At 44.7% G+C, this 115,343-nt stretch carries 123 protein-coding genes and 1 pseudogene (2 of these 124 cut by a window edge); 39 read left to right on the top strand and 85 right to left on the bottom strand.

The genetic code is table 11. The features are described 5' to 3' along the window. Positions 1–759, top strand: partial view of an acyl-CoA dehydrogenase family protein gene (locus E2K74_RS06060; protein WP_151206738.1) — the 3' portion only. It extends 414 nt beyond the left edge of the window; the window shows 759 of its 1,173 coding nt (coding positions 415–1,173); the start codon falls outside the window, past its left edge; it ends in the stop codon at positions 757–759. Between the two features lie 57 nt (positions 760–816). On the opposite strand, the gene E2K74_RS06055 is transcribed toward E2K74_RS06060, so the two are convergent. The 29 genes and pseudogenes from E2K74_RS06055 to rpsJ form a co-directional block, all read right to left on the bottom strand. Next, entirely contained in the window at positions 817–2,307 is a 1,491-nt protein-coding gene (locus tag E2K74_RS06055) for a flavin-containing monooxygenase (RefSeq protein ID WP_151206737.1), read from the bottom strand. Positions 2,308–2,520: 213 nt separating this feature from the next. Then, entirely contained in the window at positions 2,521–2,886 is a 366-nt protein-coding gene (gene rplQ / locus E2K74_RS06050; protein WP_151203973.1) for a 50S ribosomal protein L17, read from the bottom strand. A 19-nt stretch (positions 2,887–2,905) separates the two neighbouring features. After that, complete coding sequence (locus E2K74_RS06045) at positions 2,906–3,913, bottom strand: DNA-directed RNA polymerase subunit alpha (protein WP_151203974.1); 1,008 nt, start codon at positions 3,911–3,913, stop codon at positions 2,906–2,908. Positions 3,914–3,929: 16 nt separating this feature from the next. Next, a complete protein-coding gene (gene rpsD / locus E2K74_RS06040; protein ID WP_151203975.1) occupies positions 3,930–4,553 on the bottom strand; it encodes a 30S ribosomal protein S4 in 624 nt (207 codons plus the stop codon). Between the two features lie 12 nt (positions 4,554–4,565). Beyond that, positions 4,566–4,952 (bottom strand): 30S ribosomal protein S11, encoded by a 387-nt coding sequence (gene rpsK / locus E2K74_RS06035; RefSeq protein ID WP_004281491.1) that lies wholly within the window; start codon positions 4,950–4,952, stop codon positions 4,566–4,568. 19 nt (positions 4,953–4,971) lie between these two features. Further along, a complete protein-coding gene (gene rpsM, locus E2K74_RS06030) occupies positions 4,972–5,328 on the bottom strand; it encodes a 30S ribosomal protein S13 (RefSeq protein ID WP_151203976.1) in 357 nt (118 codons plus the stop codon). A 107-nt stretch (positions 5,329–5,435) separates the two neighbouring features. Continuing rightward, a complete protein-coding gene (gene rpmJ / locus E2K74_RS06025; protein ID WP_000867907.1) occupies positions 5,436–5,552 on the bottom strand; it encodes a 50S ribosomal protein L36 in 117 nt (38 codons plus the stop codon). A gap of 20 nt (positions 5,553–5,572) precedes the next feature. Continuing rightward, positions 5,573–6,892 carry a preprotein translocase subunit SecY gene (secY, locus tag E2K74_RS06020; protein ID WP_171478806.1) on the bottom strand — a complete coding sequence of 440 codons (1,320 nt, stop codon included), beginning with the start codon at positions 6,890–6,892 and terminating at the stop codon, positions 5,573–5,575. Between the two features lie 45 nt (positions 6,893–6,937). After that, positions 6,938–7,378: a 50S ribosomal protein L15 gene (gene rplO / locus E2K74_RS06015; RefSeq protein WP_151203977.1), complete on the bottom strand. Its 441-nt coding sequence runs from the start codon at positions 7,376–7,378 to the stop codon at positions 6,938–6,940. A 3-nt stretch (positions 7,379–7,381) separates the two neighbouring features. Next, positions 7,382–7,558, bottom strand: coding sequence for a 50S ribosomal protein L30 (gene rpmD / locus E2K74_RS06010; RefSeq protein ID WP_004809788.1), 177 nt, complete (start codon positions 7,556–7,558; stop codon positions 7,382–7,384). A 6-nt stretch (positions 7,559–7,564) separates the two neighbouring features. Next, positions 7,565–8,062, bottom strand: coding sequence for a 30S ribosomal protein S5 (gene rpsE / locus E2K74_RS06005; RefSeq protein ID WP_151203978.1), 498 nt, complete (start codon positions 8,060–8,062; stop codon positions 7,565–7,567). A 2-nt stretch (positions 8,063–8,064) separates the two neighbouring features. Continuing rightward, positions 8,065–8,415, bottom strand: coding sequence for a 50S ribosomal protein L18 (rplR, locus tag E2K74_RS06000; protein WP_004281497.1), 351 nt, complete (start codon positions 8,413–8,415; stop codon positions 8,065–8,067). 14 nt (positions 8,416–8,429) lie between these two features. After that, positions 8,430–8,963: a 50S ribosomal protein L6 gene (gene rplF, locus E2K74_RS05995; protein WP_151203979.1), complete on the bottom strand. Its 534-nt coding sequence runs from the start codon at positions 8,961–8,963 to the stop codon at positions 8,430–8,432. Positions 8,964–8,976: 13 nt separating this feature from the next. Then, positions 8,977–9,372 (bottom strand): 30S ribosomal protein S8, encoded by a 396-nt coding sequence (gene rpsH, locus E2K74_RS05990; RefSeq protein WP_151203980.1) that lies wholly within the window; start codon positions 9,370–9,372, stop codon positions 8,977–8,979. A 12-nt stretch (positions 9,373–9,384) separates the two neighbouring features. After that, positions 9,385–9,690, bottom strand: coding sequence for a 30S ribosomal protein S14 (gene rpsN / locus E2K74_RS05985; protein WP_151203981.1), 306 nt, complete (start codon positions 9,688–9,690; stop codon positions 9,385–9,387). A 9-nt stretch (positions 9,691–9,699) separates the two neighbouring features. Beyond that, positions 9,700–10,236, bottom strand: coding sequence for a 50S ribosomal protein L5 (gene rplE / locus E2K74_RS05980; RefSeq protein WP_151203982.1), 537 nt, complete (start codon positions 10,234–10,236; stop codon positions 9,700–9,702). Between the two features lie 16 nt (positions 10,237–10,252). Next, positions 10,253–10,570: a 50S ribosomal protein L24 gene (gene rplX / locus E2K74_RS05975; RefSeq protein ID WP_151203983.1), complete on the bottom strand. Its 318-nt coding sequence runs from the start codon at positions 10,568–10,570 to the stop codon at positions 10,253–10,255. 9 nt (positions 10,571–10,579) lie between these two features. Beyond that, positions 10,580–10,948: a 50S ribosomal protein L14 gene (gene rplN, locus E2K74_RS05970; protein ID WP_001982634.1), complete on the bottom strand. Its 369-nt coding sequence runs from the start codon at positions 10,946–10,948 to the stop codon at positions 10,580–10,582. Positions 10,949–11,039: 91 nt separating this feature from the next. Beyond that, on the bottom strand, positions 11,040–11,297 hold the full coding sequence (gene rpsQ, locus E2K74_RS05965) for a 30S ribosomal protein S17 (RefSeq protein WP_151206736.1): 258 nt from the start codon (positions 11,295–11,297) through the stop codon (positions 11,040–11,042). Next, positions 11,294–11,491 carry a 50S ribosomal protein L29 gene (gene rpmC, locus E2K74_RS05960; protein WP_151203985.1) on the bottom strand — a complete coding sequence of 66 codons (198 nt, stop codon included), beginning with the start codon at positions 11,489–11,491 and terminating at the stop codon, positions 11,294–11,296. Before rpmC ends, rpsQ begins: the two co-directional genes overlap by 4 nt. Beyond that, positions 11,491–11,904: a 50S ribosomal protein L16 gene (rplP, locus tag E2K74_RS05955; RefSeq protein WP_151203986.1), complete on the bottom strand. Its 414-nt coding sequence runs from the start codon at positions 11,902–11,904 to the stop codon at positions 11,491–11,493. Before rplP ends, rpmC begins: the two co-directional genes overlap by 1 nt. Continuing rightward, a pseudogene (rpsC, locus tag E2K74_RS05950) lies at positions 11,844–12,660 on the bottom strand (30S ribosomal protein S3). Before rpsC ends, rplP begins: the two are co-directional and overlap by 61 nt. A gap of 1 nt (position 12,661) precedes the next feature. Next, positions 12,662–12,991: a 50S ribosomal protein L22 gene (rplV, locus tag E2K74_RS05945; RefSeq protein ID WP_001982638.1), complete on the bottom strand. Its 330-nt coding sequence runs from the start codon at positions 12,989–12,991 to the stop codon at positions 12,662–12,664. Positions 12,992–13,002: 11 nt separating this feature from the next. Further along, a complete protein-coding gene (gene rpsS, locus E2K74_RS05940) occupies positions 13,003–13,278 on the bottom strand; it encodes a 30S ribosomal protein S19 (protein ID WP_004281508.1) in 276 nt (91 codons plus the stop codon). Between the two features lie 19 nt (positions 13,279–13,297). Further along, entirely contained in the window at positions 13,298–14,122 is an 825-nt protein-coding gene (gene rplB, locus E2K74_RS05935) for a 50S ribosomal protein L2 (protein ID WP_151203988.1), read from the bottom strand. A gap of 11 nt (positions 14,123–14,133) precedes the next feature. Then, positions 14,134–14,454 carry a 50S ribosomal protein L23 gene (gene rplW / locus E2K74_RS05930; protein ID WP_151203989.1) on the bottom strand — a complete coding sequence of 107 codons (321 nt, stop codon included), beginning with the start codon at positions 14,452–14,454 and terminating at the stop codon, positions 14,134–14,136. Further along, positions 14,451–15,053 (bottom strand): 50S ribosomal protein L4, encoded by a 603-nt coding sequence (gene rplD, locus E2K74_RS05925; RefSeq protein WP_151203990.1) that lies wholly within the window; start codon positions 15,051–15,053, stop codon positions 14,451–14,453. Before rplD ends, rplW begins: the two co-directional genes overlap by 4 nt. Positions 15,054–15,064: 11 nt before the next feature. Continuing rightward, positions 15,065–15,703 (bottom strand): 50S ribosomal protein L3, encoded by a 639-nt coding sequence (gene rplC / locus E2K74_RS05920; RefSeq protein WP_151203991.1) that lies wholly within the window; start codon positions 15,701–15,703, stop codon positions 15,065–15,067. 59 nt (positions 15,704–15,762) lie between these two features. Further along, positions 15,763–16,074, bottom strand: a complete 312-nt coding sequence (gene rpsJ, locus E2K74_RS05915) for a 30S ribosomal protein S10 (protein ID WP_000070912.1) — start codon at positions 16,072–16,074, stop codon at positions 15,763–15,765. A 759-nt stretch (positions 16,075–16,833) separates the two neighbouring features. On the opposite strand from rpsJ, the gene E2K74_RS05910 reads away from it, so the two are divergent. From E2K74_RS05910 to E2K74_RS05880, 7 genes are all read left to right on the top strand, one after another. Further along, complete coding sequence (locus E2K74_RS05910; protein WP_151206735.1) at positions 16,834–18,036, top strand: PLP-dependent transferase; 1,203 nt, start codon at positions 16,834–16,836, stop codon at positions 18,034–18,036. Positions 18,037–18,054: 18 nt separating this feature from the next. Further along, positions 18,055–18,219: a hypothetical protein gene (locus tag E2K74_RS14570; protein WP_161982778.1), complete on the top strand. Its 165-nt coding sequence runs from the start codon at positions 18,055–18,057 to the stop codon at positions 18,217–18,219. Beyond that, positions 18,220–18,609: a helicase HerA-like domain-containing protein gene (locus tag E2K74_RS05900; RefSeq protein ID WP_227548011.1), complete on the top strand. Its 390-nt coding sequence runs from the start codon at positions 18,220–18,222 to the stop codon at positions 18,607–18,609. 77 nt (positions 18,610–18,686) lie between these two features. After that, positions 18,687–19,895, top strand: coding sequence for an NO-inducible flavohemoprotein (gene hmpA, locus E2K74_RS05895; RefSeq protein WP_151206733.1), 1,209 nt, complete (start codon positions 18,687–18,689; stop codon positions 19,893–19,895). Between the two features lie 91 nt (positions 19,896–19,986). After that, complete coding sequence (locus E2K74_RS05890) at positions 19,987–20,427, top strand: RrF2 family transcriptional regulator (RefSeq protein WP_151206732.1); 441 nt, start codon at positions 19,987–19,989, stop codon at positions 20,425–20,427. Between the two features lie 102 nt (positions 20,428–20,529). Continuing rightward, the gene (yihA, locus tag E2K74_RS05885) at positions 20,530–21,393 is read left to right on the top strand and encodes a ribosome biogenesis GTP-binding protein YihA/YsxC (protein WP_151206731.1); all 864 of its coding nucleotides are present in this window, start codon (positions 20,530–20,532) and stop codon (positions 21,391–21,393) included. 136 nt (positions 21,394–21,529) lie between these two features. Next, on the top strand, positions 21,530–22,477 hold the full coding sequence (locus E2K74_RS05880) for a metal-dependent hydrolase (protein WP_151206730.1): 948 nt from the start codon (positions 21,530–21,532) through the stop codon (positions 22,475–22,477). A 529-nt stretch (positions 22,478–23,006) separates the two neighbouring features. Here E2K74_RS05880 and E2K74_RS05870 read toward each other — a convergent pair. Both E2K74_RS05870 and E2K74_RS05865 read right to left on the bottom strand, forming a co-directional pair. After that, positions 23,007–24,242 carry a dicarboxylate/amino acid:cation symporter gene (locus E2K74_RS05870; RefSeq protein WP_151206729.1) on the bottom strand — a complete coding sequence of 412 codons (1,236 nt, stop codon included), beginning with the start codon at positions 24,240–24,242 and terminating at the stop codon, positions 23,007–23,009. 144 nt (positions 24,243–24,386) lie between these two features. Beyond that, on the bottom strand, positions 24,387–25,259 hold the full coding sequence (locus E2K74_RS05865; protein ID WP_151206728.1) for an acyl-CoA thioesterase: 873 nt from the start codon (positions 25,257–25,259) through the stop codon (positions 24,387–24,389). A 282-nt stretch (positions 25,260–25,541) separates the two neighbouring features. On the opposite strand from E2K74_RS05865, the gene plsB reads away from it, so the two are divergent. Further along, positions 25,542–28,112, top strand: coding sequence for a glycerol-3-phosphate 1-O-acyltransferase PlsB (plsB, locus tag E2K74_RS05860; RefSeq protein ID WP_151206727.1), 2,571 nt, complete (start codon positions 25,542–25,544; stop codon positions 28,110–28,112). 153 nt (positions 28,113–28,265) lie between these two features. Here plsB and E2K74_RS05855 read toward each other — a convergent pair whose 3' ends face one another. Beyond that, positions 28,266–29,066 carry an NAD(P)H-binding protein gene (locus tag E2K74_RS05855; protein ID WP_151206726.1) on the bottom strand — a complete coding sequence of 267 codons (801 nt, stop codon included), beginning with the start codon at positions 29,064–29,066 and terminating at the stop codon, positions 28,266–28,268. A gap of 33 nt (positions 29,067–29,099) precedes the next feature. On the opposite strand from E2K74_RS05855, the gene recG reads away from it, so the two are divergent. Together recG and E2K74_RS05845 are read left to right on the top strand one after the other, a co-directional pair. Further along, the gene (gene recG, locus E2K74_RS05850) at positions 29,100–31,145 is read left to right on the top strand and encodes an ATP-dependent DNA helicase RecG (RefSeq protein ID WP_151206725.1); all 2,046 of its coding nucleotides are present in this window, start codon (positions 29,100–29,102) and stop codon (positions 31,143–31,145) included. Then, positions 31,132–31,767, top strand: a complete 636-nt coding sequence (locus E2K74_RS05845; protein WP_151206724.1) for a ComF family protein — start codon at positions 31,132–31,134, stop codon at positions 31,765–31,767. The genes recG and E2K74_RS05845 overlap by 14 nt, the downstream gene beginning before the upstream one ends. Positions 31,768–31,773: 6 nt before the next feature. Here the strand turns inward: E2K74_RS05845 and E2K74_RS05840 are convergent, their stop codons facing one another. After that, positions 31,774–32,175 (bottom strand): NUDIX hydrolase, encoded by a 402-nt coding sequence (locus tag E2K74_RS05840; protein ID WP_151206723.1) that lies wholly within the window; start codon positions 32,173–32,175, stop codon positions 31,774–31,776. A 28-nt stretch (positions 32,176–32,203) separates the two neighbouring features. Then, positions 32,204–32,794, bottom strand: a complete 591-nt coding sequence (locus E2K74_RS05835; RefSeq protein ID WP_151206743.1) for a TIGR00730 family Rossman fold protein — start codon at positions 32,792–32,794, stop codon at positions 32,204–32,206. Positions 32,795–32,946: 152 nt separating this feature from the next. Here E2K74_RS05835 and E2K74_RS05830 point away from each other — a divergent pair, with 152 nt between their 5' ends. Continuing rightward, a complete protein-coding gene (locus E2K74_RS05830) occupies positions 32,947–33,960 on the top strand; it encodes a CorA family divalent cation transporter (protein ID WP_151205491.1) in 1,014 nt (337 codons plus the stop codon). Between the two features lie 147 nt (positions 33,961–34,107). Here E2K74_RS05830 and E2K74_RS05825 read toward each other — a convergent pair whose 3' ends face one another. From E2K74_RS05825 to dxs, 8 genes are all read right to left on the bottom strand, one after another. Then, entirely contained in the window at positions 34,108–34,398 is a 291-nt protein-coding gene (locus tag E2K74_RS05825) for a lipid asymmetry maintenance protein MlaB (protein WP_151206722.1), read from the bottom strand. Between the two features lie 15 nt (positions 34,399–34,413). Then, positions 34,414–35,046: a phospholipid-binding protein MlaC gene (locus E2K74_RS05820; protein ID WP_151205493.1), complete on the bottom strand. Its 633-nt coding sequence runs from the start codon at positions 35,044–35,046 to the stop codon at positions 34,414–34,416. 18 nt (positions 35,047–35,064) lie between these two features. Next, positions 35,065–35,742: an outer membrane lipid asymmetry maintenance protein MlaD gene (locus tag E2K74_RS05815; RefSeq protein WP_151206721.1), complete on the bottom strand. Its 678-nt coding sequence runs from the start codon at positions 35,740–35,742 to the stop codon at positions 35,065–35,067. Next, on the bottom strand, positions 35,742–36,521 hold the full coding sequence (gene mlaE / locus E2K74_RS05810) for a lipid asymmetry maintenance ABC transporter permease subunit MlaE (protein ID WP_151206720.1): 780 nt from the start codon (positions 36,519–36,521) through the stop codon (positions 35,742–35,744). The genes E2K74_RS05815 and mlaE overlap by 1 nt, the downstream gene beginning before the upstream one ends. Beyond that, complete coding sequence (locus E2K74_RS05805) at positions 36,518–37,336, bottom strand: ABC transporter ATP-binding protein (protein ID WP_151205496.1); 819 nt, start codon at positions 37,334–37,336, stop codon at positions 36,518–36,520. Before E2K74_RS05805 ends, mlaE begins: the two co-directional genes overlap by 4 nt. Before the next feature lie 399 nt (positions 37,337–37,735). After that, the gene (locus E2K74_RS05800; protein ID WP_151206719.1) at positions 37,736–39,583 is read right to left on the bottom strand and encodes a DEAD/DEAH box helicase; all 1,848 of its coding nucleotides are present in this window, start codon (positions 39,581–39,583) and stop codon (positions 37,736–37,738) included. 526 nt (positions 39,584–40,109) lie between these two features. Then, positions 40,110–40,940, bottom strand: a complete 831-nt coding sequence (locus E2K74_RS05795) for an inositol monophosphatase family protein (RefSeq protein ID WP_151205620.1) — start codon at positions 40,938–40,940, stop codon at positions 40,110–40,112. A 114-nt stretch (positions 40,941–41,054) separates the two neighbouring features. Beyond that, positions 41,055–42,965: a 1-deoxy-D-xylulose-5-phosphate synthase gene (gene dxs / locus E2K74_RS05790; RefSeq protein ID WP_151206718.1), complete on the bottom strand. Its 1,911-nt coding sequence runs from the start codon at positions 42,963–42,965 to the stop codon at positions 41,055–41,057. A gap of 309 nt (positions 42,966–43,274) precedes the next feature. Here dxs and ribA point away from each other — a divergent pair, with 309 nt between their 5' ends. Continuing rightward, entirely contained in the window at positions 43,275–43,877 is a 603-nt protein-coding gene (ribA, locus tag E2K74_RS05785; RefSeq protein ID WP_151206717.1) for a GTP cyclohydrolase II, read from the top strand. A gap of 102 nt (positions 43,878–43,979) precedes the next feature. On the opposite strand, the gene hemN is transcribed toward ribA, so the two are convergent. Continuing rightward, entirely contained in the window at positions 43,980–45,353 is a 1,374-nt protein-coding gene (gene hemN / locus E2K74_RS05780; protein WP_151206716.1) for an oxygen-independent coproporphyrinogen III oxidase, read from the bottom strand. Between the two features lie 235 nt (positions 45,354–45,588). Here hemN and hemF point away from each other — a divergent pair, with 235 nt between their 5' ends. The 5 genes from hemF (at position 45,589) to E2K74_RS05755 (ending at position 50,518) form a co-directional block, all read left to right on the top strand. Then, positions 45,589–46,536 (top strand): oxygen-dependent coproporphyrinogen oxidase, encoded by a 948-nt coding sequence (hemF, locus tag E2K74_RS05775; protein ID WP_151206715.1) that lies wholly within the window; start codon positions 45,589–45,591, stop codon positions 46,534–46,536. 147 nt (positions 46,537–46,683) lie between these two features. After that, complete coding sequence (locus tag E2K74_RS05770) at positions 46,684–46,890, top strand: hypothetical protein (RefSeq protein ID WP_151205281.1); 207 nt, start codon at positions 46,684–46,686, stop codon at positions 46,888–46,890. Positions 46,891–46,978: 88 nt separating this feature from the next. Continuing rightward, positions 46,979–47,767 (top strand): shikimate dehydrogenase, encoded by a 789-nt coding sequence (gene aroE / locus E2K74_RS05765; protein ID WP_151205282.1) that lies wholly within the window; start codon positions 46,979–46,981, stop codon positions 47,765–47,767. Positions 47,768–48,137: 370 nt separating this feature from the next. Continuing rightward, complete coding sequence (locus E2K74_RS05760; RefSeq protein WP_151205283.1) at positions 48,138–49,961, top strand: acyl-CoA dehydrogenase C-terminal domain-containing protein; 1,824 nt, start codon at positions 48,138–48,140, stop codon at positions 49,959–49,961. A gap of 347 nt (positions 49,962–50,308) precedes the next feature. Next, positions 50,309–50,518 (top strand): cold-shock protein, encoded by a 210-nt coding sequence (locus E2K74_RS05755; protein ID WP_151205284.1) that lies wholly within the window; start codon positions 50,309–50,311, stop codon positions 50,516–50,518. 49 nt (positions 50,519–50,567) lie between these two features. Here E2K74_RS05755 and hemW read toward each other — a convergent pair whose 3' ends face one another. Then, a complete protein-coding gene (gene hemW, locus E2K74_RS05750) occupies positions 50,568–51,722 on the bottom strand; it encodes a radical SAM family heme chaperone HemW (RefSeq protein WP_151206714.1) in 1,155 nt (384 codons plus the stop codon). A gap of 123 nt (positions 51,723–51,845) precedes the next feature. Here hemW and E2K74_RS05745 point away from each other — a divergent pair, with 123 nt between their 5' ends. Together E2K74_RS05745 and E2K74_RS05740 are read left to right on the top strand one after the other, a co-directional pair. Then, complete coding sequence (locus E2K74_RS05745; protein WP_151205286.1) at positions 51,846–52,304, top strand: DMT family transporter; 459 nt, start codon at positions 51,846–51,848, stop codon at positions 52,302–52,304. Between the two features lie 40 nt (positions 52,305–52,344). Continuing rightward, entirely contained in the window at positions 52,345–53,703 is a 1,359-nt protein-coding gene (locus E2K74_RS05740) for an MATE family efflux transporter (RefSeq protein ID WP_151206713.1), read from the top strand. 21 nt (positions 53,704–53,724) lie between these two features. Here E2K74_RS05740 and E2K74_RS05735 read toward each other — a convergent pair whose 3' ends face one another. Beyond that, on the bottom strand, positions 53,725–53,934 hold the full coding sequence (locus E2K74_RS05735; RefSeq protein WP_151206712.1) for a DUF1737 domain-containing protein: 210 nt from the start codon (positions 53,932–53,934) through the stop codon (positions 53,725–53,727). Between the two features lie 287 nt (positions 53,935–54,221). Here E2K74_RS05735 and E2K74_RS05730 point away from each other — a divergent pair, with 287 nt between their 5' ends. Then, positions 54,222–55,520 (top strand): ABC1 kinase family protein, encoded by a 1,299-nt coding sequence (locus E2K74_RS05730; RefSeq protein WP_151206711.1) that lies wholly within the window; start codon positions 54,222–54,224, stop codon positions 55,518–55,520. 359 nt (positions 55,521–55,879) lie between these two features. On the opposite strand, the gene crcB is transcribed toward E2K74_RS05730, so the two are convergent. Next, positions 55,880–56,260, bottom strand: coding sequence for a fluoride efflux transporter CrcB (crcB, locus tag E2K74_RS05725; RefSeq protein WP_151205338.1), 381 nt, complete (start codon positions 56,258–56,260; stop codon positions 55,880–55,882). Between the two features lie 168 nt (positions 56,261–56,428). Between crcB and E2K74_RS05720 the strand changes: the two genes are divergently transcribed. After that, positions 56,429–56,761: a HopJ type III effector protein gene (locus E2K74_RS05720; RefSeq protein ID WP_151206710.1), complete on the top strand. Its 333-nt coding sequence runs from the start codon at positions 56,429–56,431 to the stop codon at positions 56,759–56,761. A 70-nt stretch (positions 56,762–56,831) separates the two neighbouring features. On the opposite strand, the gene E2K74_RS05715 is transcribed toward E2K74_RS05720, so the two are convergent. Continuing rightward, positions 56,832–57,395, bottom strand: a complete 564-nt coding sequence (locus tag E2K74_RS05715) for a hypothetical protein (RefSeq protein ID WP_151205336.1) — start codon at positions 57,393–57,395, stop codon at positions 56,832–56,834. 180 nt (positions 57,396–57,575) lie between these two features. On the opposite strand from E2K74_RS05715, the gene E2K74_RS05710 reads away from it, so the two are divergent. Further along, positions 57,576–58,202, top strand: a complete 627-nt coding sequence (locus tag E2K74_RS05710) for a class I SAM-dependent methyltransferase (RefSeq protein WP_151206709.1) — start codon at positions 57,576–57,578, stop codon at positions 58,200–58,202. On the opposite strand, the gene E2K74_RS05705 is transcribed toward E2K74_RS05710, so the two are convergent. Beyond that, complete coding sequence (locus E2K74_RS05705) at positions 58,199–58,786, bottom strand: hypothetical protein (protein WP_151206708.1); 588 nt, start codon at positions 58,784–58,786, stop codon at positions 58,199–58,201. The genes E2K74_RS05710 and E2K74_RS05705 overlap by 4 nt on opposite strands. A gap of 27 nt (positions 58,787–58,813) precedes the next feature. Then, positions 58,814–59,281 (bottom strand): Holliday junction resolvase-like protein, encoded by a 468-nt coding sequence (locus tag E2K74_RS05700; RefSeq protein WP_151206707.1) that lies wholly within the window; start codon positions 59,279–59,281, stop codon positions 58,814–58,816. A 123-nt stretch (positions 59,282–59,404) separates the two neighbouring features. Between E2K74_RS05700 and E2K74_RS05695 the strand changes: the two genes are divergently transcribed. The 4 genes from E2K74_RS05695 (at position 59,405) to E2K74_RS05680 (ending at position 62,477) form a co-directional block, all read left to right on the top strand. Beyond that, positions 59,405–60,049, top strand: coding sequence for a ParA family protein (locus E2K74_RS05695; protein WP_151206706.1), 645 nt, complete (start codon positions 59,405–59,407; stop codon positions 60,047–60,049). 124 nt (positions 60,050–60,173) lie between these two features. After that, positions 60,174–61,301, top strand: a complete 1,128-nt coding sequence (locus E2K74_RS05690) for an AI-2E family transporter (RefSeq protein WP_151205331.1) — start codon at positions 60,174–60,176, stop codon at positions 61,299–61,301. A gap of 114 nt (positions 61,302–61,415) precedes the next feature. Continuing rightward, positions 61,416–61,958, top strand: coding sequence for a superoxide dismutase family protein (gene sodC / locus E2K74_RS05685; RefSeq protein ID WP_151206705.1), 543 nt, complete (start codon positions 61,416–61,418; stop codon positions 61,956–61,958). Positions 61,959–62,174: 216 nt separating this feature from the next. Continuing rightward, a complete protein-coding gene (locus tag E2K74_RS05680; RefSeq protein ID WP_151205269.1) occupies positions 62,175–62,477 on the top strand; it encodes a DUF3817 domain-containing protein in 303 nt (100 codons plus the stop codon). 159 nt (positions 62,478–62,636) lie between these two features. On the opposite strand, the gene E2K74_RS05675 is transcribed toward E2K74_RS05680, so the two are convergent. From E2K74_RS05675 to E2K74_RS05660, 4 genes are all read right to left on the bottom strand, one after another. Beyond that, entirely contained in the window at positions 62,637–63,866 is a 1,230-nt protein-coding gene (locus E2K74_RS05675) for an MFS transporter (RefSeq protein WP_151206704.1), read from the bottom strand. Positions 63,867–64,317: 451 nt separating this feature from the next. Continuing rightward, positions 64,318–64,782, bottom strand: a complete 465-nt coding sequence (locus E2K74_RS14825) for a pirin family protein (protein ID WP_227548009.1) — start codon at positions 64,780–64,782, stop codon at positions 64,318–64,320. A 117-nt stretch (positions 64,783–64,899) separates the two neighbouring features. Then, on the bottom strand, positions 64,900–65,277 hold the full coding sequence (locus E2K74_RS05665; protein ID WP_151205270.1) for a hypothetical protein: 378 nt from the start codon (positions 65,275–65,277) through the stop codon (positions 64,900–64,902). Positions 65,278–65,421: 144 nt separating this feature from the next. Beyond that, positions 65,422–66,831 (bottom strand): FAD-binding oxidoreductase, encoded by a 1,410-nt coding sequence (locus E2K74_RS05660; protein WP_151206703.1) that lies wholly within the window; start codon positions 66,829–66,831, stop codon positions 65,422–65,424. 353 nt (positions 66,832–67,184) lie between these two features. Between E2K74_RS05660 and serA the strand changes: the two genes are divergently transcribed. The 3 genes from serA to E2K74_RS05645 all read left to right on the top strand — a co-directional run bounded on the left by serA (position 67,185) and on the right by E2K74_RS05645 (position 70,679). Continuing rightward, complete coding sequence (serA, locus tag E2K74_RS05655) at positions 67,185–68,417, top strand: phosphoglycerate dehydrogenase (protein ID WP_151205272.1); 1,233 nt, start codon at positions 67,185–67,187, stop codon at positions 68,415–68,417. A 124-nt stretch (positions 68,418–68,541) separates the two neighbouring features. Then, positions 68,542–69,417, top strand: a complete 876-nt coding sequence (locus tag E2K74_RS05650) for an EamA family transporter (RefSeq protein ID WP_151206702.1) — start codon at positions 68,542–68,544, stop codon at positions 69,415–69,417. Positions 69,418–69,788: 371 nt separating this feature from the next. After that, on the top strand, positions 69,789–70,679 hold the full coding sequence (locus E2K74_RS05645; RefSeq protein WP_151206701.1) for an EamA family transporter: 891 nt from the start codon (positions 69,789–69,791) through the stop codon (positions 70,677–70,679). 60 nt (positions 70,680–70,739) lie between these two features. On the opposite strand, the gene E2K74_RS05640 is transcribed toward E2K74_RS05645, so the two are convergent. From E2K74_RS05640 to truB, 3 genes are all read right to left on the bottom strand, one after another. After that, on the bottom strand, positions 70,740–71,207 hold the full coding sequence (locus tag E2K74_RS05640; protein WP_151205275.1) for a hemerythrin domain-containing protein: 468 nt from the start codon (positions 71,205–71,207) through the stop codon (positions 70,740–70,742). Between the two features lie 128 nt (positions 71,208–71,335). Continuing rightward, positions 71,336–72,103: a sulfite exporter TauE/SafE family protein gene (locus tag E2K74_RS05635; protein ID WP_151206700.1), complete on the bottom strand. Its 768-nt coding sequence runs from the start codon at positions 72,101–72,103 to the stop codon at positions 71,336–71,338. Positions 72,104–72,118: 15 nt separating this feature from the next. After that, positions 72,119–73,024, bottom strand: a complete 906-nt coding sequence (gene truB / locus E2K74_RS05630; protein WP_151206699.1) for a tRNA pseudouridine(55) synthase TruB — start codon at positions 73,022–73,024, stop codon at positions 72,119–72,121. A 153-nt stretch (positions 73,025–73,177) separates the two neighbouring features. Here truB and E2K74_RS05625 point away from each other — a divergent pair, with 153 nt between their 5' ends. Next, positions 73,178–74,206, top strand: a complete 1,029-nt coding sequence (locus E2K74_RS05625) for a lipase secretion chaperone (RefSeq protein ID WP_151206698.1) — start codon at positions 73,178–73,180, stop codon at positions 74,204–74,206. Between the two features lie 505 nt (positions 74,207–74,711). Further along, positions 74,712–75,680 carry a lipase family alpha/beta hydrolase gene (locus E2K74_RS05620; protein WP_151206697.1) on the top strand — a complete coding sequence of 323 codons (969 nt, stop codon included), beginning with the start codon at positions 74,712–74,714 and terminating at the stop codon, positions 75,678–75,680. A gap of 205 nt (positions 75,681–75,885) precedes the next feature. Here E2K74_RS05620 and rplS read toward each other — a convergent pair whose 3' ends face one another. The 12 genes from rplS to ispH form a co-directional block, all read right to left on the bottom strand. Next, positions 75,886–76,260 carry a 50S ribosomal protein L19 gene (rplS, locus tag E2K74_RS05615; RefSeq protein WP_151204600.1) on the bottom strand — a complete coding sequence of 125 codons (375 nt, stop codon included), beginning with the start codon at positions 76,258–76,260 and terminating at the stop codon, positions 75,886–75,888. A 190-nt stretch (positions 76,261–76,450) separates the two neighbouring features. Next, positions 76,451–77,191, bottom strand: a complete 741-nt coding sequence (trmD, locus tag E2K74_RS05610; RefSeq protein ID WP_151206696.1) for a tRNA (guanosine(37)-N1)-methyltransferase TrmD — start codon at positions 77,189–77,191, stop codon at positions 76,451–76,453. A 25-nt stretch (positions 77,192–77,216) separates the two neighbouring features. Further along, positions 77,217–77,765 carry a ribosome maturation factor RimM gene (rimM, locus tag E2K74_RS05605; protein WP_151204604.1) on the bottom strand — a complete coding sequence of 183 codons (549 nt, stop codon included), beginning with the start codon at positions 77,763–77,765 and terminating at the stop codon, positions 77,217–77,219. 21 nt (positions 77,766–77,786) lie between these two features. After that, positions 77,787–78,044, bottom strand: a complete 258-nt coding sequence (gene rpsP, locus E2K74_RS05600) for a 30S ribosomal protein S16 (RefSeq protein WP_004826436.1) — start codon at positions 78,042–78,044, stop codon at positions 77,787–77,789. Positions 78,045–78,187: 143 nt separating this feature from the next. After that, positions 78,188–78,676: a type IV pilin protein gene (locus tag E2K74_RS05595; protein WP_151206695.1), complete on the bottom strand. Its 489-nt coding sequence runs from the start codon at positions 78,674–78,676 to the stop codon at positions 78,188–78,190. Beyond that, complete coding sequence (locus tag E2K74_RS05590; protein ID WP_151206694.1) at positions 78,670–79,131, bottom strand: type IV pilin protein; 462 nt, start codon at positions 79,129–79,131, stop codon at positions 78,670–78,672. The genes E2K74_RS05595 and E2K74_RS05590 overlap by 7 nt, the downstream gene beginning before the upstream one ends. Positions 79,132–79,140: 9 nt before the next feature. Then, positions 79,141–83,145, bottom strand: coding sequence for a pilus assembly protein PilY (locus E2K74_RS05585; protein ID WP_227548008.1), 4,005 nt, complete (start codon positions 83,143–83,145; stop codon positions 79,141–79,143). 18 nt (positions 83,146–83,163) lie between these two features. Continuing rightward, positions 83,164–83,925 carry a pilus assembly protein PilX gene (locus tag E2K74_RS05580; RefSeq protein ID WP_151206693.1) on the bottom strand — a complete coding sequence of 254 codons (762 nt, stop codon included), beginning with the start codon at positions 83,923–83,925 and terminating at the stop codon, positions 83,164–83,166. Then, the gene (locus E2K74_RS05575; protein ID WP_151206692.1) at positions 83,922–84,935 is read right to left on the bottom strand and encodes a PilW family protein; all 1,014 of its coding nucleotides are present in this window, start codon (positions 84,933–84,935) and stop codon (positions 83,922–83,924) included. The genes E2K74_RS05580 and E2K74_RS05575 overlap by 4 nt, the downstream gene beginning before the upstream one ends. A gap of 2 nt (positions 84,936–84,937) precedes the next feature. Beyond that, positions 84,938–85,444 carry a type IV pilus modification protein PilV gene (gene pilV / locus E2K74_RS05570; RefSeq protein ID WP_151206691.1) on the bottom strand — a complete coding sequence of 169 codons (507 nt, stop codon included), beginning with the start codon at positions 85,442–85,444 and terminating at the stop codon, positions 84,938–84,940. Next, positions 85,444–85,932 (bottom strand): GspH/FimT family pseudopilin, encoded by a 489-nt coding sequence (locus E2K74_RS05565; RefSeq protein ID WP_151206690.1) that lies wholly within the window; start codon positions 85,930–85,932, stop codon positions 85,444–85,446. The genes pilV and E2K74_RS05565 overlap by 1 nt, the downstream gene beginning before the upstream one ends. A gap of 161 nt (positions 85,933–86,093) precedes the next feature. Beyond that, positions 86,094–87,044, bottom strand: coding sequence for a 4-hydroxy-3-methylbut-2-enyl diphosphate reductase (ispH, locus tag E2K74_RS05560; protein ID WP_151206689.1), 951 nt, complete (start codon positions 87,042–87,044; stop codon positions 86,094–86,096). 133 nt (positions 87,045–87,177) lie between these two features. On the opposite strand from ispH, the gene gmk reads away from it, so the two are divergent. From gmk to bfr, 6 genes are all read left to right on the top strand, one after another. Then, entirely contained in the window at positions 87,178–87,801 is a 624-nt protein-coding gene (gene gmk, locus E2K74_RS05555; protein WP_151206688.1) for a guanylate kinase, read from the top strand. A 76-nt stretch (positions 87,802–87,877) separates the two neighbouring features. Further along, positions 87,878–88,159 carry a DNA-directed RNA polymerase subunit omega gene (rpoZ, locus tag E2K74_RS05550; RefSeq protein ID WP_004650579.1) on the top strand — a complete coding sequence of 94 codons (282 nt, stop codon included), beginning with the start codon at positions 87,878–87,880 and terminating at the stop codon, positions 88,157–88,159. 216 nt (positions 88,160–88,375) lie between these two features. Beyond that, entirely contained in the window at positions 88,376–90,481 is a 2,106-nt protein-coding gene (locus tag E2K74_RS05545; protein ID WP_151204620.1) for a RelA/SpoT family protein, read from the top strand. A gap of 75 nt (positions 90,482–90,556) precedes the next feature. Continuing rightward, positions 90,557–90,940 carry a RidA family protein gene (locus E2K74_RS05540; protein ID WP_151206687.1) on the top strand — a complete coding sequence of 128 codons (384 nt, stop codon included), beginning with the start codon at positions 90,557–90,559 and terminating at the stop codon, positions 90,938–90,940. 212 nt (positions 90,941–91,152) lie between these two features. Continuing rightward, complete coding sequence (locus tag E2K74_RS05535; RefSeq protein WP_151206686.1) at positions 91,153–91,347, top strand: (2Fe-2S)-binding protein; 195 nt, start codon at positions 91,153–91,155, stop codon at positions 91,345–91,347. A gap of 230 nt (positions 91,348–91,577) precedes the next feature. Further along, positions 91,578–92,042 carry a heteropolymeric bacterioferritin subunit Bfr gene (gene bfr, locus E2K74_RS05530; protein WP_151206685.1) on the top strand — a complete coding sequence of 155 codons (465 nt, stop codon included), beginning with the start codon at positions 91,578–91,580 and terminating at the stop codon, positions 92,040–92,042. A gap of 362 nt (positions 92,043–92,404) precedes the next feature. Here bfr and E2K74_RS05525 read toward each other — a convergent pair whose 3' ends face one another. The 17 genes from E2K74_RS05525 to E2K74_RS05445 form a co-directional block, all read right to left on the bottom strand. Then, positions 92,405–94,039, bottom strand: a complete 1,635-nt coding sequence (locus E2K74_RS05525; protein WP_151206684.1) for a PglL family O-oligosaccharyltransferase — start codon at positions 94,037–94,039, stop codon at positions 92,405–92,407. Between the two features lie 98 nt (positions 94,040–94,137). Continuing rightward, positions 94,138–95,826, bottom strand: a complete 1,689-nt coding sequence (locus E2K74_RS05520; protein WP_151206683.1) for an O-antigen ligase family protein — start codon at positions 95,824–95,826, stop codon at positions 94,138–94,140. A gap of 85 nt (positions 95,827–95,911) precedes the next feature. Next, the gene (locus E2K74_RS05515; RefSeq protein ID WP_151206682.1) at positions 95,912–96,403 is read right to left on the bottom strand and encodes a pilin; all 492 of its coding nucleotides are present in this window, start codon (positions 96,401–96,403) and stop codon (positions 95,912–95,914) included. Between the two features lie 195 nt (positions 96,404–96,598). Continuing rightward, complete coding sequence (locus E2K74_RS05510; protein ID WP_151206681.1) at positions 96,599–97,159, bottom strand: TPM domain-containing protein; 561 nt, start codon at positions 97,157–97,159, stop codon at positions 96,599–96,601. Continuing rightward, entirely contained in the window at positions 97,153–98,169 is a 1,017-nt protein-coding gene (locus E2K74_RS05505) for a TPM domain-containing protein (RefSeq protein WP_227548010.1), read from the bottom strand. The genes E2K74_RS05510 and E2K74_RS05505 overlap by 7 nt, the downstream gene beginning before the upstream one ends. A 63-nt stretch (positions 98,170–98,232) precedes the next feature. After that, a complete protein-coding gene (locus tag E2K74_RS05500) occupies positions 98,233–98,823 on the bottom strand; it encodes a LemA family protein (RefSeq protein ID WP_151206680.1) in 591 nt (196 codons plus the stop codon). Between the two features lie 177 nt (positions 98,824–99,000). Beyond that, the gene (locus tag E2K74_RS05495) at positions 99,001–99,843 is read right to left on the bottom strand and encodes a metal-dependent hydrolase (protein WP_151206679.1); all 843 of its coding nucleotides are present in this window, start codon (positions 99,841–99,843) and stop codon (positions 99,001–99,003) included. Between the two features lie 251 nt (positions 99,844–100,094). After that, positions 100,095–101,516, bottom strand: coding sequence for an FAD-dependent oxidoreductase (locus tag E2K74_RS05490; RefSeq protein WP_151206678.1), 1,422 nt, complete (start codon positions 101,514–101,516; stop codon positions 100,095–100,097). 74 nt (positions 101,517–101,590) lie between these two features. Continuing rightward, positions 101,591–106,066 carry a glutamate synthase large subunit gene (gene gltB, locus E2K74_RS05485; protein WP_151206677.1) on the bottom strand — a complete coding sequence of 1,492 codons (4,476 nt, stop codon included), beginning with the start codon at positions 106,064–106,066 and terminating at the stop codon, positions 101,591–101,593. A 629-nt stretch (positions 106,067–106,695) separates the two neighbouring features. Further along, on the bottom strand, positions 106,696–107,547 hold the full coding sequence (locus E2K74_RS05480) for a hypothetical protein (RefSeq protein WP_151206676.1): 852 nt from the start codon (positions 107,545–107,547) through the stop codon (positions 106,696–106,698). A gap of 6 nt (positions 107,548–107,553) precedes the next feature. Next, positions 107,554–108,639: a 3-dehydroquinate synthase gene (gene aroB / locus E2K74_RS05475; RefSeq protein WP_151206675.1), complete on the bottom strand. Its 1,086-nt coding sequence runs from the start codon at positions 108,637–108,639 to the stop codon at positions 107,554–107,556. A 26-nt stretch (positions 108,640–108,665) separates the two neighbouring features. Beyond that, on the bottom strand, positions 108,666–109,202 hold the full coding sequence (gene aroK, locus E2K74_RS05470; RefSeq protein ID WP_151205184.1) for a shikimate kinase AroK: 537 nt from the start codon (positions 109,200–109,202) through the stop codon (positions 108,666–108,668). A 36-nt stretch (positions 109,203–109,238) separates the two neighbouring features. Next, the gene (gene pilQ / locus E2K74_RS05465; RefSeq protein ID WP_151206674.1) at positions 109,239–111,413 is read right to left on the bottom strand and encodes a type IV pilus secretin PilQ family protein; all 2,175 of its coding nucleotides are present in this window, start codon (positions 111,411–111,413) and stop codon (positions 109,239–109,241) included. Positions 111,414–111,429: 16 nt separating this feature from the next. Further along, positions 111,430–111,957 (bottom strand): pilus assembly protein PilP, encoded by a 528-nt coding sequence (locus E2K74_RS05460; protein ID WP_151206673.1) that lies wholly within the window; start codon positions 111,955–111,957, stop codon positions 111,430–111,432. Then, complete coding sequence (locus E2K74_RS05455) at positions 111,957–112,676, bottom strand: type 4a pilus biogenesis protein PilO (RefSeq protein ID WP_151205181.1); 720 nt, start codon at positions 112,674–112,676, stop codon at positions 111,957–111,959. The genes E2K74_RS05460 and E2K74_RS05455 overlap by 1 nt, the downstream gene beginning before the upstream one ends. Further along, positions 112,673–113,311 (bottom strand): PilN domain-containing protein, encoded by a 639-nt coding sequence (locus E2K74_RS05450; RefSeq protein ID WP_151205180.1) that lies wholly within the window; start codon positions 113,309–113,311, stop codon positions 112,673–112,675. The genes E2K74_RS05455 and E2K74_RS05450 overlap by 4 nt, the downstream gene beginning before the upstream one ends. Then, on the bottom strand, positions 113,311–114,369 hold the full coding sequence (locus E2K74_RS05445; protein WP_151206672.1) for a pilus assembly protein PilM: 1,059 nt from the start codon (positions 114,367–114,369) through the stop codon (positions 113,311–113,313). The genes E2K74_RS05450 and E2K74_RS05445 overlap by 1 nt, the downstream gene beginning before the upstream one ends. Positions 114,370–114,535: 166 nt before the next feature. Here E2K74_RS05445 and ponA point away from each other — a divergent pair, with 166 nt between their 5' ends. Then, positions 114,536–115,343: the beginning of a penicillin-binding protein PBP1a gene (ponA, locus tag E2K74_RS05440; protein WP_151206671.1), read on the top strand. Its footprint extends 1,736 nt past the window's final position; 808 of the gene's 2,544 nt are visible here — the first part of the coding sequence; the start codon lies at positions 114,536–114,538; the stop codon falls past the right edge of the window.

The raw sequence follows: 115,343 nt of genomic DNA, 5'->3' as shown, positions 1-115,343 counted from the left end.
GAACCCGGTACCGGCTCCGACTTGCAAGCAGTACGCACCACTGCTGTTCAGGATGGAGATGACTATATTATCAATGGCTCCAAAATCTTCATTACCAATGGCTATCTGTGTGATCTGGCAATTGTAGTGTGCAAAACGGGCAATAGCGACAAAGGCTCCGCCAATTTATCCCTTATTCTGGTAGAAGCAGAACGTGCAGGATTTAGCAAAGGCCAACCTTTAAATAAAATCGGGATGAAAGGCCAGGATACCTGTGAACTGTTCTTCGACGATGTCCGTGTGCCTAAAGAAAATCTGCTGGGCATGGAAGGTATGGGCTTCATTATGCTGATGAAAGAGCTGGCTTGGGAACGCCTGATTGTGGCGATTATCTGTCAGGCTGGTGCTGAAGCGGCTTTTGCACATACACTGCAATACACCAAGGAACGCCAGGCTTTTGGCAAACCCGTGGCAGCCTTTCAGAATACCCGCTTTAAACTGGCAGAGCTGCGTACTGAAATCGAAGTATGCCGTGCCTATCTGGATCGCTGTATGGAGTTACAGCTGAAAAATGAGTTAGGAGTTGACGCAGCAGCGGCAGCCAAATACAAAATCTCAGAAATGTACAGTAAGGTTGTAGATGAATGCCTGCAATTGCATGGTGGTTATGGTTATATGCTGGAATATCCAATTGCTAGAGCTTATCTCGATAACCGGGCTAATCGCATCTATGCAGGCACCAATGAAATCATGAAAGAGCTGATTGCCCGTTCGCTTTAATGTTTCATAATCTAAAAAGGGGTACCTCAAGTACTCCTTTTTATTTTACAGAGATTTTCAGGATACCAGTCGTGGCTTGCTCTGAACAGCAGTTACTTTGGTTTTAAATTTCAGCACACCATCTTTAAAAGAAGCCTGCTTCAGATCCTTGCGATCGGCCAGATAATTATTACTGACATGCCAAGGGGCATGTTTCCCCTGTTTTGGCATGACATCCGCCGCGCGGGCGATATAGCCCGAACTCAAGCTGCCCATGACCGTATCGTCCATCAATTCGCTAACATCCCCTTGAGCAACCACCTCATCATACCCCTTATGATCCATATGGTTCAGCAAACGGCAAATGTATTCTGCCGCAATATCCACCTTTAAGGTCCAGGAAGCATTGATATAACCAATAATTAAGGCCATATTCGGCACATCACTGACCATAATACCGCGATATAACATGTGCTGAGAGGTATTGAGAGGCTTGCCATCCAAAGTGGCCTGAATACCGCCTAAGATTTGAATATTTAAACCGGTGGCTGAAACGATGATATCTGCCTCCAAATGCTTGCCAGATTTCAGCAAAATACCCGTTTCGGTCAATTTTTCAATATGATCGGTTTCAACCGATGCATGACCTTCGCGTAGAATTTTAAATAGATCCCCATCAGGCACTACACATAAACGCTGATCCCATGGCTCATAGTTGGGGGTAAAGTGTTTCATGTCCACTTTGCCTTTGAGCTGGAATTTCACAGAATTCAGCAGCAGTTTTTTCAATAGTTTTGGCTGTTTCTGTGCCAGTGCATAAATTCCACGCTGCATACCGATATTTCGGGCACGGGTCAGCTTATAAGCCATCTCTTCGGGCAGATACTTACGCATTTTGGCATAGACCACATCGATAGAGGGTACCGAAGCGATATAAGTAGGTGAGCGTTGTAACATGGTTACATGCCCTGCTCCACCTTTTACCATCGCTGGAACAAGCGTAATCGCAGTTGCCCCACTTCCAATAATCACCACTTTTTTACCGCGATAGTCCAGGTTTTCCGGCCAGTGCTGAGGATGAATAAACTGTCCTTTAAAGGCCTGCTGATTCGGAAAATCCGGCTGGAAGCCTTGATCATAATTATAATAACCAGTACAGCCTAAAACAAAATTTGCAATCCAAGTCTGTGTTTTTCCTTCTGCATCTTCGATTTTTACTGACCATTTATGGCTGGCTGAATCATAATTGGCACTGATGACACGATGCTGATAATGAATTTTTGGTTCTAATTGAAATTCTGTCACCACTTCATTCAAATAGCCTTTAATAGAGGGTCCATCTGCCAATACGCTGGTTTTTTGCCAGGGTTTAAAATTAAAACCAAAAGTCGACATATCCGAATCTGAACGGATACCTGGATATTTAAATAAGTCCCAGGTCCCGCCAATACTTTCACGTCGTTCTATAATTTCAAATGAACGCTGCGGACAATGCTTGGACAAATGGGCGGCCAGCCCAATCCCAGAAATGCCTGCCCCTACAATCAGAATATCAACCTGCTTTTCCATATTATTTTTTTACCTATACGAGTATCTATTTTTATTAAATCACAAAACTGACAATACACAATGTCAAGTTTGGTTAAAAGCAATTTAATTCTTATCTTTTCAGGACAATCCTTCACAGAGTCCAGACAACCAAAATTAGAAATTTCAGGCATTAAAAAAGGCCAGTTTATACAACCGACCTTTTTTGAATAACGTACGCTACTCTACACGAAATTATTCAACTTCGCGATCTACTAGCTCAACGTAAGCCATCGGTGCAGCATCACCTGCACGGAAGCCCGCTTTAAGAACACGTAGATAACCGCCGTTACGTTCTTTGTAACGAGGGCCAAGAACGGTAAATAATTTACCCACAGTTGCAGCTGAACGAGTACGAGCAAATGCCAAACGACGGTTTGCTACTGTATCGACTTTAGCTAAAGTGATTAAAGGCTCAGCAACACGACGTAATTCTTTCGCTTTAGGCACAGTTGTTTTGATCAACTCGTGTTCAAACAAAGAGTTAGCCATGTTTTGGAACATCGCTTTACGATGACTGCTTGTACGGCCTAATTTCACACCACTATTACGATGACGCATGGTGAATAGTCCTACTTAATTAACGGCTACGATAGGCGAAACGATCGTCCATACGGAGGCTGGCTGGTGGCCAGTTCTCTAAACGCATGCCGAGTTGTAAGCCTTTAGAAGCCAGAACATCTTTGATCTCAGTAAGCGATTTTTTACCCAAGTTAGGAGTTTTAAGCAACTCAACTTCAGTACGCTGTACAAGATCACCAATGTAGTAAATGTTTTCTGCTTTCAAACAGTTAGCAGAACGAACAGTTAGCTCTAGATCATCTACTGGACGAAGCAAGATTGGATCAACTTCTTCACGAGGTTCTTGAGCCACAGGCGCTTGATCTTTCTGAAGGTCAACAAAGATTGCAATTTGTTGTTGCAAAATCGTCGCCGCTTTACGGATTGCTTCTTCAGGATCAACTGTACCGTTGGTTTCAAGATCAATGATCAGTTTGTCAAGGTCAGTACGTTGTTCTACACGAGCGTTTTCCACTGTATAAGACACACGTTTGATCGGGCTATAAGAAGCATCTAACTGTAAACGACCCACTGGGCGAGTTTCACCTTCCGGGAAGCGTGAGTCAGACGTTTCATAGCCACGGCCTTGGGCCACTTTTAGGCGCATTTTTAATGAGCCTGTAGCACTTAATGTACCAATCAAGTGTTCAGGGTTAACCACTTCAACATTATGAGGTAAACGAAGGTCAGCCGCAGTAACGTCGCCTGGACCTTGTTTCTCTAATGTTAAATAAGCTTCATTTTGATCGAACAGCTTAATAGACAATCCTTTTAGGTTCAGCAAGAGCTCGACGATGTCCTGCTGCAAGCCTTCCAAAGTACTGTACTCGTGCTCAACACCCTCAATTTCTACTTCCACCACAGCTGCGCCAGGTAAAGAAGAAAGAAGGATGCGACGTAAAGCATTACCAAGAGTATGACCAAAGCCACGCTCTAACGGTTCTAGAATAACTTTTGCCGAGGTCCCGCTTGCCGCTTCGACCTTGATCGCTTGCGGAGTTAGAAACTCATTTGCAGTACGCGTCATATTGCTACCTCAAGGATTATTTAGAATACAATTCTACAATCAAGCTTTCGTTGATTTCAGCAGGTAAATCAGAACGATCTGGAGCAGTTTTGAACGTACCTTCTAGTTTAGAATGATCTACTTCCATCCAAGAAGGAATACCACGTTGAGCAGCCAATTCAATTGCGTTTTTAATACGTAATTGTTGTTTAGCGCCTTCGTGAACTGCAATTACATCACCCGCTTTAACCTGGATAGACGCGATGTTTACGCGACGACCATTTAAAGTGATTGAGCGGTGTGATACCAGCTGACGAGCTTCTGCACGTGTAGAACCAAAACCCATGCGATAAACCACGTTATCCAGGCGGCTTTCAAGCAATTTCAACAGGTTTTCACCAGTTGCACCTTTAACACGAGCAGCTTCTTTATAGTAATTACTAAATTGACGCTCTAAAACACCGTACATGCGACGTACTTTTTGTTTTTCACGTAATTGTAGTGAGTACTCAGATTGTTTTGCACGGCTTTGACCATGTTGGCCAGGAGCTTTAGCATGTTTTTTAGTCTTAACGTCAAATGGTTTAACGCCAGATTTTAGTTGCAGGTCTGTCCCTTCGCGACGAGAGAGTTTGCATTTTGGACCAATATAACGAGCCATGAATGTTTCTCCTTACACGCGACGTTTTTTAGGTGGACGGCAACCGTTGTGAGGAATTGGAGTCACATCGGTAATGCTGTTAATTTTATAACCCACTGCACCTAATGCACGAACCGCAGACTCACGACCTGGACCAGGACCTTTTACAAGGACGTCCAAATTTTTCAAACCGTAATCTAAAGCAGCTTTACCAGCAACTTCAGCAGCTACCTGAGCAGCGAACGGAGTTGATTTACGTGATCCACGGAAGCCTTGTCCACCTGAGGTGGCCCAAGCCAGTGCATTACCTTGACGATCGGTAATAGTCACAATGGTGTTATTAAAAGAAGCGTGAATGTGTGCAACACCTTCAGAGACGGTACGGGTGACCTTCTTGCGTGCGCGAGTATCTTTAGCCATCTTTTAGCTTCCAGAAATCTTATTTCTTAATCGGTTTGCGCGGACCTTTACGGGTACGTGCGTTATTTTTGGTGTTTTGTCCACGGACAGGCAAGCTGCGACGATGACGAAGACCGCGGTAGCAGCCTAAATCCATTAAACGTTTAATGTTCATGGAAATTTCGCGACGTAAATCACCTTCGGTCGGAACCTTGGCAACTTCTGCACGAATCGCATCAAGCTGAGTGTCATCTAACTCACGGATCTTAGTAGTAGTTGGGATACCTGCAGCAGCTAAGATAGTCTTAGCAGTGTGGCGACCAATACCAAAGATATACGTTAGAGAGATAACAGCATGCTTGTTATCCGGAATGTTTACACCGGCAATACGAGCCATTCAATTTTCTCCAAAAAGGCAGTTAAGATAATCAACCGCCCCACAAAAATCTTGAGGGGCGGATAATAACCCAATTCGCCTACTGAAATCAACAGGTCTTGATCAGATTAACCTTGACGCTGCTTATGACGAGGTTCTGCGCTACAAATTACGCGGATAACCCCATTACGACGGATAACTTTACAGCTACCACAAATTTTCTTTACAGAAGCTTGTACTTTCATGATGAAACCTCTAAGTGCGCTTATCCCTTAGGATGAGCAGTCGTTTTTCTCATTAACGTTTGATTATCGTACTGGTGCGAGGTGAGATGTGCTTGCAGCTGAGCCATAAAGTCCATCACCACCACTACCACGATCAGCAACGATGTTCCACCCAAGCTAAATGGAATCCCAAAAGAGCTTTGCAGGATCATCGGCATTAAACAGATGACAGTGATGTAAATCGCGCCAATAAAGGTCAAACGACTGAGAATATGATCTAAGTAACGAGCAGTTTGCTCACCTGGACGTATACCAGGCACATAAGCTCCGCTGCGCTTCAAGTTCTCTGATACTTCTTTAGGACTAAATACCAGTGCTGTATAGAAGTAACAGAAAAAGATAATTAACGCACCAAAGAGCACCAAATACAACGGCTGACCAGGCGATAAAACCAATGCCAGATCTTGCAGACCACGCTTGATAATTCCTGCACTCGGATCCGAACTACCGACCCACTGCCCCAAGCTCGCTGGAAACAGAAGCAATGAACTGGCAAAAATTGCCGGAATCACACCTGCCATATTAATTTTTAATGGCAAATGAGTTTGCTGTGCAGTAAATACACGACGACCCTGCTGCTTTTGGGCATAGTTCACCGGAATACGACGTTGCGCCTTCTCGATAAATACAATTGCTGCAAGCACGGCAATAGATAACAATCCAAATATGGCAAGGCCAATCAGACTTGTCTGACCATTATCTACAGAAGTCAGAGACTGCATAACCAGGTTCGGCAATCCTGCAACAATACCTGCGAAGATGATCATGGAAATACCATTTCCCACCCCGCGCTCAGTAATCTGTTCACCCAGCCACATCAGGAACATGGTTCCCGCGACCAGAGAAGTTACTGCAGGAACATAAAAAGCCAGACCAGAAGTCAGGGTAATTCCCTGGCTGATCAGGCCTGCACACATACCGATCGCTTGCACCAGTGCAAGGAACAGTGTGCCCTGTCGTGTATATTGATTAATCTTACGTTTGCCCTGCTCACCTTCTTTTTTCAAAGCTTCGAGCTGAGGAACCACCGAGGACATTAACTGCACGATAATAGATGCAGAAATGTAAGGCATGATTCCGAGTGCAAGAATAGACATCCGCTCTAATGCACCACCCGAAAACATGTTAAACAAACCAAGGATCGTGCCCTGGTTTGCATTAAACAGATTTTCAAGTGCAGCATTATTAATGCCTGGTACTGGAATATGCGCTCCTAGTCGAAATACCAACAACGCACCAATGAGAAACATCATTCGACGAATAATTTCACGATATTTCACATGAAATGGTTGGCCTTTCATCATGTTGACATGACCTGAAGAACTAGGAGTCATAGACACTGGGGATTACTCCTCGACTTTACCGCCAGCAGCTTCAACAGCAGCTTTAGCGCCTTTAGTCACAGCAACACCTTGTAAAGTGAATGCGCGAGTAATTTCACCAGAAAGTACGATACGAGCACGAGTCATGTCTTTACGTACAACGTTCGCAGCTTTTAAAGTTTCAAGAGACACGATGTCACCTTCAACTTTAGTCAGCTCAGATAGACGTACTTCAGCAGTTTTCAAAGCCAATTGGCTAGTGAAACCGAATTTAGGTAAACGACGATAAAGTGCAGTTTGACCACCTTCGAAACCTGGACGGACGCCGCCGCTCTTACGTGAGTTTTGACCTTTGATACCACGACCACCAGTCTTGCCAACGCCAGAACCGATACCACGGCCTATGCGACGAGCTTCACGCTTCGCACCTTCTGCAGGTGCAAGTTCATTTAAACGCAGAGTCATGGCTTATTCCTCTACACTAACCATATAGTAGACTTGGTTGATCATACCACGGTTAGAAGGTGTATCTAACACTTCTACAGTATGACCAATACGACGCAGACCTAAACCTTTCAGGCTCAGCTTGTGATTTTTCAAGCGATGCGATGCAGATTTAGTCTGGGTAACTTTAATCGTTTTCATGATTGATTACCCTTGAATTTGTTCTACTGACAGACCACGTTTCGCAGCAACCTTCTCAGGAGTAGTCATATCACGCAAACCATTGAAAGTTGCGTTTACTACGTTAGCAGCGTTAGTAGAACCACGGCATTTAGTTAATACGTCACGTACACCAACAGCTTCTAAAACTGCACGCATAGCGCCACCAGCAATTACACCAGTACCTTCAGAGGCAGGCTGCATGAATACACGACTAGCGCCATGACGAGCATGAATTGGGTGTTGTAACGTACCATCAACAAGATCAACGGTAATCATGTTACGACGTGCAGCTTCAAGTGCTTTAGAGATAGCAGCTGGAACTTCACGTGCCTTACCACGACCAAAACCTACGCGACCATTCCCATCACCCACTACAGTCAATGCGGTGAAAGAGAAGATACGACCACCCTTAACAACTTTGGCTACACGATCAACGGCAACCAGCTTTTCAACAAGACCTTCGTTTTGTTCAACTTTAGCCATGATTAGAACTCCAAGCCGTTTTCACGGGCAGCATCAGCCAAGGCTTTGATACGACCATGATATTTGAAACCAGAACGGTCAAATGCAACTTTAGTAACACCAGCTGCTTTAGCGCGCTCTGCGATTAAAGCACCTACTTTCTGAGCTGCTTCAACGTTACCAGTTGTACCCGCACGTAAAGTAGCATCTAAAGTAGAAGCTTGCGCTAATACTTTGCCACCATCTGCCGAGATAACTTGAGCATAGATGTGACGCGGAGTGCGGTTTACACACAAACGAGTCGCACCCAATGCACGGATGTGCAAGCGTGTGCTTTTCGCACGACGCAAACGGGATTGTTTCTTTTCGTTCATAAGAACCTCGCGCCTTATTTCTTCTTAGCTTCTTTACGAAGTACAACTTCGTCAGAATAACGAACACCTTTACCTTTATATGGCTCTGGTGGACGGTAACCACGGATATCTGCAGCAACTTGACCTAAAGCTGCTTTATCAGCAGATTTCAGAACAATTTCAGTTGCAGTTGGAGTTTCAGCAGTTACACCTTCAGGAAGCGTATAGTCGATCGGGTGTGAGAAACCAAGGTTAAGGTTAACAATGTTACCTTTAACCGCAGCTTTATAACCAACACCGATAAGTTGTAACTTACGTTCGAAACCTTCGCTCACACCTTTTACAAGGTTGTTAAGCACAGCGCGAGCAGTACCAGCTTGCATCCAAGCGTCTTTCGACTCAGCTTTAGGAGCAATTTGAAGTTGACCTTCTTCCTGTTTAAGCTCGACCAGCGCATGCAGGTTGAAAGACAATGTACCTTTGCTGCCTTTCACTTCGACCTGCCGGCCGTTCTGAGTAACTGTTACACCGTTAGGGACAGTTACTGGGGCTTTAGCCACACGAGACATGAGGAATCACCTATTAAGAAACAAAAGCAATAACTTCACCACCAACGCCTGCAGCACGTGCAGCGCGATCAGTCATGATGCCTTTGCTTGTAGAAACAATTGCAATACCTAAACCTTGCTTAACGCTTGGAAGTGCATCTTTACCGCGATACTGACGTAGACCAGGACGGCTTACGCGTTTCACAGTTTCGATAACTGGTTTGCCTTCAAAATATTTTAAAGTCAAAGTAAGAGTTGCTTTGCCTTCAACATCCGCAACTTCTACATTTGAAATATAACCTTCTTGTTGAAGTACGTTAGCAATCGCAACTTTCAACTTAGAATTAGGCATAGAAACTGTTTGTTTCTTTGCCATTTGTGCGTTACGAACACGTGTTAGCATGTCGGCAACGGTATCTTGCATACTCATTTATAGTGCTCCTTACCAGCTTGCCTTAACAACGCCCGGTACATCACCTTGCATTACTGTGTCACGTAACTTGTTACGGCTTAAGCCGAACTTACGGAAGTAACCATGAGGACGACCAGTTAAACCACAACGGTTACGTAGACGTACTGGAGACGCATTACGTGGTAATGCTTGTAACTTCATCATCGCATCGAAACGTTCTTCATCTGATGCATTTACGTTTGCAATTACAGCTTTTAATTCAGCACGTTTTGCAGCGTATTTAGCAACAGTAGCTTCGCGTTTCAACTCGCGATTAATCATACTTTTCTTAGCCATATCGACCTCTTATTTGAACGGGAAGCCGAATGCACGCATAAGCGCACGGCCTTCGTCATCGGTGCGAGCAGTCGTAGTAATGGTAATGTCCATACCACGAATACGGTCAATCTTGTCAAAATCGACTTCAGGGAACATGATCTGTTCCTTAAGACCCATTGAGTAGTTACCACGACCATCAAATGATTTCGCAGAGAAACCACGGAAGTCACGGATACGAGGGATCGCAATCGAGATTAGACGGTCTAAGAATTCGTACATACGTTCGCCGCGTAAAGTAACTTTACAACCGATCGGCCAACCATCACGGATTTTAAAACCAGCAATTGATTTACGAGCTAACGTAAGTACTGGTTTTTGACCAGAGATAGCTTGCATATCAGAAAGAGCACCATCAAGGAGTTTTTTGTCAGCAGCTGCTGCACCAACACCCATGTTGATCGTGATTTTAGTGATGCGAGGAATCTCCATCACATTCTTAAGACCCAATGTTTCTTGTAACTGAGCTTTAAGTTCGTCGTTGTAACGTGTTTTAAGTCTGGCCATTGCCTATTTCAACCTATTACTTCGCTACCGCCACTGATTCACCATTTGATTTATAAACGCGAGTTTTCACGCCATCAATCACTTGGTAACCAACACGGTCAGCCTTTTGGGTTGTAGCATTAAAAATTGCCACATTTGAAATATGAAGCGAAGCTTCCTGAGTTACGATGCCGCCTTCAGCGCCAGTAACACGGTTCGGCTTTTGATGCTTCTTAACCAAGTTAAGGCCTTCAACCTTAACACGGTCATTAGAAACCGACAGAACAGTCCCCTGTTTGCCTTTCTCTTTACCTGCGATCACAATTACTTGATCGCCTTTTTTAATCTTCGCCATGATCGCCTCTTATAGAACTTCAGGAGCCAATGAAATAATTTTCATGAACTGTTCAGTACGAAGTTCACGAGTCACTGGTCCGAAAATACGAGTTGCAATCGGCGCTTTGTTGTTGTTCAAAATAACAGCAGCGTTATCGTCAAAACGAATCACTGAACCGTCTGGACGACGGATGCCGAATTTAGTACGAACAACCACTGCATTCATCACGTCACCTTTTTTAACACGTGCGCGTGGAATTGCTTCTTTTACAGTAACTTTAATAATGTCGCCAACAGAAGCATAACGACGATGTGAACCACCAAGTACTTTAATACATTGTACGCGGCGAGCACCACTGTTGTCTGCTACGTCGAGCATAGTTTCGGTCTGAATCATTGCCCTACTCCAAAACCGAGCATCACCGGTCACAATTTCGAAAGGCTCAAAGAGTACTCGAAATTAACCGATGATGCAACAAGAACGTTAATTACTCAGTAGCTGCTTCAACAACTTCAACTAAAGTCCAAGACTTAGTTTTAGACATTGGGCGGCTTTCTTTAATGGTTACAACATCACCAAGCTTGGCAGTATTGTTCTCATCATGAGCATGTAATTTTGTTGAACGGCGGATTAATTTGCCATACAACGGGTGTTGAACGCGGCGTTCGATCAGTACAACGATAGACTTGTCCATCTTGTCGCTCACAACCTTGCCGGTTAACGTGCGGACTGTATTTTCACTCATTGTCCGTTCCCCTGTTTTTCGGTAAGTAGGGTCTTGATACGAGCAACAGTCTTGCGAGTCAATGCAACTTCGTGCGATTTACCCAATTGACCAGTTGCTTTCGCCATACGAAGACGGAATTGGTTAAGCTGTTGCTCATCAAGCAAAGCTGTCAACTCTTCTACCGACTTTTCACGTAGATCTTTAGTTTTCATTACATTACCGTCCGAGTCACGATAGTGGTTTTAAACGGAAGTTTAGCTGCAGCAAGCTTGAATGCTTCTGTTGCCAACTCTTCGTTCACACCATCAATTTCGTACAAGACTTTACCTGGTTTGATTTGACAAACCCAGTATTCCACAGAACCTTTACCTTTACCCATACGCACTTCAAGTGGTTTAGAAGTAATCGGCTTGTCCGGGAAAACACGGATAAAGATCTTACCACCACGTTTAATACGACGGCTGATTGTACGACGTGCTGCTTCAATTTGACGCGCAGTCATTTGACCACGTTCAACTGATTTAAGCGCAATAGTACCAAAAGATACTGAGCTACCGCGGTGCGCTAGACCAGTGTTACGGCCTTTTTGCACCTTACGGAATTTAGTACGTTTAGGTTGCAACATGGATTATTCTCCTTTTTCAGCAGAACGATCATTGCGACGACCACGACGCTCTTGACCTTCACCACGACCGCGACCGCGTTTAGCTTGACGCTCTTCAGCTGGAGCCGGGTTCATGACTTGTTTCATGCCGCCCAAGATCTCACCACGGAAGATCCAAACTTTAACACCAATCGTACCGTAAGTAGTCTCAGCGCGCATAGTTGCGTAGTCGATATCAGCACGAAGCGTATGTAGAGGTACACGACCTTCACGATACCATTCAGTACGAGCAATCTCAGCACCACCTAAACGGCCTGAAACTTCTACTTTGATACCTTTAGCACCAGCACGCATCGTGTTTTGAACCGCACGCTTCATAGCACGACGGAACATTACACGTTTTTCTAATTGAGAAGCGATTGCTTCAGCAACCAGACGCGCGTCTAAGTCTGGACGATCGATTTCGTTGATGCTTACTTGCGCAGGAACACCCATGATAGATGTTAATTCGCGTTGTAATTTCTCAATGTCTTCGCCTTTTTTACCGATCACTATACCAGGACGAGCAGTGCTAATTGTTACTTTAGCAGCGCCTGTAGGGCGTTCGATAAGAATATTGCTGATCATTGCATTCTTAAGTTTTTTAGTTAAAAACTCACGAACCTGCAAATCTTTAAGCAAGTATTCAGCGTATTGTTTCGGATTCGCATACCAGTTAGCGTTATGACGTTTCACAACACCTAGGCGGATACCGATTGGATGAACCTTCTGACCCATATCAAACCCCTACCTTAACGGTGATGTGACAAGTACGCTTAGTAATACGATCTGCACGACCTTTAGCACGTGGCATAATACGTTTCAGGCTCATGCCTTCATCAACGTAGATCGTAGAAACTTTAAGATCGTCTACATCTAAACTGTTATTGTGTTCAGCGTTTGCAATTGCAGATTCCAACGCTTTCTTAACCAGAACTGCAGCTTTTTTGTTGCTGAAGTTAAGAATGTTAAGAGCGTGCGCAACAGATTTGCCGCGGATAAGATCTGCAACCAAACGAGCTTTTTGTGCCGAGATAGCGGCACCGCGTAATTTAGCAGTTACTTCCATCATAGCACCTATTAACGTTTAGATTTCTTGTCAACACCGTGACCACGGTAGGTACGAGTCGGTGCAAATTCACCAAGCTTGTGACCAACCATATGCTCAGATACGATTACCGGAACATGGTTACGACCATTGTGAACAGAAATTGTTAAACCAACAAAATCCGGGAGGATCATCGAACGACGCGACCAAGTTTTGATCGGCTTACGGTTATTCGCCGCGATAGCCGCTTCAACCTTAGCGAACAAGTGCGCATCGACGAATGGGCCTTTTTTCAGAGAACGAGGCATTGTCAGATTCCTTTACTTGTTACTTAACGCGACGGTCGCGAATAATCATCTTAGTCGTACGCTTATTGGTACGTGTCTTGTACCCTTTAGCTTTTTGACCCCATGGGCTTACAGGTTGAATACCCTTGTTACGCCCTTCACCACCACCATGTGGGTGATCTACCGGGTTCATCGCCATACCACGAACGGTAGGACGAACACCACGCCAGCGTGATGCACCAGCTTTACCCAGTGAACGAAGGTTGCTTTCTGAGTTAGATACTTCACCTAACACAGCGCGGCATTCAACGTGTACTTTACGCATTTCGCCTGAACGAAGACGAATAATTGCGTAAGAACCGTCACGACCCAACAACTGAGCAGACGTACCAGCAGAACGTACTAATTGTGCGCCCTTACCGATTTTAAGCTCGATGTTGTGAAGAGTAGAACCGATCGGCATGTTGCGAAGTGGCAAACAGTTACCTGGACGAATTGGAGCATCGTTACCAGACTGAACTGCATCACCAGCACGCAGACCTTTAGGTGCGATGATGTAGCGACGTTCACCGTCAGCATACTTCAGCAACGCAAGGTGCGCAGTACGGTTTGGATCGTATTCAATACGCTCAACTACAGCAGGAATGCCGTCTTTGTTACGTTTAAAGTCTACGATACGGTAGTGTTGTTTATGACCGCCACCAACGTGACGAGTCGTAATGTGACCGTTGTTATTACGGCCGCCAGTACGCTTTTTAGCTTCAACTAATGGAGCGTACGGAGCACCTTTGTGAAGATGGTCGTGAACGACTTTCTCTACAAAGCGACGTCCTGGAGACGTTGGCTTACATTTTTGAATCGGCATAATTTTCGTCCTTATTCCGCTGTGCTTTCAGCGGTATCGCCCAAGTCAGCCATTTCAACATCCTGGCCAGCTTTCAGGGTGACGTATGCTTTTTTAACATCAGAACGACGTCCTAATGTTTTACCAAAGCGTTTAGACTTACCTTTAGTGACAGTCGTGTTAACTTTAACCACTTCTACACCAAAGAGTTGTTCAACTGCTTTTTTGATTTCAAGCTTATTTGCATCAAGTGCAACTTTGAATACTTGAACACCAGCAGTCTCACCTAAAACTTGTGCTTTTTCTGAGAAAACAGGTCCTTGCAGGACTTGATATAAACGTTCGTTGTTCATCCGAGTTCTACCTCAATTTTCTTAGCAGCAGCTACAGACATAACAACTTTATCGAACGCGATCAAGCTAACAGGATCGATTGCAGTCGCATCAACCACATCAACGTATGGAATGTTGCGAGCTGCCAGATACAAGTTCTCATCAACAGCATCAGTAACGATCAATGCACGCGTAGCATTCAAGTCGTTAAGTTTTGCAAGCAATTCTTTAGTTTTTGGAGCTGCAACTGCAAACTCATCAACCAGCACCAAGCGATCTTGACGAACAAGTTCAGCCAGGATGCATTGCATAGCACCGCGGTACATTTTACGGTTTACTTTTTGAGACCAGTCTTGTGGACGAGCAGCAAAAGTTTTACCACCGCCAACCCAGATTGGGCTACGAATAGAACCAGCACGAGCGCGGCCAGTACCTTTTTGACGGAATGGCTTTTTACCACCGCCAGCAACTTCCGAACGTGATTTCTGAGCTTTAGAACCTTGACGACCACCAGCTAGGTAAGCTGTAACAACTTGGTGTACAAGAGCTTCATTAAATTCACGACCGAACGCAACTTCTGATAATTCAACAGCAGAGCCGGAAACAGTATTTAAATTCACGTTATTTCCCCTCAGGCCTTGATCGTAGGACGAACAGTTACGTCGCCACCGGTAGCACCAGGAATCGCACCTTTAACTACCAGAACTGAACGTTCTGCGTCGATAGATACAATTTCAAGACCCTGTACAGTTACGCGCTCAGCACCTAAATGGCCAGCCATTTTTTTGCCTTTGAACACGCGACCAGGAGTCTGGTTTTGACCTGTAGAACCTAGAACACGGTGAGATACAGAGTTACCATGTGAAGCATCTTGCGTACGGAAGTTCCAACGCTTAACACCACCCTGGAAACCTTTACCTTTAGACTGACCAGTTACGTCAACAATTTGACCCACTGTGAACAGATCTACGCCAATAGTAGCGCCAACTTCACGACCTTCAAGCTCAGCTTCTGAAACGCGGAATTCTTGAACCAGACGACCAGCAGCAACACCCGCTTTCGCAAAGTGGCCTTTCTGAGCGTTAGTTACGCGAGATTCGCGACGTTCACCAGTAGTGATTTGAATCGCTTGATAACCATCAGTTTCAAGCGTTTTGATTTGAGTGATTCGGTTAGGATCAACCTCAATCACTGTAACAGGCACAGAAACACCAGCGTCTGTAAAGACACGTGTCATACCGCACTTGCGACCGACTAAACCAATAGCCATGTGCATAAACCTCTAAAAAAGCGGCCTAATTAACTTAGAGTGTTAATTAACCGAAAGCCTTAACCCAATGCGATCTGAACATCAACACCAGCTGCTAGATCTAACTTCATCAACGCATCAACAGTTTTATCAGTAGGTTGAACGATGTCGATCAAACGTTTGTAAGTGCGGATCTCGTATTGGTCACGCGCATCTTTGTTAACGTGTGGTGATGTTAAAACGTTAAAACGTTCAATGCGTGTAGGCATTGGAATTGGACCACATACTTGTGCGCCAGTACGTTTTGCTGTTTCTACGATTTCTTGAGCTGATTGATCAATTAGACGGTGATCAAAAGACTTAAGACGGATACGAATTCTCTGGTTAGACATACCAGTTAACTCCAAGCCAAATATATAAAGAATCACTCTTGACGCATCTCACCCCACTATTTCAAGGTAAGTGTCAAGAGCAGTGAAATATCACCAAGGTCATGATCGATGCCATGACTGTAACGATAGTTAACTACTTTCTTCGCAGTTAACCCCTTCCTATTGAAGGGTCGCTCATTATAGTCATTGTTTAATGCATAAGCAAATGCCTTTTACAGTTTTATCCGGCTATTTGGCTGCATTTTCTGAATTGGCCATTTATTTTTCTGGAAGTATCAGCATTGACCCAGTCGCTTCTTTTTTTAATTGCATGCTTGAGTAGCTATTTTCCTCCATAAAGCATTTTTTATTCATTTTCCACTTTCTGCCAGACTTGAAGATACAGGCTCGAGCACTGCGTCAACTCTTTTTATCTTTCTCAAAAGTTCTTAAATTCACTGAGTTATTTCAAATAATATATTAAGAAACAAGCATACTTTTACCAAACCGCTCGAGCTGATCAAGATGGGGATTCGCTATTACTCCACTCTGTGCATAAGGGCCTCGCCAGCTTTTTTAATATGGGTCATAAGATAAATGCTTATTAGATCTAGCCTACTCTGAGTTGAGCTATTTTAATCCCGCCGTAAAAGCCGAATTTACAACACACCATCCACCCTAAAACCAAATAAAGCTTTTCAACCATCTTCATAGCCCTAGTCGCGCCCTCGAGATTCTCTTAAGCTAGGACAATAACGACTTACATTTGAGCGCATTCACGTGAAAAAAAATCCACAAACCGCCCTGATTCATGCACCGCGAAAGGCTCCTCAATATATTTCTACGGTTCAGCCTCCCCTTTATCGTGCATCTACCATCATTTTTGAAACCACGGATGCATTGTTTAATCGCCACTGGAGCGATGACTATGATTATAGTTATGGCACCCATGGCACACCTACCACATTTACATTAGCCGACAACATTGCTCAGCTTGAAGGCGGGCAATACTGCTTGCTGGCTCCGAGCGGCCTGTCGGCCATTAACCTCGTCAATTCCTGTTTTCTTGCGCAGGGGGATGAAGTCTGGGTAGCAGACAATATTTATGGCCCCAACATGGAGCATCTGCGTAATCTGGAAAGCCGCTATGGTATTACGGTAAAGCTCTATAATCCGCTAGCGGCCAGTTCATTCCAGCCTACAGAAAAAGCTAAGCTGATTTGGCTCGAAGCCGCAGGTTCAGTAACGCTGGAATTTCCAGATCTGACCGCTTTAGTTCAAAAGGCGCAGAAACATCATGTCTTGACTGCACTCGACAATACCTGGGGAGCAGGTCTGGCATTTAATGCCTTTGACTTTGGTACGGAACATTTAGCGGTAGATATAACCGTGCATGCGTTGACCAAATATCCAAGCGGCGGTGGTGACATCTTGATGGGCTCTGTGGTGACACGGGATCAAAAGCTGCATCATCAGTTGTTTCGCATACATGCAATTCAAGGCATTAGCGTGTCCGGTGATGATGTGGCACAAGTGCAACGCAGCCTGGCGTCAATGCAGGTGCGTTATCAACATCAAGCTCAAAGCTGTTTAAAACTGCTGGCTTGGCTTCAACAGCGAAATGAATTTGTTCAGGTCTTACATCCTGCCGATGCGCATGCCGCAGGTCATGAATACTGGCAAGAAATTTGCAAAGATGGACAAAGTGCAGGTCTGGTCAGTGTGATTTTCAAACCTGAATACACTTTAGAAGATATTCGTACCTTCTGCGATGCCCTGCAACTGTTCAAGCTTGGATTTAGCTGGGGTGGACCGGTTAGCCTGGTCATGCTTTATGACTTAAAAGAGATGCGCATGCTTCAACATTCACATTTGAAAGAGGGCTTCCTGGTTCGCTTCTGTATTGGGCTAGAACATCCTGCAGATTTAATTCAAGATATAGAAAATGCATTAAAACAGTTAGCTCAGCAGCAACATGAATAAATCAAAATAGGAAATCATATGGGTGCAGCAACCGTGATTGCCAAAAACTTGCCCATACACAGAGAGGATTTGACCCCCACAATTTGCCAACCGCCACGGCTTAATCGCCGGGGCAATGGGCAGTGTTCAAACCATAAGCCTAAAAGCCAAGCCGTTGGCGAACTGGGCACAGGCAAAGCCTGAATAAGCTATCTGAATGAACAAGACATATCGCAAATGGTTGAAAGTTGCTGGGGGATACTACCCTATTCTTCATTTCACCCGCTTGCCCCCAAAGAACACAAAATACTGTTCAGTGTCATTGCAGGCACTTACCTACACAGCCTGGATGGTGAAAATGCGTTTGAGATATTGCAGCAAAAAGCAGCTGAACCCGCTGCCAAGCAACATCAAAAACTGTTTCAGGATACAGTTGGAACTTTTACCAAAAGTGCTGCATGTGGCAGGGGTGGAGAGAAAATTATCTGGGGTTTATTGGGCACCCTGTTCGTAAAAAATAATCTATTCCTTCGATCATTAACCTCTTCATTATGGAATATTCTTATATTCCATAATTTTTTTATGGGTATTTAATTGATGGCTATTGTAAAACCATTTTTAAAAATGTATTTTAAATACATCTTATAGATAACACCCATGAGAAATCAACTATGACTCCGCAGCAAATTGATCTTGTAAAAGCCACTGTTCCTGTTCTTCGTGAAAATGGGGTTGCATTGACAGGTTATTTCTATAACCGCATGCTGGGCAATAATCCAGACTTAAAAGAAACCTTCAATATGGGCCATCAGCGTAGCGGCGCACAGGCGCAAGCCCTGGCAGGTGCAGTGTTGGCCTATGCGGAAAACATTGAAGACCCTTCCGTGCTTTTGCCTGTGGTTGAACTGATCGCCCACAAACATGTCAGCCTGAATATTCAAGCGCCGGATTATAATATTGTGGGGGAAAACCTGCTGCATTCCATCAGTGAAGTACTTAATATTTCAATGGAAGATCCTTTAATTGATGCTTGGGCTGCGGCTTATGGTCAATTGGCAGATTTATTCATCAACACTGAAAAAGCCATTTATGATCAACATCAGCAAACCAAAGGCAGCTGGTTAGGCTGGCGCAATTTTAAAATTGCCAAAAAAGTAGTGGAAAGTGATGAAATTACTTCTTTCTACCTTACCCCTGTAGACAGTGGCGATTTGCCAAAATACGAAGCAGGACAATACATTTCTGTTCGTGTCTTTGTGCCGGAACTCAACTTAAGACAGCCTCGTCAATATACGCTGTCCACTTGCCCGCAAGCGGACTATCTGCGTATCTCAGTCAAACGCGAAGATCAAAAAGATGATTTAATTCCGGGTTGGGTCTCTAATACGTTACATAGCCTGCCAGAAGGTTCAGAAATTGAAGTGTCTGCGCCAACAGGTAATTTCTACCTGATTGATGCAAATAAACGTAATGTATTTATCAGTGGTGGTGTAGGCCTCACCCCGATGATTGCCATGCTGAATCAACTGGTTACTTTAGATATGCCACAACCCGTCACTTTCATCCATGCGTGTCGCAGCAAACAAGTGCATGCCATGAAACAGCATATTCAGGATTTAAAAGCAAAATATCCTCGCTTAAGCACAGTGACTGCCTATGAGTTTCCGCATGCCAGCGACAAATTAGGCGAAGACTTTGACATTGCAGGTCGTTTAGACCTTAGCAGCCTCGACAGTGCTTTACTACCAACAAATGCAGACTACTACCTTTGCGGCCCAATGCCATTTATGGTTGAACAGCAAAAAGTACTGCTGGCTCGCGGTATTCCGGCTGAAAACATTCACAGTGAAGCCTTTGGCACAGGTGGTGTACACCACTAAGCGGCAACACAGACACAAAATAAAAAAGGGGGGTTAGTTTGGTTATGCTAGACTAGCCCCAATTTTTTTAATCAAAAATCTCAGTATTATCATGCAACTGAATAAATTCACTGATTATGCGCTTCGTATACTGATGTATGTTGCACAACCCCGTGATCTCCCTTATACGATTGCTGAGCTGGCCGAGCGCCTGGAAGTTTCGCAAAACCATGCGATGAAAATTGTCCATTTTATGGCAAAGCAAAACTGGCTGATTACCACCCGCGGCAAAGGTGGAGGAGTACGCCTGAATCCGGATGCCCTGAAACTTCAGCTCGGGCAGATTGTGCGGATTTTACAGCGTGACAACCAGATTGTGGAATGCAATGATCCTCCCTGCGTACTGCGCTATGGCTGCGGTTTAAAAGGTATTCTGGATCAAGCTATGGAACAGTTCTATGCCAGTCTGGATCAGTATATTCTGGGCGATGTGATTCAGCCTGTTCAAGGGCATTTTAGCCTTCAGTCCCCCATCAACCTGATTAATCTTTAACAGCTATTTCCCCCTCTTTGCGGCTGAACAGCGCTAAAGTTCGCTTGCCTGCCCGACTTCCTTTATAATAGTTCCTTGTATATTAGTCATTGAAGTTGAGCCATGCATCACAGCAGAGGAAAGTCGAAAAACAGTAAGGCATCGAATGCCCCAAAGCAAAAGATCAGCTATGAAAAAAAAGTAGATCCTGCGATTACTGAGTACTCTGTGCGCGCACTGAACTGGTTGCGTAAAGCTGAATTCTTAATGAGCGCACCCAAGCTGAGCCTGTGTGTAGAAGATACGGGGTATGAAGTGGCTTTTGCAGGCCGTTCAAATGCAGGGAAGTCGAGCGCGATTAATGCCTTGACCAACCAGAAGCAGCTGGCACGTGCATCGAAAAAGCCGGGGCGCACCCAGATGATCAACTTCTTTAGTCTGGGCAATCCGGATCAGCGTCTGGTTGACTTACCCGGCTATGGCTATGCTGCCGTACCAGAAGCCATGAAGATCGTATGGCAAAAAGAGCTGGAAAATTACCTGATTCATCGCCAGAGCCTGCAAGGTCTGGTGTTATTGATGGACATCCGTCATCCTCTGCAGCACTTTGACATCATGATGCTGGAATGGGCCTATTCACGTAAACTGTTCGTGCATGTGTTATTGACCAAATCTGACAAACTGAATCGCGGTCCAGCCTCTAAAGTCCTGCAAGAAGTGAAAGCCATGCTGAAAAAGATGAAGCTGGACTTTTCAATTCAGCTGTTCTCTTCCCTCAATAAGCAAGGTCTGGAAGAACTGGCTAGTGTGATGGGGGGTCGCCTGAATTTTACGCTGGATCAGACCGCTGAGTTTGATCTGGACAGCATTCCTGACGCGGTAGCCGATGAACTGGATGAACCACAAGAATCGATGTGTATAGAAGAGAATGAATCAGAGGCTCAAATTGCCGATGATGCGACGGATGAAAGCCGACAAGCCGATTAATCAGGATAATCCTCCAAATTCATCATTAATTGATATTTCAATGTCCCGTATTGCTAATCACAATGCGGGATATTTTTTTCATACTGATTTTTACCGTATGTAGAGCATTACACGTTAAAACAATAAGGACAGTATGATGAAACTTTTCTCCCGTTTAAAAAACGCTAAACTCGGCTCATCTATCAGCTATTATATTCAGCCACGTAAAGTAAAATTTGAATGGCAAGACACGCCCGTGGACTGGATTCCACAGCAGCCTTATGTAAGCTATTTCATCAATGAAATTAATATGATTTTACCTGCTGGCGCATTCTGGTTTTGTCGCCTGTATAATAAAGTTTTGCCCCAAATTCGTGATGAAAAACTGAAACAGGATGTGCAAGCCTTTATCCGCCAAGAAGCAATGCATGCTCAAGCGCATAACTCTGCCAATTATGAATATTTAACCGTGCGCAATATTGATATCCAGCGCAACCTCAATGTCATGAATTTCCTGTTTAGCCGATTACTGGCCGACCAGCCTTTAGGCCTAAAGATTCCTTCATTACTTGAACATCAATGGGATTTATTTCGCCTCGGCATTATCGCCACGGTGGAACACATGACCTGCGTACTGGGTAAATATGCCCTGTATAATCAGGAATGGCAGAAACTGGGAGCAGACCCAGCCATGCTGGATCTGATTAAATGGCACGGTGCAGAGGAAATTGAACATCGTACTGTCGCCTTTGATTTATACCGTCATTTAGGTGGCGGTTATATTGCCCGTTATTACCTCAGCATCATTGTGATTGCGGCCGTAATTGGCCTGTGGGTTGATGGCACTGCCCATCTGATGAAACAAGACCCCCGCTTTAAAGCGATCTGCCCGGCCGTATACAAGCCGTGGATCTGGCGTGAATGGTATGCGATTGCACAACGTAACAATAATTTAATACCCAGTCCATTTTGGCTCATCTCACAGCAGCTGGGATATCTGATGCCATGGTACGATCCACTGCACGAAGCCAAAACTGAAGATGCGATTGCTTATCTGGCATCCTCCCCGGCAGCCAAACGTGCAACACAGCTGAAAGTGGCATAATCCCCCCATTCATCACTTAAGCCGCACGATACAATAATGCCTACCCAGCAGGGTCAATGCCCTGCTTTTAATTTGTTCGCAGTATATGGAAATAACAAGAAATACGGCGTGTGCACGCCTGCATTTCCGTCATTAAATTTGCAGGGCGCGACCTGGCGGCAGCCTTGGATTTTTATCGTGAAGGCTTGAGTTTAAGCAGTGAAGGCGTCATCGGTGAGGAATTTGGTTAGGACGCTGCGGCATTTATTGAACTGCAATCAGGTTTAAAACTGGCTTTATGGCCGCAAAGCAGCATTCAACAGGATAACTGGACTGACGCTGAGTGCAATATGCCCCACACACATGAGCTGGGGACAAAAAATCTATAATCCTCTGAAGGTCGGTCAAGCAATGGCTCAGGCAGAAAATACCGGCGCCAAAATTATCAGAGCTGCACAAGCCAAGCGCTTACGAGGGTTATACAGTGTATGTGCAGGATCTGGAAGCTAGCTCCTGAAAATCATGTTTAACCCCCCAGTTCGGAAGTGGACTAAGTCTGTTGTGGCTCACGGGTATAACGATCGACCACCACGCTGATCATCATGTCACCCTGTACATTGACCACGGTACGCACTGTATCCAGCAGACGGTCGATCGGTAACAGAATCGCAATCGCTTCGGCAGGCAGCCCCACGGATTGTAGCACCATAATCATGGTTACCATTCCGGCACTAGGAATACCCGGTGCACCTAAAGACGCAATCATTGCCGTGGCACAGACAATCAGCTGCTGCCCCAAAGTCAGGTCTAGCCCCATCAGGTTAGCAATAAACAATGCCGCTGCTGCCTCATATAAGGCCGTGCCATCCATATTCAATTGAGTGCCTAAAGGAATAACAAAGCCGGCTGTTTGTGGGCGTACCCCTAAATTTTCCTGTGCACATTTTAAAGAGAGCGGCATGGTGGCAGAACTGGAACTGGTGGCAAAAGCAGTGATCAGAGCGCTACGGGTACCCTTAAAGAAAGTCAACGGGTCCATTTTCCCGAAGAACCACAACAGAAGTGGCAGCACTACTACACCATGAAAAATCGTAGTTCCAGTCACCACTGCCGCAAACTCGGCCAGACGGCTGAGCACAGAAATATCTTCGGTTGCAATCAGTTTGGCCAATAAGGCAAAAATTCCTATTGGCGCCAGTTTCATTACCCAGCCAATCATTAACATCATGATGTCAAAAAACTGATGACTGAGTTTACGCACGGTACGAAAGCAGTCACCACCTGCCACCAGCGCCACCCCGATAAACAAGGCAAATACCACCACTGCCAGCACATTGCCATCTGCAAAAGCCTTAAAAGGATTAATCAGGGTGTTTTGAATAAAATTGGTGAAAAAGGAGGACGGCGTCAAGGTATCCGGCGTTTTATGCTGTGCCATGGCATCTTGAAACATCACCACATCTACACCCTTGCCCACCTCAAATAAATGCGCACAAGTGAGTCCCAGAATCAGTGCTAAAGTAGTGGTCGTGACACAGCACATCAATGTGATTTTCCAGGTCCTGCTGAGCTGCCCACCGGCTTGCAGGTTGGAGACTCCCACCACAATTGAGGTAAAAATCAGCGGGATCAGGATCATTTTAAGCAGGCCAATAAAGATGCTACTCGCAATGCTGATTGCGTACAGGCTGATATTAAAAAACGGGATTTCTGGAAATAAAGTCAGTAAAAATCCAAACCCTACCCCCAAGACGGCGGCAATTAAAATCTGCGTATTCAAGCTCATTTTACGTGCATTTTTAATATTGATCTTAAGCCGCACTATGCCACGCAAGAACTGGAGAATCGAGTAATTTTTTATAAACACCCCTCTCTGAAAAAGTATCAAGCCGGATCTGGAGTCCGGCTTGATGTAGGTTTATATGCTGATTTACTGGGTTTCAATTTCACGTAAACGAATCAGGCCTTCCTGGGTGGTACTACAGACCAGCTCGCCATTTTGCCACATCCGTCCAAAGTTCAGGCCGCGTGAACTGGCACTTTGCGTTGCTTCCATGTCATAGAGCATCCACTCATCTACCCGGAATGGCTTATGAAAATACATGGCATGGTCAATGCTCGCACACTGCAGGCTTGGAGACAGATAGCTCAGGCCATGCGGACGTAGCGCCGTGGTCATCAAGGTAAAGTCAGAATAGAACGCTGCAATGGCCTGATGCAGGGAGATGTCATCGACTTCTGCTGCAATCCGGTCATGGGTACGGATATAGTGTGCATAAGAAGGTGCTTCAGGCTGGGGCTGAAACGGATTTTGCGGATTGACCGGACGAATTTCGACATGACGTTCACGGGTAAAAGAAGCACGGACATTTTCCGGAATAAACTCAATCATCTGCTGGACCAAAGCCACTTCATTTTTCAGGCTTTCCGCTGGCGGATATTCAGGCTCTGAAATCTGATAGTTCAGCCCTTCTTCCTGCTGGGCAAAAGACACCATACACATAAAAATGATCCGGCCATGCTGGATTGCACGCACTTGGCGGCTGACAAAACTCTTGCCATCACGAATGCGGTCAACCTCATAGATGATCGGAGCGTTAACATCGCCACCAAACAGAAAGTAGGCATGCAGAGAATGCGCTGGTCGGTCTGTGGTATAAGATGCCGCACGCAAGGCCTGACCCAAGACCTGCCCACCGAACACACGCTTGCCGACCAGATTGCGGCTAATTCCACGAAAAATATTTTCTTCTAACTTTTCTAAGCTGAGCAGCTCGACCAGTTCCTGGGTTAAGGCATTCATAGGCAACCTATTCGATGGCGGGGAAATCCCCTCGTAAAAATACACATGTATACAAATAAACTGGAATATTCTGCCATAAATTCAGACCAAAACCCTAAAGATTGCTTGACTGTCCTGTCATATCAATTGCACAAGCTACTAGGAAATACCCTGAATTTCGCGCTAAAATTGCACGGCTTCTGTTGAATGTGTTCAAAATGACATATCGTTTCTATAAAGAATCATACACAATCATTCCTCTTCAGAAGTCTAGTAGTTTTGGTCAGTAAATTAGGAGTAACTATGTCCAAGAATGGCTTTGGTCAAATCTACCGCAAGCTTTCAAGCAAGCTGCTTGATCTGGTGGTAACCCCTCAGGTTCTCGGGGAAGTACCAAGTGAAGTGACTGCTCCAGCCACTGACCAGACCGCCCCAGCATCACAGAAAATCATCTGCTACGTTTTACAGAATCACTCTCGCAGTAATGCGCTGGTCGTGGATGCTGAGACCCGCCGTCTGAAAATACCGCCGGCTCTGGATTCACTCGAGCTCGGTGAACTCAAAGAAAAGACCTCGCTGCTGTTCCTGCAGTATCATGATGATAATAATTTACTCAGCGCCCCAGCGCATGCTTTTCCGCCACGTCTGCTACGTCTGATTGAGGCACTGGAAAAACATCCGGAACTGGATGTCGAACTAATTCCGGTCACCGTGCTGTGGGGACGTGAACCTGAAAAAGAAGATTCTTGGTTTAAACTGTTATTTACCGATACCTGGTCGACTCCAAGCCGGGTAAAACAGCTGGTCAATATCGGCCTGCACGGTCGTCAGTCTTATTTAGAGTTTCATGAGCCGAAGTCCTTGCGTGCCATGCTTGACTTTGCCAAAGAAACCCATCCGAATTTATCACCGGCCACGTATATCGTCTGCAACCTGAACGATTATCTGGACGCGCAGCGTGAAGTGGTACTCGGGCCAGATCTGTCAGATCGACGTAATGTCATGCATGGCCTGATCAAATCGACCGATGTACAGGCAGCGATCCTGAACGAAAGTATCCGCAGCAAGATTTCAATGCTTGAAGCGGAGCGCCGTGCGATTGGCTATTTAAATGAAATTGTATCGGATTATTCGCACTCAACCGTGCGTTTTGCAGACAAGGCTCTGACCCGTTTATGGACCCAGCTTTATGACGGCGTCGAAGTGCATAACTTCAGCACCGTGCGTGAACTGGCCAAGGACTATGAAATTGTCTATACGCCATGTCACCGCAGCCATATCGACTATCTGCTTCTGTCTTACGTCATTTATAAACGTGGTCTGATGGTGCCTTATATTGCTGCGGGCGACAACCTGAATATGCCATTTGTGGGTCAGATTCTACGTGGTGGCGGTGCATTCTTCATCCGCCGGACTTTCCGTGGTAATGCCCTGTATACCACTGTGTTTAAGGAATATTTGTACAGCATCCTGTCACGTAATACCCCCCTGGAATATTTTATTGAAGGTGGCCGTTCACGCACAGGCCGTCTGCTTCCGCCAAAGACCGGTATGCTGGCCATGACGGTACACGGTCATTTACGTGGCAAGGCCAAACCGATTGTTTTCCTGCCGACCTATATTGGCTATGAACGTCTCATGGAAGGCGGCACCTATGTCGGTGAAATGAACGGGAAAGAAAAAGAAGCTGAATCTATTTTTGGTATTCTAAAAACTTTACGCAAAATTGAACGTATTTTTGGCAAGGTGCATCTAAACTTTGGTGAACCGGTGTTTCTGGATGACATGCTGAAACAGCATGGTGCAGAAAATATTCAGATTGCCAAGAATGATGATCCAATTCCAACCGCTGTATCTGAAGCCGTCAACAGTTCTGCTCAGGCAATTCTGGAAAATATCAACAGTGCCGTCGTTATTAACCCGGTTTCACTGCTGTCGCTGATCTTGCTGGCGACGCCAAAACACACGCTGGATGAAGAAGTCTGTATCAAGCAGCTGGATACCTACCGTAATCTGCTGATTGCCTTGCCATATGATGAGCGCATGCAGGTCACACCACTTTCAGGTAAAGAAATCGTGGCTTATGCCATGAAACTGAAACTGGTCAAACGCGTGAAACATGTGCTTGGCGATATTATTGCAATTGAAGATAATCAGGCTGTGTTGTTAACCTATTTCCGTAACAACATCGTACATGCCTTTGTATTGCCATCCTTGATTGCAGCGCTGGTTGAACATAACGGTACGATTCGCCGTAAGGACGTAATCAATGTCAGCAGTACACTTTATCCATTCCTGAAAGCCGAGCTGTTCCTGAAATGGGCGGAAGATAAAATTCAGGAACAGGTCAATGCCTATATTGACGCCTTAATTGCCAGCAAACTGATTGCTGAAGAAGGCGAAAATCTGGTGGCCCCTGCACCAAATACTGAAGCCTATCACCAACTGGAAGTTTTGACGGCACCGGTGACACAAAGTCTGGAACGCTATTATATGACGCTAGCCCTAATCACCCAGCGTGGTTCGGGCAATATCTCGACCCGTCAGGTAGAAGAGCTGAGTCATTTGGTCGGTCAGCGTCTGTCCGTGCTGTATGAATTCAATTCGCCAGAATTCTTTGATAAGGCCCTGTTCCAAAGCTTTATTAAAGTGCTGACCCAGAAAGGCTATCTCAGTACCAATGCAGACAATGCCATTGTTTATGATGAACAGCTGACCAATGTAGCACAATATGCCAATCTGGTGCTGGATGACGTGAAGCTCCAGATGCTGCATCACATCACCGCCTTTACCGATGAAGAGCTGAAAGAAGCACTGGATGCGGTTGCGGCTGAACAGGCCAAAAAACGTGCCAGACGCAAGAAGAAAAAGTAAGTTTTAAATAAAAGAGAGGCCATTTGCCTCTCTTTTATTTTAGGAAGGATGCAGTTCGCTGCCAGATATTCATTAGGGTTAAATCCTGGCTCCCTGAACCCTCTCCAACAAGAGGAAGTGTTTAATTCCTTTCTTAACAGAAAGAGGGAAAGCTTACTTCATCAACTCCAGATAATCCTGAAAACAATCTGGATGGTTGAATCTAAATCCAGTTTTCTGCATTCGGGTTGCATACAGCTTTTTGCCTGTCACCTTGTGACTTTCCACCTGAAGCAAAGGAATTCGCATCTGCTGCTGGAACCATTGCAATACTTCAGCTAAAAGCTGAGGCTGGTTATTGGTCACAATATAAGAAGAATCAGGATGTTCCACGTGAATCAAGTGAGCAAGGAACCGGGCCAGATCTTCAATATGAATCCGGTTCGACCAGTGCAGATTCGGATAATGGGTCATGGATGCAGCCATGTGTTGCATACGCCTGACCGAAGTGCCATAAATCCCACTGGGACGGATAATCGTGCATTGCTCAGGATAGGCGGCAAGATAAGCCTGCTCCATCTGCTGCAAAATTTTGCCCTGAGCATCCTGGGGATGGATTGCAGTGTCATCATCCACGCTTTCGCCGGCATTTTGTCCATACACCCGAGTCGATGAAACCACCACCATGCGTTTGACTGGATGCATGTTCAAGGCTGCCACAATGGGCTGAACCGAATCCAGATAGGTCTGCTGATAACCTTCAACCGCCCTTTGTTTTGGACTCAGTAATACATAGACCCAGTCAATTGGTGCAACTGCTGTTAAATCCAGGGTATGTACATCCTGCATCAGATGAGTTGCAAATGAATCTGTTTTGGGACTTTGGCTAACTGTGCTAATTTGATGACCTTGTTCAAATAATTGTTTAGCTACCCGCTCGGATGTTTTACCATAACCAATAAATAAAATATGCATTAAACACCGAATCACAGACCAGGTTGAGGAGACATGGCCGCAGTCCATCAGTTACAAGGCGTTGGCAATGCCGCCGCTGCTTTACTCGAAAAACTGAATATCTTGAATACTGATGATTTGCTTTTTCATCTGCCACGCGATTATGAAGACCGTAGCACGATCATTCCCATGAATCAATTAAACGTGGGACGCAGCTATTTGCTGGAAGGCACAGTCAAAGGAGTGGATTTTCCACCCGGCAAACGCAAGTCGATGGCGATTCTACTGGACGATGATTCTGGTAAAGTGACCTTGCGTTTTTATCATATCTATAAAGGAATTACCGACCGCTGCAAGCTGGGTAATCGCTTAAGAGTATTTGGCGAAGTTCGGGTCGGTGCACGCGGTCTGGAAATGTATCATCCGGAACTGCAGGTCATTACTGAACACACCCCTCTGCCCCATACCCAGCTCACCGCCATCTATCCATCGACTGAAGGACTGACCCAGCCCAAACTGCGTGAATATATCAAGCAGGCACTGGAACTGCACAGTGATGATTTGCCCGAGCTGTTACCGCAGAAATTTAGCAATGGCTATGATCTCAAGCAGGCGCTGGAATATATTCATCATCCACCGCTGAATGCCAATATGGTGCAGCTCAGCCAAGGTTCACATCCGGCACAGCAGCGGCTGATTTTTGAAGAACTGGTCGCACACCAAATTAGTTTGCTGACCCGACGTTCTTTTATCCAGCAGATTGAAGCCCCTTCATTTGCGCCCAGTAAAACTTATGCCAAGCAGCTTTTGGCCAGTCTGCCCTTTGCAATGACCGGCGCACAAAAGCGGGTATCGAAAGAGATTGCCCACGACCTGAAACAAAACAAACCGATGTTGCGCCTGGTTCAAGGCGATGTTGGCGCCGGAAAAACCCTGGTTGCTGGAGTAGCGGCCTGTCATGCCCTGGAAGAAGGCTGGCAGGTGGCCTTGATGGCACCGACTGAAATTCTGGCTGAGCAGCATTATCTAAATTTTAAGCGCTGGTTTGAGCCACTGGGGCTGACTGTCTCCTGGCTCTCCGGTAAGCAAAAAGGCAAAGCCCGCGCAACCTCCGAACAGCTGATCCGGGAGGGTAGCACGCATCTCGTGGTTGGGACTCATGCGCTGTTTCAGGAAAATGTCGAGTTTGCCAAACTCGGCCTGGTGATTATTGACGAGCAGCACCGTTTTGGCGTGGATCAACGTCTGGCGCTAAGAAACAAAGGACTGGATGGCATGTCTCCGCATCAGCTGGTGATGACTGCCACCCCGATTCCACGTACCCTCGCCATGTCGGCCTATGGTGATCTGGATACTTCAGTCATTGATGAACTGCCACCGGGCCGTACTCCGGTTCAGACCGTGACCATTCCACTTGACCGGCGTGAGGAGGTTTTACAGCGCATTGTAAGTAACTGCGCCGAAGATAAACAAGCCTATTGGGTCTGCACCCTGGTGGAACAGTCGGAAACGCTGGATGCCCAAGCCGCCGAAGCAACTTTTGCCGAAATTAAGGAGCGTTTTCCGGAGCTGAATATCGGCCTGGTGCATGGCAAGATGAAAGCCGATGAAAAACAGGCCGTGATGCAGCAGTTTAAACAGAATGAACTACAGCTGTTAATTGCCACTACCGTGATCGAAGTCGGCGTGGATGTTCCGAATGCGTCGATTATGGTCATTGAAAATGCTGAACGCCTGGGTCTGTCACAACTGCATCAGCTGCGTGGCCGGGTTGGTCGCGGTGCCAAAGCCAGCTTCTGTGCCCTGCTCTATAAGCATCCCCTGTCACAAAATGGTCAGGAACGCCTGCGCATCATGCGAGAAACCAATGACGGCTTTATGATTGCTGAAAAAGATCTGGAATTACGCGGTCCGGGAGAATTACTGGGAACCAAGCAGACAGGTGATATGGGCTTTCGGGTGGCCAAACTGGAGCGTGATGATCATCTGCTGGGTCAGGCACACTATGTGGCCCAGCAAATGCTGAAAGATTATCCAAAACAGGCAGCAGCCTTGCTCAAACGCTGGCTTCCCGAGGCACCGCGCTATGCCTATGTTTAATATACTGCAACAGGGCAAGCACTGGCTGAACCGTTTACAGCCCTGCCAGTTATGCCAGACGGACCATCAGGCCCTACATTCTGTCTGTCAGGATTGCTGGCAGCAGTTACCGTGGGCTCATCAGACCATTCAACGTCAGGACATCCAGTTTCAGGTGGCCTGTGATTATGCCTATCCGATGGATCGCTTAATCCAGTTATTTAAATATGAGCAAAAGCTGCATCTGGAGCCGCTTTTGGCCGGTGCCCTGCTGAGTTTGAATTTCCCTAAAGTCAGTGCTGTGGTGCCGATGCCGATCTCTACAGAACGCCTGGTCGAACGCGGCTATAACCAGTCTTTATTACTGGCCAAGCAGGTGGCCCGACAACTCAATGTGCCGCTCTGGCAGCCTGTTCAGCGTATGAAACAGCATTCACAAAAAGGCTTAAGCCGTCTGGAACGCATGGAAGATATTGAAGCGCAGTTCCAAATCGTAACTTCTTCAACAATACGCTACCGGAAAGTCCTGATCATTGATGATGTCGTTACAACGGGCAGCTCGGTGCGTGCTTTAAGCCACAAACTCAAAGAGCTGGGGTGCCAGCATATTTATGCAGCCTGTCTGGCTGGCGCCAGAATGTAATCTCAATCACACGGATACCAACAGATATTCTTTTACCCAAGGTATGACAATTTCTGTCGTCAACGGAGCCAACTGAACATCCTTCTGCCCCACATCTACCCATTTCATCTCAGCAATTTCAGCCTTAATATGCGGCTCAGTAGCCAGCTCAACCAGATAGACATAACTGATGAGCTGATGATCAGGCTCATTGGCGGCCAGTGTTTCAAAGCGTCCTATACATTGCTGTATTTGCGCCTGACAGCCAATTTCTTCCTGAATTTCCCGTAACAGGGTTTGTTCAGGCGCTTCATCCGGATCCAGCTTTCCGCCCACCTGCATAAAACAGTCTGTCCCCTGCTTGCGAACCACCAGCAACTGCTGGCTTGAATTTAAAATGATAGCTGCTGCCACTGTAATTGTGTTCATTAATCTGGTGCGAATCAAAGAAAGAGCGCTATTTTACAAGATCGGTTTGATCGACCATACCCCATTTTGCTTCAGGCGGCCGATAGCTTTCAAACTGCTCTAAAATATCCTCAAGATGATCACTGACAATTAACGCATTGGTAAAACGTGCCTTGGTAAATCCTTGCTCTGTGGTCATTCGGATAAACTTGAGCAGGTCGTCATAAAAACCATCTACATTTAAAAATGCACAGGGTTTCTGATGAATACCCAGCTGTGCCCAGGTCCACTGCTCAAAGATTTCTTCCAGTGTGCCCGCACCGCCCGGAATGGCAATAAACCCCTGGGCCAGCTCAGACATTTTGGTTTTACGCTCATGCATGTTGTCTACCACAAACAGCTGGGTAATATCCGGATGCGCCAACTCACGGTTGACCAGTGCCCGTGGAATGACACCTGTAACTTTACCGCCAGCAGCCAAGGCACTGTCTGCAACTACACCCATCAAGCCCGACCGGCCACCGCCATAGACGAGCATTTGCTGCCGTGTGGCCAATGTCTGTCCAACCTGTTCGGCAATTTGCGCATAACGCGGTTCTGAGCCTAAGGCTGAACCACAAAAAATTGCGATAGAATTCATCATTTTCATCATTCCATTAAGTGAATAGTGTACCAGAGTGTGCTCTGACAGTTTTTTTTCAAAAATAACCCTACAATCAGTGTTTTTATTTAATTCCTTGTCTAAAATACCTCCATTCAGATTTACATACTGCGCAGGGGAGAAAAGAGAGCATGCTTGAAGCTTTTTATGCCACAGGGCGCGGTAGCTTAGAAGATGCCACCATCAATGGTGATTTCGACCTGCATCCGGAATTAGTCTGGGTCGATTTAATTGCACCTTCACAGGAAGAGCAACAATGGATCCTGGACGCCTATGGGCAAAACCTGCCGACTTTAAAATCGCTGGAAGATATTTCTTCAAGTGCCCGATTTTACCGTGATGATGACGGTATTTTGCATGTCAGTACCTATTTTTTAACGAAAAATAAAAATTATCAGCTCGAAAGTGAACATGAAGATGAAGCCAGCATTCTGGCAACGGTTCAGACTGTAGCTTTCATCCTGCACAAGGAGCGGCTGTTCACCTTACGGGGTGAAAAACTGGTTGCTTTCCGGGCCTTCCGGGCGCGTGCACGCCGTAATGATTATGAAATCGACTACAACGATCCGACCTGGATTCTGCTCGGCCTGCTGGAAGCCAAGCTGGATGAGCTGGCCGATATTCTGGAAGATGTACATAAAGACCTGGAAAAATACTCCACCGAAGTCCTGAATAACCGGCATCGTGAACAGATTCTGGATCTGGATGACATGATTACCCGTCTGGCCCAGCTGGAAGATATGCTTGGAAAAGCGCAGCTCTGTTTAATTGATTTACGTCGGGTGCTGACCTTTCTGTCCCGTCCCCGGGCATTAGGCAGTCATATTTACGATGCAGATATTCGCGAGTTGAGTGAAGATGTGCGCTCGCTGGTCGAACATGATGCGTTCCTGTTCCAGAAAGTCCGCTTTCTGCTGGACACCACCTCCGGATTTATTAATACTGAACAGAATGACACCATTCGTCGCTTCTCAATTTTACCGAGTATGCTGGCACCTCCGATGCTGATTGCCAGTATCTACGGTATGAACACCGATGTACTGCCTTTTGCTCAAGGAACGATGAGCTTTGTGATGGTCAGCATCATTCTGATTGGTTTTCTGATTGGCCCATTAATTTACTTTAGATGGAAGAAGTGGATTTAAAGGACGTTGCAATTCTCTCTCCCTATGGGAGAGAGTTAGAGAGAGGGTTATGAATAATTTACCCCTCCCTGGCCCTCTCCTATCAGGAGAGGGAACCTCATACATTCAATTCTATAAAAATAAAAAAGCACCCATCGGTGCTTTTTTTTAATTGATGATCTGCAAATCATCCTGCAAATGACAGGCTTGAATGATCTTCATCATTTTTGCAGGCACTGCCTTAAACTGAAGTCCCTGGGCCTGTGGGGTCTGACGTAACCAACGGACTAGAACCGCCAGGGCCAAGGTACTGCCATGTTCAAGTGCGGCCAGATTCACCACCAGCGGAAACTGGCTTTGTGCCTGAAGCACGCGCAGACCTTTTTGATAATAGTCCTGCGCATTTTCATAATTAATTTGACCTGACACCTGCAATTCCTGATCATTGAATTGGATCACAGCTCACCTATCTTGTTATTTCTTGTCAATTGCTGCTTCTGCATCCGGCTTGAAGTTGGCAATGGCCTTATCCAGATTACCGCCATTACGTTTTACAGTGGCCGCAAACTGGTTACGGAACTGAAGACCCAGATCAATACCAGAAACGTTGATGTTACGGATTTTCCATTGCGAACCTTTATCCACCAGCTGGAAAGCCACCGGAATTTTCTCGCCATTGTTATTAAAATCAATCGTCACTACCGGGTTTTTGCTATTGCTGGCTTTGTATGGACGGATGTTATAGGTCTGATTACTGAACTTGGAGAACGCCGTACCATAATTCACAATTAAAGTTTCACGGAAATTCTTCTCAAACTGTGCACGCTGCGCCGCAGTACTGTACTGGTTGGTTGCATAAGTTCCCATCACAATACGGGTGAAAGACTGTGAATCAATATATGGATCAAGATTTTGACGGATAATCGTTTTTACCAACGCAGGATTATTCTGCAATTTGGCATGATCAGCTTTGAGGCGTTCAATCAAGCCATCTGCCACTTTTTTGATAAATGCAGGCGGCGTTTCAGACGGTGCAGCAAATACAGTACCGGTCATCATGGTGGAAAGAATGCTCACGGCAAGCGTTTGTTTTACTAGAGTCTTCACTCGAATCTCCTCAATTTACTATTCAACAAATGCAGGTTCTGCATCTGTTGTTCCTGAAAATGCAGCGTCTTCCGAGGCATCTTCCGGGTTATCTGACGATTTGCCGGCACCACCGGTAATAAACTTCGTCACTAGGTCTTCAATTTCCATGGTGCCTTGGGTATTGGCAATCTGATCACCACGTTTAAGATAATTCAGACCGCCACCTGGGATGATTTTCAAATATTTTTCACCCAATAAACCATTGGTTGCTACCATAATATAAGCATCTTCATCAATATTAGTGATGGATTTCATGTTATCTAACAGTTGCTTTTCCATTGTTTTTTGTTGAGCAGGACCTGCCGCCGTATAATCGGAACTATAACGTAACTCTTCTAATGCTTCTTGCTGGACCTGTTTCAGCTGCTCAGCATTAAAGGTTGTCAGGGAGCCATCCAGTGTCATATGTACAGTGGCTAAACGGGTTACCGGATCAAGCGTAATCTCATCGACCTGGCCGACTTTGACGCCACTTAACGCCACTTTGGCACGCGGCTTGATTCCATTGACATTTTCAAAGGTCGCCGTCATTTTATAGCTGTCCGCGATATTGCTTCCTACCAGTCCACTGACACGCATGGCCAGGAAAAACAGTGCAATACCAAACAGAATGACAAAAACACCAACGGCCAGCTCACTTGTACGTGATTTCATTAAATACCTCCGAACATGACCGCAGTCAACACGAAATCAAAGCCTAAAACGCACAATGAAGAATACACCACTGTACGCGTTGTAGAAGTTGCAATACCTTCCGAAGTTGACTCACAGGCATAGCCCTGATATACCGCAATCCAGGTACAGATTAATGCGAATACAAAACTTTTAATAATAGTGCCATTCAAAATATCTTTATAGAATTGCACCGTATTTTCCATCCCACTCCAGTAGGCGCCTTCATCTGCCCCCAGAAAGTCCACTCCGACCATTTTGCCACCCATAATTCCGACAGCAGCAAAAATCACGGCCAGCATTGGCAGGCTGAAAATCCCCGCCCATAAACGCGGTGAAATCACTCTTTTGAGTGGATCAACACCAATCATTTCCATACTGGATAACTGTTCAGTGGCTTTCATCAGGCCAATTTCTGCAGTCAGGGCAGAACCGGCTCGTCCGGCAAACAGCAAGGCTGCAACCACAGGTGCCAATTCACGCAACAAAGTCAAAGCAACTGCGGTACCCAGCATGGCCTCACTGCCAAAAGTCGCCAGAATGGTATACATCTGCAAGCCCAGTACCGCCCCAATAAACAGACCGGACACCACAATAATCAGCAGCGATAGTACGCCTACCCGATACATCTGGTATATAAACAGTTTGACACCGATCCAGGTGGGCATGGAAAACAGAATCTGCAACAGCATCAGGGCCGCAACCCCTATACCGCGGACACGCTCAATCACACGTCTCCCCAGCTGGGCGATAGCATTCATGAACGCACCTCATCATTTAAATAGGGTTTATGGCTGAACTGATAATCCACAGGCCCTGCAACGGCTCCGGTCAGGAACTGCTGAACAAAGGCAGAAGGATGTGCCTTCAACTCTGCCGGTGTGCCCTCCCCCTGGATTTTCCCTTCTGCCACTACATAGATATAATCGGCAATCGATAAGGTTTCTGCCACATCATGCGAAACAATAATGGTCGTTAAATCCAGTGCTTCACGTAATGAGCGGATCAGGCGGGTCAGAACCCCCATCACAATCGGATCTTGGCCGGCAAATGGCTCGTCATACATGATCAGCTCCGGATCCAGCGCAATGGCTCTTGCCAGTGCCACCCGACGATTCATCCCACCCGACAGCTCTGAAGGCATCATCTGCTCAGCGCCACGTAAACCCACAGACTCCAGTTTCAGCGCTACAATTTCAGCAATCAGATGTTCAGGTAATTTAGTATGAGCACGGATTGGAAAGGCTACGTTTTCATAGACACTCATGTCAGTAAACAAGGCCCCACTCTGGAAGAGCATGCCCATACGCGCACGCGCCGAAAAAAGCTCGGATCGCGACATCTGAGCAATATCCCGCCCATCGAGCAGGACTTGCCCCTGATCTGGCGTCAACTGGCCGCCAATCAAACGCAATAATGTTGTTTTACCAGTCCCGGATGGACCCATAATAGCGGTAATCTGTCCGCGACGAATGCTGAGGCTCACATCTTCATAAATCACACGCTCCCCGCGTTTGAAGCTTAAATTCTTTACTTCAATCAGAGAAGGCATAGTTTGCGCTGTTTGATTTTCCATAGTTGAGTGGATTCCTGCATTTTTTCAGCATGCGTACGATAAAGAAACAAAGTTCAAAATATTAGCATTTGCAAAAGAAGGGTCAAGGTTATGAAAAGCAATACGGTCTACTGTCAGGTCTATTTCTTAGAATGAAAAATTTTATCAGGCTGGATTCTAACAGAGTCTCGTCAATTAAAAAAATAATAGAGATAAAAAATAATATTACACAAAACCAAAGCCAATGCGAGATAAGGCATTAGTAGCTCAAGCACAGTAAAACGTAACATCCGAATCTTCCTATTCTTCAATTATCACAAGTTATAATAAATTTGACCCAGTATACATTTTAATTGAAATAAGTAAAAAGATAGGCATAAAAAAACCAGCGTTTCCGCTGGTTTTTTAGGTCAGATTCAATTAGTCATTGAATTTACGACGTGGTTGGCTCTCGCCACCAAATGAACGTTCACCACGTGGCTTGTCATCAAAGTTGCGACGTACTGGACGATCACCTGCATCACGCTTTGGACGATCATCAGCGAATGAACGCGCTGGACGGTCACCAAAATTACGCTTTGGACGATCATCGCCAAATGAACGTGCTGGACGGTCACCAAATTCACGTTTCGGACGGTCATTGAAAGCACCTTCACGACGTGGTTTGTAATCTACACGGTTACCGCGGTTATCATCGTTATTGTCAGTACGAGGACGGTCACCAAATTCACGACGTGGACGGTCATTGTTGAACTCGCGGCGCGGACGGTCTTCGCCATTGAATTCACGACGTGGACGGTCATTATTAAATTCGCGGCGTGGACGATCTTCATTGAAGTCACGACGTGGACGGTCAGCAAAGCCACCTTCACGACGCGGACGATCACTGTTGAAGTCACGACGTGGACGATCTTCGCCAAATGCTGGACGTTCGCCACGAGGTTTATCATCAAAGCTGCGGCGTGGACGGTCATCACCACCTTCACGACGCTTGAAATTGCTTTCGCCTTCAAAACGACGACCGCCACCGAAACCACCGCGACCACGACCGCCGCCATCACGACGACCACGACCACCGTCACGGCTACCGCGTGCAGGAGGTGGAGATGGCTCCAGACCTTCAATTTCAGATACATTTAAACGTGCATCAAGGAAGTCTTCTAGAGCACGGATCTTGCCACGCTCACGGTAAGTTGCCAAAGTAATGGCCTTACCGGTACGACCCGCACGGCCTGTACGACCAATACGGTGTACATAATCTTCGTTCTTCATTGGAAGACCAAAGTTGATTACGTGAGAAATTGTTGGTACATCTAGACCACGAGCAGCAACATCAGTCGCTACTAAAATCTTGGCACGACCTTCACGGATGCTACGTAAACGACGGTTACGAACGGTTTGCGGCATGGCACCGTGTAGTGCAACAACTGACAGACCTGCTTCAGAAAGCTCTTCAGCCAGCATGTCGGTATCTTCTTGAGTTGATGCAAATACCACAGCCTGGTCTACATCTTCTTCGCTTAACCAATGCGTTAACAGTTTTTTCTTATGCTCGAAACCATCAGTCCAGTGTAAAGTCTGAGTGATATCTGTATTTGTTGAGTGGCCAGTTTCAATCGCAATACGCTCTGGATCATTCATCATCCGTTCAGCAAGCGTGATAATACGTGGAGCAAATGTTGCAGAGAACATTAAGGTCTGCTCACGATTTCCAGCCAAATCACCAATTGCTTCCAGATCTTCAGAGAAGCCCAGATCCAGCATACGGTCTGCTTCGTCTACAATCAAAGCATTTACTTTATCGAGTTTGAGCTGACGACGGTTGACAAGATCCAGTAAACGACCTGGGGTTGCAACAACCACTTGTGCGCCTTTTAACTGCTGGATTTGTTTACCAAATGGCATGCCACCCATGATTGCAGCAATACGCACACCTTTCATGTGACGTACAAGTGCAATGGCATCCTGACTCACCTGTTGAGCCAATTCACGTGTAGGACAAAGAACCAGAATTGAAGGCTGAGTAATCGCTTTCATACGTTCTTTGAATGGTACAAAGGTATCTTCGTTTGCAAGTGCGTTCAACGTTGGAAGAAGGAACGCTGCTGTCTTACCCGAACCTGTCTGGCTAGATACCAAAAGATCTTTGCCTTCAAGTGCAGCGGGAATAGATTGTTCTTGTACAGAAGTCGGAGCAGTAAAGCCTAAACCTTGTAGAGCTTGTTGTAACGATTCGTGTAAAGAAAATTCAGCAAAAGTTTTGCTCATAGAGTATTTCACCCGAAAATAGGGTGCTCCATTAAAAATAAAGTCAAATGGACATCGACAAAAAGCGGCACAGCAATAAACACTGAAAAAGAGATGATTCAGCGGCGATCCGAGTAACGACGATGTGATATAACGCACGCATGATTAAGCATAACCTGAAGGAATCGCTTTAGCGATTGGGGCGCGAGATATCGTCCTCTCTTTGGACCGCACGCGCATACACAATGATAAGAAGAGAAATGTTCAGGTAACGAACAGAAATTAAGTGCGTGCCAAGATTATAGCAGGATAATTTATAAAGTCATCCGCTTTTCGTATTATTTTGTTTAACCGTCAATTTTTTCATCATTTTCCGAAACTTAGCTCAGGTGAAAAAAGCAGCTTATTCTCCATTTGGTCAATTTTCCCTAAACTCTTATGACTAAACAGATGAATCAAAAGTGCTTTAGAAGCACTCTCAAATGAATAATTTGCAAGAAAAAAGGCATCCCGAAAGATACCTTTTTTCATATTCGATTAAAGCCGATTATTTGGCTGCTTCACCCCAAGCAGGAACAACTGCTTGCATTAACGGTTTAAGCATCTTCATTGAGCAAGCCAAAACCTGACCATTTTCCATAGAGTCGCTACCGCCACGTGCATCCACCACAGTACCGCCCGCTTCTTTCACAATCAGCTCACCTGCTGCAATATCCCAAGGTTTCAAGCCAAGCTCGAAATACCCATCAAGACGGCCAGCCGCTACATAAGCCAGATCCAGTGCCGCAGAACCTGCACGGCGGTATTGAGCACCCGCTTCGGTCACATTTAACAATGATTCAAAATGGTTCTTGGCATAAGACACAACTTCACCATTACGTTTGGCACGGTAAGCATGACCTACGGCCAAGAAAGTATTATTCAGACTGTCTTTTATATTGACACGGATACGGCGCTGATTCAGCATTGCACCGCGACCACGGCTTGCAGAGAACAACTCATCTTTTACCGGATCATAAATTACGCCGTGCTGAGTCACGCCTTTGTGCTGAACTGCGATAGAAATACAGAAATGCGGAAAACCGTTGATAAAGTTAAGTGTGCCATCCAGCGGATCAATCACCCAACACCAGTCAGCGTCATGACCTTTACCTTCCTGATAGCCAAATTCTTCACCAAGGAAACTGTGATTTTTATAGCTTTTACGTAGAGTATCGATAGTCAACTGTTCCAGATAACGGTCTACACGCGTTACCGGACCATCAATGCCTTTTTCTTCGACTTGCAGATCGAGTTTATGACGATTCTGATGCGCTTTTAAAAGCTCTTGACCAACTAATTGAGCCGCACGCGCAGCCATCACCACCATAGGTTCCATTGAACACCCACTACAAATTTGAAGATATTGATAAAGAATAATGCATAAAAGCCCGCATATTTTAGCAAATATTCGGGCTTTTTGGGAAAAAATGTGTCTAAAGTTTTTAAATACTTAGGATAGAACGCTTTGTGCCAGTTTAGACCAGGCCTGAGCAATGGATTTTTCAATACCTTGTGCATCAAGTCCAGCTTGTTGCAACATCTGGCTATGTGTTGCCTGTGCCATAAAGGTATCGTCCAGCCCCAGATTTAACATTGGCTTCACGATCTGTGCTTCAGCCAGATATTCATTAACTGCACTACCAGCACCGCCCATGATCGCATGCTCTTCGACAGTAACAAATAAACTGGTGAAGTGTGCAAGCTGATCCAGCATACTGGTATCTAAGGGCTTAATGAAACGCATATTGATGACACGTACACCAACGTCATAGCGACTGGCAAAAGCCTGAGCTGCTTCTAGGGCTGCCTGGACCCGACTACCGAAAGCCAGAATTGAAATATGCTCATCAGATTGCTCGTTCAGGCTGAGCAGAGCCTCTGCCTGACCAATCGGCATCTCGACCATAGTTTGCTGAATTTCAACCCCCAACCCATTACCACGTGGATAACGTACTGCGGCCGGACCATTATAAAGGTAAGCTGTATGCAACATCTGACGGCATTCATTTTCATCTTTAGGCGCCATAATCACCAGATTTGGAATTGTGCGCATATACGCATAATCATAGGCACCGGCATGTGTCGGCCCATCTTCACCGACCAGCCCCGCCCGGTCGATGCCAAAGGTCACATCCAGATTCTGTAAGGCCACGTCATGCACCAACTGGTCATAACCGCGCTGCAAGAACGTCGAGTAAATGGCGACGACCGGTTTTAAACCTTCACAAGCCATACCGGCTGCCAGTGTCACCGCATGCTGCTCGGCAATGGCAACGTCAAAGAAACGTTCCGGATAGTCTTTGGCAAACTGGACCATGCCTGAACCTTCGCACATGGCGGGAGTAATGGCCAGTAGGCGTTTATCTTGTGCGGCCTCATCACAGAGCCATTGCCCGAATACGTCTGAATATTTGGGTGCCATCTTGACTGCTGCGACCGCATTCAGTTTGCCAATGGCATGATATTTAATCTGATCCGATTCAGCGGGCGCAAAACCTTTACCTTTTTTGGTGTAGACATGAATCAGACGTGGTCCGGTCCGCTTTTTCAGGGCATTAAATACATGAACCAGTTGCTGGACATCATGACCATCATAAGGACCGAAGTAATCAAAACCAATGGCTTTAAACAGGTTATCAGCGGCATCAGTTGCCGCGCTGTGCAAGCGTGAGTTATACAACCATTCTGGATGTGGCTGTACATAGGCCTCACCCTCTTCGGTCACATTGACAAATTCACCACGCTCCCAGATTGCTGCAAGATGCTTGGCAAAACCGCCCGTACTGCATGAAATTGACATATCATTGTCATTTAATACAACCATCAGGTTGGCATGATGTGCCACCGCATCATTCATAGCTTCAAAGGCCATACCTGCGGTCATGGCACCATCGCCAATAATTGAAACCACTTCACAGGGGTCATTCTGATAACGACGTGCCAGTGCCATGCCCAAGCCGGCAGAAATTGCGGTGGAAGAGTGGCCTACCCCGAAGGTATCAAACTCGGATTCGTCACGGGCTGGAAACGCAGCCAGACCATCCTTAGCACGAATCGTGGTCAACTGTTCCCGGCGTCCGGTCAAAGCTTTATGCGGATAGGCCTGATGACCCACATCCCAAATCAGGCGATCATGCGGCGTCTGAAAACAATAGTGCAAAGCCACAGTCAGCTCAATTACACCGAGGTTGGCACCAAAATGCCCTCCACTTTGCCCAGCAGCATACAAAATGAATTGACGTAACTCATCCGCCACTTGCTCTAGCTGGCTTTGCTCAAGTGCACGCAGTTGCTGAGGATGGTCAATTCCATCTAGCAATGGTGTTACAGGACGTTGAGTTGGAATTTCTGTATACAACATATATGGCAAAGCCTTCTAAAGCCTGGCAAATGCTAAGCGAGGTCAATGGGGAGTACCCGATCATATAGTTGAATTGTAGCAGCTTCAATTCAGCTACGCTTCTAGCGACGCATTATTACACAATGATTTCATCGGGGTAAAAAATTTGCAGGCTACGATTATCCTGAATAACCTCACTATTTATCAACTATTATCGTTCGCTTTCTTAAAAAAAGAAAATGTTCTCCACAAAATCCCCTGTGCAATTCTACTAATGTTTAATCATTAGGCTATACTTTAGTTACTTTTTAGGATTTTACGGGTTCAGCTGTGCCAATCGAATTTGTCGCAACGTCAAGATTACCGACCGCTCATGGTGAATTTAAAATTACTGTTTTTCAAGACCCTAAGACAGGAGAGGAACATATCGCGCTCTCTAAGGGTTTAGAGGAACCCACTGATGAGCCAGTCTTGGTTCGTGTACATTCAGAATGTCTGACCGGTGATGCCTTTGCTTCCCTGAAATGTGACTGTGGCCCGCAACTGCAGGCCACCCTCAAACTGATTAATGAAGTTGGCTGCGGCGTGATTTTATATCTGCGCCAGGAAGGACGTGGAATAGGCCTGACCAACAAGATTCGCGCCTATGCCTTGCAGGATCAGGGACATGATACGGTCGATGCCAACCTGATGCTCAATCTGCCAGCAGATGCACGTCAATATGATATGTGCAGCATTATGCTGGATCATTTGAGAGTGAAAGCGGTACGCCTGATCACCAACAATCCGCTTAAAATTGATGCGCTGACAGCACAAGGAATTCAAGTGATTGACCGCGTCCCCTTGACGGTAGGCTTAAATCCATTCAATGAGCAGTATCTCAAAACCAAGCATGAACGTATGGCACATATGTATCAGAAGGATGATTTTTAACGTCTGTTAAGAATCCCCTCTTCCTCCCTTTTCCCAAGGGAGGAAGTTTATTTCATTGAAGAAAGTTTTCCTCATCTCTCCTCCCGCGAAATCAGGATGCGATTAAATCGTCATCGAGAAAATCCGGTTTTCCGGCATGCGGCGCTTTAAATGCAAATCAAAGGCCATACAGATATTGCGGACAAAAGGTTTGCCTTTTTCCAAAATCGTGACTGATGCGTCTGCTATTTTAATCAATTCATCCTGCTGCATTTCTTCAAGCTGCTCCAGCACTTCCTCAATTTCAGCAAATTGCAGTTCAGGATTTTCCCATGAAGTACTAAAGCTGCACATCAGGTTGAGAATATGCTGGCGAATGATCAGATCTTCCCGAGACAGAATATGTCCTTTAAAGACCGGAATCTGATGCTGTTCCAGACATTCATAATATTCTTCGATCGTTTTCACGTTTTGCGCAAAGCTATACCAGCTATCACTGATTGAGGAAACCCCCAGTCCAATCATGAGCTGGGTTTTGGAAGCGGTATAGCCCATAAAGTTGCGGTGTAAGGTCCCTGTTTGAAAAGACTGGTACATGCTGTCACTGCTTAGGGCAAAGTGATCCATGCCAATTTCATGATAGCCCTGTGCCAGAAGCTTGTTTTTGCCTTCTTCATAGCATTGGCGTTTGAGTTCATCTTTGGGCACATCAGTATCTTTAAAGCCGCGCTGGCCATTGCCTTTAATCCATGGCACATGGGCATAGCTATACAAGGCCAGACGATCCGGTAGCAGTGAGTTGGTCTGGTCGATGGTATTCAAAACATCGTCCAGACTCTGAAAAGGCAAGCCAAAGACCAGATCATGCGAGATGGAGCTATAGCCAATCTCACGTGCCCATTCAGTGACCTGCTTGACATTCTCATAGGGCTGAATCCGATGGATGGCTTTTTGTACGGTTGCATTATAGTCCTGCACACCATAGCTGACCCGGCGAAACCCCAGATCATACAACCCTTGCAAATGCTCACGCGTGGTATTGTTGGGATGGCCTTCAAAACTGAACTCATGCTCTGCGGCAATGTCCGCCTTGAGTAAAATTCCCTGAATCAGCTGGGTTAAATGCTCAACTGAGAAGAAAGTCGGCGTACCGCCCCCCAGATGAATTTCTTTAATAAGAGGTTTGTCTTGCAGCAATTCACAATACAGTGCCCACTCTTTCAATACGGCTTGAATATAAGGCTGCTCTACTTCGTGGCGCTTGGTGACACGCTTATGGCAGCCACAGAAGGTACACAGGCTTTCACAAAAAGGGAGATGAATATACAGGCTAATGCCCTCTGACTGATTCGACTCGTCAAAAGACCGCTTTAAGCTCTGCTTCCAGCGGGCCAGGGAAAAATCCTGTTCTTGCCAATAGGGGACGGTTGGATAGCTGGTGTAACGTGGACCAGGAACATTATATTTCTGAATAAGAGATTTCATCTGAACCGACATGCTGTCCACCTGTGAGCAGATAAAGCCCGAAAAAATGAGTATGCTCAGCTATTGTGAGATGCTTGAAAAAAGAATTCAACCAAGCTCTCCGGTCGGATTTGAGCCTGGCCCCACCTGATCTCTTGCTGAGGTTGAGTCGGCCGGCACAGAAGGAGTATTGAGAAAAACACCTTAATTTTTAGGTCATTTTATGGTTTGATGTAAACAGCTTTTTAATCTCCTCATGAGGGTTCTGATGCAGCATCCAACATCTATGGATATTCAACGCGTTCGCGAATTTCTCCTCGACCTGCAAGCTCGGATCTGTGCAGCACTTGAACAGCAAGAACGGGCTGGCGGCGGTAGCGCCGAATTTGTGATTGATGACTGGGAACGTCCTGAAGGTGGCGGTGGCCGTTCCCGGGTTTTACAAAATGGCACGGTGATTGAAAAAGGTGGGGTAATGTTTTCCCACATCAATATATCCAACCTGCCGGCTTCGGCGACTGAACGCCATCCGAATATTGCCGGCGCCAAGGCTCAGGCCATGGGGGTATCGCTGGTCATTCATCCTCAAAACCCGAATGTACCAACCTCACATGCCAATGTACGTTTATTTGTGGCAGAAAAAGAAGGCCAAGATCCCATCTGGTGGTTTGGAGGCGGTTTTGATTTAACCCCCTTTTATCCCAATGATGAAGATATTTTATCTTGGCATCAGACAGCACATGACCTGTGTGCTCCCTTTGGGGCCAACGTGTATGCCGAACACAAAAAATGGTGTGATGATTATTTCTATCTGAAGCATCGTGACGAGCAGCGCGGGGTGGGCGGCCTATTCTTTGATGATCTTAATCAGTGGGATTTTGAGACCTGTTTCCAGTATATACAAGCTGTAGGCAATGGCTATTTAGAGGCTATTCTGCCTATTTTCAAGCGCAATCAGAACAAGGCATACACGCAGGCACAGCGCGATTTTCAGCTGTATCGTCGTGGCCGCTATGTAGAATACAATCTGGTCTATGACCGCGGTACGCTGTTTGGCCTGCAAACCGGCGGGCGGATCGAATCGATTCTGGTCAGCCTGCCACCTCTTACTGGCTGGTCATATCGTCCTGAATGGGCTGAAGGTTCAGCTGAGAAGCGCCTCACCGATTACTATCTTAAAGCGCATGACTGGCTAACAGAACTGAAAACCAAATAAGAATCCCCTACATAATTACATACAAAGTGTCCTCAAATAGAGGACATTTTCAATAGATAAATCATCTATACTCAAAGGCAATCCCTGAACCCGGGAATACCCTGCATATTGTCTGGTTCAACAATTTAATGACTGAGTAAAATAAAAATGTATGATGCCGACTTAAACCCTGCCCTTCTGGCCTTTTGGCTGTTTCTGATTACCTGTATTGCTGCGATTAGCACCGCTATAATTAGCCATAATTTTGTTCTGGACAGTGTGGCCATCAGTGTCAGTGTATTGACCGTTGCTGGCGTGGTGATCAGCATGGCGCTATTTCTGGCAGAACAGATTATTGAAACTTGTAGTTCTTGAAATTCGAACAGCTTAAATAAGCAGGCGCTTTAGTCCCCGGTCATTTTCACGTATATTGATGCGCATTTCAGCACATGGACACTGTGAAATGAGCAAGCAATTTGCTGTGGTCGGTAATCCCATTGAACAATCACGCTCTCCGGAACTTCATCAGGCTTTTGCAGCCAAAACCGGTATAGCATTAAACTATAAGAAACGTCTGGCGCCACTCGATGGTTTTAGCGCCAATATTCAGGAATTTTTCGCTCAGGGGGGCAGCGGCATGAATGTCACAGTGCCCTTTAAAGAGCAGGCTTTTGCTCAATGTCAGGTCCTGACCGAGCGCGCCAAAATTGCTAAAGCCGTCAATACACTCTGGATGCAAGAAGGTGTATTGCATGGAGATAATACCGATGGTCAGGGACTGGTCGAAGCCATTCGTGCCTTAGACTGGAATCTGGAAAATACCGATATCCTGATGATTGGCGCAGGCGGTGCTACACGTGGAGTGATTTATCCGCTGGTACAAGCAGGCGCCAAAAAAATCGTGATTGCCAACCGGACTCTGGCGCGTGCCGAACAGCTGGTGACAGACCTGCGTGATGCCGTGCCGCAGGCGGAATTACATGCCATCGCCCTAGATGCTCTGACGGGTGATTTTGATCTGGTCATCAATGCCACTTCTGCAAGCTTAACGGGTGATGCACTGATACTGCCAGACAGTTTGCGTTTTAAGCAGGCCTATGAAATGGCGTATGGCAAGCCTTCTTCTTTCCTCGATCAGGCCAAAGCCCGCGGTGTACCGACTTCTGAAGGTTTTGGTATGCTGGTCGGCCAGGCCATTGAATCCTTTTATATCTGGAATGGGGTAAAACCGGAGCTGAAGGATTTTCTTTAATTTCTTTCACTCCCCAGCTAAAGGACTGCCGAATCAGTCCTTTTTCAACTTTTTATGCTTATCTGATTGGATTTAGTGACATCTTTTCACCAGAAAAACCCGATAACATTTGGGTACAACTTATACAAAACTAGTACTGGACACAGCCGCTTTTTATTCATTAAAGTCTAATCAGATAAGCAGTTTTTATCTAAGCCTGCTCCAGACCCAAGCCAGGCGAGCAAAAGAATAGCCAGCAACAGCTTGAATATGTAATTCGCTTTTCTGACAATTTTATTTGCGTGCCTTATCAATGTTTTTTTATTCCAAGTATGAATAATCATAGAATCGATACAGATAATCCAAAACTATTTTAATCAGGATTAAACGCATGCCAGCTTATAAAGCCCCTTTACACGACATTCGCTTTTTAATGAATGAAGTGCTTGACTACCCTGCGCACTACCAGAACCTGTCGAATGGTGAATATGCCGATGCTGACACGGTAGACATGATTTTGGAAGGCGCGGCAGATTTTTGTGAAAATGTCCTTTCTCCTTTAAACCAGAGCGGTGATCTGGAAGGCTGTCATTTTGAAAATGGCGAAGTCAAAACACCAAAAGGCTTCAAAGAAGCCTATGACCAGTTTGTACAAGGCGGCTGGCAAGGTTTGTCCTATCCTGAAGAATTTGGTGGCCAAAACCTGCCAATGTCTCTTAACCTGATCAAATCAGAAATGATGGGAACAGCTAACTGGTCTTTCCAGATGTATCCGGGCCTGAGCATAGGCTGTATCAACACCATCATGCAATATGGCACCGAGGCGCAAAAGAATACTTATCTGCCTCATCTGGTTGCGGGCACCTGGGCAGGCACCATGTGCCTGACTGAACCACAATGTGGTACGGATCTTGGTCAGGTGAAAACCAAGGCTGAGCCAAAAGAAGACGGCAGCTATGCCATTTCAGGAACCAAGATTTTCATCTCTGCCGGTGAACATGATCTGACTGAAAACATCGTGCATATTGTCTTGGCCCGTCTTCCGGATGCACCGCAAGGCACCAAAGGGATTTCCCTGTTCATCGTGCCGAAATTTGTTCCAGCAGCAGATGGTGGGATCGGTGAACGCAACCCGGTGACCTGTGGTTCGATTGAACACAAAATGGGAATCCGTGCGTCTGCGACGGCCGTTCTGAACTTTGACAATGCAGTGGGCTATCTGATTGGTGAGCCAAATAAAGGCTTACATGCCATGTTCACATTTATGAACACCGCGCGTATCGGTACGGCCATTCAAGGCATCTGTCATGCAGAACTGTCCTTCCAGGGTGCTTTACCGTATGCAAAAGAACGTCTGTCTATGCGCGCCCTGTCGGGTAAAAAAGATCCGGAAAAAGTAGCTGATGCAATCATTCACCATGCGGATGTGCGCCGTATGCTGCTAACCCAAAAAGCGATTGCTGAAGGTGGCCGTGCCATGATTTATCATGCTGCCCAAATTGCAGACAATATGAATGATGCGCTGGTACGAGGTGACCAAGCCGCTTTTGAAGAACAGGATGATCATTTAGGTTTCTATACCCCGATTCTGAAAGGCTTCCTGACCGAAATGGGCTTTGAAGCAGCCAACCACGGTGTACAGGTCTTTGGTGGACACGGTTATATCCAAGAATGGGGCATGGAGCAGATCGTACGTGATGCCCGTATCTCTACATTGTATGAAGGCACCACTGGCGTACAGGCACTTGACCTGATTGGCCGTAAAGTCCTGTTGACCTCTAAGGGTAAAGTCATCCGCGATTATACGGCTGAAATCCTGAAATTCTGTGGTCAGCATGCACGTAATAAATATATGCGCCGCTTTGCCTGGGATTTGACCAAGCTGTGCGCACAGTGGAATGCCCTGACCGTACGTATTATGCTGGCAGCGCGCAAAGACCGTGACATCGTCTCAAGTGCTTCGGTGGACTTCTTGATGTTCTCTGGTTATGTGATGATGGCTTATTTCTGGGCACAACAAGCGGCGGTCGCTTCTGCGAAATTGACCTCTGGTGATGGTGCAGAAACACCAGAATTCTATAAAGCCAAAATCAAAACAGCAGATTTCTATTTTGAGCGCCTGTTACCACGTGCCCAAGGACATGCTGAAGCCATGGTTAACCCATCAAAAACGTTAACGACTCTGGCAGCAGAACATTTTAGCTTCGATTACTAATAAGCGAAGTAATTAAAAAAGAGCGCAATAGCGCTCTTTTTTATATATACAAGCGTATTTAAAACTGTTTATATGAAAGACGTACACAAAACACACAAATTTATTTGTATATTTTTCAAAACCCTAAACGATATTCAGTATAATTTTCTTGAAAATCTATAAATAAAAGGTATCATGACGATAACTAGAAAAATTCTTGTTTTGGTTAGTCTTCTTTCAAGTATCGCAGTTTTAGTCATAAACCTTCGTTTTACAGATCAAAAAGCTCCATCCTTTTCATTTTTCAAAGTTACGGTTAGTCATCTGAAATTTTGACTAAAAACACACAAGATTCAATAGGTTATATTATGTCTAATACAGTTAATGGTACAGTAAAGTGGTTTAACGAAACTAAAGGTTTCGGTTTCATTCAACAAGAGTCTGGTCCAGACGTTTTCGCTCATTTCAGCGAAATCCAAGGTTCTGGCTTCAAAACTCTAATTGAAGGCCAAAAAGTTTCTTTCATCGTTGCTCAAGGTCAAAAAGGCCCTACAGCGACTCAAATCACTGCTCTATAAGTAGAGACTGATTTGAAAAAGCACCCTTCCGGGTGCTTTTTTTATGGGCTTAAAGAAATTCTTCCAGCACTGAATTTAAAAATATATGTCCCTGTTCCGTACAGGCAATACGACTTATATCCTCTACCATCAAGTGTTGCTGACGTAGTGAATCTAAGAGCCCATTTAAATGCTCAACTGAAAGGCCGGTCCGCTCACTATAAAGTGTGGTATCTACGCCGTTGTTCAAGCGCAGGGCATTCATCATAAATTCAAATGGCAGCTCGCTCTCTTCAATCCGTTTAAGCTGTAAATGCTCGGCAGGCACTTTAGCCAGATAATCTTTGGGTAAACGAGTTTTCTGGAAACGGTACACGCCATCCGGTCGAGTTACTTTCCCATGCGCCCCTGCTCCAATGGCCAGATAATCGCCAAATTGCCAATAATTCAGATTATGTGCCGAAGGCAATTCTTTACGCCAGGCAGAGACTTCGTAATTAACAAAGCCTTGAGCTTTCAGATAGCGCTCGCCCTGCTCCTGAATATCTTCCAGAACCTCATCTAGCGGTAAAACTGGCTGGGTGCGGAAAAAGACCGTATTCGGTTCTATAGTGAGCTGATACCAGGATATATGCGTTGCTCCATGTTCAACAGCGAGCTTTAAATCATTTAGCGCCTGTTCTACAGTCTGTTCCGGTAGTCCATGCATCAGGTCTACATTAATGCGCTGAAAGCCAGCTTCATGTGCCAGCCCAATGGCAAAAAGAGCATCTTCATTGCTATGAATCCGCCCTAAGCGTTTCAGATGTTCAGTATTAAAACTCTGCACGCCAAGCGAGAGACGGTTAATGCCTGCTACGAGATAACCCGCAAAAGGATCATGCTCGACGGTGCCTGGATTGGCTTCCAGGGTAATTTCACAATCCGGTTCAAAAGGAATAATCGCCTGCAATTGTGTAAATAACCATTGATAGCCTGGTGCAGAAATGAGCGAAGGGGTTCCACCACCGATAAAAACACTGTGAATGGCGCGTCCCTGGGCAAAATCTACCTGAGTTTTAAAGTCCTCGACCAAGGCGTGTAAATATTCCTGTTCCAGCTCCAGAGACAATTTCCCCTCAGGAACCGCATGTGAGTTAAAGTCACAATAAGGACATTTGCGCACACACCACGGCATATGGATATAAAGCGATACAGGAATCAGGGCGGGATTTAATTCAGCCAAAGAAGTACTCAAAATTATGACAAGATCTATCCAAATTTTAACATGATTGTTTCAGCACACTGTTAAAATTAAAATCACTGCAAGATCAACCTAAAAATTTAAATAAAATTAGCTCATTAAATTATGAAAATATCTTCCCAACTGATCATATTATTGCCTCTGGTATTTACCATTGGAGTCTTGCTGACCTTGCAGACCGCCATTAACACCCAGTTAAAAGAATATTTATATTCTCCGATTCAAGCTGCATTTTTTTCCTTTTTGATTGGTACAATAGTGCTTGCCCTGCTGGTGCTGTTGCAGCCGCAATCCAAGCCGACTCTACAGGAGCTGATGAATGTGCCCCTGTACTTATGGATCGGAGGCGTACTGGGAGTATATGCCATTAGTATGAGCATCTATGCAGCGCCCAAGCTTGGTTTTTTGACTTTGACGGGTGCCATTATTTTTGGACAGCTGGTCATGTCGATGGTGGTAGATCAATTTGGTCTGCTGGGCAATGCAAAACTGCCGCTAAACTGGCAACGTCTATTGGGTGGCGTAGTGATTTTTATTGGTGTGCTTCTCACTTTACAACGCTAAACCTTTTCTCTAAGCACATAATTACCTATGAGTCATTTTTGTGTCTAATGTTTCGTCCGCCACAACCTTTTCCTTTGAGTTAAAGCGCCTGTTTCAGCTCATGCTGCCCATTCTGGTCACCCAATTTTCCCAGGCAGGGTTGGGGCTCATTGATACGATTATGGCCGGACACCTTTCCCCTACTGATCTTGCCGCAATTGCGGTAGGGGTCGGCTTATGGATTCCGGTCATGCTGCTGTTTAGTGGGATCATGATTGCCACCACACCTTTAGTGGCTGAAGCCAATGGTGCACGTACGCCGGAAAAAATTGCCACCATTGCCCGGCAGTCTCTGTGGGTGGCATTGGTCCTCGGGATCATTGCAGGCCTGATTTTACAGATTTTGCCTTGGGTCCTGCCCCTGCTAGGTGTGCCGGAAACTCTACAGCCTAAGGCCAGCCTGTTCTTGCATGCCATTGGTTTCGGGATGCCTGCGGTCACCATGTATGCAGCTCTTCGCGGCTATTCTGAAGCCATAGGTTATCCGCGTCCGGTGACTGCCATCAGCCTGCTGGCCCTGATCCTGCTGGTTCCACTGAACTATCTCTTTATGTATGGACTGGGTCCTCTTCCGGCTCTGGGAAGTGCAGGCTGTGGATTTGCTACCGCCATTCTGCAATGGCTGATGTTTATCACACTGGCTCTGTATATTTTTAAGAATAAGGCCTATCACAAGACCCAGCCTTTTAGCCATTGGGAAACAGCTGATCCTTATTGGCTGAAGCGTATTTTAAAACTTGGCTTTCCGATTGGCCTGGCGATTTTCTTTGAAGTCAGCATTTTTAGTACTGCAGCCATTGTCTTGAGTCCTTTGGGTGAAACCATTGTGGCAGCGCACCAGATTGCCATTTCTATCACGTCCCAGCTCTTTATGATTCCAATGTCTCTCGCCATTGCTTTGACCATCCGGGTCGGGACCTATTATGGAGAACAGAACTGGCAGGCGATGCGTAAAGTACAAAGTCTGGGGCTGATTAGTGCCACCGTTCTGGCCCTGCTGTCCATGCTGCTGCTCTGGCTGTTCCGTCAGGAAATTGTGGCTCTCTATACTTCAGATGCGGTGGTCACTCAAATTGCTATGTATCTAATACTCTTTGCTATTGCCTATCAGTTGATGGATGGCTGGCAGATCAGTGCTGCCGGCTGCTTGCGCGGCATGCAGGATACCAAAGGCCCCATGTGGATCACCATGATTTCCTATTGGATTATTGCTTTCCCGGTCGGTGTCTATCTGTCACGTTTTAGTGATATGGGTGCCGCCGGGGTCTGGGTTGGCCTGATTGTGGGGCTGACTGTGGCCTGTGTGTTATTGTTGGCACGGCTTTATAGTAATAACAAACGTCTTATCCTGAATTCCTAAAGGTTGTTCAGTGAGGATGCACTAGCATTCCTGGAGTGCATCCTTTAAACCCTGTGGAATCTCGGAGTCGTCCTTGACCTCTTTGATCACGACCTGCCCGACAATTACCTCCTTACCATTAAAGGTCATAGTCGGCGCACCATACAGCTCATAGCCTTCATTTAAAGCGCGAGTCACTCGCGCACAGAAATGCACATCATCTGTACCGGTAAAATAGCGATAAACTTTCATGGAGTCTTCTTGGCTGTGATAAAGGCTATAGTTTAATTTTTTTGCTTTAAAATAATATTCAGAAATAACACCAAGGCTTATTTAAAATAGTGATACCGGACAATTTTGTAAAAACAGGCTAATCATCAAAGCTTTTTCAAGCAAATAATACTGCCAAAGCCGACAAAAAAAAAATGGAGAATTTGAGAAGCTTTGCAACATATCATCTACAATTAAATGTAGGCAATTGCCCGGTTGTCACCTATGATCAAATACATCCGTTCAATGATGAGCTCGAGGAATCTCACATGGCAAAAACGGCGCGTACCCCTGGTCGACGTTTTATGAAACTTGCCGGAATGACTGCAAGTATTGCAACTAAAACCCTATCCAATTCCATTAAAAATATCACTGCAGATGAAGAGCAGAAAAATGCTGCACGCAGTCAACTGTTTCAGGATATTGGGGTTCAGATTGCCGATACTTTGGGTGAGATGAAAGGCGCTGTCATGAAAGTGGGGCAAATTGCCTCACAATATAAAGATATTTTTCCACCAGAAGTCGCCAAGGCAATTGCCAAATTACAGCGTCAGGCGCCGCCAATGCCCTTCCGGGAAATTCAATTCCAGGTCGAAAAAGAACTTAAAAAACCACTGTCTCAGCTCTTTAAAAGCTTTGATGAACAGCCTTTTGCCGCCGCCTCTATTGGGCAGGTTCATAAAGCAGTTTTAACTGACGGACAGCAGGTGGTGGTCAAAGTTCAATATCCAGGTGTCGATGAAGCCTGTGAAAGTGACCTGAAACAGGTCCGTCTGGCCTTGCGTCTAATGGGGGTACTGAAAATTGACCGCAAACTGCAGGATCAGCTGTTTAAGGAAATCCAGCATAGCCTGGACAACGAACTCAATTATGAAATTGAGGCTCAAAATCTGGAAGTTGCCCGGGTCTTCCATGAATCACTAGACACTAAAGTGATTATTCCACGTGTTTTCCAGGATTATTCTTCCCGGCATATCTTAACCCTGAGTCTGGAACAGGGCGAGAGCATGGAAACCGCCAGCACCTGGCCACTGGAAACCCGTAATGCGCTGGGGCGACGTCTGCTTCGAGCCATTGGACAGGAAATTTTCTATCTAAAACGTTTTCACTGTGACCCGCATCCAGGAAACTTTGCCTTCCGTGAAGATGGCTCCGTCATTATCTATGATTACGGTGCGGTAAAAACCTTGTCTGCCGAAATCGTAGGCCATTTCAGAACCTTGATTCATGCAGCACGTGAAAAAGATATTGGCGTGATTGAGCAGCAACTGGATGCGCTGCATAGCCTGACGGAAACCGGAAAATTCCCACCTGAACTGTACGAACAATGGCTAGAGGTTTTGTTACGTCCCTTGACCACTCATTACGATTTTGCAGAGAATTCGGCCCATCATGATGGTATGGAGCTGCTGAAACCTTCCCTGAAATACTGGGATGTATTTAAGCCTTCACCGGATACCCTGATGGTTAACCGAACCATTTCGGGACAGTACTGGAACCTGATTCACTTAAAAGTCGATGATGACTTAAGTGATGTATTTGAAGAACTGGTGCCAAGCCGTACTTAAACGGGTTAAAGCGCTGTAACGCCGCTAGACTCTAGCTTACATGCTGTAACTCTACTTCACTTGAAACATCAAGTGTTACTTTATAACATTTTAGGTGATCAAGAAAAGTTTAGCTTATGCGTTCAGATCTTCCTCCGAGTATCGAGAAGTTCTCTTGCATCATCCCTATGCAGATGGGTGTTTCTTGAGCGGAGCACCATGAATTCACGCTAGACTCGTAAAGAGGAAGGTCGTGTGGCCAGCATTAATAAACGTTTTGCCCGTTTTAAATGCAGTTAAAACCAGCTACTCCATAACGTTTTTCTGGCGTTTTCAGATTGTAGTTTTGTCAGGAAATGACCTCCAATTTCCTGACTTTTTTATGTCTGGTTCAACATCCAGTCACTCAGATAAAAACCTACAGTCAGAGCGGTTAGGCCCAGCAACAGGCTCGAAAACATATACAGTAGCGCCATTGAGATGGCTCCCTGCTTCAAGAGCTGAAAACTTTCCAAGCCGAAACTGGAAAAGGTAGTAAAGCCGCCCAATAGGCCAACCATTAAAAATAAACGGGCTTCCTGCTGCAAAGCAGGATATTTTTGACTGTATGCCAAAAAAATACCGGTACAAAGACAGCCCAGGATATTCACCCACCAGGTAGGCCAAGGAAACTGCATCTGCGGTTTAAAGAGCCAGAGTCCTATGCCATAGCGCAGACTCGCCCCGATTGCACCACCCATGGCGACCCAAAGCCAGTTCATAGCTGCTCCATCCCTTGCATTTTCATCTTTATTTTCCTCTGCTCTTATACCCGCTGCGGACAGACCAACTGCTTTATCTTGCACCGAACGTATTATAAACACCATCGAGATTCAGGAAAAATGCTATATTGACACCGTTGGATTAGGCTTAAAAATCAGGTGGGGCAGATGGCGCAAGATTTACTGGCATTATTGACTGCGGGTGAAGCACAATTCTCGGATGTGATTGCATATATTGATGCACGTTATACCTACACCCCGACCGCATTTAAAAATGGTCAACAGCAGAATGCGGCCAATGAAAACCAAGGCAGTGCCAAAGTGCTTTCCTTTGCCCAGCTTCATGGTCTAAATCAAGCTCAGACTCTCAGCCTGTTCGCTGAACATTATACGTCTGTACTGCTTAGTCCTGAAGCAACTGAGCACCAGAATATACGCCAGTTTATGCAACACGGCTGGGATGGGGTTCAGTTTGAAGCAGAAGCCCTGGCTAAAAAATAAATCATGTTTTATTAAAAAACCACTCATGAAGAGTGGTTTTCAGATAACTTAAAGTGAAATAATGCTGCGCTTAGCTTCGATTCACTTTTTCAATCCACTGGATCGAACTTACGCGAAAAACCTCACAGGCGCCATCACCGGTATCGGTCGGGGTTAAAGAGGAGGTCCAGACCAGCTCTTTATCGCGCACTTCAACCAGTTCTCCTTGCAAGCGCACTAGATCACCGCGTTTCACCTGTTTAATGGCTTTGGCAATCGTTGGATTGGCTGGAATAATATGCATATTGGAAACCATTTGCATGGCTTTTTCCGTAGGCACAGGCACACGGTCCATTTTCCAGTTTAAATAACGGTCATATTGATTCACGCTAATATGCCGGGCAATTTCGGGTTCGGCAAATAATCCCCAGCTCACTGCATAATCAATGGGAGAGAATTTGGATTGCGGATCATCATTATATATTTTGGAACCCAAAATCCGGAAATCCCCTTGAAATGGCTGTAAAGCAGAAATGGACTGCCCTTGTACCATCGGCGGCAAGCCTTTGGCAATATTATGATCGATCGAACTATAGGCTGACATCGGCAAAATAAGACTGGCCAATAACAAACCGGGTTTCAAGTACTTGAGCATAATTCTACATTAATTCCATTCAGTATTTTTAAAGCAACTACTTTCGATATTACGGATTTTTTACTGGAAAAATAGTTGCACTTGGTAACAGGCTGATGCAATTTGGTCAACTCACAACCATGTTGAGAATCGATTATTTCAGTTAATCTACTGGTATTTTTAAAGCTTATTTAAATATCGATGTTCTATAAATTTTATCAACAACATATTTTTCCACACCTGCTCAATCAGGTCATGCAAACGCCTTCACTGATGGATCTGCGCCGCGAATTATTGCTTGGTGTCAGCGGTGATGTGCTAGAAATCGGCTTTGGTAGTGGCCTGAATCTGGCTTTTTATCAGCAAGTGGAACAGCTCTATGCACTGGAGCCAAATCCGGCGATTTTTCAGCTGGCACAAGACCGGATTCAGCATATGCCTTTTCCGGTAGAGCATATACAGGCCAGCGCCGAAGCCCTGCCTTTTGCCACACATGGTTTAAATAATATTGTATCAACCTGGACCTTATGCAGTGTTCCAGATTTAGCGCAAAGTTTGCGTGAAATCTATCGGGTTTTAAAACCGGGTGGACGTTTGCATCTGGTCGAGCATGTATTGAACCGAGAGCATCTGAATATTCAGCGTCTACAGCATCTGCTGACCCCGTTACAAAAGAAAGTAGCGGATGGCTGTCATCCGAATCGTGATATTGAGCTGGCGCTGTTAGAAACAGGTTTCAAGCTGGATGAGATTCAATATCGGGAGGCCGCAGGAATTCCTAAAATTGGTCAGCGGATGCTACTGGCACGTGTACATAAACCGTTTTAGTCCAAACGCTCAACCGCATTGAGGCGAAATAAACGGCATTGTGACGAATTTTGGCTACCCAGTCCCACATAAAATTCCTGCTGGTTTTTGACATATTTAAGTGTGATCCAGTCGCCTTGGATCCGGATCCGCTGACCGGCCTTAAGACGGCGGATTTTATCGGCAACAGCTTCACTGGAGGCAACCACACTCAGACTGCTCAGTGCTGGCGGTATAGGTGCAGAATCAGCCTGTACCGCATCCTTGAGATTAACTTCAAAGCAGCGTTTGCTTTGTTTAAGCTGCCAAGACTTTAATGCTGCCATAGACGTTTCAGGCTGCGCCAACAGCAGATCAATATTACTTATATAGGCCAGATCGTTAAAACTGCCCACTACAGGACTAGCGGGATGAATCGTCCGGCGCTCAGGCCCATAATATTTTTTGGAAATAACCCAATATTCAGCTTCATGGGCTTCAATTGGTTCAACCTGAAAGTTCTTAAGTATGCCGGCTTGTTCCAGATGTGGAATTGCGCGGAAATATTCGGACCAGATCCAGAGTCCTAAGGCAAATAGGGCTACCGCAATAAGAAGTTTATTCATCAGTCACAAGACAGGCTGGCCAAACGGTTAATCTTTAAAATTAATCCGGACAGTTTCGAAACGCACGCGTCCGTCCTGAATCGCCCGGGCGATCGCCTGCTGCCCCTTGGTCAGCCGTGCTCCACCACTTTTAATGTCAATCAGCACCACTTCAATATCCTCAGCCAGTCCATCGCCATCACGAAAAGCACTATAGCCATCAAAAACCACATAGTCCACCGGATCGCCCAGAAACTTGGCATCACTCGGCAGATACTGAAATTCTGGCATAATCGGTGCCATCTGCTCGGCCATTTTCCCTTTTAGCACTGCCCGGCTGGTATTGACACTACGTTTTTGTGCTGCAGCCAGCGCCTGTTGATGTTCCAGTTCCAGCTCGGCAATATACTGCTCATATTCGGCTTTAATTCGGCCATTTCGTGTCTGGCCTAAGATCAGGGTGGTCAACACCACTCCAATACAGGCACCAATCAGCATGGCCAGCGTTATGGACATTCCATCTTCCTAATTTACTTAATTTTTCCTATCTGCATTCGACTGAAGTTGAGTTTATCGATCATTTGCAAGCCTGAAAAGAATGATATGCTAGGCGAGAGCAGAATAAAATCATCTTGAGTCATGAAAACAATTTTAGTTGCGAATCAGAAAGGCGGCTGCGGCAAAACCATTACAGCCATAAGTTTGGCATCAGCACTCGCACAAAAAGGTTATAAGGTCGCCCTCGCAGATGCCGATAATCAGAAATCGGCCTTGCAATGGCTCAAGCAGCGTCCTGAACATGTAGCTCCGATTCGCTCCCTAGACTGGCGCAATGTCAAGTCGATTGGCGATGTCCCCAAACAGATAGAGTATCTGGTCATTGATGCCCCCGGTGCACTAACTGAAGACCATGCCCAGCAGCTGGTCAGCGAAGCGCATGCCATCATCATACCGTTACAGCCTTCTTTTTTTGATATTGATTCCACCCGCCGTTTTCTAAAACATTTACAGGATATAAAACGGATTCGTAAAGGAAAAGTTGAAATTTTACTGCTGGCGAACCGTGTCAAAGCCCAAAGCGCCCATCAACAGCATATTCAGCAGTTTTTTGACAAGATTGACCAACAGCCTGTTGCCTGGATTTCTGAACGTACCGTGTATAGCCGTTTGGCAATGGAGGGCCTGTCTGTATTTGATAAAAACCAGAAAATGTACCGTGAAGTACAAAATCAGTGGCAAAACGTATTAAACATGATTATTGATGATCCGGCGCAGTGGTTCTAAGATGCCACACTTTCTAATATGACTTTCATTAAATAATCGCCCTATCTTGAGTGATGTACATTTGCCTGCGCTTTTTTTTCAGTTAATATGCTGGCTATGGTCTAAAAATGAGTCATAAAATTCAGTGCAACAGTACGCGCCTACACTACAAAAAGTCTTATTATTTGGATTATTTTTTATCCTGATTTTTTTGAGTTTTCATATACTCAAATATTTCATCATCCCTGTAGTTTGGGCAGCAATTATTGCCTATATGACCTGGCCGCTGTACCAGTCCGTATTACGCATGTGTGGCAACCGTCCCACGCTTAGCTCAGCCATCATGATTCTGGCCGTGATTCTGGTGTTTGGCCTGCCGTTTATCTTTGCGATTTTCATGTTACAGCATGAGGGCCGTAACCTGTATTTTGAACTGCAAAAGCAGGTTTTTTCAGGCCGTCTGGATGTTCCGGACTTTATCCGCCAACTGCCTTTTGTCGGTAAAGAAATCAGCCGTACTTTAAATGAAATCAACACTGACCCCAACAGTATCGCCCTGTCTATTTCTAGCTGGATTCAGGGCCATTTGAATTACGGTAAAGTCGTACTGAATGAAATTAGCAAAAATGTGTTTAAGCTATGTTTTGCCGTTTTGTCGATGTTCTTTTTTTATCGTGATGGTCACACCATTTTAAATCAGGTACGTAAAGCGTTTGAAATGGTGGTCGGTCCCCGTATTCATCATTATCTGGCAACGATTTCAGCGACTACACGCGCGGTAGTCTACGGCGTCGGCCTGACGGCCATTGCCCAGTCCATGCTGGCAGGCTTAAGCTATTTTGTCGCTGGGGTACCGAATCCGATGGTGCTGACCATTGTGACCTTTATCTTCGCTCTGATTCCTTTTGGTCCGCCAGTGGCCTATACCGCTGTCTCCCTGTGGCTGTTCTCACAAGGTCAGACCATTGAGGCGATTGGAGTCATGGTTTGGGGAGTCTGTATCGTCAGTACCGCAGACAACGTCATCCGTCCTCTGGTCATTTCTGGGGCAACCCAAATCCCCTTCTTATTGATTATGTTTGGCGTATTGGGTGGTATTGCCAGTTTTGGTCTGGTCGGGATATTTATCGGACCGGTTATTCTAGCTGTCCTGCTGGCCATCTGGCGGGAGTGGCTGCATGAAACCAATCATCAGGAAGCCCTGCTGATGCCTAAGGCCACCATGGCACATGATATTGACCCGGACGTAGATGAGACACCTAAAACTCCTTAAACATCAGCTATTAAACAAAATAAAACATTTAAGCACTGATTGTATATAGTCCTCTTGATATTGCTCTGATTCAATAGATGGACAAAAACGGAATAATGATCAGGATGCCAATTTATGTCTTCATTCTTTAAAGTAACAACGCTTTGCGCTCTAGGTGCGGTACTTTTTACAGGCTGTACCTCAAATGATATTTCAACCGAAAATGTCAGAACGGTCAGCATGCATGTAGTTTCTGCCCAAGGAACGGGGGAGTCTGTGGGTACGGTTTTGCTCAGTGACAGCCCGACAGGTCTGGTCATTCGTACTCACCTGAAACAGCTTCCGGCAGGAGAACGTGGCTTCCACGTTCATGAAAACGGTTCATGTGCGCCTGCTATGAAAGATGGCAAGATGGGCGCAGCGCTGGCGGCCGGCAGTCATTACAACCCGAACCAGGCACCCAACCACGGCACACCAAGCACCGGTCATTTAGGTGATTTGCCTGCCTTGAAAGTCAGCACCGATGGTACGGCACGAGTCACACTTCTGGCCCCACGTGTTAAATTAGCCGATATTAAAGGCCGTGCTTTAATGATACATGCAGGCGGCGACAACTATTCAGATCATCCATTGCCATTGGGCGGCGGCGGTGAGCGGATCGCTTGTGGGGTGATCTAAGCATTCATTGATATATAAAAAAACGGGCATTTTGCCCGTTTTTTATATCAGTCTTGATCTAAAAATGAGTATTTCAAAACCATTGAGCGCTTAATAACCCAGTAAATCACTAGGGTATAAGCCTCTAAAATAACTCATTTTATTTATAAAATTTCTTTTGATTCAATCCGCAGTTTGGGTACACTCAAACTTGATTGAACTCAATGGTGAATGTAGGTGAATATTAAAACTTTACGTCTGGTAGGCTTGGTAGAAGGTATTTCATTTCTGCTGCTATTATTTGTGGCAATGCCGGTCAAGTACATGCTGGGAAATCCGATTCTGGTGAAATATGTCGGCATGGGTCATGGCGTATTGTTTGTGCTGTTTCTTGTGGTGTTATTTGCAGTCTGTGAAAAACAGAAATGGTCACTCAGCATGTTTATTATGGGTTTAATTGCATCAATCCTGCCTTTTGGACCCTTTATTTTTGATATGAAATTGAAAAAACTAGAACAGCCCAGTGCTGAAGAGGCCTGATCACTTCCGGTTCTCGCTGCTCTCAAAATATTTAAAACCGAGGAAGTTAATCATCCTCTCCCCCCTTAGGGAGAGAGTTTGCCCAATAATATTGCTCATTTCTTCACGAGGGCAAGGACTGTTTAGAGGGGTTCTAAAATATAGAAAACCTCTCAAAAGTTAAAACTCTCCACTCGCCTTTCTTTCCAGCATCAGTTGCTTGAGTTGCAGGCGTGGCCAGGTGAACCAAAGCGCGATTAAAATAAATGAAACACCGCAGTAAGCCCAAAGCTCATAGGCTTCATACGCTATGCGGACGGCTTCAATCACAATAAAGAAGCTCAGCATCAACAAGATAGACACTGTTGCTGCAACAGTACCTTTAGATACTTCAGAGGACATCAGGGCAAAGCGGTACAGTACCGAGAAACTAACGCCTTCCCCTAGACTGATACAGGTAGTACCAATAAGCAGACAATGCAGAAAATAATCCGGAATCAGCAAGCCAACTAAAAGTAAAATTGTTCCCAATAACATCAGGGGCACACCAAGCAACACCGTCTGGCCGAGCGGCATTTTATCAATCACTTTCAGCAGAATTATATTTCCTAGAATTAACCCTCCTAAAACCGGGAACTGCGCCAGACCATATTGAAGACTGCTCAAGCCCAATTGCTCGACCAGAATGACGGGAGATAAGGCAATCCATAACATCAGTGGCATGCTAACCAGCGGCAATGCCATGGTCATAATTACAAAGCGCTTATTTTTCAAGACCTGTTTAAAATCGTCCACAATATAGCTGATGGGCTGTTTGGGAATACTGATTTTAGGATTTGGCATTTTGGCCTTGAGTCCAAACCAGCTTAAAAGTGCCACAAAAGCAATCCCGATAAAGCCCCAATGCCATGAGACATGATCAATCATAAAAGCGCCAATCACAGGTCCCAGAAGCGGGGCCAGCAAGGAAACATTGGCCATGAGTGCCATGACTTTAATTGCATCGCGTTCTTCAAAGTTTTCCTGAATGGCGGCATAACCGACGGCAGAAATAAAGGACAGGCCAAAACCCTGTAAAAAACGCAGAAAAAGGAAGCTCTGAATATTGGGTGCCAGTAAAATCGTCAAACAGCAGATGACAAAAAAGACCACTCCACCCAGCAGCACTTTTTTACGTCCCCATCGGTCTGATAATGGCCCCAAAATGGCTGCGACACATGCGCCGCCCAATAAAAAAAAGGACATCGACGATGGTGCCCATGAACTGCTGACACCAAAGTCACGGGTGATGGCCAGCATGGCCGGCTGGATCAGGTCATTACAGATATAGACCGAGAATTCAAACAGGACCAGTGCCAGTGGAAACATGAGTGTGGCGCGAGTCAGTTTTTGAGTGGGCGTGTTTTGCATAAGAGAGTTAATGCTCATCATCCTGAATCCACCCTTTGGAATTGAATTTAATCGGGCAAAATACAGATTGAATTTAATTAGATTATGCGCATTTTAGCAGAGTTCATGTGCAAATCCGTGCTGATCATGTTGGGGTTTTCAGGATTTTTTCATCTTCTGAAATAGCAAGATAACGAATACAATTTCTTGTCTTTATCTCATTATAAGACTCTCATATTTCATCATAAGGATGAAAGCCACGCCGACCAGTACGCATATACAGCAGCGTGGTCTCACCTGATTGTGCCGAGAGCTGTATGATTTCACCTTGTTTTAAAAAGACTTTATAAACTGGTATGGGTGTATGTGTCTAAGCCGGGCCTTGGGCTTATTGATAGTGCCCTGCAATCACTCGGACAAAGTCTGCATCAATTGGCAGTCATACTTTGGAAATCGGTGCATCGCGTAGATTTTAATAATGTAGTGGATTCATTTTGTCCTTGGCAGGCAAATTGATCCAGAGTGGTAGCATGTCAAAACGTCCGCCGCAGTCTGAACGGTCTTTGCTAAATACTCCTTTATGTCTAATGCCTGATGCTGCCGTCATCCACTGCACATCGCCTGCGGAAATGATGCCTCCACCGCCACTTAAGTCGCGGTGTTCAAGTTCATCTGCAAACATCAGGGTGACAGTTTCAAAACCACGAGGTGGATGGGCGCTAACGTCGTTCTGTAAATGACTGGCTTTGAGGTTGGCCGACCCTACGTGGTCGAGCAGTAAAAATGGCGATACGGTATTGCCCAGTTCGTAGAGGGAAAACACAGAAAGGACGGGCGAGAAACTGCCGACTGAAACGCGAGTATCATCACGATGGATGAATGCGAGGATTTTCAGTTTGTTTTGCGTAATTGTTTTAGATAGTGAGAGTAGCCTCATGACTGAAGTGCTTGGAAAGGCACAATGAGTTTATGGGTTGCAGATAATTACCCAAAAGCAAAAAGCGCATCATCCAGATACGCTTTTCAGCACAAACTGCTTAAAGAGCAAATAAAATTATGGACAAACTGCCTTCTGGAAAGTCTTGGTATTGGCTCCCCGCATACAGCGATATAACTTTTCAGCCTTGTGCATTTTCCAGTTTTTCTCTTCTTTTTTGAAATGATAAATTGTTTGAATGGATTTGACCGAATCATCCATTAATCCGGTTTCTGTTACCTTCACCTGTCCCACAGTCGGTGCTTCGCTTTTATTAAAAAACTGCCGGATTTCTACGGTTGCCAGTTCATCACGTAAATCAGGCCGCATCTTCAGTACCTGATCCAGAGGGGTATCTGAAGAGGACTGCACTTTTGCAATCACCTGCTGTGTGGTGGCGCACCCTGACATTATCATTGTCAGGCCTAAAACTGTAAGTGTTAATAACTGTAACATACTGTTTAACCCCATGTTTATCCTTATTATTCACGAATCATCATGCAGCGCTTTTTAGCTTAAAACTATTTAAACTATGTAACTGCTCTGGTACGGGCATAAAAAAACGCACCTTTCGATGCGCTTTTTTCATTTCAAACCGCTTTAAAGGTCGAAAAGCTTGCCCGGGTTCATAATGCCTTTCGGATCAAATACTTTTTTCAGGGCTTTCATATATTCAATTTCTTCGGCTGAACGTGAGTACTCAAGATAAGGTTTCTTGGTCATACCCACACCGTGTTCTGCAGAAATTGAGCCGTCATATTTTTTCACGGTATCAAAGACATACTTGTTCACCACCTGACATTTGGTAAAGAATTCATCTTTGCTTAAGTGTTCAGGTTTCAGGATGTTCAAGTGCAGGTTACCATCACCGATATGACCAAACCAGCAGACTTCGAAGTCAGGATAATTTTCTGCCACAATCGCATCAATTTCTTTAATAAATGCTGGAACATGCGTAATGAGAACAGAAATATCATTTTTGTAGGGTGTAAATGGGGCAATGGATTCAGAAATATCTTCACGCAGACGCCATAAGCTTTCTACCTGTTCCAGACTTTGGCTCAGCACACCGTCAAGTACCCAGCCCTGCTCCATGCAATGCTCAAAAATTTCCATCGCCTTGTCCATGATCGGTTCAAACGGCGCTTCAAGCTCCAGCAGAACATAAAATGGACATTCGGTTTCAAAAGGACGCTGCACATGACCATTGGCCAAGACTTTCTGCATGGCCAGCTCACCAAAGAACTCAAATGCTGTTAAATCAATTTTCGCCTGGAAGGCATGCAATAACGGCATGATTGCATCAAAATCAGGCACACCCAGTACCATCACTTGCAGGTCTTGCGGTTGACGCTCAAGCTTGATTTCCGCTTCAGTCACCAGACCCAACGTACCCTCACCACCAATGAATAAGTGTTGTAGTGCATAGCCTGTTGCGTTTTTGATCATGCCTTTGTTCAGACGCAGTATATCCCCTTTACCGGTCACCACTGTCAGGCCAAGTATCCAGTTACGGGTCATGCCATATTTAATGACTTTAATCCCGCCAGCATTGGTGCCGATGTTGCCGCCAATTTGGGAGGAACCCGCAGATGCAAAATCTACCGGGTAATACATCCCCTGCTCTTCCGCATAATTCTGTAACTGCTCAGTCACGACACCAGACTGTACACGGACCATACGGTCTGCCGGGAAAAATTCCAGAATCTGGTTCATCTTGTCCATGCTCACCACGATTTCACCGTTAGCAGCGACTGCACCTGCGGACAGACCAGTACGGCCCCCTGATGGAGTGACAGCCACATTAAACTGGTTGGCCAGCTTAACAATTGCCTGAACCTGTTCGGTGCTCGATGGGAACACGATGACCGACGGGTTTGGATCAAAGTGCTTGGTATGATCGCGACCCCAATTCTGGAGGCTATCCGTATCGGTTTTAATACGGTTTTCACCCACAATTGCAGTCAATTGGGTCAATAACTCAGGGGTTAAAGCGACTGGAGCATTCATCGTTTGCAGACCTAGCATGAATTAAACAAAAGAGACTTCGCCGGTTTATTTGCACATTTTTCAGACATAAAGACCTGTATGCAAATCAGGCAGAATATGCCGATTAAAGCATCAAAGAGAGGCGCGTTAACAGCACGGGGCAATATTATAAGCTATTTTTAGGGCTTTCCCTTAAAAAATGCTAATTTTGATAATATAGCTTTGAAAACGCTGGTTTAATTCAACCATTTTTATCATTTGTGCATCATCACCTGCGAAAATAGCTGCGATTGCCGTCATCAAGGAAATGTATAACCACCCCATTCCTGTGCTATTATACCGCGACTAAATTTGGCCTTTGTAGCGGAGCCGTAATGAGCCAACATCTATCTCTACCTAAAGATAAAATCCGTTTCTTGTTGTTAGAAGGCGTTCACCAAAACGCGATCGACACTTTAAATGCTGCTGGATATACCAACATTGACTATCGTAAAACTGCGCTTGAGGGTGAAGCGCTGAAAGAAGCGATTAAAGATGCACACTTTATTGGTATCCGTTCCCGTACTCAGCTGACTGAAGAAGTTTTTGAAGCTGCGAACAAGTTAATCGCAGTGGGCTGTTTCTGTATCGGTACCAACCAGGTGAATCTGGACGCAGCAATGCGTCGCGGTATTCCAGTGTTTAACGCACCATATTCAAATACTCGTTCAGTAGCTGAACTTGTACTTGCTGAAGCCATTCTCCTGCTTCGCCGTGTACCTGAAAAATCAACAGATACACATGCAGGCGGCTGGAACAAATCTGCTGTAGGTTCGTTCGAAACGCGTGGTAAGACTTTAGGTATCGTAGGTTACGGTTCAATCGGTTCACAACTTTCTGTCCTGGCTGAAAGCCTGGGTATGAAAGTGATCTACTTCGATACAGTGACAAAATTACCATTGGGTAATGCACGTCAGGTCGGCTCATTGAATGAATTGCTTGCCAATGCTGATGTCGTCTCTCTGCACGTGCCAGATGTTCCGTCTACACGTAACTTCATGACCAAAGAACAGTTCGCGCAAATGAAAGAAGGTTCAATCTTCATCAACGCGGCACGTGGTACTTGTGTCGTGATTGAAGACCTGGCCGATGCACTGAAATCAGGCCATCTTGCTGGTGCTGCGGTTGACGTATTCCCGAAAGAGCCTAAAGCCAACGGTGAAGAATTTGTTTCTCCGCTACGTAACATTCCAAACGTCATCCTGACCCCTCACGTGGGTGGTTCGACCATGGAAGCACAAGCAAACATCGGTCTGGAAGTGGCTGAGAAATTTGTCGCTTATTCAGATAAGGGTATGACACTTTCTGCGGTGAACTTCCCTGAAATTGCATTGCCACTGACTGAAGGTAAGCACCGTCTGCTGCATATCCACAAGAACATTCCGGGCGTTCTGTCTAAGATTAACAACCTGTTTGCTGAACATGGCATCAACATCTCTGGTCAGTCTTTAATGACCAAAGGTGATGTCGGTTATCTGGTCATGGACGTAGATGCAACTGCTTCTAAAGAAGCGCTGGATACACTGAATGAAGTTGAAGGTACAATCCGCGTTCGCGTATTGTTCTAATTCAGCTTGCCAGAAAACCACAGTCTTTAGGCTGTGGTTTTTTATTTTTGAAGGTTTTAAATTTCAAACCTGATCCGGCTAATGCTGCTCCTGCCCTCTTTCCAGCCTTGAAACCAATTGAGTCATGCCCAATTTTAAAATTGCGCCCTTCGTACAAGCACCGCTGATTTTACTGATCGCGATGATCAGCATGCAAAGCAGTGGCTCCTTTGCCAAATATCTGTTCGGTCAATTTCCAATCCTGACCGTTTCAGCCATGCGCCTGCTATTAGGCGCCTTGATTCTGGCACTGATTTTTAAAATCTGGCAGATCAGTTTCAAACAGGTAAAATGGGCGGCTATTCTCAGCTATGGCTTAGCCCTGGCGGGAATGAACATGCTGTTTTATCTGGCCATTGACCGCCTGCCACTCGGTATTGCGGTGTCTTTTGAATTTATTGGCCCCTTAAGTGTGGCGCTGTTTTATGCCCGGCAGAAAGCCGACTTTATCTGGGTCGGTCTGGCAGTGGTAGGGCTGATCTTACTCTTTCCTTTTCATCAGGCCGCCGAGCCACTCGATCCACTGGGAATTATTTTGGCTCTGGGCGCAGGTGCCTGCTGGGCTGTCTATATTGTTGCCGGACAAAAACCGTCGGGGGTGTCGGGCAATCATACCGTCTGCTTGGGCATGTTCGTCGCAATGCTGCTGGTGATGCCGATTGCCCTGTTTGCAGGCATGCCCACACAGGTTTTTGAACCTGGAAATCTTTTATATTTCATTATATTAGCTGTGCTGGCCAGTGTTTTACCTTTTAGCCTGGAAATGATTGCCCTGCGTAATATAACTGCCCTCAGCTTTGGGACTTTAATGAGTCTGGAACCTGCCATTGCTGCCCTGTCCGGTTTTGTATTTCTAGGTGAAAGCTTATTGTGGAACCAGTGGCTGGCCCTTGCCACCATTATCACGGCCTCAATTGGCTGCACCATTACCACACAAAGACGCAAACAGCGTGCTACTTAATTTAGACTTATTTTTTGAAATTATTTATCAGTTATTTTTTAAACTTTTAAAAGTATTGTGCATACTTAAATCAAACTAAAAATCACTCAAGTATAAAAATATAGTTTTATCAAAGATTGATTATAAATACCTTAGACTAAAACCAGCGATGTATTTTTAAATTCAAAACTTAGAACCTGCTATTTGACACTTTGAATTTAAAAATTTTTGACAATGATCTTTTTTGGAAAATTTGAATTCATGTGCTGTCCATCTACTGTATCTGCACATAAAATATTCTTCTACTCTACGCATTACAAACAGCCCGCTTTGCTATAATTTCATTTTCCCCTATTGATTGATTATGCCTTTTTGGCATAAGTAGCACCTGCATGCCAAACACTCAACTCCTTGCGGTGGTGTACATGGTTTTATCCATGACTTCCTACCAGATCAGTGCTTCCTTCGCCAAGCAGCTATTTATGGTGCTTGATCCCATCACTGTGACCATTTTAAGGTTATGTTTCGCGGCAGTTATTGTCTGTGTCATGTTCCGCTCCTGGAACATTATTCGACGCTTACACTTCTTGAAATGGCGGGATCTGCTCTACTATAGCGCAGCTTTGGGCGTGATGAATATTCTGTTTTATTTATCGCTAGGCCGCCTGCCACAAGGTATCGCGGTAGGGCTGGAATTTATCGGTCCGCTGAGCCTGGCACTGATTTCAATTCAGAATCGCAAAGATTATGCCTGGGTCTTGCTGGCAATTTTAGGGATCATCCTGATGGTGCCTTGGGGGCAGGCCCATAGCAGTAATTTCGACCTGATTGGCGCGGCCTGTGCGCTGGGTGCAGGTCTGTGCTGGGCCTTGTATATCTATTTTGGACAACGTGTCGTACAGCAGAATATCGGCATGCATGCGCTAACGATTGCTATTACACTTTCCGCGTTCTGTTTATTACCCATTGGTTTATATAACAATGCTCCAGCCCTGATAGAGACCCAGTACTGGGGAAAAGCCTTGGCGATTGCCCTACTGGCCACTGCTATTCCTTATGCCCTGGATTTAAAAGCCCTGCAATACCTGAACAAAACCACCTATGGTACGCTCTCCAGTCTGTCTCCGGCCTTGGCAGCACTGGCCGGGTTTCTACTGCTAGGTGAAAAAATCACCCTACTTCAAACCGTGGCACTGTTCTGTATTATGCTCGCTTCAGTCGGGGTAACCTTAAGTGAAACGCATAAAAAATATAAAACCCCAAAAATTGACAAGCTGAATTAACTGATTAAAAAGATGGTCATCCAGCCATGTTGTGGTGTGATGTAATTTTAAATGCAAAGATTAGCTTTGGACCAGCGTATCTTTGTTCATGTCTTTATAATGCTGGTATTCCCGCTGATATTGTTCAGCCAAAGCCGTCTTTTGTTGCTCATCCAAAATTTTACCAGCCTGCTGAAAGAAACCGTGTTCTTCCTCTTTTAAATGGTGATGTACCTTTTCAGACAGTTTTTTTGCCAGCGCAATCCACCCAGGATTACTGAGTTCCATCGCCGTCAGTTCTTCGACCATTTCATCCATTTCATGGTGTTCTGCCAGAGCATGACGGGTGATACTCAGACCGGAATCCGTCATCATCAATGGAATATAGAAATAGCGGTCTTCCGCCGTCTCATGGGCAAACAGTTCATTTTTGAGTTGCTTGAACAATTCACGGCGTTCAGGTGAATCCCCGGAAGTCTGTAATAATTTTTCTGCCAGCTCGCGCTGAATCTGGTGGCTTTCTCTTAAAGCTTCAAAAATCGTCTGCATCATGACTCCTGTTTCATTTTTTGTTCTTCATGCTGCTGATTCTAGAGAATTTTTAGGAGTTAATCTGGCATAGTTTGTACAGCTGTTGCTATAAAAAGGTTAATATCGAGAATGGTTTACATCTAGTTTCAAACCCAGAACAGCTGATAGCTCAAACGGCAAATCAGCAAACTAACCAGTATCAGAAACAAAATCCGGATAAAGCCACTGCCATATTTAAAAGCCAGTCTGACCCCCAGTAGCGAGCCGGCAATATTCGCCACCGCCATCATCGCACCGAGCAGAAATAGCACATGGCCACTGGGAATAAAGAAACTTAAAGCCGCCAGGTTGGTGGTGAAGTTGGCGATTTTTGAAAGTGCCGATGCATGCAGAAAATCTACGCTCAGATAACGGATAAAAAAGAAGATAAAAAAACTGCCCGTGCCGGGTCCAAAAATTCCGTCATAAAATCCGATCAGCAAGCTGCCCAGTGCTGCCAGAATCAGCATTTTTTTATTCGGCTTTTGCTCGACATGTAACTGGCCGAACTGCTTTTTTATGAAGGTATACAGTGCAATCACGATCAGCATGAACAAAACAAAAGGCTTGAGAATATCGACCGGAATCAGGGTGACACTGGCTGCGCCCATAAAAGCACTGACCAAGCTGCACAGCGCAATCACGCCCAGCAAGTTCCAAGGCAGTTTGACCTGCCTGAGGTAAGACCAGGCCGCAGAACCGGTTCCAAAAATCGAAGCCAGCTTGTTGGTACCAAATACTGTGGCAGGTTGCAAGTGCGGCAGGCTGCTCATGAGGGCTGGAATCTGGATCAGCCCACCGCCTCCCACCGCTGCATCAATCGCCCCTGCCATAAAGGCAAAGACGACCAGACTGATGACAATCTCAAGCTCCATGTGAATAAAACCGAATTAGAGATTAAGTACGCGTTTTGGCACCAGACGTTTACGCTCGGTAATTTCTGCCAGCCCCAGACACTGATCGCCATGAAAGACCAATACCTGCGGTTCAGCAGGATGATCAATATTACTTTCCATCCCCCGGCTAAAATACTCCGCGCGGCCTTCCGGCACCTGAATGTGCGTAAAGTGCTGGACTGGAGCATAGGCAGCTAAAAGCAGGGCTTCGCGCTCTGCTTCAGTCAGACTTTCCAGATATTCGAGGGTATAGCTAGGGATAAGATCAAAATGTCCAGTTCGGGTACGGTGCAGATAAGTCAGATGACCATACGTTCCCAGCGCTTTGGCAATATCTTCACCGAGTACACGAATATAAGTGCCTTTGGAGCAGGTCACATCCAGCGTGATACTGTTTTCAGTAAAGGACAATAAGGTAATTGCATAAATAGTGATTGGACGAGCTTCACGTTCAATCTCAATGCCTTGGCGAGCCAGCTCATATAACGGTCGGCCTTCTTTTTTGAGAGCCGAATACATCGGTGGCACTTGCTGGATATCCCCAGTGAACTGAGCCAAGACCTCTTCAATACGCGCTTCAGTCAGCTCGGGCACCGCCTGCTCCAGTAGCACTTCACCTTCGACATCACCCGTGGTGGTGCTATGACCTAAAAAGATGGTGGTCTGATAGCGCTTGGTCGAATCCAGCAGATAATGCGAAAACTTGGTCGCCTCTCCCAGACAGATCGGCAATAAACCGGAGGCCAGTGGATCCAGTGCCCCGGTATGGCCTGCCTTTTGCGCACGGTACAGCCAGCGGACTTTTTGCAATGCAGCATTAGAGCTGATGCCCAAAGGTTTATTTAACAGAAATACACCGCTGATATGACGACGCTGAATTTTAGGAGAAGCTACTTTCATGGCACAACATCAGACATTTTTTAAATTGGTGCAATGGTAAAACCCTGCTCGATGATTTACAACTTGTCTATGCTGTTGAAATACATTTATGGCATATTGAGTCTATTTAGACTGGATTCCTCAGGAAAGAAAAACAAAAAAGGTGCATAGGATATGCAGAAATACAAAATCTGGATTATTGTGGCGCTGGTGCTCCTCTGTATGATCACCCTGATTCTGTGGCTAGCTCCCAAAGATAAGGCTGAAGCACATATAGCTACGCCGTCATCTTCCGCCACTGCCCCCCAGCAACAGACAGTATTGCTGGACCAGAACCCGGCCAATGCCATGTTTGCCAGTTCCAGTCAGCAGGATACGGAAATCAACTGTCAAATGCATCTTGATGCCAGTCAGCGCTTAATAGTGAATGAACAGACCCGTAACTGTTTTGAATATTTTATTACCCAGTATGGCGAAAAAACACTGGAACAGATCGATACAGGTTTTCATGGCTACATTTCGCAGAACTATCAACAACCTGCGCTCTCACAAATTCTGGACTTGTGGAAGCGTTATCTGCAATACCGTCGGGCCCTAGGTTCATTAAACCCGCCCTCTGGCCTCAATCAGGAAGACCCGGCTTATTACCGCAGCATCTATACTGCTACCCAGAATTTACGTCAACAGTTTTTCTCGAAGGGTGAAATTGAAGGCCTGTTTGGTACAGAAGATCGCTACCATGAATATACCTTGGAACGGATGGCGGTTCTGGCAGATCAACAGCTGAGTGAAGCAGAAAAAGCCCAGCAACTGAAAAACTTATTCGAGCAACTGCCTCAGGACTGGCAGGAAAACCTGGAACAACTGAACAAGCTAGAAGATTTACGTCAATTAACGGCTGATATTAAAGCACGCGGCGGCTCTGATGAAGAAATCCGGCAGATGCGTCTGAATCTGGTGGGTCCGGCCGCCACCCAGCGTTTGGAAAAACTGGATATAGAACGGGCCAACTGGAAAAACAATGTCAACCACTACCTTCATGCACGGGACAATATCTTAAAAAGTGGCATAAGTGATAATGCCAAACAGCAAGCCATTCAGGAGCTGCGGGTACAGTCCTTTAAAAAGCCAGAAGACCGTTTGCGACTGGCCACCTTTGAACAACTGCATGATCAGGGGGGTAAATTACCTTATCCAGATTGACATGCTCTCCTGATCAAATCACATCAGAGAAGCTGGCTCCTTACTGGATCTATTCATCGGATTGACAAAGATCCTACCTCAATAGAGGTAAACAAGTATGTCAGCCACTGTTCATATGGCGTCGCGTTTTCAAGAGTTTATAAAAGCTATCTCGAATAGTTGGTGCGCCACTATTTTTCAGCTTGCTCTTGTCCTGAAATGATATGGTCTTTAGCCGACAGTCTGAGAAGAATAAGCAAAAGAAAAACAATATCTCCCCATGAGCAGCGCAGCATGGACTGCAAAATTTTAGCGCTGGAACTGACAACCTATTTAATAAAACTTATAAAAAGGGAGTTTATGAAAATGTTGAGGCAGTTTCAGCCCGCATTGGCTGTCACGCTCACCAGTAGCATAGTGCTTGGCTTATCTCTACACACCCAAGCAGTGTGCCAGGGCGACGCGGGTCATTACAAAAGAAAAATATGGCGCGGATTGCCATAAAAACAACAAGCAGGAGTGATTTATGAAATATGGACTATTTATAGCAGGCTTGCTCTTCGGCTCAAGCTCTGTCACGGCACAAACTCCCACACTGGCCAGTCAAGCCACTGTAAAAGTCAGCTCGAACTACGCCAAAACCCGATATCCGATAGTGTTTGCGCATGGTATGGCAGGATTTATTCGTATTGGCACGGATCAGTTTGGGTTGGATTACTGGTATCAGATTCTGCCGGATTTGGCACGTAATGGCGCCAATGTCTGGGCCACGCGTGTATCACCCTTTAACTCATCTGAGGTACGTGGTGAACAGCTTAAACAGCAGGTTGAAGAAATTTTAGCCATTACGGGTGCTGAAAAGGTCAATCTGATTGGTCACTCGCATGGCGGCCCGACGATTCGCTATGTGGCAGGTGTAGCCCCTAACTCCGTTGCCTCCTTAACTACAGTGGGCGCACCCCATAAAGGTTCTCCAGTGGCGGATTTAATTCTAAAAGCGCAAGGCACGGTTATTGAAGAAGCATTGGTCGGTAGCATTAACCTGATGTCTAAAGCAATCACTTGGGCACAGGGCCTAAACCCGAACAGTTTCCCGCATGATTCCATGGCGGCAGGTAACAGTCTTACACTGGCCGGCGCAGCTGAATTTAACCAGAAATATCCTCTCGGGATGCCTACAACAAGCTGTGGAGAAGGCAGCTATAAACAGGGAGGCATTTACCACTATTCTTTTACTGGTGTTGGAACGGTCACCAATATTCTTGATCCGGACTCCGCTTTACAGCTCACCAGCTTATTAATAGATGGAGGACGGGATAATGATGGCCTGGTGGCACGTTGTAGCGCAAAATTCGGTAAAACCATTCGCGATAATTACCACTGGAATCATCTGGACGAGGTTAATATGGTATTGGGTCTTAAAAGTCTTTTTGCCCCTGATCCGGTCAATGTCTATCGCCAGCATGCCAACCGTTTAAAGTTACAGGGACTTTAAGGTCAAAGATGATACTGGAGCGACTGTAGAGAATACTTCAGTTGTTTTAAAAAAACATGATGAGGGGACAACTCTGGTAATATTCAGGATGAGCAAGTGGTGGTTTTCCATTCACCAGCCAATAGATTAAAAGTACAGGCATATAAACTACAGATATAAAAAATGCGCCGATTGGCGCATTTTTAACTCGTGATAAAACTTAAAATTAAGCTTTAACCTTACGAGCTGGTAATTTTTCACGGATACGCGCAGCTTTACCAGACAATTCACGCAGGTAGTAAAGCTTAGCACGACGAACGGCACCACGACGTTTCACTTCAACTTTAGCTACGATTGGAGAATGTGTTTGGAAAACACGTTCAACACCAACACCGCTAGAGATTTTACGAACTGTAAACGCAGAGTTTAAACCACGGTTTTTGATCGCAATTACCACACCTTCAAAAGCCTGAAGACGTTCACGATCGCCCTCTTTTACTTTTACAGAAACAATAACTGTATCACCTGGTGCAAATTCAGGTAGATCTGTTCTTAATTGTGCATTTTCAACTGCTTGAACTAAAGGATGCTTACCGCTCATGGGGTATCTCCGATTAGCGCGGGTCAGAAGGGGTCTGATATCCGCAGGGTATAGAGGCTAAAGCGCATGTTACCCATTAAACTTTTTCTTTATGCTTGACCACTTCAATACATAAAGAGCCGAATAAAATACTTAATTAAATTTAAGTATTTTGCTCAGGTAAAGCCTTAAAGCAGTGCTTTAAGTTTATTTACCCTTGCTCATCTTTGAGCCATTTTTTTTGCTGCTTGCTTAGCTCAACTTGCTCCACCAACTCTGGGCGGCGTTCAAGTGTACGCTGGTAACGCTGCAAAAACCGCCATTTTTCAATATTTGCATGATGCCCGGACTTTAATACCTCAGGCACATCCAAACCTTCAAAATGATCTGGCTTGGTATATTGCGGGCAGTCTAACAGACCGTCCACAAAGGAGTCTTGCACATGAGATTGCTCATCAGACATGGCATTCGGAAGTCTCCGAATAATACTGTCTAATAAAACCATCGCAGGCAGCTCACCGCCCGACAAGACGTAATCCCCGATTGACCATTCCTGATCAACATATTTCTGGATCAAACGCTCATCGACCCCTTCATAACGTCCGCAGAGTACAATCAGACCGTCATACTGAACGAAATCCTGTACTGCTGCTTCGTTTAAGGTTTTACCTTGTGGTGACATATACACCACCGGTACATGAACCGCACCTGCATCATTTGCAAGCTCTTTGGCACGATGAATTGCTTTTGCCAGCGGCTCAGCCATCATCACCATACCCGGACCACCCCCAAATGGACGTTCATCCACCCGTTTGTAGTTGCCCGTCGCAAAATCACGTGGATTAATACAGTGAATCTGCATCAAATCCCGTTTTGCTGCGCGCCCGCTAATCCCGTAGGCTGTAATCGCTTCAAACATTTCAGGAAAAAGCGTAATGACTGCAAAAAACATCGCAGACTCCTCTATTTCCGAAATATTAGTAATCTACGCCCCAATTTACGTAGATACGACCAGCTTCGAGATCAACACGCTGGACCACATCTTTGTGCCATGGAATCATTCGCTCTTCACCATCAACGCTCTCGGCAGTCGCACGAACCACCATAACGTCATTGGCACCTGTCTCAAACAGCTCATGGATTTGACCGAGGTTGACTTCCTGCTCATCATCGTCCAGACCTAACACCGTTAGGCCTTTCAGATCAGACCAGTAATACTCGTCCACGCCTGCTTGTGGCAGCTGCGATTTTGCAATCCAGATATTTGCACCCACCAGGTTATCTGCTGCAGTGCGATCGCTCACACCTTTCAAGCTGACCACCAGGCCTTTACCATGCGGTTTCCAACGTTTTACATCGACAATTTGCCAACCTGCTTTGGTCTCAATATACCAAGGAAGGTAGTCAAATATATTGCTCATAGGTTCTGTATTGGAATAGACCCAGAGCCACCCATTTAATCCATATGCTGAACGTAACTGTCCAATCTGAATACGATCTTCGGGAACATTCTGTGTTGGTGTCATGGGCTACCTGCTACCTTAAAATTAAGCAGCAGCTGCAGCTTTCTTAGCTTGAGCAGCTAGAGAAGCAACACGTTCAGAAGGTTGAGCACCTTGAGAAACCCAGTGAGCAAAACGGTCAGCATCTAAACGAAGTTTTTCTGCTTTACCTTGAGCTGTAGGGTTGAAGAAACCGATACGTTCGATGAAACGACCGTCACGTGCATTACGGCTATCAGTCACAATGATTTGATAGAACGGACGTTTTTTAGCACCACCGCGTGCAAGACGAATAACAACCATGATAGAACCTTATAGTTTTTACGGATTATTCATGTACCGACCACCGGAACACTTCAAACCCCTTTCATAGAGGGCAATATTTTACGCGAAGTTTGCCCTGAATGAAAGATCAAAAGTTGGTTATCCACAATTTTGAATTTAGGTTAGCGTCCGTCCCAATTTGATGTGGCAGATGGAGTACATGCTGTACCAGAATTATCTGTACCTTGGATCCAACAACGCTCACCTTTAAAATTCAAACCAATATGGCCATCACGATATTGTGTTGCAGTCGAAATTGGGGTTGCAATCAAGACCCATCTTTCAGAACCTAAAGGTGTCGTATCTTTTACACTCCCATCTGTATCAATCCATTTTAAAGCTACTGTATAAAGAGGAGTTCCTTGTTCCGGATAGGCTGCTTTAATCCCAAAATCATTAGCAACTGCACCTTTTACCTTAAAATTTGCAATTTTATAACGCTGTATCTGCGAAGCAATCTGCAGCATACTTGCCTGCATCTCCGTTCTTTTTGTTTTACGCACGTATTGTTGATAGGAGGGATAAGCAATTGCAGCCAGAATGCCAATAATAGCAACAACTATCATTAACTCAATCAACGTGAAGCCTGTCTGTGGATTTTTAATCACCATTCTTCACCCCCTGTACCACAACTGCTATAGGTAATATTTGTCTTTGCTTTATTCTTACACTTTAATCCTGTACTGGTTTGCAAAAAAGAGACATTCGTTCCATCTGCATGAATTGCTTTAATTACCCATTGCTGGCCATCAGCCTTGTATTCAGTACCATCTTTATCATCTAGTTTAAAAGCAGTATCGGTTCCATCTTTGATTTCAATAGTATAATTTCTTATAGTTTGTGGCGTTAAATTAAACCCTTGATAACTGAAATTCCGAGATTTCCACTTAGACAATTCACTGGCTAATCTTTGAATTTCTTGTTGCACTTGGGATGCCTCTGCACGCCGAACATAATTCTGATAACTCGGGATAGCAATTGCAGCAAAAATTGCCACAATTACTACCACGACCATAAGTTCTATCAGAGTAAAACCTCGTTCAGCAAATTTATTCATTTTATTCATAAACTCACCTTAACGAAATTTCTGGTACCAGCGTTGAGGAATTAAGCACATTTGTGTTTCTTCGCTTGCACCACCTGCTCCTGTTACTGTAATTGTCATACGCCCACCAGTTGAAATACAGTAATTTGAAGCACTTGTTGGTCGCTCATCACCAGAGCCACCACCGGAACCACCGCCAGAACCACCACCGGAACCACCACCTTTTTTATTGTCATTACCGACAGTAATGGTGTGAATGCCTGCACCAATAACTGAACGTCCCGAACCTGTAGGGTCTGAACTCTTACACTGACCATAAGGCAAGCAGAAAGTGGTCATCAAACTTGCCCCTTTCACACCTGCACCGCAGTCGCCAGACAGACCATCTTTACTTGCATCAAATGTTGAAACAAATAATTTATTATTTAAAGCAACTGGGGTTCCAAAAACCTTTTCTGTCTGCTTGGTATAATCATCACAATCACCATACCCTGTTAGACAGTTGGTAAATTCATAGTACCAACCGTCAGAACTAGCAGGTGCTTTGATTATAGTGTCATTTTTACGATCATCATCGGTAAGTTTAATTAATTCTGAGATTTCAATATCTTTAGTTAACCAAGATGTCGCTCCAAATAAATCTTTGCGGGATACGTCTTTATCATAAATATTATAAATTGCATCGTATTCATAACTACTATCTGCAAATAATGGTTTACTACGGTTACCACTACCCTGAGAAATTAGTGCGAAAATATTGCCATTATTACTATAGAGTGAAAAAGCTGGCATATCATAAAAACGAGGGCTTTTACCTCCACTTGCATGACCATAAAATAGGCGAACTGGAGCTTTTACCACCTTACCAATTGTAGATTGCGTATTATCAAAATCCACACGGAAAATCTGCCCACCGAGATCACCGAAATAAATATGATCTATCAAATCATCGCCATTACGATCTACACTTCGAATTTCACTGACTACACTATATTGCATTTCTGCATGGTGAGTACCAATTACACCATTAGTCGTCGTATTTGCACTCGAGGTAGCATTTGCACTGCCCCACCACAATAAATCCCCTGCTTTGGTTGTGCCTATATCTTCTGCTGCGAACATATATACACCTGCACCAATTTTATTAGTTTGGTTATATGCAGGATTTTCATATCCCATATCATAACCACCACCAACAAACATTACACGTGTACGCTTACCACCCCAATTCACAAAGCCGATTGTTGGTTTGGACCAGCTTTGTCCCATACAACCCAATGGATTAGAGTTACTACAACTGCCTGATGGATCAATGTGAAACTTAAGTTTTGGCTTGTTAATATCTTGAAGATTTAAAGCATAGTAACTTTTCCCCCCCATGCGTAAGCCACCATACACATCCTGTACACCCTTCTGGCCACCCTTACCAGAACCAACAGTCAAATTACCAGAATTATCAACAACATACTCAGTATATGCAGTCCAAGGCCCATCTATACCATAAAACAGATTATTCATCCCACCATTCGTTGCTTCAGGCACATCAAGCGCCTTTCTTTGTTTTTCCAACATCTCATTTGGTATAAATGTAAAGACTTCTTCACCTCCACCAGCTGTACCAGATTCCCCGGCTTTTACCACATGTAACATACCCTGCGTGGTGCCAAACAAAATGTAATCTTCACGATCCTCGGAATCCATTCTCTTATCTGTAGTATTAAAAACCAGCTTACCTTTATTTGTTAACATCACAGGATATGAATGCATAACTGCACCAGTTTGACGAAATTCTGGCTCTAAAATCAAAGCATTCAGATCAGTTGGCGGATTCGCTGCATCAATGTTATATCCTAATGATCGTGTTAGATATCCTCTATACTGGTCATATCTGTATACGTTATCAGTCAAATCAGTTGGCTTAACTTGTCTTAGATCGCCACTGGATACTCCAGAAAATATTGAATCGATACCTGAACCACTGGAATATTTACGATTAGTAAAAACTTTACGTTTTATTGTTCCCGCACTTGGATTATTTAATGGATCTGTTCTTAGAGCCAATTTAGACCAGAATCCACCACGTAAAGCAAATTTTGTACTTCCTGGAGTACTCTCATCCATGTCAGCATTATCTGATGTTATCGACTTAGCCCAATAATCAAAATTATCAAGGATTTTTCCATCATCATCGACTATTTTATTACCATTCTTGTCTTTTAATATCCCATTTTCATCTACTAGATATTTTTTTAAGTTACCTGCCCATAATTGAAATGTTTTATCTGGGGTAGGTTGGAACTGTTGATAATAAGCATCATCTTGTAATACAGCCGGATTTAACGCATCTTTAGGAATAGTTGGTGAGCCAGTAGTTACCGAAGGAATTTCTGTGGTTAAATCATTAATAAAGTGATTGACACTATCCACAACATCTTTCGAACTTGAGCCTGAATACCAGCCTCCACCTCCACGTATTCCCCATTCTGCTGCTCTTTTAGTTGCTGTATTGATAGTGCCTAAGGCAGCTAAATTTTGTTCACGTGTTTTATTGCGGTCAAATGATTGAATATCATTAAAAGCATTACCAAAACCGACAACTGCAGTTTTAATTTGAAGTGTGGTTGGGTTATTGGTTAATAGACGATTACTAAAACTTAAAACACAGTTAGTACCGGTCGCACTCTCAGAACAATTAAAACTAGAATCATTTAATGCATTTTGCATTGCTTTTCGTTCATTGGACTGACCACTTGGCTCGCCATCCGTCAATACATAAATCCCTTGTCCACTACATTGCTTTTCTTCGGGAGTTTGACTCAGAGAGGAAGGCATTTCATATTTAGACCCATCACTTACTTTAGCTGAGCTAATAGAATAGTTAAAACCATTTTGTATACTATCTCTAACAATATTACCCGCATATTTATAACATGTACCACTTCGATCCGTACCATTAGACCCAGATGAATCTTTTAATTTAACTGTACATGAAGAGGTTGTATATTTGCTTAAATCAAGCGGTAAAAAATTAAAATCACGTGCTGCCGTATTTTGATGATCTACAGAAGGCCAATAAGTGCAGTCACCGGTACTATTCCACGTCATACATTGCGTATAATACGTCTTACTGTTAGCTGTATATGTAAAAAATACGTTTTTACCGGCATTAGCAGTATACAAATCGTCATTATTAAAGGTTTTTGTACCCATCATATATGCAGCAGCTTCAGTATAAGCATTTGCTGTAGGCGTTCCTCCACGAGCATATAATTTGGTCGCTACTGCTTCCAACAACCAAGCACGCTGTGTTTTAGTTATCCCGTTTATCGTGACATTCTCATCTAAACGTCGTGCTGGTACCAATATATAGCCATTGTTACCCGTTCCATTAAAAGAATATGCTGATAACCCGATGATTTTATCATCTGTCACAGCAGTAATTCCTTTACTTGTATTACCATGTAACAAATCGAACATAGCATCTTTAATTCGAGTCAAACGGTCATAATAGCGGCGCTGCTCACCTTCGTAACGATAACTATATGTACTATTGCGCGGAGTTTCATCAGTAAAACCATCATGATCCAAAGGCTTTCTATCTAATGTATCTCCCCAAGTACACCCCTCTTTAGTTTCAGCATCATTTTCACATTTTTGCCAACGATTATGGGTACCAGATCCTCCACCATTACGCCATGATCTATATTTATAGGCTCTTGCTGTTACCTGACAATAATAGCGAGTATAAGTCGGTGACCCATTCGTCGAAGTTTCAGTTCCAGATGTCCCCATACTGATATGACTTGGAACATCACAAGCACTCCTATCATTTGTAAGCTGTGGGGCCCCCATACTTCCTGAAATATCAAATAACATCATTAAAGTAATATTACCTGAACGGGCTTGTTGATAAATATCTATATCACTAGCTTGTGCGGTTGTACCTGTAATCATCACAGTAGATAATGCAGCAATACTGGCAGCAAGCAGCTTATGACGATAAGAAGTATGATTTTTATTTTGCATCGTTTTCATCTTTTCTTACTTCCCCTATTACACGAAATCTTGAGCAATTACATATTCAGTGACTGTCGATTCAAAAGGCACATTGAGTTCAGACAAACACTGAGTCACACTTTTATCGGCTCCTGTAGATGGAGTCACACCGCCTGGAATAACGACTTCATTCATATGAGATTCAAAACATTCATCAATTTTTGTTTTATCTGCTGTGGTTAAAGCAGGCATGATTGAAACTGCAAAAACTTTAACTGGCTTACTGCGTTGCAATTTCACAGTGTTATCATCTGTTCCTAAAATTTGCCCATAGAATGCATCTTTCTCTGCTTCTGATGAATATTTAACGGCAACTTGAGTCATCACAGCCTTACGACCACTCGTGAAAAAATTTGTTCCACTTACATTCGTTTTACAATATCCATCTTTACCAAAGCTATCATTTTTAGGTTTTACATCAGGCGCATTCCATTCAATGATGCTGGCAAGAGTAATATCGAAAAAATTAGCTTGGTCGGCGCCACGAAAACAAAACACAAGTTCTTTATCTTTATTCACTGCACCATCAATATATCCAAACATTCCACTACTGCTTAATGACTGAATAATATTATTTTCCTTCTCTACATTAAAAAATGCAGCATCTGCGTTCTGGAGCATTAATTGAGTGGCCTGACTATTAGTTGCAATATTTAAAGTCACCAAACTTTGACGGATTGCCAATGTTCCTATAACGGTAATAGCAACAAGTAGAATAAGAACAACGATTAAAGTTGCTCCTCGCTGACTTTTATTCATTGCCCTCTCTCCCCAAAAGTATTACGCAGTGCAACTGTTTGAGAAACCACCTGACGGACATATTTGCTTGTTGTATTAGTCGGTACTTTCACTGTTACTTTTTTATCGAGTACTTGAAACTCTTGATTATCTTTAATCATTGGTTCATTCCCTACACCTTGTACAGAACGAACTAATGCTCCTAATTGAACAGATAAGATGCGTGGTCGGGGAGCACTATGTGTCATATAATCATCAATAGAAATATACCGAAGCTTTTCACCATTCTGGATACCCAGCATGACATGAAAATAATCGACCCGCTTTATAATAACTTCGCCATCATTACCAAAAGATTCAATCTTGTTTGGAAGCGGAGTACCCGATTCACTGTACCATCCAGCATCACACGCTAAGGCCAAAGCAGTATTTGGCTCCTTGCTATCTTTATTAGTATCTTCCCTAAGAAAATAACGCTGTACAATTATACGCAATGGTGTTTCAACCCCACCAGTCATTACTGGGAACTTGATTTCTTCCCCTTCACAATCAAAACCCCCAACCCAATTACTGCCAACTCTTGTATATTGAGGTCTATACTGAATGACTAATTGATCACTACTTTCCCCTTGCACATTAGACAAACCCGTAGCTCCACTTGACAATAAGTTCGTTGCTACGGTTGTTCCTATTAAGTTTTCAGGCAAATTACTATAAGTAATATTCGGTGTAACTGTAGTGTCTTTAAAACCATTAGCACTAGAAGTAAGTACAATCCCACCTTGAATTGTTCGATCATTAATTCCAGAATTTAGACTATTAAGATTTGTATGTCTGATATCCTGTGCTATGTATCCCAATCCAAAGTTCGCATCATCCTGAATACTTGCAAACCCTTGTTGTAATGCACTGCTTTTTTGACCGGTTACAAATAACATGATCGCTGCAGCCATTATAATCAACCCTAGAGCCAGCGATATCATTAACTCAATTAGGGTAAAACCTGTCTGTTTATATGAATTTAATGGCATTTTTAATATACCTCCATAATCAAACAGGTTGATGACGGATCATAAACTGTCCCTGTCGTACAGTTTCCTGCATCTTCTTGTCCATCTGTTGCTGCTGTATTCCCCCAAGCAACATAGATACATTTACGATCATCACTATTACCTTGACAATCTAACAAGTTGACTGTCATTCCTACTGAGTTAGCACGCTGCACAACCTGTGCTACGTCATAATCTGCCATTTCACCTGTTGAACACTCTTCTGTTGAACAATTTTTACTATATTCAGCTTGAGCATCAGCATCTGCTATTTCATCCACATAATCATCCAAAGCGCCACGATTTACCCTAATTCTTTCAGCAAAATCTCGCGATAAATTAACTGCCTGAACTCGATAGCTCCCTTCAGAAGTTGCCTCAACTGCTCTATATTGCAGAGCAATAAATCCCAAAACACCCAGTGCAAGAATCAGAAGAGCCACTAATATTTCCATCAATCCAACACCTAATTGATGCTTTGTATAACGCATTAGCAATCTCCCTCGCTAATTGGTTGGAGTGAACCCATTTTTGTTATTGTTATTGTTTTTGATTTATCACCATCTGCTTCATCGCAGATTACAATTATTGTATCTGAACTTGCACCCTTCACTTTTCCAGTCATTTCAAACGTAATTGAAGTTTCTGTCCCCGACAATATCGATTTTCCAGTTGGCCCCCAAAGATATAAAAGCTTACTTTCTCTCTGCTTTTTTAAGGCAGCATCCGCAGCAATTTCATCAGAACGCTCAATATATTCTTCTTGATCTTCCACAATCTCCAGCTTTACATCCTGTCGAACTAAAACGGCTTGTGCACGTGCCTCCATAATTAGGCTATATAAATTACGACTACTTTTTGTTAAATTTTGATTTAGAATTAGACTATTGAAAGTAGGCGCCGCCATCATCGTCACAATTGCCAACACCACAATCGTCACCATCAACTCAATCAGCGTAAATCCCTTATTTTTCTGCATGCGCCCCCCAGCAACAAAACTTTACCCTATTAAAAATTTTATTCTAATTGTTTACAAAAACCACACATTACAAGATAAAAGGCATAAAAAAACGGATGACTGTCATTTGGCAATCATCCGTTAATTTTTGAGTAAAATTAAACTGTTAACTACAACACCTTTTAAGCCTGAGTTACAGGAATGCGCAACTCTTTGGGCAAACTAAAAGTGATATTTTCTTCACGTCCATCCAGCTCTTGAGGTGCCTGTGCCCCCCAGTCCTGTAAACGCTGAATGACTTGTTTAATTAGAATTTCTGGCGCAGACGCCCCAGCGGTAACTCCAATTTTAGTATTCTCAGTAAACCAGCCTTGTTGCAGCTCATCCGCATTATCCACCAAATAAGCTGCTTTCCCCATACGCTCCGCTAGTTCACGTAAGCGGTTTGAGTTAGACGAGTTTGGCGAACCGACCACCAGAACCACATCACAAGCAGATGCCAGATCGCGCACTGCATCCTGACGGTTTTGCGTGGCATAACAGATATCATCCTTACGTGGTCCCTGAATATTCGGAAATTTCTGGCGAAGCGCATCAATGACTTTAGCAGTATCGTCAATGGACAAAGTCGTCTGGGTTACAAATGCCACTTTATCGGGATTATGCACTGTTAAAGCAGCAACATCTTCTTCATCTTCGACCAGATAAATTTCACCACCCTTTTTCTTGTCGTATTGACCCATGGTGCCTTCGACTTCCGGGTGGCCTTCATGACCAATTAAAATGGCTTCAATCCCTTCACGGGCATATTTGGTCACTTCAATATGTACTTTGGTCACTAGCGGACACGTCGCATCAAAAACTTTCAGGCCACGACGCTCCGCTTCTTGCTGTACCGCCTTAGATACTCCATGTGCACTAAAAATCACAATATTGTCATCTGGTACTTCATCGAGTTCATCGACAAAAATCGCGCCACGCTGACGCAGGTCATCCACCACAAATTTATTATGCACCACTTCATGACGCACATAAATGGGTGGATTAAAGCATTCTAGGGCCCGGTTCACAATCGCAATGGCACGATCAACACCAGCACAGAAACCACGCGGGTTGGCTAAGACAATTTCCATAGAATCCTCAATACTCACACCATTTTTAGCGGTTCAATTGAAATAAATGTAAACATTCGACTCACAACTATTTAGTTTAAAGCCGGTCTACTCTAAAATAGAGAAGATATTTTATCATATCAGGAAAAATATCATGTCGGGTCTCTTGTTTGTCGTTTCCGCGGCGTCTGGAACGGGCAAAACATCCCTTGTTAAAGCCTTACTTGAGCGTGTCAACAATCTTCATGTTTCTGTCTCTCATACGACACGCGGTCAACGACCTGGCGAACTCGATGGCGTACATTATCATTTCTCGACCAAAGAAGATTTTTTAAATCTGGTCAATCAAGGCGGTTTTATTGAATACGCAGAAGTATTCGGTAATTACTATGGTACGGCTCAGGCTACAGTCCAGGAACAGCTGGCCAAGGGCCATGATGTTTTACTAGAAATTGACTGGCAAGGCGCACAGCAGGTACGTCGCTTATTTCCTGAATCCAAACAGATTTTCATCCTGCCACCAAGCCAGTTTGACTTGCGTCAACGCCTCTCCAACCGCGGCACCGACTCTGTTGAAGTAATTGAACATCGTCTCAGCTGTGCAGTTGAAGACATGCAGCAATATGCCAATTTTGACTATGTGATTATCAATGACGACTTTAACAAGGCACTGCACGACCTTGAATCCGTGATTATTGCCAATCGTCTGGTGGTATCTCAGCAGGCGCACCGTCATGAAAAACTGATCCAGGCTTTAATTACACCGAGCGCCGAGTGATTAAAACTTGAGTCTCTAGGCAAAGCCTTTTATACTGTGCAGTCTGTTAAAATTTACTATTCAAACGAGAATTCTTATGGCACGCGTAACCGTTGAAGATTGTTTAGACCATGTAGACAACCGCTTTGAGCTTGTACTAGTGGCAAGCAAACGCGCGCGTCAATTGGCACGTCAAGGCATTGAACCGACTGTGGAATGGGACAATGACAAACCGACTGTAGTGGCTTTGCGCGAAATCGCTGCAGGGCACGTGTCCAAAGATATTTTAAAACAGCGTGATCAGGATTACCAAACTTCGAGCCTGGATCTGGCACTTTCTGCAAACAACCTTAATCTGGATGGCTTTTCTTTCCAATAAGCCCTCCTCCTGAAAAAGCCTAGTTTAAAACTAGGCTTTTTTTGTTTTCTGGCTTTTATATTTATGCTAGAACGGTTATAACTTAACAGTTAGCTCCCGAGTTTGTCCCGGTTTTCTGCTTTTAAGCATGAAAGAAATTGACAAGCTTTATGATTTCGATTTCATTAGAGCTTTCAGTTTTTTGTTTGTAAGAAAATCCAGTTTAAAAGGTGTTTTATGCCAGGGCCACAGGTCAGTCAAGCCAAGCAACAATTACATATCATTATCGACGCGTATTTAAATGAAAGCGAAGTCGAGCGTGTGCTTGCGGCTTGTGATTATGCAGATCTGGCCCATGAAGGCATTACCCGTAAAAGCGGCGAACCCTATATTCTGCACCCGATTGCGGTAAGCTGTATTTTGGCTCATATGCGGCTGGATACTGAAACCCTGATGGCCGCCCTGCTGCATGATGTTATTGAAGATACTGACTTTAACAAAGATGATATTAGCGAGAAATTTGGCCGTACCGTTGCAGAGTTGGTAGATGGCGTCACCAAACTGAGTCATTCCAGCGATAAAGAATATAATAAAGCTGCTTCTTTTAGAAAAATTCTGCAAGCCACTTTACAAGATCCACGTGTCATTATTATTAAACTTGCTGACCGTTATCACAACATGACCACTTTAGAGTCATTGCGCCCAGATAAACGCATGCGGATTGCCCAGGAAACCTTTGATATTTTTGTGCCGATGGCGCGTATTGTCGGCATGAACGAAATGGCCGACAATCTGGAACACCTGTGCTATCAGAATCTTGATTTGGATATGTTTAATAATGTTCAGGATGCATTATTACAAACCAAACCGAAACGCTGTGAATATCAGAGCATCTGGGAAGTCAATCTGGCCGAACTGCTGCAACAGCATCACATTCATGGTCGTATTAAAAAGAAAAACAATAATATCGAGCTACTGCGTCACTTCGTCAAAAACGATATTGACTTACAAGAACTGACTCATAGCCATGCCTTTGAAATTATTTTACAAAGCATTGCCGACTGTGACCGCCTTGCAGACATTCTACGAGAAAACTTCCAGGTTCTGCATTATGAAGATCATATCCGCCGTCCACTACCTGGCGGCAACCAGTCACTGCTGATGCGTCTGAAAGGTGAAAAGACCACCTTGTCGCTCACCATTCAAACCGAGTTGATGCGCAAGGCTGCACGCTTTGGCGTAGTTCTGGGTGAAAATGCACCACAAGCCTGTCGCTCTGCCATTCAGGCCTCCATGCAAAATCTGAATGGTCTAATTGATGGTGAATGTGCCAAAACCACCTTTAGTGAATTACTGGATTATCTGCATCAGGAAAAAATCTGGGTCTATACTCCGCATGGGCATCTGCATGAATTACCCCAAGGCGCGACCGCGGTTGACTTTGCCTATGCTGCCAGTCTTTTCTTGGGCAACCATGCCATTGGTGCCAAAATTAATGGAGATACCAAACCGCTTTCCACACCACTCTCTAGCGGTCAGGTGGTCGAAATTATTACCGATGTACTGGCAACCCCAAACCCCGACTGGCTCAGCTTTATTAACACCCAAAAAGCCCGTCGCGCCATTCAGAATATTCTGCGTGATCAGGATATAGACGAACAGCGTCTGGTCGGTCAGCAGGCTTTAAGTCGTGCCTTAAAATTATTCCAGCGCTCTGTCGGTGATCTGACCGAGGCAGACTGGCACAATCTGCTGCAATGGCGCCATGTGGTCAGTAAAGAGCAGTTTTTTGAACAGATTGCGGTCGGGGACCTATTACCGCAACTGGTTGCCAATCACCTGTTCTCTCAAGACCAGCAACAGGAAGCCAACAGCTCGACTCGTCTGATCAAGGGAACTGAAGGTGTGGATGTCAAATATGCCCATTGCTGCAATCCGGTTCTGGGTGATCCGATTCAGGGGCATCTTACCCGGCGTGGCCTGATTGTGCATCGTTTACGCTGCCATAACCTGCTGCATGAGCAAAACCAGCATCCTGAAAATATTATGCTCTTGCAATGGACCTCGGATGATCTGGAAGATGTCAACTTTACCGCCTATTTAAAGATTGATCTGGCGATGAATGACGAGCAGATTTCTGACCTGATTTACCAGTGCCGTAAAGCCAAATCTGGGGTCGAAATGGTACGCACTTACGAAGACAAAACCTATGTCAATGTCGTAGTGCATAACCGCAAGCACATTGCCCAGATTATTCGTGAACTGCGCATGCATTTTGGTTTCCCTCGCATTAGCCGCCTGGAACATCCACTCAAGATTGCCGAAACGTCTAAAGCAAGTTAATCACTTAAAACGATAATGCTTTTGCCAGTTGAATTGATCTACTATGATGTATCTTGATGATAAAAGGAGAAATTGATGTCCCGCCAAGTGATCCATACTGAAAATGCCCCTGCTGCGATTGGCACCTACTCACAAGCCATTCTTGCTGGAGATACGCTTTATCTATCCGGCCAAATCGGTCTGGACCCATACAGTATGGAACTGGTTGAAGGTATTGAAGCACAAATTCGCCGCGTATTTGATAACTTAAAAGCAGTGTGTGAAGCTGCGGGTGGCTCGCTGGCGGATATTATCAAACTGAATATCTTTTTAACTGATCTGTCTCATTTTCAGCTGGTTAACCAGATCATGGGCGAATATTTTGCCCAGCCCTACCCTGCACGCGCCGCTTTAGGTGTAGCCAGCTTACCCAAAGATGCTTTGGTTGAGATGGATGGAATAGTGATTATTAATCAATAATTTATTAAAAAAATAACCTCTTAAGGCCATTATTCTTCATAAGGTCTTAGGCTTGAGCGGAAATCCAATTGTATTCAGATTTCCGCTTAATTATATTATCTTTATTTAAATCACCAATCATAATAAATACTTTTTCAAATGATTTTTATTGACAAACGATAACAATTATCAATAATATTACTTATCTTATTTATTCACTGTGGTTGTATCCTATGTATGTTTGTCTATGCCGTGGCATTACAGATCAAGACATTAAAGATGCTATTGCAAATGGTGCAGAAAATTATCGTGACGTGCGCGATATGCTCGATTTAGGTACTTGTTGTGGACGCTGTGCTCCAGAAGCACGCATGATCATCAGTGATGAAGTTTCCCAGATTGCAGCCCGTTTGGCGGTGGCTGCCTAAACTCTATAAAGATAAGAATAAAAAGTAAAATAAATGATTTAACATCATTTCCTCCCCCGCCTCTGACTCTGGCGGGTTTTTATTGTGAGTCATTCGCTGCAGCTGTACTTGATTGCGATTTTCATTTGCTGTTCTATAAATTACTCACCATTTTGCTGGAACATGTTTTAATATCCTATAAAACAACTTTTTACTTAGAAAACCAATCAGGTTTTAAATGGAGTTATGCGATGAAAGGCAATCGTGATGTGATTAATCAGCTCAATCAGGTGTTGTATCACCACCTCACTGCCATTAACCAGTATTTTCTGCATTCACGCATGTTTAATGATTGGGGGATTGAGCAACTCGGTTCGGCAGAATATAAAGAATCAATTCGTCAGATGAAACATGCCGACAAGATTATTGAGCGTATTTTATTTTTAGAAGGCTTACCGAATTTACAGCATCTGGGCAAGTTGTATATTGGCCAGCATACCCAAGAAGTCTTGCAGTGTGATGTACGCAAGGTCGAAGAAAATATTGAAACCATTCAGCAGACAGTCGCACTGGCTGAAACGCACATGGACTATGTAACCCGTGACTTACTGAAGGATATTCTAGACAAAGAAGAGGAGTATCTGGACTGGACCACGACTCAGTTAGACCTGATTGAAAGTATTGGTATTGAAAACTATATTCAGAGCCAGCTCTAAACTTAAAGTAAGTTAATAAAAAGCCAGCAGATGCCACTGCTGTCCCACAATTTTAATTAGGCTCTCGTTTGAATGGCATGAAGTATCAAAAACAATTCGAGAGTTTTTAAATATATGATATTTACTCATATTTATATTTAAATATTACACAGCCTCATCTTTCCTTTAAAAGTTTAAATGGATTTGTACAGGCAACACCCTACTTTGGAAAGACCCAAAGTAGGCAAAAGTCTTTTATTACCCATACACGACGTCCTGTCGTGATGGGTAATGTGTGGCATCCCTGCCAGACTCTCGTCACTTAAAGCCTCATCACTTCAACTATGGAACAGCATTAAACAACTGCTGGCTTTTTATTGGCTTTATTTCGGCATCTCCTGAATCAGTTCCTCATAACTGACTTCGGTTTTTTGAATGACTTTTAAACGATTCAGCTGCTGCCGTGCCTCTTTTTCTTTCCCATTAAACGCCAGAAGTTTGGCATATTTCAGCAGATTGTATTTAGTCGGATAACTCAGTACCATCTGTTCACCTTCCTTAATCTGCTCAGGAGACGCTTTGCTATAAGGATTGAGTCGAATCCAGTCAATACGGTGGTTAAACTCACTCAGCAGATAAACAGGATGCTGATTAGTGATGTTCTCAGGCTGTTTTTCATAGCGGATACTTTGGCCCCATTTTGGAACCACAGTATCATAATCACGATAAATCACAGTCAGTAAAATTAATCCGAAAACAAAAATGAATTTCAGGCCGATTGATGGCATAACTATTATTTTAATTTTTGGATGTTGGGCCAGAACCGTACCAAGAATAAAACCCACCGGCAACAGGAAATAGGCATAGTGCTGGGGAAACTCAAACATGGCATGGGTGACAAAAGCCCCGATCATCAAGATCCCGATGACAGACTCTGGGGTATTGACCCAGCGTTGTAACTGATAACCCAAATAACCAAAGTAGGCCAAAAATGGCAAACCAATAATTAAGCCATTCCAGAGTAAGAAGTCCAAAATAAAATTATGTGCACTGCGAATCCAAACTGGACCTTGTACGGTATCACTGATCGAAACAAAAGCCACACTGCTCTGATACCAGCCATAGCCCCACCAAGGTTCGGCTTGAATAGCTGCCAACATCTGCTGCCAGATCGCGAGGCGTGACATATCTCCGGTGGCACGTGCTACTACATCGCGACTTTGCACAACATTCGCATCTATCGCCTGAGCAGCAAGTTGACTGAGCCACGGGAAAGTCACAATACAGGCAACAAAGAAGATGAACCAAGCAATACTGTAATACCATTTCAGGCGAATAATACCTTTATATTGATAGAACGCCAGATACAGTATAATCGCAATCGCAGCCACCCAGGCAGTACGTGACTGGCTTAACGCCACTCCCATGATAATTAATGCAGCGCAGGCAAAGAGCCATTTGGTCTGGATTTTTTTCTTTTCATACAGATAAAGGCAGCTCATCAAGGCCATGACTAAAAAAGTCGCCATATTATTTGGCTGAGCAAAGTTGGCATAAGGCCGCTGTGTGCCACTAATATTGACCATGCCCGGTAAAGTTGCATCCAGATTGGTCCATTGGCAAATGGCAATAATACCTGTGACAGTGCCCGAAGCCAGAAACACATAGCTCAGATTGGTGAAGGTGTCTTCTCGGCTATAGTTCCCGGTTGAAAGATGATAACCCAAGATACTTGCCAGCCAAAAGCTAAAGACAAAAATAAAGCCCATCATCGCGATGCTAAAGAAAAATACCTGCCCTGCGAGTAGCTGGATAAAAGGCACACCAGCAAGCAGCAGCAAAGGCAGGCTAACGACCGGAATTCTTAATTTTTCTTTTAGGCAAACTGCGGCAGTAGCGAACAGTGCAAAAAAGGCATACAGCTCACCGGTATAAGTCACCCATGGACGGTAGTGAATGGGCATGAGCCAAGCGAGGGAGAGGAGGATTGCTGCGATTAGGGCAAGCGTGGATTTCATGTGGAGAATAATTAATGGAGGTGGGCATATGATAATCAAAAAGCAGATGAATAGGTAATCTGCTTTTTGAAAATTAAAAAGAAAACCTCTAAATATATTTAAAAGTTAGTATCAATTTTTTTATAAATACTATTAAAATTATTAGGATACTGAAGTGCTAATTCTTTTAAATATGTTTTAGTATTGTCACACTCTTTTCCAGCATGGTAATGACAAGAAGCTTTAAAATACTCATAAGCTTTTTTCTCTTGTCTATCCAACCCTAATAAAGTACCTTGTTTCACCAAGTACTCATTCATTGGAATATACTTTACTAACCTTTCCCCTATTTCAATAGAGTCTTTTAGTAAGAAACCATCTGTAGATAAAGATTGATATAAAAATAAATCATTAAAATAACTAAAACCAAAAATAAACTTTGTTTGAACTATTTCATCAAACTTTACCCTCTCACTTAAACTATTATTAAATACAATATCATTTAAATAGGCCATTTTTCTATATTGAAAAGAATAATATATAGAGAAAAGTAAAAGAATTAAAATAGGCAATGCCACTAGATAACCTTTATCAATCTGATAGATTTTTTTCGAACTTTTATCATATAATGCAAGAAAAATAGAAAAAACCATTAAATAACGAAAATACCATAAAGGATACTCAAAACAAGAATAGACTATAAAAGTTAATAAAATTAAAAAAATATAAATATCTGACTTATCTTTGATATAGCATAGATTTTTTAAAAATATTATTAAAAATAATATAATTAATCCCCATCCTAAAATACCGAACTCACCAACAAGATGACCAAAAATAAAATGCGAGTGATCTGTTAGGCTTAACCAACCAACTTGTTCATAGTATTGTAAGCTAGTTGAAGCAAAGTTTTTCCATCCAACTCCAGTTATAGGATGATCTTTAATGATTAAAAAAGTTTGGTGCAAAAAATTTAATCTTACATCTTTAAAACTTTCTGATACACGCCCAATCGTATTACTACTTTCCAAAAAATATGAATATAAAAAAATACCAACTATTAATCCAAGTATTCCAAAGAAAAATTCTTTCAAAGCTATAATTTTTCTTTTATCAATAAAGTTATTAAATACATTAAATATTAACAAAGAAAGTAACAACATTAAAAAACCTGTTCTACTTGCAGTAAAAGCAACTCCTACACTTAACAAGAATACTATTAAAAATTTTAAATATTTTTTGTTTTCCAAGAAAAAAATAGTTGAAATAACCCCCAACACCAAAACAAATGCTGTTTGGTTAGGCTGAAACAAATTACCAGAGAACCTCTGCGTTTGTAGTGGCAAACGCATCACCTCAACTAAAAAAGATATATTAAAAAAATGAATCAACTGTGTTAAAAATAAAAAAATACTTGTTAAAATAATTATTGCTGATAAAAATTTTATAAAATAATTTTTATCTCTTATATTTGAAATAGCTATCGAAAGAAAAAAAATCAACAATATTTGAGATAAAGGAAAAACTAAACTATCTACATAAGTTATATTATTAATGATTGGCTGAACTAAAAAAATAAAAAATAAAAAAAACCAAAGTAAACTACCCAAACTTACCTTAAGTGACTTATGAAGTGTATAAAAGACTAATAAACCAATAGAACACAGTATAAATGAAATACTATTGATAAAAAAATCATGTGAACTGGGTGCATAATGCTGATAACTTAACACACCATAAAAAAAGGATAAGCTTATATAAACTAATAAAATAGTATCAATAGATATTTTTCTTGAATAATTTACCATGAACCACCAACTTATTTAAAGCTTGTATATTTATAAAAATAAAAAAATGCCAGTTATTTTAACTGGCATTTTTAATTATAAATTATTAGTTACGACATTCAGCAGGTGCATATTTAGCTTCTAAACTACCAGCTCCCGCACCTGTAACTGAAGTAGCCGCACCTGCAGAACGACATACCCATGTAATTGAACCAGCTGCAGGTGGAACACCTTTTACTAAAGCTGTACCAGTTGCACGATCACCATTCAAAGGACTTAATACTAATGTATTCTTATTAGCTGGCGCTACAGCTGTTGTATATGCAATTGTAATACGACCATTTGCTGAATCAATTTTTACGCTACTTACATTTGGTGTTGGTGATGGTTCCGTCCAACCGCTACCAAAGCCTGTCGCATTTGCAGCATTTTCAGATACTGCAGCTTTTGCAGAAGATGCTAAAGATAATCCTTCTGTTACTTTAGCACGTACTGTGTAATCTTGATAAGCAGGGATCGCAACGGCCGCCAAAATACCAATGATCGCGACAACGATCATTAATTCGATAAGGGTGAAACCCTTTTGTACTGTATTCATAACATTCTCCACAAATGTTTTGTTAATTTTTTATGAGCTTTATAAGCTATTTTGTATATAGCATTAAACGTGCCAACTTCTATTATAAATATATTTAAATAAAAAACAGCTATTTAACGATAAAAAATTTTCAATTAATTTTCTTAATGTGTTTTTATGTAAAAAAGTGACACTTATTGTCACATATTTACAACATCAACCCAGAATAATTGGTTTATTCCCCAACTCATTTTCTACATCTGCTATTTTTTGGTCATAATACTGGTCTAACACCTGTCCAATCTGTTGGATTCCCTCAATTACCCCGTGTTTATATTGCTGCCTGGCCAGATTCTGAATAATCGACTGGCAAATCTCATCCCAGACTTCCTGAGTCGTGGCTTGCCGAATTCCCCGATCAATTACAATTTCCACCTTACGCTCACATAAATTGAGGTACAACAACACACCACTATTATATTCAGTGTCCCAAACACCCAGCTCAGCAAAGAGTTGTCTGGCGCGACAAAGCGTATCTTGATAATAGGCCGAGCGGGAAGGCAGGCAGCCTTCAATCACCACCTGAATTTCTCCGACATGGCCATGTTCGGCTTCTTCAACTGCCAGCGCAATCGCATGCTGATCTTGCTTGCTAAAAAAACGCTTGGTCGCTGGCATATAGAAAAAATGCTTGAGCCAGCGTTTAAAACTCGGCTGAACAGACTGTTCCAGCTTTGGCTGCGTGACAATCTCTGTTGTATCTGTAGTCGTTACCATGAGCCTGATGCTCCTCCCCCACCAAAACCACCGCCGCCACCGCCGAAGCCGCCGCCCCCAAAACCACCGCGCCCACTGCCACCGCGGCCACCACCGGCCATAAAGGCATGTAAAATCAGCTGGGCAAGCGAGGTGACCAGTAAAAAGAACACGCCGGCACCAATCATTAAACTGGCAATTACACCCATGCCATTGACCAGACCGGCAGCTGTTCCTGCAACTGCGGCAGTCGCAGCACTAAGTTTTCTGCCAAAAATCATGGAGCCGATAACACCCGCGATCACAATAAACACTACACTGCCCAAGGTCGCCTGACTGGCCTTTTGTGCTTGTAAGGCCTGTTCCTGACGTGCTTTGAGTTCAGCTGCTGCCTGCGCAGCAACTTCAGGATCCAGATTTAAAATACGCTCAATCTCGGCGATGCCGGCATCAATCCCTTGCGCATACTGGCCCTGTTTAAAATATGGAGTGATTGTTTGGTTGATAATCCGGTTGGCGATAATATCCGGCAATACGCCCTCAAGCCCGTAGCCGGTTAAAATCTGAATCCGGCGGTCATTCAGCGCAACTGTCATCAACAAACCATTATCGTGTTCTTTAGAACCCAATTGCCAGCGCTCTGCCACTCGCATGGAATAACCGAAGATGTCTTCCTGTCCGGTGGTGGGCACAATGACCACACCAATTTGCGCTTTTCCTGCCTGATAAAGACTCAAGATTCGCTGGCTAATGCGCTGCTTTTCTGCCGCGGTTAATATATTGGCCTGATCAATGACCGGTTCATTCATACTCGGCAAATCACGCTGAATCTGCCCTTCTGCCATATCATTGGCAATCTGTGGCTGCTGCACAGTGGTCGTGGCTGGATTCTGCGCTGCAGGTTTTTCAGCGGGGCGCTGCAAAATTTCACGTGCCACCATCAGGTCTTCGCTGGCTGTTGCGGTGGCCGTTTCGCTCCGGGCGCTATTCATCAGACTCAACATCAGACTGAGAAAGAGCACTGTACCCATCTGTGCAGCACGCATATACATCATCGCAGTCACCTTAGATTGCTCAATTACTCAGGACGAGTCTTAGTCAAATAATACGGTTGGCGCTTGCTGTGCACTTTGCTCGGCACTGAAGTTCGGTTTAGTGTCCATGCCAATCACTTTGGCGGTCATCACCTGCGGGAACTGGCGTGAATAGGCATTAAAATCTTGAACCGTGGTGATATAACGGTTACGCGCCACAGCAATGCGGTTTTCTGTGCCTTCTAGTTGCACCTGCAAATCACGGAATTGTTCATTGGCTTTCAGGTCAGGATAGTTTTCAGACACGGCAATTAACCGTGATAATGCGCTGGTCATCTGGGCTTGCGCTTCCTGATATTTCTGGAATAAAGCCGGGTCTTCCAGTACTTCTTTGTCCACCTTCAGCCCTGCGACATTGGCACGCGCCTGAGTGACTTCAGTCAGCACCTGTTCTTCATGCTTGGCATAGCCTTTAACCACGTTAACCAGATTCGGTACCAGATCGGCACGGCGCTGGTACTGGTTTTGTACTTCTGACCAGGCCGCAGTGACTGCTTCATCTTTCACTTGTAAAGTATTATAACCACAGCCGCTGAGGGTTAAGGTGCCCGCCAGCATCAAGACGATAAACGATTGTTTTATGAGACGCATGATGTTTTATCCTCAATTCTTTATTTATCTTTAGATAATTAATTTGATTTTAAACATCTTTTTCTAAAGTTTTGTTACTTTTTATAATTTTTATAGGAGCTGAGGTCTTTTTACTGACTGGAGACTGCCATCACCCGCACCACTTGATTTGTAGGAAAATTCTCCTTTTAAACAGTTTTACTGGAAGTTTTCTGCCAGATACTCTTTCCAGTAATCCAGTTGCTGACTGTAATCGATACCAGAAGGATGAAAATCCTTTCGATAATAGGCCAGGTATTCAGGTGCAAGCTGAATCACCATTTTCAACAGTAAATACAGGCCAAATAGATTCCCGCCCACTTTATACACACTATTTTTCTTGTCCTGCAAAAATAAACGGCTGGCTGAATAAAAAGTCAGACTGGCAAAGCCGGTGGTGACACTGCGCATCATCTGACGGCGTACCCGATCATCTGCATAAACATGCTGATAAACATCAAAAGCAACTGCGCGATGTTCAATCTCCTCAATTGCATGCCAGCCCCAGAGTTTTAACGCATCTTCATCTAAGGTACTTAGAACCTCAGGATGGCGCAAAATATAGCCGCCCAACAAGGCAGTAAAATGTTCAAATGCACAGGTAATGGCCAGCTGATATTTGGGAGGCAGACTTTTTACATAATGGTTCTTGCGGGCCAGCCAGGCCTGAAAGCGATCCAGATTATAGTCATCACGGCGCCAAGCTGCATTAAATTCGCTATGTGCTTTGGAATGCATCGCTTCTTGCCCAATAAATGCTGCAATTTGAGCCTGTAGTTTTTCATCCTTCACCTGATCACGCACATTGCGCACGCTATGCACAAAGAATTGCTCGCCTAACGGGAAGGTCGAAGATAAAGCAGTCAACAGGTGTGACATGACTGGAGAATTGGCAAAGTAATATCTGGAGATAGCACCCGGATTAAATTGCAGTCTGCGTACTGTAATACCAATCGCCTGAGGACGATGCTGATAGGCTTTAGGGGTTGCCACTTGAGTCATGTTATTGTTCCTGTCTTGGTCAAGTATTGAACAGTATGTGAACAGCCGCCCTATTTCCCTATGGCGAAAATGCTAAGTTGATTAGCAAAAAGGCCCAAAAGAGCAGTTTTAAAATATTTTTATTTTGTTTTAAACCCTGTTTGCCCCTGTACATTTTCCAAAAAGAATATTTACAGGTGTAACTGTTTCAATTACCAAGAAAACCTGCCCAAGCAGGTTTTCTTTCATAAGCTTCATCACTTTAAACTGGATTAAACCTCCAGATAATCCAGAATTCCTTGCGCAGCCTGACGCCCCTCCCAGATCGCAGTCACGACCAGATCAGAACCACGAACCATGTCGCCACCGGCAAATATTTTTGGATTTGAGGTCTGGAATTTGTATGGCTGATGTTCAGCAGCAAGTACACGGCCTGAACCATCCAGATTGATTTCAACATCCGTAAACCAGTCTGCCGGGCTGGCTCGGAAACCAAAGGCCAGCAAGACAGCATCGGCAGGTAAAACTTCTTCTGAGCCCGGGACCGGTTCAGGGCTACGACGGCCACGGCTGTCTGGCTCGCCCAGTTGTGTGGTGACAAATTTAACACCAGTCACCCGACCCTGTTCACCGACAATCTCGATAGGTTGACGGTTAAATATGAATTCCACTCCTTCTTCACGTGCATTTTTCACTTCACGACGTGAACCCGGCATATTGTCTTCATCACGGCGGTAGGCACAAACCACCGATTTGGCCCCCTGACGCACAGAAGTACGGTTACAGTCCATCGCCGTGTCACCGCCACCCAGCACAATCACCTTTTGACCTTCTAGACTGATGTATTCCGCAGCATCATTTTCCCAGCCCTGGCAACGATTCACATTGGCAATCAGAAAATCCAGCGCATCGTACACGCCATTCAGCTCTTCACCAGCAAAACCGCCCTGCATGTAGGTATAAGTGCCCATCCCCATAAACACCGCATCATAGTCGGCAAGCAGCTGGTCAATGGTAATGTCTTTTCCAATGTCGGTATTCAAACGAAATTCAACGCCCATGCCGGTGAAAATTTCACGGCGACGTTTCATGACATCTTTTTCCATTTTAAATTCTGGGATACCGAAGGTTAACAGACCGCCAATTTCAGGACGCTTGTCGAATACCACCGGTTTTACCCCATTGCGTACCAGAATATCGGCACAGCCCAGACCGGCAGGACCGGCACCGATAATCGCCACTTTTTTATTGGTCCATTTTACTTGTGACATATCGGGACGCCAGCCCAAGGCAAAGGCGGTATCGTTAATGTATTTTTCGGCATTGCCAATCGTTACCGCACCAAAGCCATCATTTAAAGTGCATGCCCCTTCACATAAACGGTCTTGCGGGCAGACACGGCCACACACTTCTGGCAAGGTGTTGGTCTGATGGCATAATTCTGCTGCCTGGAAAATACGCCCTTCTGCAATCAGCTTTAACCAGTTGGGAATATAGTTATGTACCGGACATTTCCATTCACAATATGGATTACCACAGCCCAAACAACGGTGGGTCTGGTTGGCTGCAATTTCCGCAGTAAACGGTTTATAAATTTCCACAAACTCTGCTTTGCGGACAGTGAGATCTTTTTTCTCTGGATCTTGGCGTGCGACATCCAGGAATTGAAAGTCATTGTTTAGGCGCTCTGCCATGTCTCTCTCCGTGGCGAGGTGCGGCGGTTTATGTCTTTCCGTCCTACCTGCCTATCAATCTGTTCGTCGTGGAATTATTGTGGATCAGCTTTGGTGGTTTTCAACAGGGTTTGTAAATTAGCCGCTTTGGGTTTTACCAACCAGAATTTACGGCTGTAATAATCAAACTCATGACGAATCTTGTAGCCCCAGGCACTGCCTGTCTCTTCAATATATTCATCTAAAATACGCAGCAAGAATTCCTGATGTTCCTCCATCGCTTCTGTAGAAATACGGTTTAATTCGATTAACTCGTGGTTGTAATGGTCAACAAAGTCGTTATCCAAATCCAGTACATAAGCAAAACCACCGGTCATGCCCGCCCCAAAGTTATGCCCCACTTTCCCCAGCACCGTCACAATCCCACCCGTCATATATTCACAGCAGTGATCCCCGGCCCCTTCAATGACCGCAAAGGCCCCCGAGTTACGCACGGCAAAGCGTTCACCCGCTGTACCCGCAGCAAAGAGTTTTCCACCTGTTGCGCCATATAAGCAGGTATTGCCAATAATCGCGGTATTTTGTGTTTGAAAGGGTGAACCTTTCGGTGGGAAGATGGCAATACGCCCCCCTGCCATGCCTTTGCCGACATAGTCGTTGGCATCCCCCTCCAGGCGAATATGCAAGCCCCCTGCATTCCACACTCCGAGCGATTGACCCGCGGTACCGGTTAAATTCACTTTAACCGGATGAGACTCCATATTTAAGTTGCCATAACGACGCGCAATTTCACCGGAGACACGTGCACCAATCGAGCGGTCACAGTTCACCACCCTAAAGTGATATTCACCGCCTGTGGCTGCCTCAATGGCTGGCAACATCTCGGCAATCATTTTCTCGGCCAGAATGCCTTTGTCAAATGGCGCATTGCCCTGAACCTGACAATACTGTGCCTTACCTTCAGCCGCAGGATGCGACTCCAGTAATGCACTGAGATCAAGGTGCGCATGTTTATCGGTTTCACCCGGCAACACTTCCAGCAGGTCGGTGCGGCCAATCAGGTCTTTTAAGCGGGCCACACCCAGTGCCGCCAACCACTCGCGGGTTTCTTCTGCAATAAACCTGAAGAAGTTGATCAGCATTTCAGGTTCACCCATATAGTGTTGCTGACGCAAATGATCCTGCTGTGTCGCCACACCGGTTGCACAATTATTCAGATGACAAATACGCAGGTACTTACACCCCAAGGCGATCATCGGGGTGGAACCAAAACCAAAGCTTTCTGCACCCAGAATCGCAGCTTTCACCACATCCAGACCGGTTTTTAAGCCGCCATCGGTTTGTACGCGCACTTTGCCACGCAAATCATTAACACGTAGCGCTTGATGTGCCTCCGCCAGGCCCAATTCCCAAGGTGAACCGGCATGATGAATAGAAGATAATGGTGAGGCTGCTGTACCGCCGTCATAACCGGAAATGGTAATAAAATCGGCATAGGCTTTGGCGACACCGGCTGCAATCGTGCCAATTCCCGGTTCAGAGACCAGCTTCACCGATACCATGGCTTGAGGATTGACCTGTTTCAGGTCAAAGATCAGTTGTGACAAGTCTTCAATAGAATAAATGTCATGATGCGGTGGCGGGGAAATCAGTGTCACCCCCGGCACGGAATAACGTAAACGGGCGATTAAACCGTTTACTTTCCCTCCCGGCAACTGACCGCCTTCACCCGGCTTTGCTCCTTGCGCGACCTTAATCTGCAACACTTCTGCTGAAGTTAAGTAGGCAGGGGTCACCCCAAAACGGCCTGAGGCAATCTGCTTGATTTTCGAGTTACGGAGGGTGCCGTAACGCGCCGGATCTTCACCCCCTTCGCCTGAATTGGAACGCCCGCCAATGGTGTTCATGGCAATTGCAATCGCTTCATGTGCTTCAGGAGACAAGGCTCCCAAAGACATACCGGCAGAGTCAAAACGCGGCAGGATCTCTTCGATGGATTCCACCTCATCCAACACAATGGAATGCTCGGTTTTGAGTTTAAATAAATCACGAATGGTTGCCACTGGGCGGTTATTCACCAATTCAGCATAGGCTTTAAAATCCGCATAATTGCCCGAACGTACAGCTTTATGCAGCGAGTTAATCACATCCGGATTAAAGGCATGATATTCCTTGTTAAAAACAAATTTTAGTAAACCACCCTGATCGATTGGCTTACGTGATTTCCAGGCCATGTCCGCCAATTTTTTCTGATCATTTTCGAGGTCTGTAAATGTGGCACCTTGAATCCGACTAGGCACACCGGTAAAGCAGGTGTGTACCACTTCATCTGACAGGCCTACTGCTTCAAATAGCTGACCGCCGCGATAAGAGGCAACTGTTGAAATTCCCATTTTAGACAGGACTTTTAACAAGCCTTTTTCAATCCCTTTACGGAAATTGGCCTGTGCATGCAGAGGGTCGCCTAATAGCTCGCCTTTGGCAATCAGGTCATTAATCACATCATAGGCAAGGTAGGGATAAATGGCAGTCGCGCCAAAGCCTAACAGCACGGCAAATTGATGCGGATCACGTGCCAAGCCAGTTTCAACAATAATGTTGGCATCGGTACGTAACCCAGCATTGATTAAATAATGATGGACCGCACCTGTGGCCATCAAAGCATTCGCAGGCAGAAAACCGGGACGGATTTTTTTATCTGAAAGCAGCAACAAGGTTTTACCATTACGAACTGCTCGCGCAGACTCTTCACAGATACGGGTGATGGCGGCGGCCAGACCCTCACCTTCAGCATAGTTCAGGTCGATATCTGCAATTTCATAACCTGTACGACCCAGCGTACGAATCTGATGCATTTTCGAATTTGAAAGCACCGGACTGGAGATAATCAAGCGATCTGCATGTTCAGGACCCTGCTCAAACACATTTTGCTCACGCCCCAAACAGGTTTCCAAGGACATGACTATAGATTCACGTAATGGGTCGATGGGTGGATTGGTCACCTGCGCAAACTGCTGGCGGAAGTAATCCGATACATGACGCACTTGACGAGACAACACTGCCATTGGCGTATCATCCCCCATTGAACCGACAGCTTCCTGACCGCTTTCTGCAATAGGACGAAGCAGTTGATCGCGCTCTTCAAAAGTCACCATGAACATTTTCTGTGCAGCTTTAAGCTCTTCGCCTTTTAGGCCCTGATCGCATAGATATTCTTCCAGTTCCGGACTACCCTGCACACGCACTGAGTTTTCACGCAGCCACTCACGGTAAGGACGCATTTTTTTCAGGTGATTGCTGACATCCTGGGTATCGAGCATTTTTCCGGTAAAAGTATCAATCACCAGAATTTGCCCCGGACCAACCCGACCTTTAGAGATCACGTCTTCAGGCTCATAGCCCCAAACCCCGATTTCAGAGGCTAGGGTAATATAGCCATTTTTGGTGATCACCCAACGTGCAGGGCGCAAACCATTACGATCCAGCATACAGATCGCGTGACGGCCATCCTGAATGACCAGACCAGCCGGACCATCCCAGGCTTCCATGTGTTTTGAGTTAAATTCATAAAATGCACGCAGATCGGCATCTAAAGTTTCCACGTTTTGCCAGGCAGGTGGCACCAGCATGCGCAGGGCGCGGAACAGATCCATGCCACCACCGACCAGAATCTCCAGCATGTTGTCGAGGCTTGAAGAGTCTGAACCAGTGCGGTTTACAATCGGTGTCAGATCAGTTAGACCCGGTAAGAGCGGATTTTCGAATTTCGGGGTCCGCGCCATTGCCCAGTTACGGTTGGCAGTAATGGTATTAATTTCACCATTATGCGCAAGATAACGGAAGGGCTGCGCCAGAGGCCAGCGCGGTAAAGTATTGGTCGAAAAACGCTGGTGGAACACCACAATATGAGAAGCCAAACGCTCATCGGCAAGGTCAAGATAAAACTGCGCAATATAAGCAGGCATCATCAAGCCTTTATAGCTAATGACGCTGGAACACAAGGTGGTCACATAAAATGCGGTATCATGACTCAACTGCTGCTCTGCACGACGACGCGCCAAGAACAGTTTGCGGTTGAACTCAACCTCCGTCACCCCCATCGGGCAATTGACCATAACCTGCTCAAATGCAGGCAAAGACTGCAGGGCAATTTCACCCAGCGCCTGATTATTGGTTGGAACCACACGCCAGGCCAGCACGCGGCAGCCTTCTGCCTCAATTTCTTTGCTAAGAATCTTTTTAGCATGTGCTGCAATTGCAGGATCCAGGCTTAAGAACACCGTACCGACAGCAAATATTTCACTGAGCGTGATATCACTAAGTTTTTTTGCTTCTTCACGAAAGAACTGTTTAGGCATCGCCAACAGCAAACCACAGCCATCTCCAGTCTTGCCATCTGCGGCAATCCCCCCACGGTGGGTCATGCAGCTCAGACTATGCATCGCGGTCTTGACCAGATCATGGCTGGCCTCACCCTGCATATGGGCGATTAAACCGAAACCACAGTTATCTTTAAACTCATCCGGCTGATATAAACCTTGAGCGGGAGCTACAGTATTAGGCGATGGCATGTGCATAGCGTACCCTTCTTTCTCACGAAGCCAATAGGCGATTAAACAATCTAAACTCTTCTATGTGATGGCGTCCGGTCTGATCTGGAAAATAGCCTCTTTACAGCAATATTCAGGCTCTCTTATCTTTCCTCTACTCTCCTTTTTAAACCGAATATAAGAAAAATAAAATTCATTTTGCTGATACATGATATAAAAATGAGCCAGAAATATGACTATAGCACCCAGTTATTCAATGACCGTCATGCCAAAACAGGGAGATTCATTTCACTCACCCAGCAAGAAAGCAAATTGCATGCCAATTTTTGACATATAAATTAAAAATTTATTAAAAACAAATACTTATTAAATTTCTTCTATCCATAAAACAATGATGAGCCGATTCACATGTTTAAATAGATATTCTCTGTGGGAGGAGCAGCATGCACCGCAAGAGAATGAGGGTGGTATAAGCACCTCTCCCTCAACCTCTCCTGCAAGCAGGAAATGTCCCTGGTCTTGATCAAACAATGATTGATAAAAGCGCGCTAGAATGACTTATGAGAAAGAAGACAAAGCTATATATTTTTCGCACCAAAAATGTTCACTTTTGATTCTTGTCATCGCTTGGTGCGCTATTTTAGACCGGATTAGTTAAAGGGATCACGAATCTCGTTTTCCTGCGGTTGAGGACGTGGATTGGTTTCTGGGCGTGGCGCATTCTCGACGGCACTTTCTGATTTTTTCACATCGACCACCTTGCCAGATTCGTCACGGCGAACAACGGTTGTGCTGGTTGTTGCAGTACCAGAGCCAGCTGAAGTTTTCGGTGATGCATCATTTTTGGGTCGGATGGATTCCTCTACTCTCGGTAAAGGCACATTTTTCAGGCGAATCTCGTACAGCTTTTGATTGCTGTTCAGCTCTTCCGATCCCAGCCCATCCACCAGACCGGCATAACGCTGCAGCTGTACAACTTCAGGTTGCACCGACTTTGGTAGACTGAGGTTCAGGCTTGATAAGGCCTGGTTCGCTTCATTGGCTGTTTTATATAAACCATACAGCAATACAAACTGTTCAGGCTGATTCTCACCCGAAACACGCACATAAGTGAAAGGCTTACGGTCGCTCTGTTTCTTAAGAAAGCTTTTGAGAATGGCTTCCTGCCCTACCCGAAACAGTTCAATAACATACTGTTTTTTGTTTTCACTGATATATTTACTGCCACGAAACTCAGGTTCGTGGCTTGCTGTCACCACAATACGTGTATTTAGGTCTAAAGGTTTGACCTCATCTTGCAATGCACCAAGATGAGTCATAGAAGCCACCTTTTCGGGCTGAATCTGAACTTCTTCTTCAGATTTTGGCTGCTTTTGGATCTCTACCAGCTCCTCAGAATCAGTCATAGACCAAAAGATCAGCGCAGCAAGCAGGCAGCATACGCTACAGACCAGCCAGAAATAATGCTGAATCTTTTGCCAAGGGGTACCTAATGCTGCCATATCAATTTAAACCTGTGCCTGATTGGCTAAAATTGCCTGTTTCATTAACTCGACATCGAAGTCGCGGGTAATCACGGCATGTCCGAGCTGTTTCAATAATACCAGACGTAACTGGCCATTTAAGACTTTCTTATCATGGGCCATATAGGCCAGAAACTCATCCAGAGGAATTTTAGGACAAACGATTGGTAGTTTGGCACGAGAAATGATTTTTTTTGTACGCTCCAGATCTGCTGCTGAAATCCATCCCATGCGCTGTGACAGATCAGCCGCCATAACCATACCAGTTGCCACAGCCTCGCCATGCAGCCATTCACCATAGCCTAGATAAGATTCAATGGCATGACCAAAAGTATGACCAAGATTCAGGAGCGCACGCTCACCCTGCTCTTTCTCATCATTGGCCACAATACGTGCTTTATGTGCACATGACCGATAGACGGCTTCGGCCAGCAATACGGCATCACCAGCCACCAAGGCTTCCATATGCTGCTCAAGCCATACTAAAAATGACTCATCACCCAAGAGCGCATATTTAATCACTTCAGCCAGTCCGGCAGACAGTTCACGCGCCGGCAAGGTCTTCAGTTGAGACATATCCGCGAGTACCACCTGAGGCTGCTGGAAAGCACCAATCATATTTTTACCCAGCGGATGGTTGATCCCGGTTTTTCCACCCACACTAGAGTCTACCTGAGACAGCAAGGTGGTCGGTACCTGAACAAAATAGACCCCGCGCTGGAAACAGGCCGAAGCAAAACCGGCCATATCACCGATCACCCCCCCACCCAATGCCAGGACGGTACAATCGCGGTTAAATCCAGCTTCCAGCAAGGCATCAAAAATCAGGTTCAGGTGTTCAATGTTTTTGTATTTTTCACCATCAGGCAAAATACAGGTAGCCACCGTTTTACCTAGCTGTTCGAGGGCTGCCTGATAATGCTGAAGATAAAGTGGTGCAATCGTTGCATTGCTCACAATCATCACCTGTTTGCCATGAAGATAAGGCACAAGTAATTGCTGAGGATCGAGCTGACTGCCAATATAGATTGGATAACGACGATCACCGAGTTCTACGTATAAGGTTTGCATGATGGAACCACTTTATTCAACTAAACTTATTTTTTGGAAAGAATGAGATGTAAAATCCGCTGCGCCAGGTCGCGTGCAGCGCCTTGATTGGTCTCAATAATATAATCTGCCACTTCACGATATAACGGATCACGGACCGCCAGTAAATCACGTAGCTTCTGTTCCGGATTTTCGACCTGAAGGAGTGGGCGGTTTTTATCGCGATAGGTACGTTGTAGCTGAATTTCAACTGGAGTATAAAGATAAACAACGATTCCGCGCTGTTTCAGATAATTTCGATTTGGGGCTTGGGTAATTGCGCCACCACCGGTTGCAAGTACCAGTTGTGGCCTTGAGGTTAACTCATCAATGACCACAGTTTCACGACTTCGAAACCCTTGTTCACCCTCTTTTTCAAAGATCCAAGGAATCGTAGCACCTGTTTTCCGCTCAATTTCATGATCACTATCCAGAAATTCACGTCCTAACAATTCCGCCAGATGTCGTCCTACTGTTGTTTTACCGGCCCCCATCGGCCCTACCAAATAGATATTTGGCAGGGTTTCAAACTCTTTGCTTGGCAAGGAGTCACCTATTCATTTTGTTAAATTCAAAATATATTAATGATTTCTTGAAACACTGTCATTAACAATTCGAGGTGTAACAAAAATCAGCAGCTCGCGCTTGTTGTCCGATTTCAAATCTTTACGGAATAAACGCCCTAAATACGGAATATCTCCCAGGAATGGAACCTTGGTTTGTGCATTACGGGTTTCCTGCTCAAAAATACCGCCCAGTACTACTGTTTCTCCATCACCGACCAATACATTGGTATTGATCTGATTTTTGTTGATCGTTAACTGGCCTGTTGGCGTCGGGTTTCCTGGAGAGTCACTGGTGATATTCAGTTCCATTTGAACCTTACCATCTGGGGTAATACTTGGGGTTACATCCAGACTTAAGGTTGCATCAATAAACTCGGTAGTTGAAACCGCATTCGCACCGCCCCCTTCTGCAGACTGATAAGGAATCTGCGAACCGGACGTAACTATCGCTTTTTGCTTGTCTGCAGTCATGACTTTAGGCGTCGAGATAACTTCGCCATAACCGTCAGCCTGCAAGGCAGAAAGCTCAAGGTCAAGCATAAAGTCAGATAAACTGATTAGGCCAAAAGCAATCCGGCTGGCACCAGGGCTGGTGACTCCCAGGTCTACATTCAGGTTATCTGGTCGTTGAATATCATAAGTCCAGCGACCAGTTTCACTATCGAGTTCAGGTTCTCTAAGATCCCATATTGTAGTATCGCTCCCGCCCACCAGCAGGTGATTATTATTAGTAATCCCCTGTGACAGAATACCCCACTTCACGCCCATTTCTTTGGTAAAGTCAGTCGTGGCCCGTACGATGCGCGCCTCCACCATCACCTGCTTGACTTGTACATCCAGCAGATCAACCAGGTTACGAATTTTGTCAATAAAAGCCTGAGTATCATTGACAATTAAAGTATTGGTACGGGCATCAATAGAAACAGAACCACGTGAACTTAATAAACTTTCCTTATCATCATTATTGTTGCTCCCAGTTGAGCTGCCTGAATTGGATGACCCTTTATTTTGTGTAATCAGTTTTTCAATTTCTGCTGCTTTAGCATAACTGAGCTGCATATATTCCGTTTGAATCGGTGCCAGTTTTACGCTTTGCGCTAAGGCTTTGGCCTCTTCTTCCTCAGCTTTGATCAATTCAGTAACCGGTGCAATCCAGATGACATTGCCATTACGGCGCTTGTCCAGATTTTTGGTTTTCAGTACAATGTCCAGCGCCTGATCCCAAGGCACATCTTTCAAGCGCAAGGTAATATTTCCCTGCACACTATCAGCTGCGACCATATTGATATCGGTAAAATCAGCCAGCAGCTGGAGCACACGACGTACCTCAATATCCTGGAAATCAAGCGAGATTTTCTTGCCCGTATAAGTCATTTCTTTGGGACGTAGCGGACTTTTCGCTTCAGGGCGCTTCAGGCTGATCGTCAGCCGGTTATCTGTCTGATAGGCCATATATTCATAACTTTCACCTGACTGGATAGTAATAACACCACTGCCATTCTGGTTAACAGCATCTACTGTCGACACAGGCGTAGCGAAATCATTCACATTCAAGCGACGCGTTAAATGCGCAGGAATCTTGCTTCCAAGAGTGCGCACAATGACTTTAGTGCCCTGCTGCTGTACATCTACCGGGGTATTACTGCCGGCCAGATCAATCACCACCTGGCCTTCACCTTGGGAACCACGCTGGAAACTGATATTGCTAATGCCTTGAGCCACTTTCTGTTGTTCTATAACCGGCTGTACAGTTGCTAGCGAGCTGGCCGAATTAATTTTAAGAATAAAGGTATTACCTTCAGTGCGCGTGGTGAACGCCCCTGCTTTAGCCAGGTTCACTGTCAAGCGCGCACGCTCAGCATCCGAGCTGACATCCACGGAATTAGCTTCAGCTGTAGCGACCGGAATATGGGCCTGTTTAAGATTTTGCTGGGCCTGATCAAAATCCAGAATGAGCCGGGAAGGAGATTCCAACTGATACGCTTGTGGTTGCGGTGGCAAACCATTGAACATGACCCGAATTTCTGTACCTTGTCCAGGAATCTGCATTGCGACCACATTGGTCAAGGCCACCTGTGCGCTTGCTGCCTGCATGACCGCAATCGCTACAGCCCCCATTGAAAACTGACGAAACACATGAGTCATTGTATTAGCATCCCCAAAAATAAATTCTTTCATACTCTTATTCATTTTTATTCCTTAAAACTTATGGCGCTGGTCCGATCAGAACCAGACTTCGTGGTCGTTCCACATACCCCTCACGGCCATCTGGAATAATCTCAATCAAGTCAATCTGAGTGGGTGTAATATTAACCACTCGACCATGATTCAGCCCCATATAACTGCCCCGCTGTATCCGCTCAATTTCGCCGTCTGGAGTTTGCATCAGAGCCAGAATCTGTCCTGCCTGATTTCTCATTGTCCCTTTCATGCTCAAGGTTTCCAGCGGATAACTTTCCAATGGCTGTAATTGACGTGATAAATTTGGATAAACCCGCTTACCTGCCATAATTTTTAGTTCAGCTGCCAGTGAGCTTGGTAAAAAAGGGCTTTTCAGTGAATGGGCTGCATAATTAAACGTTTCTACAGGCAAAAAGTCTGGCGCAGGCTCAATCGGTAAAGGCGGCTGATTACGAATATTGGCCATTTCCTGATTGACCAGATCAATTCTGGATTCACAGCCTGCCAGTAAAAAACCAAGGGTCAAGGCCGATGTCATTTTAATGATATTCATTATTGAGCCCCCGTGGTACTGGCGTTATTCGTTGGGGATGAGGCATCATCACTATTCCCAACATAACGATAAGTCTTGGCTTTAACGATATAGTCAATCACAGGAATTTCAGATTTCTTTTCCTGGCTTTCAGTACCGCTAATAGTGAAATCATGCAGCGTTACAATCCGGGATAGACCGGCAATGCTGCTGACAAAAGAACCAAATGCGTGATAGTCCCCAGTGGCCTCAATAGCGATGGGCTGTTCAATAAAGAATTCTTGCTTAACTTCAGGCTCCAGACGAATATTTTTGAATTTTAAACCAGAGTTCACTCCACTCAGGTTAATATCTTCGACCAGCCCCGGAATTTCAGTTTCTTTAGGCAACTGTTCTAACTGCTGGTTAAAACGTGCTTCCATTTCCTGTAACTGAATCTGATACTGCTGCAAATTACGCAATTTAGATTCTTTTTCACGGAACTCATTGAGCAGGTTCTGTTCCTGTGCATTGGCCTGCGAAATCGATTCAATGGTGCTGCGAATCACAATAAAATACACCAGCATAAAAATCAGGACGATAATAAAAATCCAGCAGCTAATCTTGACCGATAAAGGCCAGCTACCGTAATTATTCGGGTCCAGGGTATTAAACTGCTGAAAGAACTTTTCAACCGTCATTTTTTTTCTAGGAACAGCCACTGTCTCTTGGCTGAACTCATCAAATTCTTGATTACTCATGATGATGCTCCCGCTGCAGGACTAACTGGCTGTTGTTCTTCGGTCAGGACAGGCTGATTAATCTGATCCAGATCAACCGTTACCGTAAAACTTCCATAGGATTCTTCCACACGTGGAATAACCGAACTAGGCGCTTTTTCTTTTGAGGCTTCTGCCACCAGAAATGCATTCATAAACGCATTCCGGTACCAGGAGGAAGCTTCCAGATTACGTAATAATTCTGCAACCGTATTTGGGCTTTCAGCTTTACCTTCAATGGTAAATTTATCGCCACTACGCTGAAATTTGGTAATGTACATATTGCTTGGAGTGACCCGTACAATCTCATCAATCAGATGTACCGCAATTGGGCGCTGGGTCTGTAAGCCCTGAATCAGCTTCATGCGTTCCACAATGGCATTACGCTGTTCTTGCAAGCCCTCCAGAGCCTTCAGCTGCACATCCAGATTTTGGTTCGTACTGACAATTAGCTGATTGGCCTGTTCCTGATCCTGCAGCTTATGGTCATAGTAAAACCAGGTCGATCCTGCTGCTGCTAACCCCAGAAAAAGTGCCCCCACACAAATTGCCACAAATTCATTATTTCTTTTAACTCTTAGCTCATCACGCCAAGGAAGTAGGTTAATTCTTGCCATTAATCAAAACTCCTCAATGCCAAACCGCATGCAATCATGAGTGAGGACGCATCATTTTCAATTTTTTTAATATCGATTTGAGGAGCAAAGCCCATTTGTAAAAATGGATTTGCGATGGTGACCCGGTAGCCTAGTTTCTGCTGTAACAATTTCGCCAGCCCCGGAATATTGGCATTCCCCCCTGCCAATAAAATATGATCAATTTCATTAAATTGTGAAGATGAAAAGAAGAACTGCAAGGAACGCGCAGCCTGTTGCACCACGGCATCCAGAAACGGCTCCAATACTTCGACATCATAATCATCCGGCAAGGCACGGTTTTTTTTGGCACGCCCGGCTTCCTCAAAAGACAGTCCGTAACGATTCTGGATTTCCTGAGTCAGCTGTTTGCCACCGAACACCTGTTCACGGGTATAAATGATTTTATTGTTTTGCATAACAGACAGGGTGGTCATGCTATGTCCGATATCCAGAATACCGACCGTATTGACCCCCATCGGCAAGGTGTCTGAAAATACCTTAAAGGCATTCTCCAGCGCAAAGCTTTCGACATCGGCAATCTTGGGAGTTACTCCAGCGATTTGCAGCACTTCAGAACGTGTTTCGACATTCTCGATTCGGGTCGCAACCAAGAGCACATTGACCCGGTTTGGGTTCGCGAGGCGATCCGGCAGGACTTCAAAATCCAGACTGGCCTCATCCAAAGGAAAGGGAATATATTGTTCAGCGTCTTCACGAATCTGAATTTCCCGTTCCTCATCAGACATATCAGCGTCCATTTCAATAGTTTTGGTAATCACCATTGAAGTTGGAATGGCAAAAGCGGCTTGATTAGATTGGAGACTGGCTAGATTAATCGCACGTGCCAGAGCATCTCCCACAGCTTCTGGATTTAAAATATTTTTTTCAACCACACTGCTTTCTGGTAAAGGAACCAGTGCATAGCTTTCTACCCAATAACGGCCACTTTTTACAGATAACTCTAACAACTTTACAGAAGTCGAACTAATATCAACCCCCATTAACCCCTTATTTGGCTTACGATATAATCTGCGCACCATCATTTTCCTATTATTTTTTTATCCCCAATAAAAATACAGCTTACCAACTGAGTACGCCTATAATTTTATATAGATACAATAACTCATCTAACAATATGCATATCTAAAGGATATACTGATCGCTCATTAGTTTGCCATTAGCTCTTATTAAAACTTACTTGTTATGAAAAAGCTATCTTGTTCAGGCCTTGTTCATCCATTTTTTTTGATCATTATTATTATAGCGATCTCAGTTCCGATGGGTTTCTATGGCATGTATCTCTATATTGCCCCATCTTTGCCTGAAATGTCCACACTGCAAAAGGCCCCCCTATTAAAGCCCCTGCAAGTTTTTAGTGCGGATAATGAGCTAATTGCCGAGTATGGCGGCAAACTTTCGGTTCCCGTGAAATATGAACAAATTCCACCTGAGTTTATTCATGCCTTTCTGGCGGCCGAAGATTCCAGCTTTTTTGAGCATAGCGGCATCAGTTTTAAAGGCCTGGGACGGGCACTCAGTGAAAGTGTAACGGGTTCCGATGTACAGACGGGCGGTTCCACCATCACCATGCAGGTTGCAAAGAATTATTATTTAAGTCCCGAACGTACTTTAAAGCGTAAGCTGACTGAAATTTTTCTGGCACGAAAAATTGAACAGAACCTGAAAAAAGAAGAAATTTTGACGTTATATGTCAATAAAATTTTCCTGGGTAAAAATGCTTATGGCATCGCGGCAGCTGCCAAAATTTACTATAACAAAAGTCTGGAAGAGCTTTCGACTGCCCAAATGGCAATGATTGCAGGTTTACCCAAAGCCCCTTCCCGTTATAACCCGGTCGCCAATCCCAAACGTGCTTTAGAGCGCCGCAACTGGATTTTGGGACGTATGCTGCAATTGGGTTATCTCAACCAGACGCAATACCAAGAGGCTATTGCCGAGCCAGTTAACCTGGATATGCCGGATCGCAGTACCCGTAACAAATTTCCCTATG

The organism is Acinetobacter sp. RF15B (genome assembly GCF_007558235.1).
In the GTDB taxonomy this organism is placed as follows: Bacteria; Pseudomonadota; Gammaproteobacteria; order Pseudomonadales; family Moraxellaceae; genus Acinetobacter; species Acinetobacter lwoffii_C.
This window is presented reverse-complemented; position numbering and strand designations above follow the sequence as displayed.

Coding starts and splice junctions, on each gene's coding strand:
- E2K74_RS06055 (WP_151206737.1), bottom strand. CDS start 2,307: ATGGAAAAGCAGGTTGATATTCTGATTGTAGGGGCAGGCATTTCTGGG.
- rplQ (WP_151203973.1), bottom strand. CDS start 2,886: ATGCGTCATCGTAATAGTGGTGTGAAATTAGGCCGTACAAGCAGTCAT.
- E2K74_RS06045 (WP_151203974.1), bottom strand. CDS start 3,913: ATGACGCGTACTGCAAATGAGTTTCTAACTCCGCAAGCGATCAAGGTC.
- rpsD (WP_151203975.1), bottom strand. CDS start 4,553: ATGGCTCGTTATATTGGTCCAAAATGCAAACTCTCTCGTCGCGAAGGG.
- rpsK (WP_004281491.1), bottom strand. CDS start 4,952: ATGGCTAAAGATACTCGCGCACGCAAGAAGGTCACCCGTACCGTCTCT.
- rpsM (WP_151203976.1), bottom strand. CDS start 5,328: ATGGCTCGTATTGCCGGTGTAAACATTCCGGATAACAAGCATGCTGTT.
- rpmJ (WP_000867907.1), bottom strand. CDS start 5,552: ATGAAAGTACAAGCTTCTGTAAAGAAAATTTGTGGTAGCTGTAAAGTT.
- secY (WP_171478806.1), bottom strand. CDS start 6,892: ATGAAAGGCCAACCATTTCATGTGAAATATCGTGAAATTATTCGTCGA.
- rplO (WP_151203977.1), bottom strand. CDS start 7,378: ATGACTCTGCGTTTAAATGAACTTGCACCTGCAGAAGGTGCGAAGCGT.
- rpmD (WP_004809788.1), bottom strand. CDS start 7,558: ATGAAAACGATTAAAGTTACCCAGACTAAATCTGCATCGCATCGCTTG.
- rpsE (WP_151203978.1), bottom strand. CDS start 8,062: ATGGCTAAAGTTGAACAAAACGAAGGTCTTGTTGAAAAGCTGGTTGCC.
- rplR (WP_004281497.1), bottom strand. CDS start 8,415: ATGAACGAAAAGAAACAATCCCGTTTGCGTCGTGCGAAAAGCACACGC.
- rplF (WP_151203979.1), bottom strand. CDS start 8,963: ATGTCTCGTGTGGCTAAAGCCCCAGTAACTGTCCCTAACGGTGTAACA.
- rpsH (WP_151203980.1), bottom strand. CDS start 9,372: ATGAGTATGCAAGATACCGTTGCCGACATGCTAACACGTGTTCGTAAC.
- rpsN (WP_151203981.1), bottom strand. CDS start 9,690: ATGGCTAAGAAAAGTATGATTAATCGCGAGTTGAAACGCGAAGCTACT.
- rplE (WP_151203982.1), bottom strand. CDS start 10,236: ATGGCCAGACTTAAAACACGTTACAACGACGAACTTAAAGCTCAGTTA.
- rplX (WP_151203983.1), bottom strand. CDS start 10,570: ATGGCGAAGATTAAAAAAGGCGATCAAGTAATTGTGATCGCAGGTAAA.
- rplN (WP_001982634.1), bottom strand. CDS start 10,948: ATGATTCAGACCGAAACTATGCTCGACGTAGCAGACAACAGTGGTGCT.
- rpsQ (WP_151206736.1), bottom strand. CDS start 11,297: ATGAGTGAAAATACAGTCCGCACGTTAACCGGCAAGGTTGTGAGCGAC.
- rpmC (WP_151203985.1), bottom strand. CDS start 11,491: ATGAAAACTAAAGATCTACGTGAAAAGTCGGTAGAAGAGTTGACAGCT.
- rplP (WP_151203986.1), bottom strand. CDS start 11,904: ATGTTGCAACCTAAACGTACTAAATTCCGTAAGGTGCAAAAAGGCCGT.
- rplV (WP_001982638.1), bottom strand. CDS start 12,991: ATGGAAGTAACTGCTAAATTACGCGGTGCCGCTATCTCGGCACAAAAA.
- rpsS (WP_004281508.1), bottom strand. CDS start 13,278: ATGCCTCGTTCTCTGAAAAAAGGCCCATTCGTCGATGCGCACTTGTTC.
- rplB (WP_151203988.1), bottom strand. CDS start 14,122: ATGCCGATTCAAAAATGTAAGCCAACGTCTCCAGGACGTCGCTTTGTA.
- rplW (WP_151203989.1), bottom strand. CDS start 14,454: ATGAACAACGAACGTTTATATCAAGTCCTGCAAGGACCTGTTTTCTCA.
- rplC (WP_151203991.1), bottom strand. CDS start 15,703: ATGGCTATTGGTTTAGTCGGTCGCAAGTGCGGTATGACACGTGTCTTT.
- rpsJ (WP_000070912.1), bottom strand. CDS start 16,074: ATGTCTAACCAGAGAATTCGTATCCGTCTTAAGTCTTTTGATCACCGT.
- E2K74_RS14570 (WP_161982778.1), top strand. CDS start 18,055: ATGGGTGCAGCAACCGTGATTGCCAAAAACTTGCCCATACACAGAGAG.
- hmpA (WP_151206733.1), top strand. CDS start 18,687: ATGACTCCGCAGCAAATTGATCTTGTAAAAGCCACTGTTCCTGTTCTT.
- E2K74_RS05890 (WP_151206732.1), top strand. CDS start 19,987: ATGCAACTGAATAAATTCACTGATTATGCGCTTCGTATACTGATGTAT.
- yihA (WP_151206731.1), top strand. CDS start 20,530: ATGCATCACAGCAGAGGAAAGTCGAAAAACAGTAAGGCATCGAATGCC.
- E2K74_RS05880 (WP_151206730.1), top strand. CDS start 21,530: ATGAAACTTTTCTCCCGTTTAAAAAACGCTAAACTCGGCTCATCTATC.
- E2K74_RS05870 (WP_151206729.1), bottom strand. CDS start 24,242: ATGAGCTTGAATACGCAGATTTTAATTGCCGCCGTCTTGGGGGTAGGG.
- E2K74_RS05865 (WP_151206728.1), bottom strand. CDS start 25,259: ATGAATGCCTTAACCCAGGAACTGGTCGAGCTGCTCAGCTTAGAAAAG.
- plsB (WP_151206727.1), top strand. CDS start 25,542: ATGTCCAAGAATGGCTTTGGTCAAATCTACCGCAAGCTTTCAAGCAAG.
- E2K74_RS05855 (WP_151206726.1), bottom strand. CDS start 29,066: ATGCATATTTTATTTATTGGTTATGGTAAAACATCCGAGCGGGTAGCT.
- recG (WP_151206725.1), top strand. CDS start 29,100: ATGGCCGCAGTCCATCAGTTACAAGGCGTTGGCAATGCCGCCGCTGCT.
- E2K74_RS05845 (WP_151206724.1), top strand. CDS start 31,132: ATGCCTATGTTTAATATACTGCAACAGGGCAAGCACTGGCTGAACCGT.
- E2K74_RS05840 (WP_151206723.1), bottom strand. CDS start 32,175: ATGAACACAATTACAGTGGCAGCAGCTATCATTTTAAATTCAAGCCAG.
- E2K74_RS05835 (WP_151206743.1), bottom strand. CDS start 32,794: ATGAATTCTATCGCAATTTTTTGTGGTTCAGCCTTAGGCTCAGAACCG.
- E2K74_RS05830 (WP_151205491.1), top strand. CDS start 32,947: ATGCTTGAAGCTTTTTATGCCACAGGGCGCGGTAGCTTAGAAGATGCC.
- E2K74_RS05815 (WP_151206721.1), bottom strand. CDS start 35,742: ATGAAATCACGTACAAGTGAGCTGGCCGTTGGTGTTTTTGTCATTCTG.
- mlaE (WP_151206720.1), bottom strand. CDS start 36,521: ATGAATGCTATCGCCCAGCTGGGGAGACGTGTGATTGAGCGTGTCCGC.
- E2K74_RS05805 (WP_151205496.1), bottom strand. CDS start 37,336: ATGGAAAATCAAACAGCGCAAACTATGCCTTCTCTGATTGAAGTAAAG.
- E2K74_RS05800 (WP_151206719.1), bottom strand. CDS start 39,583: ATGAGCAAAACTTTTGCTGAATTTTCTTTACACGAATCGTTACAACAA.
- E2K74_RS05795 (WP_151205620.1), bottom strand. CDS start 40,940: ATGGAACCTATGGTGGTGATGGCTGCGCGTGCGGCTCAATTAGTTGGT.
- dxs (WP_151206718.1), bottom strand. CDS start 42,965: ATGTTGTATACAGAAATTCCAACTCAACGTCCTGTAACACCATTGCTA.
- hemN (WP_151206716.1), bottom strand. CDS start 45,353: ATGTCGGTTCAGATGAAATCTCTTATTCAGAAATATAATGTTCCTGGT.
- hemF (WP_151206715.1), top strand. CDS start 45,589: ATGCAGCATCCAACATCTATGGATATTCAACGCGTTCGCGAATTTCTC.
- E2K74_RS05770 (WP_151205281.1), top strand. CDS start 46,684: ATGTATGATGCCGACTTAAACCCTGCCCTTCTGGCCTTTTGGCTGTTT.
- aroE (WP_151205282.1), top strand. CDS start 46,979: ATGAGCAAGCAATTTGCTGTGGTCGGTAATCCCATTGAACAATCACGC.
- E2K74_RS05760 (WP_151205283.1), top strand. CDS start 48,138: ATGCCAGCTTATAAAGCCCCTTTACACGACATTCGCTTTTTAATGAAT.
- E2K74_RS05755 (WP_151205284.1), top strand. CDS start 50,309: ATGTCTAATACAGTTAATGGTACAGTAAAGTGGTTTAACGAAACTAAA.
- E2K74_RS05745 (WP_151205286.1), top strand. CDS start 51,846: ATGAAAATATCTTCCCAACTGATCATATTATTGCCTCTGGTATTTACC.
- E2K74_RS05735 (WP_151206712.1), bottom strand. CDS start 53,934: ATGAAAGTTTATCGCTATTTTACCGGTACAGATGATGTGCATTTCTGT.
- E2K74_RS05730 (WP_151206711.1), top strand. CDS start 54,222: ATGGCAAAAACGGCGCGTACCCCTGGTCGACGTTTTATGAAACTTGCC.
- crcB (WP_151205338.1), bottom strand. CDS start 56,260: ATGAACTGGCTTTGGGTCGCCATGGGTGGTGCAATCGGGGCGAGTCTG.
- E2K74_RS05720 (WP_151206710.1), top strand. CDS start 56,429: ATGGCGCAAGATTTACTGGCATTATTGACTGCGGGTGAAGCACAATTC.
- E2K74_RS05715 (WP_151205336.1), bottom strand. CDS start 57,395: ATGCTCAAGTACTTGAAACCCGGTTTGTTATTGGCCAGTCTTATTTTG.
- E2K74_RS05710 (WP_151206709.1), top strand. CDS start 57,576: ATGTTCTATAAATTTTATCAACAACATATTTTTCCACACCTGCTCAAT.
- E2K74_RS05705 (WP_151206708.1), bottom strand. CDS start 58,786: ATGAATAAACTTCTTATTGCGGTAGCCCTATTTGCCTTAGGACTCTGG.
- E2K74_RS05700 (WP_151206707.1), bottom strand. CDS start 59,281: ATGTCCATAACGCTGGCCATGCTGATTGGTGCCTGTATTGGAGTGGTG.
- E2K74_RS05695 (WP_151206706.1), top strand. CDS start 59,405: ATGAAAACAATTTTAGTTGCGAATCAGAAAGGCGGCTGCGGCAAAACC.
- sodC (WP_151206705.1), top strand. CDS start 61,416: ATGTCTTCATTCTTTAAAGTAACAACGCTTTGCGCTCTAGGTGCGGTA.
- E2K74_RS05675 (WP_151206704.1), bottom strand. CDS start 63,866: ATGCAAAACACGCCCACTCAAAAACTGACTCGCGCCACACTCATGTTT.
- E2K74_RS14825 (WP_227548009.1), bottom strand. CDS start 64,782: ATGAGGCTACTCTCACTATCTAAAACAATTACGCAAAACAAACTGAAA.
- E2K74_RS05665 (WP_151205270.1), bottom strand. CDS start 65,277: ATGTTACAGTTATTAACACTTACAGTTTTAGGCCTGACAATGATAATG.
- E2K74_RS05660 (WP_151206703.1), bottom strand. CDS start 66,831: ATGAATGCTCCAGTCGCTTTAACCCCTGAGTTATTGACCCAATTGACT.
- serA (WP_151205272.1), top strand. CDS start 67,185: ATGAGCCAACATCTATCTCTACCTAAAGATAAAATCCGTTTCTTGTTG.
- E2K74_RS05650 (WP_151206702.1), top strand. CDS start 68,542: ATGCCCAATTTTAAAATTGCGCCCTTCGTACAAGCACCGCTGATTTTA.
- E2K74_RS05645 (WP_151206701.1), top strand. CDS start 69,789: ATGCCAAACACTCAACTCCTTGCGGTGGTGTACATGGTTTTATCCATG.
- E2K74_RS05640 (WP_151205275.1), bottom strand. CDS start 71,207: ATGCAGACGATTTTTGAAGCTTTAAGAGAAAGCCACCAGATTCAGCGC.
- E2K74_RS05635 (WP_151206700.1), bottom strand. CDS start 72,103: ATGGAGCTTGAGATTGTCATCAGTCTGGTCGTCTTTGCCTTTATGGCA.
- truB (WP_151206699.1), bottom strand. CDS start 73,024: ATGAAAGTAGCTTCTCCTAAAATTCAGCGTCGTCATATCAGCGGTGTA.
- E2K74_RS05625 (WP_151206698.1), top strand. CDS start 73,178: ATGCAGAAATACAAAATCTGGATTATTGTGGCGCTGGTGCTCCTCTGT.
- E2K74_RS05620 (WP_151206697.1), top strand. CDS start 74,712: ATGAAATATGGACTATTTATAGCAGGCTTGCTCTTCGGCTCAAGCTCT.
- rplS (WP_151204600.1), bottom strand. CDS start 76,260: ATGAGCGGTAAGCATCCTTTAGTTCAAGCAGTTGAAAATGCACAATTA.
- trmD (WP_151206696.1), bottom strand. CDS start 77,191: ATGTTTTTTGCAGTCATTACGCTTTTTCCTGAAATGTTTGAAGCGATT.
- rimM (WP_151204604.1), bottom strand. CDS start 77,765: ATGACACCAACACAGAATGTTCCCGAAGATCGTATTCAGATTGGACAG.
- rpsP (WP_004826436.1), bottom strand. CDS start 78,044: ATGGTTGTTATTCGTCTTGCACGCGGTGGTGCTAAAAAACGTCCGTTC.
- E2K74_RS05595 (WP_151206695.1), bottom strand. CDS start 78,676: ATGGTGATTAAAAATCCACAGACAGGCTTCACGTTGATTGAGTTAATG.
- E2K74_RS05590 (WP_151206694.1), bottom strand. CDS start 79,131: ATGAATAAAATGAATAAATTTGCTGAACGAGGTTTTACTCTGATAGAA.
- E2K74_RS05585 (WP_227548008.1), bottom strand. CDS start 83,145: ATGAAAACGATGCAAAATAAAAATCATACTTCTTATCGTCATAAGCTG.
- E2K74_RS05580 (WP_151206693.1), bottom strand. CDS start 83,925: ATGAATAAAAGTCAGCGAGGAGCAACTTTAATCGTTGTTCTTATTCTA.
- E2K74_RS05575 (WP_151206692.1), bottom strand. CDS start 84,935: ATGCCATTAAATTCATATAAACAGACAGGTTTTACCCTAATTGAGTTA.
- pilV (WP_151206691.1), bottom strand. CDS start 85,444: ATGCGTTATACAAAGCATCAATTAGGTGTTGGATTGATGGAAATATTA.
- E2K74_RS05565 (WP_151206690.1), bottom strand. CDS start 85,932: ATGCAGAAAAATAAGGGATTTACGCTGATTGAGTTGATGGTGACGATT.
- ispH (WP_151206689.1), bottom strand. CDS start 87,044: ATGGAAATTGTCTTAGCCAACCCGCGTGGTTTCTGTGCTGGTGTTGAT.
- gmk (WP_151206688.1), top strand. CDS start 87,178: ATGTCGGGTCTCTTGTTTGTCGTTTCCGCGGCGTCTGGAACGGGCAAA.
- rpoZ (WP_004650579.1), top strand. CDS start 87,878: ATGGCACGCGTAACCGTTGAAGATTGTTTAGACCATGTAGACAACCGC.
- E2K74_RS05545 (WP_151204620.1), top strand. CDS start 88,376: ATGCCAGGGCCACAGGTCAGTCAAGCCAAGCAACAATTACATATCATT.
- E2K74_RS05540 (WP_151206687.1), top strand. CDS start 90,557: ATGTCCCGCCAAGTGATCCATACTGAAAATGCCCCTGCTGCGATTGGC.
- E2K74_RS05535 (WP_151206686.1), top strand. CDS start 91,153: ATGTATGTTTGTCTATGCCGTGGCATTACAGATCAAGACATTAAAGAT.
- bfr (WP_151206685.1), top strand. CDS start 91,578: ATGAAAGGCAATCGTGATGTGATTAATCAGCTCAATCAGGTGTTGTAT.
- E2K74_RS05525 (WP_151206684.1), bottom strand. CDS start 94,039: ATGAAATCCACGCTTGCCCTAATCGCAGCAATCCTCCTCTCCCTCGCT.
- E2K74_RS05520 (WP_151206683.1), bottom strand. CDS start 95,826: ATGGTAAATTATTCAAGAAAAATATCTATTGATACTATTTTATTAGTT.
- E2K74_RS05515 (WP_151206682.1), bottom strand. CDS start 96,403: ATGAATACAGTACAAAAGGGTTTCACCCTTATCGAATTAATGATCGTT.
- E2K74_RS05510 (WP_151206681.1), bottom strand. CDS start 97,159: ATGGTAACGACTACAGATACAACAGAGATTGTCACGCAGCCAAAGCTG.
- E2K74_RS05505 (WP_227548010.1), bottom strand. CDS start 98,169: ATGGGTACAGTGCTCTTTCTCAGTCTGATGTTGAGTCTGATGAATAGC.
- E2K74_RS05500 (WP_151206680.1), bottom strand. CDS start 98,823: ATGCGTCTCATAAAACAATCGTTTATCGTCTTGATGCTGGCGGGCACC.
- E2K74_RS05495 (WP_151206679.1), bottom strand. CDS start 99,843: ATGACTCAAGTGGCAACCCCTAAAGCCTATCAGCATCGTCCTCAGGCG.
- E2K74_RS05490 (WP_151206678.1), bottom strand. CDS start 101,516: ATGGCAGAGCGCCTAAACAATGACTTTCAATTCCTGGATGTCGCACGC.
- gltB (WP_151206677.1), bottom strand. CDS start 106,066: ATGCCATCGCCTAATACTGTAGCTCCCGCTCAAGGTTTATATCAGCCG.
- E2K74_RS05480 (WP_151206676.1), bottom strand. CDS start 107,547: ATGGCAGCATTAGGTACCCCTTGGCAAAAGATTCAGCATTATTTCTGG.
- aroB (WP_151206675.1), bottom strand. CDS start 108,639: ATGCAAACCTTATACGTAGAACTCGGTGATCGTCGTTATCCAATCTAT.
- pilQ (WP_151206674.1), bottom strand. CDS start 111,413: ATGAATAAGAGTATGAAAGAATTTATTTTTGGGGATGCTAATACAATG.
- E2K74_RS05460 (WP_151206673.1), bottom strand. CDS start 111,957: ATGAATATCATTAAAATGACATCGGCCTTGACCCTTGGTTTTTTACTG.
- E2K74_RS05455 (WP_151205181.1), bottom strand. CDS start 112,676: ATGAGTAATCAAGAATTTGATGAGTTCAGCCAAGAGACAGTGGCTGTT.
- E2K74_RS05450 (WP_151205180.1), bottom strand. CDS start 113,311: ATGGCAAGAATTAACCTACTTCCTTGGCGTGATGAGCTAAGAGTTAAA.